Origin of the sequence: Pseudenterobacter timonensis (genome assembly GCF_900021175.1) — a bacterium.
GTDB classification, from domain to species: Bacteria; Pseudomonadota; Gammaproteobacteria; order Enterobacterales; family Enterobacteriaceae; genus Enterobacter; species Enterobacter timonensis.
Map to the genome: position 1 here is coordinate 57,672 of NZ_FCOP01000011.1, position 115,343 is coordinate 173,014.

Below are 115,343 nucleotides of genomic sequence, written 5' to 3' on the forward strand. Positions count from 1 at the left end.
GAAATGCGCCAGCGCGCCAAATCCCTGCCAGCTTCCCATATAGAACAGGGAGGAGATGACATAAGAGATAAACAGCGCCGGGATCATCACCGCAAAGATAATGCGTCGGGCCAGCGGCGCGCCGAAAATGCGGACGGTCAGATCGGTGGCGAGGAAAATAAACGGAAAGCTAAAGGCACCCCAGGTGGTATGAAAACCAAAAATGGCGATCGGGAGCTGTACCAGATAGTTGCTGGAGGTGATCACCAGCAGATGAAAAAGCGAAAGCCAGAACAACGCTTTTACGCGCTGCGATTGAGTAAACTGCGTCATATTGTGACCTTTTTAGTGGTTGGGGTGAGGGAACCCAATAAAAACCGCCGCATCATACTGCGTTGACTGAAGTTTGCAATGGCTAATTTTCACGCAATCGTTAACCTGGTTTGCTTTGTCGCCAGCGCGGCGTACACTACAGCCGTTTTTTTGTGAATGAGACGATGATGAACGATCTATTTTCCAGCCCCGACCACACGCTTGACGCCCTCGGCCTGCGCTGCCCGGAGCCGGTAATGATGGTGCGTAAAACCGTGCGTAATATGCAGTCCGGCGAAACGCTGCTGATTATTGCCGACGATCCGGCCACCACCCGCGATATCCCCGGTTTTTGCACCTTTATGGAACACGAACTGGTCGCCAAAGAGACCGACGCGCTGCCGTATCGCTATGTGATTCGTAAGGGTTAAGCGTTTTTTAACGCAGAATCAGAGGCCGGGTAAGGCGTCGACGCCGCCCGGCATGACCGCCGCCACATTTTTAAACCATTGTTTCAAAATTTAGCGCTTTTTTGTGAGGCGCTTCACCTTCACTTTCCCCCGCCCAGGCTAATTTTTAAGCGCAAAACTAAAACGACGTTTTAACGCTTTCCTCACTACCCTGGAGTTCACCCGATGAAAACGACCCTCAAGCCGTTGCTGGCCGCGCTGTGTCTGTCTGCTGTTGCCTGCTCCGTCTCGGCGCAAACCATCAAAGCTGCCGATGTCCATCCTGAAGGCTACCCGAACGTGGTGGCGGTGCAGCAGATGGGCGAAAAGCTCAAACAACAAACCAACGGCGAACTGGAGATAAAGGTTTTTCCTGGCGGGGTGCTGGGGGATGAGAAGCAGATGATCGAACAGGCGCAGATGGGGGCGATTGACATGATCCGCATCTCGATGGCGCCGGTCGCCGCTATTCTGCCGGATGTGGAGGCGTTTACCCTGCCTTACGTTTTCCGCGATGAAGATCATATGCACAAAGTCATCGACGGGGAAATCGGCAAGCAGATTGGCGAAAAACTTACCGCTAACCCCAAGTCCCGGCTGGTCTTTCTCGGCTGGATGGACTCCGGCACCCGCAACCTGATCACCAAGGAGCCGGTGGTCAAACCCGAGGATCTTAAGGGGATGAAAATCCGCGTTCAGGGCAGTCCGGTGGCGCTGGCAACCTTAAAAGCGATGGGTGCGAACGCGGTGGCGATGGGGGTGAGTGAGGTCTACAGCGGAATGCAGACCGGCGTCATTGACGGGGCGGAAAACAACCCGCCGACCTATGTCGCGCATAACTATATGCCGGTTGCCAAAAACTACACCCTGAGCGGCCACTTTATTACCCCGGAAATGTTGCTCTACTCCAAAGTGAAGTGGGACAAGCTCAACGCCGATCAGCAGCAAAAAATCCTTACTCTCGCCCGCGAAGCGCAGTTTGAGCAGCGCAAGCTATGGGACGCCTATAACCAGCAGGCGCTGGACAAGATGAAGGCGGGCGGCGTGCAGTTCCATGATATCGATAAGTCGGTATTTATTAAGGCCACGGAGCCGGTGCGCGCCCAGTATGGCGACAAGCACCAGGATCTGATGAAAGCCATCGCTGACGTGAAGTAACCGGAGAATGTATGTCCGAGCGCTACCTGAAGTGGATGGACCGACTCTACCTGCTCGCCATGGCCGTGGCGGGCCTCTCGCTGGTGGTGATGACCGTGGTGATCCCCATCGGCATTTTCTCGCGTTATGTGCTCAATCGCGGAGAGTCCTGGCCGGAACCGATCGCCATTATCTGCATGGTAACCTTTACCTTTATCGGCGCGGCGGTGGGGTATCGTGCCGGCTCGCATATCGCAGTGAATATGCTGACCGACCGCCTGCCCGACGCGCTTAAAATCCTCTGCGCCCGGTTGGTGGATCTGCTGATGCTGCTGATCTCCCTCATTCTGTTCTGGTATAGCTTCTGGCTCTGCGTGGAGCTATGGGAACAGCCGGTGGCGGAGTTTCCAGTCATGACCTCAGGGGAGAGCTACCTGCCGCTGCCCGTCGGGTCGGCCATTCTGATCCTGTTTGTGATGGAGCGACTGCTCTTTGGCTCACAGGAACATCGCCCGGTCGTGCTGATCGGCAACCACAGTTAAGGGGTGAACGATGGACGCTTTTATCTTGTTATTCACCCTCGCTATCCTGCTGGCGCTGGGCATGCCGGTGGCCTTCGCCGTGGGGCTGAGCGCCGTGGCCGGGGCGCTCTGGATCGACCTGCCGCTGGAGGCGCTGATGATCCAAATCACCAGCGGCGTGAATAAATTCACCCTTCTTGCCATTCCGTTCTTTATTCTGGCCGGGGCAATTATGGCGGAAGGGGGGATCGCGCGACGGCTGGTCAACTTCGCCTATCTCTTTGTGGGCTTTATTCGCGGCGGCCTGTCGCTGGTGAATATTGTCGCCTCCACCTTTTTCGGCGCCATTTCTGGCTCGTCGGTGGCGGATACCGCCTCCATCGGCAGCGTCATGATCCCGGAGATGGAGAAGAAGGGCTACCCGCGCGAATATGCGGCGGCGGTCACCGCCAGCGGTTCGGTGCAGGCGATTCTGATCCCGCCCAGCCACAACTCGGTGATCTACTCCCTGGCGGCGGGCGGTACCGTCTCCATCGCCACGCTCTTTATCGCCGGGATCCTGCCGGGGCTGCTGCTGGGCGTCAGCCTGATGTTGCTCTGCGTGGGGTTTGCCCGCAAGCGCGGCTACCCGAAGGGCGAAAGGATCCCCTTTAAGCAGGCGATGAAGATTATGCTGGATGCGCTCTGGGGGCTAATGACGGTGGTTATTATTCTCGGCGGGATCTTATCCGGTATTTTTACCGCCACGGAATCCGCTGCGGTCGCCTGCCTGTGGGCCTTTTTCGTCACCATGTTTATCTACCGCGACTACAAGTGGAACGAGCTGCCGAAGCTGCTCTGCCGTACGGTAAAAACGGTTACCATCGTGATGATTCTAATCGGCTTTGCGGCGGCGTTCGGCGCGGTGATGACCTACATGCAGCTCCCGATGCGCATCACCGAATTTTTCACCACATTGTCGGATAACAAATATGTCATCCTGATGTATCTCAACATCATGCTGCTGCTGATTGGCACGCTGATGGATATGGCGCCGATTATCCTGATCCTGACGCCGGTGCTGCTGCCGGTGACCAACGCGCTTGGCATCGATCCGGTGCACTTTGGCATGATCATGATGGTTAACCTGGGAATCGGGCTGATCACCCCGCCGGTAGGTTCGGTGCTGTTTGTTGCCAGCGCGGTGAGCAAGCAGAAGATCGAAACGGTGGTGAAAGCGATGCTGCCGTTCTACGGTATGCTGCTGATTATTCTGGGGCTGGTGACTTATGTTCCGGCAATTTCGCTCTGGCTGCCGGGAGTGTTGGGAATGCAGTAAAGGTTTTGCCGGGCGGCAGCAGCGCCTTGCCCGGCTTTTTTTACCGTTTACGCAACAGCCTCAGCGCGTTCGCCGTCACCAGCACCGTCGCGCCGGTATCCGCCAGCACCGCCAGCCACAGCCCGGTAATACCAAGCAGAGTAGTGACAAGAAAGATGGCCTTTAATCCCAGCGCGATGGCGATGTTCTGACGGATATTGGCACGGGTGGCGCGAGCCAGCGCGATCGTCTGCGCCAGCCCCGTCAGGCGGTTATGGGTGAGCGCGGCGTCGGCCGCTTCCAGCGCCACGTCGGTACCGCCGCCCATCGCAATACCCACCGTGGCGGCCTTCATCGCGGGCGCGTCGTTAATTCCGTCGCCCACCATCGCCAGCGGGGCGCGCTGGCTAAGCGCCGCGACCGACCTGACCTTATCCTCAGGCAGCAGGCCCGCCTGGAAGGTGAGACCTAACTCGCCGGCGATCGCTGCCGCCGCCCGCGGGTTATCCCCCGTTAAGATCACCCCTTCAATGCCGAGCCGATGCAGGGCGTCCACCGCCTCCCGGGCATCTTCCCGCAGGGTATCGCGCAGGGCCACTATCCCTTTGGCCTCACCATTCTGCGCCACGATAACCACCGTCTGCCCCGCCTCTTCCAGCGCCTGGATCTGCGAACGGTAACGGTCATCGGCGAATTTACCCGCCGCGCAAATCAGCACCTGTTGTCCCTCTACCTCCGCCTCGATACCCGAACCGGTCAGCGTACGCTGGGCGCTGGCGGGAGGAATGGCCAGCCCGCGGCGGCGGGCCTCGTTAACTATCGCAAGCGCCAGCGGGTGGGTTGAACTTTGTTCTACCGCGGCAGCCAGCGTCAGCAGCGCCTCTTCGGTGAGCTCCTGTGAGCAGATGTCTGTTACCTGCGGTTTACCTGCCGTCAGCGTGCCGGTTTTATCGAAGGCGACCTGCCGCACCCGGCCCAGCTGCTCCAGCGCCGCGCCGCCTTTGACCAGCGCGCCGATACGCGCCGCAGCGGCCAGGCCCGACGTAATCGCCGCCGGGGTGGAGATGACCAGCGCGCAGGGGCAGCCAATCAGCAGCAGCGCCAGCCCTTTGTAAATCCACTCTCCCCACGGGGCGGCGAACAGGAGCGGCGGAATCAGCGCTACCAGCAGGGCAACCAGCATAATCACCGGAGTGTAGAGACGGCTGAAGCGATCGATAAAACGCTCGACCGGCGCGCGACGCTCCTCCGCCTCTTCAATCAGCCTGAGAATGCGATCGATGGCGCTTTCGCCCGGCATGGAGAGTACGTTGAGCTGTACCAGACGATCCACGCTGGTGGCACCGGCAGGCACTTTCTCCCCCGCCTCGCGCTCCACGGGAAGCGATTCGCCGGTCAGGGCGCTCTCGTCAAAGCTGGCGCTGGCGGTGAGCAATGTACCGTCGGCGGGCAAACGTCCGCCCGCTGCCACCTCTATCACGTCACCCGGGCGCAACGCGCTGATGGCGACCGTTTCACGTTCCCCATCTTTCACGCGTGTGGCGGTTTCAGGTTTGAGGGCCATCAACGCACTTACCCCCTGACGCGCGCGGTTTGCCGCCCAGCCTTCGAGCTTCTCGCCAGTTAAAAAGAGCAGCAGCACCATCGAGGCCTCTTCAGTCGCCCCGATGCAAAGCGCGCCGACAGCCGCCACGCTCATCAGCGTTTCGATGGTGAAAATGCTGCCGTTTCTCATCAGGCGCAGCGCCTGCCGGGTAATGGGAAAGAGGCCGACCAGCGTGGTGGCGATAAAGGCGAAGTTACCGAAGGAGGGGGTAAACTGTGCGATGCCCCAGCTTATTGCCATCATTATTATCAGAATAAGCAGGGGGAGGCTCTCCCGCAGGCGGGAGGTTTTTGCCGCAGGGGCCGCGTCACGGAGCGCGTAGCCCGCCGCGCCGACCGCCTCCTCGATCTGGCGACGCATCGACTCAGGCGCGCTGACCCGCAGCTTCTGGGTGGCGAACAGCACCTGCACCTGTTCAACGCCCGCCAGCTGCCTGACCGCATTTTCCACTTTGCGGGCGCAGGCGGCGCAGTCCATTCCTTCAACAATCCAGCTCATGCTCTGGCCTGTAACGGGCTGTCCGGCGGCAGGTTCACTTTCGCAGCCACCTGCGCAGCAGCAGGCCTCTCTGGCGGGAAGGGGTTTAAGCTTAAGCGCCGTAAATGGCGGCGCGTGGCGCGGGCGCTCTGGTGTCGACATGGCATCCTCCGGTAATGATAATCTTCTCATTTACCGAGTATGCACTCTGGAGTCGACTCCAGAGTCAAGGGCTATTTAGATATAGAGCGAACGCACGATCAGGAAATGTCCGGCAAAGTAGCAGGCGGCGGCGATGGCGTTATCAGCGCGGAAGCGGCGGCGATAATGGCTGCCGAGCCAGACGATATTGCCGATTAGCAGCAGGGCCGCGCCGAAGAAGGCGGACATCGCCGGGGCGGTAGGGCGGAAGAACCACAGTTCGCCCGCCAGCCAGACCATCACCAGCGTCATGGCGATAAAAGTACAGATCGGCCAGCGCATCTCCTCCAGCCGCGTCCAGATCACCCCTACCAGCAGAACGCCAATCACCAGCAGCGCCAGCGGCAGCGGCCAGAAGAAGGAGAGGGTCATCTGGCTGGCAAAATAGAGGGTATAGAGCAGATGCGACAGGAAAAAGGCACCCACGGCGTAGAGCAGGCGCTGGCGCGGCAGCAGGGTTAAGGCATCCCCCACCAGCGAGGCGAACAGGCCCGCCACCACCAGATAGCTCACCGCGTTAAACATCGGCGCCTGCCAGGCGAGCAGGAGCAGGAGCAACAGCGTAACGGGCTTAAACAGCCAGCGCTGCCACGCGGGGCCACGATAGGAAGCATCGACATAGAGCCAGGCGGAAAAACAGACAGCGATAAATGACCAAAGCATATTAACTCCCTGTATCTGTAAAATATCGCTTCAGTGTAGTGAGGCAGGCGGACATTTGGCAATGCCGGGGCGGGAAGGTTATCCTGATTTCCGCTTAATCCGAGGGGACGATGTTATGAGCAAGATGCCGCTTTTTTTTGTGGTGGTGGTGGCGATAATCGTTATCGCCGCCTCTTTTCGTTTTGTACAGCAGCGCCGCGAAAAAGCGGACAACGACGCCGCGCCTCTGATGCAAAAACGGGTAGTGGTGACGAACAAGCGTGAGAAGCCGCTCAACGATCGCCGTTCTCGCCAGCAGCAGGTGACGCCTGCGGGCACAACGATGCGCTATGAGGCGAGCTTTAAGCCGGAAACCGGCGGGCTGGAGATGACCTTCCGACTGGAGGCGCAGCAGTACCACCAGCTGACGGTGGGGGAGAAGGGGACGCTGAGCTATAAGGGAACGCGGTTTGAAGGTTTCAGGGCTGAATAATGCTCGATCGGTTCCCTCTCCCTGTGGGAGAGGGTTAGGGTGAGGGCATCAGGCCGCACCTTACTTCTTCACCTGCGCCTTAAACTTCTTCATCCACACCAGCAGTTCGAATACGCCAAAAAGGAAAACGCGCAGCTGCTGCCAGCCGGTCATCGGCGGGCTCCCCTTCGGCAGGCTGTTTTTCAGCATCACCATCTGCAACGCGTGCATAAAGGCGGTGAAAATCAGCGCGACGTTGATAAAGATATTCAGCGGGCGCGGGAACGGGTGCACCAGATTCAGGATTAAAAAAGCCCAGACAAACAGCATCAACAGGCGACCAGCATTAATCAATATCGGCATCGGACTCTCCTTGTGCTTTACGATGATACAGACGATAGGCAACCTGTCCGGCAACTTTTTCCCGGTGCAGATCCCAGTGAACCGGTACCGGCGGCAGGCCATTTTCGACCTCGCTTTCCACGTAGATTAGCGCATCGTTCGCCAGCCAGCCGTTCTTTTCCAGCAGGGCGAGCGTCTCTTCCAGCAGCCCTTTACGAAACGGCGGATCGACAAAGACCACGTTATGCGGCGTTCCCGGCTGCGCAAGCCAGGAGAGCGTGTTGGCGTTCACCACGCGGCCATTTTTGGCCTTCAGCGTCGCCAGATTCTGGGTGAGCTGCTGCGCCACGCCGCGCTCCATCTCCAGCAGGGTGGCGCTGGCGGCATAGCGCGACAGCGCTTCCAGCCCCAGCGCGCCGCTACCGGCGAAGCAGTCCAGGCAGACGGCGTCTACCATTGAGGGAGCGAGCCAGTTAAACAGCGTCTCCCGGACGCGGTCGGTGGTGGGGCGAAGGCCAGGACTATCCGGGACCGGTAATTTTCGGCCCCGCCACTGGCCGCCAATAATGCGGATTTGCCCGGCGGAGACGCGGGTGGGTTTCTTCATTTCAGGAAAGCTCTGTTAACAATAGGCCTGCGATTGCGGGCGGTGATGTCAATTAAGTAAAGTGTTAGACTATTTCATCATTTTTTTAGCTTCCATGTATATAGCGCCGCGAGGAGTGTAGTCGCAGATGGCAAAAGAGAAAAAACGTGGCTTCTTTTCCTGGCTGGGATTCGGCAATAAAGAGCAGGAACAAGAACAGAAGAACGAAGAACAGCAGGCGATTGTAGAGCAGGCGGAGCCTGAAGCGCCCGCTGAAACACCTGCGCCTACGCGTAGCGAGCAAGAGAGCGAAGCCTTTGCTGAAGAGGTGGTTGAGGTCACTGAACAGATTCAGGAGATCGAAAAGCCGCAGCACGTTGAGCCTGAGCCAGAAAAAGAGCCAGAACCGGAGCCAGTGACGGAGCCGGAAAAAGAAGCTGAACCCGAGCCGGAACCGGAGAAAGAACCCGAACCGATCGTGGCGCCGCAGGTGGCCATTGAGCATGAAGAGCTGCCGTTACCCGAAGAGGTAAAAGCCGAAGCGGTGTCGCCGGAAGAGTGGCAGGCGGAAGCGGAAACCGTGGAGATCGTGGCGGCGGCGCAAGAGGCAGAGACGGCCGGGATCACCGACGAAGAACTGGAAGCGCAGGCGCTGGCCGCTGAGGCTGCCGAAGAGGCGGCGATGGTGGTGCCGGTGGCTGAAGCGGGTGAGCCGGTAGAAGAGCTGGCTCAGGAGCAGGAAAAACCGACCAAAGAGGGCTTTTTCGCCCGCCTGAAGCGCAGCCTGCTCAAGACCAAAGAGAACCTCGGTTCCGGATTCATCAGCCTGTTCCGCGGTAAGAAGATCGATGACGACCTCTTCGAGGAGCTGGAAGAACAGCTGCTTATCGCGGACGTGGGCGTGGAGACCACGCGTAAAATCATCGCCAACCTGACTGAAGGGGCGAGCCGCAAACAGCTGCGCGACGCGGAAGCGCTCTACGGCCTGCTGAAAGAAGAGATGGGTGAAATCCTCGCAAAAGTGGATGAACCGCTTAATATTGAAGGCAAAACGCCTTTTGTTATCCTGATGGTCGGCGTTAACGGCGTGGGTAAAACCACCACCATCGGCAAGCTGGCGCGTCAGTTTGAGCAGCAGGGCAAATCGGTCATGCTGGCCGCGGGGGATACCTTCCGCGCCGCAGCGGTGGAGCAGCTCCAGGTGTGGGGCCAGCGCAATAACATTCCGGTTATCGCCCAGCATACCGGCGCAGACTCCGCCTCCGTCATTTTTGATGCGATCCAGGCGGCTAAGGCGCGCAATATCGACGTGCTGATTGCCGATACCGCAGGGCGTTTGCAGAACAAATCGCACCTGATGGAAGAGCTGAAGAAAATCGTTCGCGTGATGAAGAAACTGGATGTAGAGGCGCCGCACGAGGTGATGCTGACCATCGACGCCAGCACCGGGCAGAACGCTGTCAGCCAGGCGAAGCTGTTCCACGAAGCGGTTGGGCTGACCGGGATTACGCTTACCAAGCTTGACGGTACTGCCAAAGGTGGGGTGATCTTCTCCGTGGCGGACCAGTTCGGCATCCCAATCCGCTATATCGGCGTGGGCGAACGTATCGAGGATTTGCGTCCGTTTAAATCGGACGACTTTATTGAGGCACTTTTTGCCCGAGAGGATTAACAATGATTCGCTTTGAACACGTCAGCAAGGCCTATCTCGGTGGGAGACAAGCGCTGCAGGGGGTGACATTCCATCTGCGGCCAGGCGAGATGGCTTTTCTGACCGGCCACTCCGGCGCGGGGAAAAGTACCCTGCTCAAGCTTATCTGTGGGATCGAGCGGCCCAGCGCCGGGAAAATCTTTTTCAGCGGCCACGACATTACCCGCCTGAAAAACCGCGAGGTGCCGTTTCTGCGTCGCCAGATCGGTATGATTTTTCAGGATCACCACCTGCTGATGGATCGGACCGTCTACGACAACGTCGCGATCCCGCTGATCATCGCGGGTGCCAGCGGAGACGATATCCGCCGCCGCGTCTCGGCGGCGCTGGACAAGGTCGGGCTGCTGGACAAAGCGAGAAACTTTCCGATTCAGCTCTCTGGCGGTGAACAGCAGCGCGTGGGTATCGCCCGCGCGGTGGTGAACAAGCCCGCGGTGCTGCTGGCGGATGAACCGACCGGTAACCTGGACGAAGCCCTCTCCGAGGGGATTTTACGTCTGTTTGAGGAGTTTAACCGCGTGGGGGTGACGGTACTGATGGCGACGCACGATATGGGGCTTATCTCCCGCCGTTCGTACCGCATGCTGACGCTGAGCGACGGTCATTTGCACGGAGGCCTCGGTGAATAAGCGTGACGCAGTAAACCAGATTCGGCAGTTTGGCAGCAAACTTGACCGTTTCCGCAAGCCGCAGGGCGGCGGAGACGGTAACCGCAACGCGCCCCGACGCGCAAAACCGGCGCCGAAGCCAAACTCCCGTAAAACCAACGTCTTTAACGAGCAGGTGCGCTATGCGTTCCACGGCGCGTTGCAGGATCTCAAAAGCAAACCGCTGGCGACCTTCCTGACGGTGATGGTCATCGCCATCTCCCTGACGCTGCCGAGCGTCTGCTATATGGTCTACAAAAACGTCAGCCAGGCGGCGACGCAGTACTATCCCTCTCCACAGATCACCGTCTATCTGGACAAGGCGCTGGATGATGACGCCGCGGCGCAGGTGGTGGGACAAATTCAGGCAGAGCAGGGGGTGGAGAAGGTTAACTATCTGTCGCGTGAAGAGGCGCTGGGCGAGTTTCGTAACTGGTCCGGCTTTGGCGGCGCGCTGGATATGCTGGAAGAGAACCCCCTGCCCGCCGTGGCGGTGGTGATCCCGAAGCTCGATTTCCAGAGCACCGACTCGCTGAACACCCTGCGCGATCGCATCACCCGCATTAACGGCATTGACGAAGTGCGAATGGATGACAGCTGGTTCGCCCGTCTGGCGGCGCTGACCGGGCTGGTGGGTCGCGTGGCGGCAATGATTGGCGTGCTGATGGTGGCCGCAGTCTTCCTCGTCATCGGTAACAGCGTGCGTCTGAGTATCTTTGCCCGCCGTGACAGCATTAACGTGCAGAAGCTGATCGGTGCCACCGACGGCTTTATCCTGCGTCCGTTCCTGTATGGCGGCGCGTTATTAGGTTTTTCTGGTGCATTTCTTTCATTGATTTTGTCAGAAATCCTGGTGATGCGGCTCTCCTCTGCCGTGACCGACGTGGCGCAGGTGTTCGGCACGAAGTTTGATATCAACGGCTTATCGTTTGATGAGTGCCTGTTGCTGCTGCTGGTCTGTTCCATGATCGGCTGGATCGCGGCATGGCTGGCCACGGTGCAACATTTACGTCACTTTACTCCCGAATAGTAAAAGCGTGGTATAATCTTTCCCTGCATCGGGTTCATCGCTCTGCAGGGAAAGCGTCTTTTTCCGCCCCTCCTGCAGTATCATCTCCATGTCACATTTTGTGCGTAATCTATTCACACTCGCGCATGGAACTTGTGGATAAAATCACTGTCTGATAAAAGAGTGGATGCTATTCTCGCTGCTCAAAATGCTTTGGCACGGTTATTGCCTGATGGGATAACCCCGGCCAAACGAGACCAAATTGAGAGGAATGAATGACCAAAGAAATGCAAACTTTAGCTTTAGCCCCTGTTGGTAACCTGGAATCTTATATCCGGGCCGCTAACACCTGGCCGATGTTAACGGCTGAGGAAGAAAAGGAGCTTGCTGAAAAGCTGCATTACCAGGGCGATCTGGAAGCAGCTAAGAAGCTGATCCTGTCTCACCTGCGCTTTGTTGTTCACATTGCTCGTAACTATGCGGGCTATGGCCTGCCGCAGGCGGACCTGATCCAGGAAGGCAACATCGGCCTGATGAAGGCGGTGCGTCGCTTTAACCCGGAAGTGGGCGTGCGACTGGTCTCCTTCGCCGTACACTGGATCAAGGCAGAAATTCACGAATATGTGCTGCGTAACTGGCGTATCGTGAAGGTCGCCACCACCAAAGCACAGCGCAAACTGTTCTTTAACCTGCGTAAAACCAAGCAGCGTCTGGGCTGGTTTAATCAGGATGAAGTGGAAATGGTCGCGCGCGAGCTGGGCGTCTCCAGCAAAGATGTGCGTGAGATGGAATCCCGTATGGCCGCGCAGGACATGACCTTTGATATGTCCTCCGACGACGATGCGCAGGATGGCCAGCCGATGGCACCGGTACTCTATCTGCAGGATAAGACCTCCAACTTTGCTGACGGCATTGAAGAGGACAACTGGGAAGATCAGGCGGCCAACAAGCTCTCCCATGCGATGGAAGGGCTGGACGAGCGTAGCCAGGCCATTATCCGCGCCCGCTGGCTGGACGAAGATAACAAGTCCACCCTGCAGGAACTGGCCGACCGCTATGGCGTCTCCGCTGAACGCGTGCGTCAGCTTGAAAAGAACGCCATGAAGAAACTCCGCGCCGCTATCGAAGCGTAATCTTCGCGATGCACCTGATAACCCCTGGATGAGAGTCCGGGGGTTTTGTTTTTTATACCCACCGACAAAACTACAGCCTGCCTTTGTAGGCCGGATAAGGCGCAGCCGCCATCCGGCAAAAATACCCACACAAAAGCCCGATGGCGCTTCGCTTATCGGACCTGCAAAACAGCTTTTTTCAACGCCCGCTCTGGCTAATTTTTATCCTCTGGCAAACACTTACCGATGGGTTGTGCGCATCTTTGGGGGATAAAGTGAATAATAACGAACTGAACGAACGGCGTTTACAGGCGACGCCGCGCGGCATCGGCGTGTTGTGCGGTTTCTACGCCGATAAAGCGGAAAATGCCACGCTGTGGGATGTAGAAGGCAACGAGGTGATCGACTTCGCGGCGGGCATCGCGGTGCTTAATACCGGCCACCGGCATCCGAAAGTCGTCGCCGCGATTGAAAAACAGCTCCACGCCTTTACCCATACGGCGTACCAGATTGTCCCTTACGAGGGCTACGTGGCGCTTGCCGAGCGGATTAACGCCCGCGTGCCGATTCAGGGGCCAGCGAAAACCGCCTTCTTCTCCACCGGGGCGGAAGCGGTAGAAAACGCGGTAAAAATCGCGCGGGCCTGTACCCGCCGTCCGGGGCTGATTACCTTCAGCGGCGCCTTTCATGGGCGTACCTTTATGACCATGGCGCTCACCGGCAAGGTGGCACCCTATAAGCTTGGCTTTGGCCCGTTTCCCGGCTCGGTCTATCACGCACTTTATCCCAGTCCGCTGCACGGGGTAACGACTGCCGAAGCGCTGAAAAGCCTGGAGCGTATCTTTAAGGCGGATATTGCGCCCGACCAGGTCGCCGCGATTATCATCGAGCCGGTACAGGGGGAAGGGGGTTTTAACGTCGCTCCTGCTGACTTTATGCAGGCGCTGCGCGCCATCTGTGACACCCATAATATTCTGCTGATTGCCGACGAAGTGCAGACCGGTTTTGCCCGTACCGGTAAACTCTTTTCGATGGAGCATCACAGCGTGCAGCCCGACATGATTACCATGGCGAAAAGTCTGGCGGGCGGTATGCCGCTCTCGGCCGTCGCGGGTCGCGCGGAGGTGATGGATGCGCCCGCTCCGGGTGGCCTGGGGGGCACCTATGCGGGTAACCCGCTGGCAATTGCGGCGGCCCACGCGGTGCTCGACGTGATCGATGAAGAAGAGCTTTGCGCCCGCGCCGTGCGGCTTGGCCAGCAGCTGGTGACGCTGCTCAACGCCGCCCGGGCCGATTGCCCCTTTATTGCCGACATCCGCGCCCAGGGCTCGATGGTGGCGGTGGAGTTTATCGATCCGCACACCGGCGAGCCGTCACCGGAATTTACCCGTCAGGTGCAGGAAAAGGCCTTGCAGGCGGGCCTGCTGCTGCTGAGCTGCGGGGTCTACGGCAACGTCATTCGCTTTCTCTATCCTCTCACCATTCCTGATGCGCAGTTCCGTAAAGCGCTGGATCTTCTCTCTGCGGCGCTGACACGTTAAAGCCAAAAGCCCGGCGCAACAGGCGTCCGGGCTTAGCATATATTCATTTCAAATTACCTATTCCAAAATCATAAAAATGGGGTATGTTTTAGCAGAGTGTGCTGAAAAAGCGCGGTCGGCACGCCTATAACTGAAATAAAGCGCTACACAACGACATCACAACAATCGTAATAACCATAATAATGGGGAATCTCAGGATGAATATGAAGGGTAAAGCGTTACTGGCAGGATGTATCGCGCTGGCATTTGGTACCGCTCAGGCTGATATCAAAGTGGCTGTGGTGGGCGCGATGTCCGGTCCGGTAGCCCAGTACGGCGATCAGGAGTTTACTGGTGCAGAGCAGGCGGTCGCTGACATTAATGCGAAGGGCGGTATCAAAGGCGAAAAACTGCAGATCGTAAAATATGATGACGCCTGCGACCCGAAACAAGCGGTAGCCGTAGCAAACAAAGTGGTTAACGACGGCATCAAATATGTGATTGGCCACCTCTGCTCCTCTTCCACGCAGCCAGCGTCTGATATCTACGAAGACGAAGGCATCCTGATGATTACTCCGGCAGCCACCGCGCCAGAGCTGACCGCGCGCGGCTATAAGCTGATCCTGCGCACCACCGGTCTGGACTCCGATCAGGGCCCAACCGCCGCGAAATACATTGTGGAAAAAGTGAAGCCGCAGCGCATCGCGATTGTTCACGACAAACAGCAGTACGGCGAAGGTCTGGCGCGTGCGGTACAGGATAACCTGAAGAAAGCGAATGCCAACGTGGTCTTCTTTGACGGGATTACCGCCGGTGAAAAAGACTTCTCCACGCTGGTGGCGCGTCTGAAGAAAGAGAATATCGATTTCGTTTACTACGGCGGCTATCACCCGGAGATGGGGCAGATCCTGCGCCAGGCGCGTGCGGCGGGCCTGAAGACTCAGTTCATGGGGCCAGAAGGCGTGGCGAACGTTTCTCTGTCTAACATCGCGGGTGAATCAGCTGAAGGGCTGCTGGTCACCAAGCCGAAAAACTACGATCAGGTTCCGGCGAACAAACCGGTGGTGGATGCCATTAAGGCGAAGAAACAGGATCCGAGCGGCGCATTCGTCTGGACCACCTACGCGGCGTTGCAGTCCCTGCAGGCGGGCCTGAACCAGTCAGCCGATCCGGCTGAGATTGCCACCTGGCTGAAAGCAAACTCCGTGGAAACCGTCATGGGGCCGCTCTCCTGGGATGAGAAGGGCGATCTGAAGGGCTTCGAATTTGGCGTGTTTGACTGGCATGCTAATGGCACGGCGACCGACGCTAAATAATTTTCCCGTCGCCTTTCGCGCCGCAGGTGCGTTGGCTGCGTTATTCAACCCCGGTCACTTACTTATGTAAGCTCCCGGGGATTTCATAACTTGCCGCCTTCCTGCAACGCGAAATGCTTGGGAAAATGCGGCAGATAATGTAGGCCGGGTAAGGCGTAGCCGCCACCCGGCTTTCTTTTAACGCTTCACCCACCCGTTCTCCTGGGCAGTAAATCCCAGCGCCTGCATAAACGCCGCCATCACGCCGCGGTCTTCCACGCCCACATCCGCCATCCACCAGCTGGTCACGCTCGGGTTTTCGCGGATCGTCTCTTCAATCAGATACTGCCCCACACCGCGGCGACGGGTAACTTCGCGCACGCGCAGGGAATCCAGCGCCCCTTCCGTACCGCTGAGCGTCACGCGTACGGCGGCCAGCAGACGCTCGTTGAAGCGCGCGGCATAAATACGGTGGTTGTCGTCAACGGTTAACGATGAGGGGGAATATTCCGGCCAGATCTTGTCCAGATCAATACGATCCTGATCGCTGAAGGTCGTCAGCCGGATGATGGTCAGTTTCATTCGCTGTTTGTCCAAAACATTAAGAGTAAAGGCAGTGTACTCAATTTACTCTGCTGGCGGCCTACTCTTTTTGTATCCATTTACCAGGTGATTAATTTTTTGTCGCCGCGCCAGGCAGTCTGAAACTGCATGGATTGAAAAATAAACAGTGTTTTAACCTAAAATGCGGCGTTTTATCTGGCGCTTTGTACCATTATTTTATGCTGTCAGCTGCGCTTTTTTTTGTTTATCTCTGTACTGTTTCAGAATATTATCTTTTCTTAATAGCCTGAAAAATAGATATTTTAGTCTGGTTTTTGCCAAAAAACTGCGCTAAATCATTAAAGGCACTGGTAAAAATAGCGTTGTTCAATAAAAGTACAGAATGCTTTTTAACCATAAAAAAACAACATTTCTACAGCACAACACGAACGGGGTTTAGCAATGAAAAGGAACGCGAAGAGGGTTATCGCGGGATTGGTTGCACTGACGTTATCGCAGGCAGCCATGGCGGAAGAGATCAAAGTGGCCGTTGTTGGGGCAATGTCCGGTCCGGTGGCGCAGTGGGGCGACATGGAGTTCAACGGCGCGCGCCAGGCGATCCACGACATTAATGCCAAAGGCGGCATCAAGGGCGATAAGCTGGTGGGCGTGGAGTATGACGACGCCTGCGATCCGAAGCAGGCCGTGGCGGTCGCCAACAAAATTGTTAACGACGGCATCCAGTATGTCATTGGTCATCTCTGCTCCTCCTCCACTCAGCCCGCTTCTGACATCTATGAAGATGAAGGCATCCTGATGATAAGCCCGGGGGCGACCAACCCGGAACTGACGCAGCGCGGCTATCAGCACATCATGCGTACCGCCGGGCTCGACTCCTCTCAGGGGCCGACTGCCGCAAAATACATTCTCGAAAAGGTAAAGCCGCAGCGCATCGCCATCATCCACGACAAGCAGCAATACGGTGAAGGGCTGGCCCGCTCGGTGCAGGATGGCTTGAAAAAAGGTAATGCCAACATCGTCTTCTTTGACGGTATCACCGCCGGCGAGAAAGACTTCTCCGCGCTGATTGCCCGTCTGCAAAAAGAGAATATCGACTTCGTCTACTACGGCGGCTATTACCCGGAGATGGGCCAGATGCTGCGCCAGGCGCGCTCGGTCGGCCTGAAAACCCAGTTTATGGGGCCAGAAGGGGTCGGTAACGCCTCGCTCTCCAACATCGCGGGCGATGCTGCGGAAGGCATGCTGGTAACTATGCCGAAACGCTATGACAAGGATCCGGCGAACAAGCCTGTCGTCGATGCGCTTAACGCGCAGAAGAAAGATCCGAGCGGTCCTTACGTCTGGATCACCTATGCCGCCGTGCAGTCCCTGGCGACCGCCATGGAGCGTACCGGCAGCAAAGAGCCGCTGGATCTGGTGAAAGATTTAAAAGCGCACGGGGCTAACACCGTGATTGGGCCGCTGAACTGGGATGAAAAAGGCGATCTGAAGGGATTTGAATTTGGTGTCTTTACGTGGCACGCCGATGGGTCGTCCACGGTAGCCAAATAATCATCCCGCCGCCGGGCGCGCCCGGCGGATGCCAGAAAGGTTATCTTATGTCCGAGCAGTTTCTCTATTTTTTGCAGCAGATGTTTAACGGCGTCACGCTGGGAAGCACCTACGCGCTCATCGCCATCGGCTACACGATGGTCTACGGCATTATCGGCATGATTAACTTCGCCCACGGCGAGGTTTACATGATCGGCAGCTACGTCTCCTTTATGATCATCGCCGCGCTGATGATGATGGGCATCGACAGCAGCTGGCTGCTGGTGGCCGCCGGGTTTGTCGGCGCGATTGTGATTGCCAGCGCCTACGGCTGGAGTATCGAGCGCGTCGCCTACCGACCGGTGCGCAACTCCAAGCGCCTGATTGCGCTTATCTCCGCCATCGGCATGTCCATCTTCCTGCAAAACTACGTCAGCCTGACGGAAGGCTCGCGTGACGTGGCGCTGCCGAGCCTGTTTAACGGGCAGTGGATTGTCGGGGCCAGCGAAAACTTCTCTGCCTCTATTACCACCATGCAGCTGGTTATCTGGATCGTCACGTTCATCGCCATGCTGGCGTTGACGCTGTTTATCCGTTACTCCCGCATGGGACGCGCCTGCCGCGCCTGCGCAGAAGATCTGAAGATGGCGAGCCTGCTCGGAATTAACACCGACCGCGTGATTGCCTTAACCTTCGTGATCGGCGCTGCGATGGCGGCCGTTGCAGGCGTTCTGCTCGGCCAGTTCTACGGCGTAATTAACCCGTATATTGGCTTTATGGCCGGGATGAAAGCCTTTACCGCAGCGGTGCTGGGCGGTATCGGCAGTATTCCTGGCGCGATGATCGGCGGCCTGATTCTGGGGGTGGCGGAGTCGCTCTCCTCGGCCTATCTGAGCACCGAATATAAAGATGTGGTGTCGTTTGCGCTGCTGATTCTGGTTCTGCTGGTGATGCCGACCGGTATTCTGGGCCGCCCGGAGGTAGAGAAAGTATGAAACCGATGCATGCTGCAATGGCGCTGCTCTCTGCCGTCATGTTCTTTATCCTCGCAAGCGTCTTTATGGGCGTTCAGTTAGGGCTGGACGGTACAAAGCTGGTGGTGGATACCGCCGCCGATATCCGCTGGCAGTGGGTCTTTATTGGCACCGCGGTGGTCTTTTTATTCCAGCTGCTGCGCCCGGTGTTCCAGAAGTCGCTGAAAAATGTCTCTGGCCCGAAGTTTGTGCTGCCGGCGATTGATGGCTCTACCGTGAAGCAAAAGCTGTTTCTGGTGGCGCTGCTGGTGATTGCCGTGGCGTGGCCCTTTATGGTCTCGCGCGGTACGGTGGATATCGCCACCCTGACCATGATCTACGTGATTCTGGGGCTCGGTCTGAACGTGGTGGTAGGGTTGTCGGGGCTGCTGGTGCTGGGCTACGGCGGTTTCTATGCCATCGGCGCTTACACTTTCGCGCTGCTCAACCACTATTACGGTCTCGGCTTCTGGACCTGCCTGCCGCTGGCGGGGCTGGTCTCCGCCGCCGCGGGTTTCCTGCTCGGCTTCCCGGTATTGCGCCTGCGGGGTGACTATCTGGCGATTGTCACCTTAGGCTTTGGCGAAATTGTTCGTATCCTGCTGCTCAACAACACCGAAGTGACCGGTGGCCCGAACGGTATCAGCCAGATCCCGAAACCGACCTTCTTCGGCCTGGAGTTCAGCCGTACCGCCCGCGAAGGGGGCTGGGATACCTTCAGCAACTTCTTTGGCATCAAATATGACCCGTCCGACCGCGTGATCTGGCTCTATCTGGTGGCGCTGCTGCTGGTGGTGATTACCCTGTTCGTGATCAACCGTCTGCTGCGCATGCCGCTGGGCCGCGCGTGGGAAGCGCTGCGTGAAGATGAGATCGCCTGTCGCTCCCTGGGGCTGAACCCAACCCGCATCAAGCTGACCGCTTTTACCATCAGCGCCGCGTTTGCCGGTTTTGCCGGTACGCTCTTTGCCGCGCGTCAGGGATTTGTTAGCCCGGAGTCTTTCACCTTTGCCGAATCGGCCTTTGTGCTGGCGATTGTGGTGCTTGGCGGGATGGGCTCGCAGTTCGCCGTTATCCTCGCGGCTGTCCTACTGGTGGTCTCCCGCGAACTGATGCGCGACTTTAACGAATACAGCATGTTAATGCTGGGCGGCCTGATGGTGCTGATGATGATCTGGCGTCCGCAGGGTCTGCTGCCGATGACCCGTCCTCAGCTGAAGCTGAAACGCACTCAGGTGAAAGGAGAGCAGGCATGAAGCCCTTATTATCCGTAAATGGCCTGATGATGCGCTTTGGCGGCCTGCTGGCGGTCAATAACGTTTCGCTGGATCTGCATGAAAAAGAGATTGTCTCCCTGATTGGCCCGAACGGCGCGGGGAAAACCACGGTCTTTAACTGCCTGACCGGTTTCTACAAGCCGACCGGCGGCACTATCATGCTGCGCGACCAGCATCTGGAAGGGCTGCCGGGCCAGCAGATTGCCCGTATGGGCGTCGTGCGTACTTTCCAGCACGTGCGTCTGTTTCGCGAAATGACGGTGATTGAAAACCTGCTGGTGGCGCAACATCAGCAGCTTAAAACCGGCCTCTTCTCCGGTCTGCTGAAAACGCCGGCGTTTCGCCGCGCCCAGAGCGAGGCGCTGGACCGCGCCGCCGTCTGGCTCGAACGCATCGGCCTGCTTCAGCATGCCAACCGTCAGGCGAGCAACCTGGCCTACGGCGACCAGCGTCGTCTGGAGATTGTGCGCTGCATGGTGACGCAGCCGGAGATCCTGATGCTTGATGAACCGGCGGCGGGGCTGAACCCGAAAGAGACCAAGGAGCTGGACGAGCTGATCGTCGAGCTGCGCAACCATCACAACACCACCATCCTGCTGATTGAACACGATATGAAGCTGGTGATGGGGATTTCCGATCGGATCTACGTGGTGAACCAGGGGACGCCGCTGGCAAACGGCACGCCGGAAGAGATCCGCAATAACCCGGACGTGATCCGCGCCTATCTGGGTGAGGCATAAGATGGAAAAAGCGATGTTAACGTTTGAGAAGGTCAATGCCCACTACGGCAAAATTCAGGCGCTGCACGAGGTCAGCCTGCACATCAACCAGGGGGAAATCGTCACCCTGATCGGGGCGAACGGCGCGGGTAAAACCACGCTGCTCGGCACCCTGTGCGGCGACCCGCGCGCCTCCAGCGGGCGGATTGTCTTTGATGGCAAAGAGATTACCGACTGGCAGACTGCGAAAATCATGCGCGAAGCGGTGGCGATTGTGCCGGAAGGGCGTCGCGTCTTTTCCCGCATGACGGTGGAAGAGAACCTGGCGATGGGCGGTTTTTTTGCCGATCGTGACCAGTATCAGAGCCGCATCAAATGGGTCTATGAGCTCTTTCCACGCCTGTGGGAGCGCCGCATCCAGCGCGCCGGCACCATGTCCGGCGGGGAGCAGCAGATGCTGGCGATTGGCCGCGCGCTGATGAGCCAGCCCAGATTGCTGCTGCTGGACGAGCCGTCGCTGGGGCTGGCGCCCATCATCATCCAGCAGATTTTCGACACCATCGAGCAGCTGCGCAAAGAGGGAATGACCATCTTCCTGGTGGAGCAGAACGCCAACCAGGCGCTGAAGCTCGCCGACCGCGGCTACGTGCTGGAAAATGGCCGCGTGGTGCTCGAGGATACCGGCGCGCGGCTTCTGGCGAACGAAGCGGTACGGAGCGCGTACCTGGGCGGCTAAGCCCTCTCTATCGCCCGGTGGCGTTACGCTTACCGGGCCTACGGGAACGACCAGGCCGGGTAAGGCAAATGCGCCACCCGGCTTTTTTAACGCCATATCCGGCGGTGACGCTTCTTATTCGGCATTCTCTCCTCGGATATACGTGTCGCAGCTCCCACTTTCCCTTCTCCGAACCGTCACCGCCTTGCCATCCCTTTGTCGCGTTACTATCTTTTTTTTGTAATAAAAAAGTTATTTTTCTGTAATTCGAGCATGTCATGTTACCCCCGCGAGCATAAAACGCGTGATATCGCGCATCCGGCACAAAAAGAGAGATAACCGATGATATCGTTACGACATACAGTTTCAGGACTGGCGCTGAGCCTGGCATTTGCCTCTCAGGCAATGGCTGTCACCACTATTCCATTCTGGCATTCCATGGAAGGCGAATTGGGTAAAGAAGTTGACTCCCTGGCGCAACGTTTTAACCAGGCGCATCCCGATTACAAAATTGTGCCGGTTTATAAGGGTAACTATGAACAGAGTCTGAGCGCGGGGATCGCCGCGTTCCGCACCGGCAACGCGCCGGCCATTCTTCAGGTCTATGAAGTGGGCACCGCCACCATGATGGCCTCCAAAGCGATCAAGCCGGTCTACGAGGTGTTCAAGGACGCAGGCATTAACTTTGATGAATCGCAATTTGTACCGACCGTCGCCGGATATTACACCGACGCAAAATCGGGCCACCTGCTCTCTCAGCCTTTTAACAGCTCCACGCCGGTACTTTATTACAACAAAGATGCTTTCAAAAAAGCGGGCTTAGACCCGGAGCAACCGCCGAAAACCTGGCAGGATCTGGCGGCTTATACCGCTAAGCTGAAAGCGGCAGGGATGAAGTGCGGCTACGCCAGCGGCTGGCAGGGCTGGATCCAGATTGAAAACTTCAGCGCCTGGCACGGTCTGCCTGTCGCGACTAAAAATAACGGTTTCGACGGCACCGACGCCGTGCTGGAGTTCAACAAGCCGGAACAGGTGAAACATATCGCGCTGCTGGCCGATCTGAACAAGAAGGGCGATTTCAGCTACTTCGGGCGTAAAGACGAGTCCACCGAGAAGTTCTACAACGGCGACTGCGCCATTACTACCGCGTCCTCCGGCTCGCTGGCGGATATCCGGCACTACGCCAAATTTAACTATGGCGTGGGGATGATGCCTTACGACGCTGACGTAAAAGGCGCGCCGCAAAATGCCATCATCGGCGGGGCGAGCCTGTGGGTGATGCAGGGTAAAGATAAAGAGACTTACAAAGGAGTGGCCGAGTTCCTCGACTTCCTGGCGAAGCCGGAAAACGCCGCGGAGTGGCATCAGAAAACCGGCTATCTGCCGATTACCAGCGCCGCTTACGACCTGACCCGCGAGCAGGGTTTCTATGAGAAGAACCCGGGAGCGGATACCGCGACGCGTCAGATGCTGAACAAGCCGCCGCTGCCGTTCACCAAAGGGCTGCGCCTGGGCAATATGCCGCAGATCCGCACTATCGTGGATGAGGAGCTGGAGAGCGTCTGGACCGGGAAGAAGACCCCGCAGCAGGCGCTGGACTCCGCGGTAGAACGCGGCAACCAGCTGTTGCGCCGCTTTGAGAAGTCGACAAAGTCTTAAGCAAATGACCCCTCACCCTAACCCTCTCCCCAAAGGGGAGAGGGGACTGTACGGAGCTGCCTTTCTCCCTCGCCCCTTTGGGGAGAGGGGAATGCACGGAGCCGTCTTTTCTCTCTCGCCCCAAAGGGGAGAGGGGACTGTACGGAGCTGTCTTTCTCTCTCGCCCCTTTGGGGAGAGGGGATTGCACGGAGCCGTCTTTTCTCTCTCGCCCCAAAGGGGAGAGGGGACTGTACGGAGCTGTCTTTCTCCCTCGCCCCTTTGGGGAGAGGGGATTGCACGGAGCCGTCTTTTCTCCCTCGCCCCTTTGGGGAGAGGGCCGGGGTGAGGGGTGAAAACCTACAGAGCTAACCTATGTCATCATCCCGTCCGGTGTTCCGTTCACGCTGGCTACCTTATTTACTGGTTGCCCCGCAGCTTGTGATCACCGTTATCTTTTTTATCTGGCCTGCCGGCCAGGCACTCTGGTACTCGGTACAAAGCGTCGATCCGTTTGGCTTCTCCAGCGAGTTTGTCGGGCTGGATAACTTTACGGCGCTGTTTCACGACAGCTATTACCTGGATTCCTTCTGGACGACGATCAGGTTCAGCGCCATGGTCACCGTAAGTGGCCTCATCGTCTCGCTTTTTTTCGCCGCGCTGGTGGACTACGTGGTGCGCGGCAGCCGTCTCTACCAGACGCTGATGCTGCTCCCCTACGCCGTGGCGCCTGCCGTCGCTGCCGTACTGTGGATTTTCCTCTTTAACCCCGGCCGCGGGCTGATCACCCATTTTCTGGCGGAGATGGGCTACGACTGGAACCACGCCCAGAACAGCGGTCAGGCGATGTTCCTGGTGGTGTTCGCCTCGGTGTGGAAGCAGATCAGCTATAACTTCCTCTTTTTCTTCGCCGCGCTCCAGTCCATTCCGCGCTCGCTGGTGGAAGCCGCGGCGATTGACGGTGCAGGCCCGATCCGCCGCTTCTTTAAGCTTTCGCTGCCGCTTATTGCCCCGGTGAGCTTTTTCCTGCTGGTGGTTAACCTGGTCTACGCCTTCTTCGACACTTTCCCGGTGATCGACGCCGCCACCGCAGGCGGCCCGGTGCAGGCCACCACCACGCTTATCTACAAAATTTACCGCGAAGGCTTTGCCGGGCTCGATCTCTCCGCCTCTGCCGCGCAGTCGGTGGTGCTGATGTTCCTCGTCATTATCCTGACCGTGGTGCAGTTCCGCTACGTTGAAAGCAAGGTGCGCTACCAATGATTGAAAACCGTCGCGGGCTGACGATTTTCAGCCATACCATGTTGATTCTGGGGATCGCCGTTATTCTTTTTCCCCTCTACGTGGCCTTCGTCGCCGCAACGCTCGATACCCGAGCGGTCTTTGAGACGCCGATGACGCTGATCCCGGGCGGCCATCTGCTTGAGAACCTGAAGACCATCTGGACCCAGGGAGTAGGGGTTAACAGCGCCCCGTTCTGGCTGATGATGCTCAACAGTTTCATCATGGCCCTGAGCATTACGGTGGGTAAAATCACCGTCTCGATGCTCTCCGCTTTTGCCATCGTCTGGTTCCGCTTTCCCCTGCGTAACCTTTTCTTCTGGATGATCTTTATCACCCTGATGCTGCCGGTGGAGGTGCGTATCTTCCCCACGGTAGAGGTGATCGCCAACCTGAAGATGCTCGACAGTTATGCGGGCCTGACCCTGCCGCTGATGGCCTCGGCTACCGCCACCTTCCTCTTCCGCCAGTTCTTTATGACCCTGCCGGATGAGCTGGTGGAGGCGGCGCGCATCGACGGCGCGTCACCGATGCGCTTTTTCCGCGATATCGTGCTGCCGCTGTCGAAAACCAACCTCGCGGCGCTGTTTGTTATCACCTTTATCTACGGCTGGAACCAGTATCTGTGGCCGCTGCTGATTATTCAGGATGTGGATCTCGGCACCGCCGTGGCAGGCATCAAAGGCATGATCGCCACCGGCGAAGGCACCACCCTCTGGAACCAGGTGATGGCGGCGATGCTGCTCACCCTTATCCCACCCGTAGTCATTGTTTTAGCCATGCAGCGTGCGTTTGTCCGCGGCCTGGTCGATAGCGAGAAATAAGATGGCAGGTTTAAAATTACAGGCAGTAACTAAAAGCTGGGATGGCAAAATCCCGGTCATTCAGCCGTTAACGCTGGACGTGGCGGACGGGGAATTTATCGTTATGGTCGGCCCGTCGGGCTGTGGTAAATCGACGCTGCTGCGGATGGTGGCGGGGCTGGAGCGCGTTACCTCCGGCGATATCTGGATCGATCGCCAGCGCGTTACCGAGATGGAGCCGAAAGATCGCGGTATCGCGATGGTATTCCAGAACTACGCCCTCTATCCGCACATGAGCGTAGAGGAGAACATGGCCTGGGGGCTGAAAATCCGCGGTATGAGCAAGGAGCACATTACCGAGCGGGTGAAAGAGGCGGCACGCATACTGGAGCTGGACGGCCTGCTGAAGCGCCGCCCGCGGGAGCTTTCCGGCGGCCAGCGCCAGCGCGTGGCGATGGGGCGCGCCATCGTGCGCGATCCGGCGGTGTTTCTGTTCGATGAGCCGCTCTCCAACCTCGACGCCAAGCTGCGCGTGCAGATGCGCCTGGAGTTACAGCAGCTGCATCGCCGCCTGAAAACCACCTCGCTCTATGTTACCCACGATCAGGTAGAGGCGATGACCCTCGCCCAGCGGGTGATGGTGATGAATAAAGGGGTTGCCGAGCAGATCGGCACCCCGGTAGAGGTCTATGAAAAGCCCGCCAGCCGCTTTGTGGCGAGTTTTATCGGCAGTCCGGCGATGAACCTGCTGGAAGGGCGCATCAGCAGCGCGGGCAGCCATTTTGAACTGAAGAACGGCATGGCGCTGCCGGTCGGTTCCGCTTACCGCGGCCACGCCGGGCGTAAAATGACGCTCGGTATCCGCCCGGAACATATTGCGTTAAGCTCACAGGCCGACGGCGGCGTACCGCTGGGGCTGGAGACGCTGGAGATGCTGGGCGCCGACAATCTGGCCCACGGACGCTGGGGCGAACAGAAGCTGGTGGTGCGTCTTGCCCATCAGGAACGCCCCCAGGCGGGCAGCACGCTGTGGCTGCATCTGCCGGAACATCAGCTGCATCTCTTTGATGGTGAAACAGGACAACGCGTATGACTAACTGGCCCTATCCTCGCATTGTCGCCCACCGTGGTGGCGGCAGGCTGGCACCCGAAAACACGCTGGCGGCGATTGACGTCGGCGCGCGCTACGGCCACTCGATGATCGAGTTTGACGTCAAACTCTCCCGGGATGGCGAGATCTTTTTGCTGCACGACGACAACCTGGAGCGCACCAGCAACGGCTGGGGCGTGGCGGGCGAGCTTCCCTGGAGCGACCTGCTGAAGGTGGATGCCGGAAGCTGGTACAGCGGCGAATTTAAAGGCGAGCAACTGCCGCTGCTGTCGCAGGTTGCCGGGCGCTGTCGCACGCTCAACATGATGGCGAATATCGAAATCAAACCGACCACCGGCACCGGGCGGCTGACCGGTAAAGCGGTCGCGCTGGCGGCCCGCGAATTATGGCAGGGAATGACCCCGCCGCTGCTCTCCTCGTTTGAGATCGACGCCCTGGAAGCGGCGCAAGCGGCCGCACCGGAGCTGCCGCGAGGCTTATTGCTGGATGAATGGCGTGACGACTGGCAGGCGTTAACCACCCGGCTGGAGTGCGTCTCTCTTCATCTCAACCATAAGCTGCTGGACGAGGCGCGGGTAAAGCGGATAAAAGAGGCGGGGCTGCATATCCTGGTTTATACCGTCAACAAACCCCAGCGGGCGGCAGAGCTGCTGCGCTGGGGCGTGGACGCTATCTGCACCGATGCGATCGATCTTATCGGCCCGGACTTTAGCGATTAAGCATATCGCCATTTGAGCGCGGCGCCAGCATATGCTGGTCGCCGCTCTGCGGGCTGGATGAGCCGCTCAGCATACCCGGACTGGTGTTTGGCAGCATCTGCTGGCCCGGCTGGGTCTGCTGAATACGCTGGGTATTGTTATTCATCTGCGTCTGCAGATTTTGATGCTGTATGCGCGTCTGAGTCTGCAGCTGCTGGTTTAACATCCCTTTCTGCTGCTCCTGCCGGTTCATCATCTCGGTCTGCATCCGCTGCTGGCTGGGGATGACATAACCCTGCTGGTTCGGGTTATTCATCGTGTTCAGGGGCTGCGCGAGCGCGGCAAAGGGGAGCAGCGCCGTAAGGATCAGTAGTCGTTTCATGCTTTTCTCCTCCTGTCAGGCCTTTTATAAGTTTACTCCGAATCGGCCGCCACGATGCTTTTTTAAGAGTTGTGAACCAGGCTTAAGCGGGAGCCTACGTCCCTTCACCTGGAGAACACAATAATGAAACCCATTTTTCGTTGGGTGGCGATCGCTGCCCTGATGGCAGGGAGTACGTTTAGCGTGGCGGCCAACCCTCCCGCCGCGCCGCCGGTCTCTTACGGCGTGGAAGAGGATGTTTTTCATCCCGTGCGGGCGACGCATGGCATGGTGGCCTCGGTGGATGCGCTGGCCACTCAGGTTGGCGTCGATATTCTCAAGCAGGGCGGTAACGCGGTGGATGCGGCGGTGGCGGTGGGATACGCGCTGGCGGTGACCCATCCGCAGGCGGGTAATCTGGGAGGCGGCGGCTTTATGCTGCTGCGCACCAAAGAGGGCAAAACCACCGCCATCGACTTTCGTGAAATGGCTCCCGCTCAGGCCTCGCGGGATATGTTTCTTGACGAACAGGGCAATCCTGACAGCAAAAAATCGCTGACCTCCCACCTGGCGAGCGGCACGCCGGGTACGGTGGCGGGCCTGTCGCTGGCGCTGGATAAATATGGCACCTTCTCCCTCAATAAGGTGGTGCAGCCGGCTATCAGGCTGGCGCGTGATGGCTTCGTGGTTAACGACGCGCTGGCGGACGATCTTAAAACCTACGGCAGTGAGGTCATTCCAAATCATGAAAACAGCAAGGCGATCTTCTGGAAGGATGGCGAGCCGCTGAAGAAGGGCGAAAGGCTGGTGCAGCCAGCGCTGGCGAAAAGCCTGGAGCTGATTGCTGAAAACGGCCCGGATGCCTTCTATAAGGGAGCGATCGCCGATCAGATCGCCGATGAGATGCAAAAGCACGGCGGGCTGATCACCAAAGCGGATCTGGCGGAGTACAAAGCGGTGGAGCGGGAGCCGATTAGCGGAGATTACCGCGGCTATCAGATCTTCTCTATGCCGCCGCCCTCCTCAGGCGGGATCCACATCGTGCAGATCCTCAACATCCTGGAAAATTTCGATATGCATAAGTTTGGCTTCGGTAGCGCCGACGGTATGCAGGTGATGGCGGAGGCGGAAAAGTATGCCTATGCCGATCGCTCCGAATATCTGGGTGATCCCGACTTTGTGAAGGTGCCGTGGCAGGCGCTGACCAACAAAGCGTACGCCAAATCTATCGCGCAGCAGATCGATATCAATAAAGCCCGGCCATCGAGTGAAATCCGCCCCGGCAAGCTGGCCCCCTATGAGAGCAACCAGACCACCCATTTCTCGGTGGTGGATAAAGAGGGTAACGCGGTGGCGGTGACCTATACGCTCAACACCACCTTCGGCACCGGGATTGTGGCGGGCAATAGCGGCATTCTGCTGAATAACGAGATGGATGACTTCTCCGCCAAACCGGGCGTACCGAACGTTTACGGGCTGGTAGGCGGCGACGCCAACGCCGTCGGGCCGAAGAAGCGCCCGCTGTCGTCCATGTCGCCCACCATCGTGGTGAAAGAGGGCAAAACCTGGCTGGTGACCGGCAGCCCTGGCGGGAGCCGCATCATCACCACTGTGCTGCAGATGGTGGTCAACAGCATCGATTACGGGATGAACGTGGCCGAAGCGACCAACGCCCCGCGCTTCCATCATCAGTGGCTGCCGGACGAGCTGCGCGTGGAGAAGGGGTTTAGTCCCGATACGCTGAAGCTGCTGGAGCAGCGCGGGCAGAAGATCGCGGTGAAAGAGGCGATGGGTAGCACCCAGAGCATTATGGTTGGGCCGGATGGCGCGCTATTTGGCGCGTCGGATCCGCGTTCGGTGGATGATTTAACGGCAGGGTATTGAACATACCCCTCACCCTAACCCTCTCCCCACAGGGGAGAGGGGACCGTTCGGTGCCAATTTCCGGGAGAGGGCTTCTTTTCCCCCTCTCCCCTTTGGGGAGAGGGCCGGGGTGAGGGGGCTGTGTCACTTCATACGCGCCATAAAATACGCATCCACATACTCGCCGTTGCGCAGGGCGAACCGTCTGCCGGTGCCTTCGATCTCAAAGCCGAAACGCTGATAAAGCGCCACCGCCGGGGCGTTATCAGTAAAGACCGTCAGTTCGATACGTTCAATCCGCAACCAGTTGTCGCACAGGTTGATCATCTCCCGCATCAGCGCGCCGCCGACGCCGCGCCCCTGCACGTGAGCGGCGACGCCGATGCCGAAGGTGGCGACATGGCTGCGGCGCGGATTTTCCATCACATCCAGCGCCATATGTCCCACAACCTCCTCCTCCAGACAGGCCACCAGATGCCGTCTGCCGGGCCTATCGGCGACCCGCTGTCGCCACATCTCCATTGACGGATGAGGAATTTGTAGCGTGTCGTGATACACCCCCGGATGCGACATCATGGCGCGTAACGCTTCGGCATCGTTCGGTTCGATATGGCGTATCACTATCTCACTCATTCCTTCGTCCTCATCGGTTAATGTCCTTCTAACATCAGAGAGAGCGGAAAAAGCGTCAACTGCTATTTTTTGCAAAAAGTATTGGACAAGTGCGAATGAGAATGATTATTATTGCTTTGCATTCAGGGGAACCGCTACGGGAACCTGAAAGCACGACATTGCTCACATTGCTTCCAGTATTATCTTAGCCAGCTTATCGCTGGCTTTTTTTTTGCCATTTTTCAGGACAGTGCGCCGATGCGCGAGCTGTGGGATTGCGCTATGGTAAGTCTCAGCTACTTTCCAAAAGGACTGAGACATGACACTACACTGCGCATTTATTGGATTTGGCAAAAGCACCACGCGCTACCATCTTCCTTATGTACTGAACCGCAAAGAGAGCTGGCATGTGGCACATATCTACCGCCGCAGCGCGAAGCCAGAGGAGCAATCTCCGCAGTACGCCCACATTCATTTCACCAGCGATCTGGATGAGGTCTTAAACGACCCGCAGGTTAAACTGGTGATCGTTTGTACCCATGCCGACAGCCACTTTGAGTATGCGAAGCGCGCCCTGGAAGCGGGCAAGAACGTGCTGGTGGAAAAACCGTTCACCCCGACGATGGCCGAGGCGAAAGAACTCTTTACGCTGGCAAAAAGCAAAGGGCTGACCGTAACGCCGTACCAGAATCGTCGCTTTGACGCCTGCTTCCTGACAACGAAAAAGGTGATAGAGAGCGGCAAGCTGGGCGAAATTGTCGAAATCGAAAGCCACTTTGATTACTACCGTCCGGTAGCCGAAACCAAACCCGGTCTGCCGCAGGACGGCATGTTTTACGGCCTTGGCGTGCATACCATGGACCAGATTATCTCCCTGTTTGGCCGCCCGGATCATGCTGCCTACGATATCCGCAGCCTGCGAAACAAAGCCAACCCGGACGACACCTTCGAGGCGCAGCTCTTTTATGGCGACCTGAAGGCCATCGTCAAAACCAGCCACTATGTGAAAATCGACTATCCGAAGTTTATTGTGCATGGCAAAAAAGGCTCCTTTATCCGCTACGGCATCGATCAGCAGGAGACCAGCCTGAAGGCCAATATCATGCCGGGTGAGCCCGGTTTTGCGGCGGATGAGTCGGTGGGGCATCTGGAGTATGTGAACGACGAAGGGGTTACCGTCAGAGAGACGATCGCCTCGGAAAAAGGGGACTATGGCCGCGTCTATGATGCCCTTTATGAGACAATTCAGAACGGGGCGCCGAATTACGTCAAGGAATCTGAGGTTATGACCAACCTGGAGCTGCTGGAGCGCGGCTTCGAGCAGGCCTCTCCATCAACGATAACCCTCTCTCGATAAGCCTTTCTGACTCTTCTGTACTTATTCAAAAATTTTGTACAGAGGAGTCAATTTTCACCCTCTATCATCCCAAACGGTTTGCGTCCACACTTACTCCATCAAAACGAACGGGGTGAAAAAAATGATCTATTTACGCAAAGCAAACGAACGTGGTCACGCGAATCATGGCTGGCTGGACTCATGGCATACCTTCTCGTTTGCCGACTACTATGACCCGAACTTTATGGGCTTCTCGGCGCTTCGCGTTATTAACGACGACGTGATCGATGCCGGCCAGGGCTTCGGCACCCACCCGCACAAGGACATGGAAATCCTGACCTATGTGCTGGAAGGGGCGGTCGAACACCAGGACAGCATGGGCAATAAAGAGCAGGTGCCAGCGGGTGAGTTCCAGATCATGAGTGCGGGAACGGGCGTGCGTCACTCCGAGTACAACCCGAGCAAAACGGAAAAACTGCACCTTTATCAAATCTGGATCATCCCGGAAAAGACCGGCATCATGCCGCGCTATGAGCAGCGCCGCTTCGACGCGGACCAGGGCAAGCAGCTGGTGCTCTCTCCGGATGCCCGTGACGGCTCGCTGAAGGTGAACCAGGATATGACCCTCTACCGCTGGGCGCTGGCGAAAGAGGAGCAGTCGGTGCATCAGATTGCCGCGAACCGCCGCGTCTGGATCCAGGTGGTGAAAGGTAACGTGACCATCAACGGCACCAAAGCTTCCACCAGCGACGGCCTGGCGATCTGGGATGAGCAGGCGATCTCCGTCCACGCCGACAGCGCGAGCGAAATTCTGCTCTTCGATCTGCCACCGGTCTGATGCAGAGAAATAAATCACAACCTTCCCCTTTCTGAGAGGAAGGTTGTTGTATCTCCGTGGTAAACTGAGAAAATCTCTCACTACAGATCTCTCAGGAAGATGAAAAAGAAACGCCCCGTACTTCAGGATGTAGCCGATCGCGTCGGCGTGACCAAAATGACGGTCAGCCGTTTTATACGTAACCCGGAGCAGGTCTCCGTCGCGTTGCGTGGCAAGATTGCCGCTGCCCTGGATGAACTGGGTTATATTCCCAACCGCGCCCCCGATATTCTCTCTAACGCCACCAGCCGTGCGGTAGGTGTCCTGCTTCCTTCCTTAACCAACCAAGTTTTTGCCGAAGTGCTGCGCGGAATCGAAAGCGTCACCGACGCTTATGGCTATCAGACCATGCTCGCCCACTACGGATACAAGCCGGAGCTGGAAGAGGAGCGCCTGGAATCGATGCTCTCCTGGAATATCGACGGCCTGATCTTAACGGAGCGAACCCACACGCCGCGCACGCTGAAGATGATTCAGGTGGCGGGCATTCCGGTGGTCGAGCTGATGGACAGCCAGTCCCCCTGTCTCGATATCGCCGTCGGCTTCGATAACTTTGAGGCGGCCCGGCAGATGACGGCGGCGATAGTCGCCCGCGGCCATCGCCACGTGGCTTATCTTGGCGCACGTCTGGATGAACGTACTATCATCAAACAGAAGGGATACGAGCAGGCGATGCTGGAGGCGGGCTTAACGCCCTACAGCGTCATGGTCGAGCAGTCCTCTTCCTACTCCTCGGGCATTGAGCTGATGCGCCAGGCGCGTCGCGAATATCCGCAGCTTGACGGGATCTTCTGCACCAATGATGACCTTGCGGTCGGCGCCGCCTTCGAGTGCCAGCGCCTGGGGCTTTCCATCCCGGAAGATATGGCGATTGCCGGTTTCCACGGCCACGATATCGGCCAGGTGATGGAGCCGCGGCTGGCGAGCGTACTGACGCCACGCGAACGCATGGGCCGTATCGGAGCGGAGCGGCTACTGGCGCGCATCCGTGGAGAGACGGTTACCCCTAAAATGTTAGATTTAGGTTTCACCTTGTCACCGGGCGGTTCAATTTAAGCTGACAAATTTGAAGTGGGTCACACTTATTCACTTCATGCACGTCCGCATATTGCTTCTCTATTGCCCCGGCAGGACAATGTTACCGATAACTGTTACCCGTAACAATTGACTGAGGGACTCCCTTTGAGCACGACTAATCATGATCACCACGTTTACGTCCTGATGGGCGTTTCCGGTAGCGGTAAATCAGCCGTGGCAAGCGAAGTGGCGCATCAGCTTCACGCCGCGTTTCTGGACGGCGATTTCCTTCATCCGCGCAGCAACATTATGAAAATGGCCGCCGGCCAGCCGCTGAACGACGACGATCGTAAACCGTGGTTACAGGCGCTGAACGATGCCGCATTTGCCATGCAGCGCACCAATAAAGTCTCGCTGATTGTCTGCTCAGCGCTGAAAAAGCATTACCGCGATCTGCTTCGCGAGGGCAATCCCAATCTCTCTTTCATCTACCTGAAAGGGGAGTTTGAGGTGATCGAGAGCCGCCTTAAGGCGCGCAAAGGCCATTTCTTCAAGACCCAGATGCTGGTCACGCAGTTCGAAACGCTGCAGGAGCCGGGCGTGGATGAAAATGATGTGCTGGTGGTCGATATCAATCAACCGCTGGAAGGTGTGGTGGCAAGTACCATCGAGGTCATAACCAAAAGGCAGTAAGTTTTGAGTACATTAACGTTAGTGTTAACAGCAGTGGGCTCCGTATTACTGCTGCTGTTTTTAGTGATGAAGGCGCGTATGCACGCCTTCGTTGCTTTGATGGTGGTTTCTATTGGCGCCGGTCTCTTTTCCGGCATGCCGCTCGACAAGATCGCGGCGACTATGGAAAAAGGGATGGGTGGTACGCTGGGCTTTCTGGCGATTGTGGTCGCCCTGGGGGCGATGTTCGGCAAGATCCTGCATGAGACCGGCGCGGTCGACCAGATTGCCGTCAAAATGCTGAAATCCTTCGGCCACAGCCGGGCGCACTATGCAATTGGTCTGGCTGGCCTGATCTGCGCGCTGCCGCTCTTCTTTGAAGTGGCGGTGGTGTTGCTGATTAGCGTAGCTTTTTCCATGGCGCGCCATACTGGTACGAACCTCGTGAAGCTGGTGATTCCGCTCTTTGCGGGCGTGGCGGCGGCTGCGGCGTTTCTGCTGCCGGGGCCGGCGCCGATGCTGCTGGCCTCCCAGATGCACGCCGACTTTGGCTGGATGATCCTGATTGGCCTGTGCGCCGCGATCCCGGGGATGATTATCGCCGGGCCGCTGTGGGGCAACTTCATCAGCCGTTACGTGGAGCTGCGCATTCCTGACGACATCACCGAGCCGCACCTGGGGGAGGGCAAGATGCCGTCGTTTGGCTTTAGCCTGTCGCTGATCCTGCTGCCGCTGGTGCTGGTGGGGCTGAAAACTATCGCCGCCCGCTTTGTGGCGGAAGGTTCCACTGTTTACGAGTGGTTTGAGTTTATCGGTCATCCCTTCACCGCAATTCTGGTGGCCTGTCTGGTTGCGATTTATGGCCTGGCGATGCGTCAGGGCATGGCGAAAGACAGAGTGATGGAGATTTGCGGCCACGCGCTGCAGCCAGCGGGCATTATTCTGCTGGTGATCGGCGCAGGCGGCGTGTTCAAGCAGGTGCTGGTGGATTCCGGCGTCGGTCCTGCGCTCGGCGAAGCGCTGACCGGCATGGGGCTGCCGATTGCCCTTACCTGCTTTGTGCTGGCGGGAGCGGTGCGTATTATCCAGGGCTCTGCAACCGTGGCCTGCCTGACGGCGGTCGGTCTGGTGATGCCGGTGATTGAACAGCTGCACTATTCCGGCGCACAGATGGCGGCGCTCTCGATCTGCATCGCGGGCGGCTCTATTGTGGTATCGCATGTGAACGACGCGGGCTTCTGGCTGTTTGGTAAATTTACCGGGGCCACCGAAGCGCAAACCCTGAAAACCTGGACGCTGATGGAGACCATCCTCGGCACGACGGGGGCGATTGTCGGGATGATCGCGTTTACGCTGCTGAGCTAAACGTTGTGCCCGGCGGCGCTTCGCTTGCCGGGCCTACAAAAAACGCCGAACCGTAGGCCGGGTAAGCGCATGCGCTACCCGGCTTTTTTACATCTTTATCCTTTCATCCACGCCCGGATCCCGTCCAGGAACATCTGGGTCGCCATCATCACCAGAATCAGCCCCATTAATCGCTCCAGCGCGTTCACCCCTTTCTCGCCCAGCAGGCGCAAAAAGAGCGAGGATTGCATCAGGATGGCGAATGTCCCGCCCCAGGCGAGCAGCAGGGCAATCACCAGATGGCCTATCTGGTTTGGATACTGGTGCGACAGCAGCATCAGCGTGGCAAGAATTGTTGGGCCGGCCACCAGCGGAATGGCGAGCGGCACGATAAACGGCTCCTCGCCCGCAGGCAGGCCGCTGCTCCCCCCTTCGGCGCTCGGGAAAATCATCTTAATGGCGATCAGAAACAGGATAATGCCCCCGGAAATCGAGACCGTCTCCGCGCGCAGATTAAGGAAAGCGAGGATTCGCTCGCCCGCAAAGAGGAAGATCAGCATCAGCAACAGGGCGATGAGCAGCTCGCGGATCATGATGGCCCGACGGCGTTTCGGCTCGGTATGCTTCAGCACCGACATGAAGATGGGTAAGTTGCCAAGCGGATCCATGATCAGGATCAGTAACACCGTTGCGGAAATGATTTCAGTCATAAATATTTATCCAGATTATCTTTGCGGTTTTTGTCATAATTAGCGGCATTACTGATAGCGGCGCCATCATTGATTAATTTCACTTGCGACTTTGGCAGCATTTTGTAATGTGAAGGCTATGCCAGTAGTTTTCTGGTCCGCATCTTTAAGCACAACACCTCGCAGGAACACACGCTATGAAAAACGTTGGTTTTATCGGCTGGCGCGGTATGGTCGGCTCTGTACTCATGCAACGCATGGTGGAAGAGCATGACTTTGACGCGATTCGTCCGGTTTTCTTCTCCACTTCTCAGTTCGGGCAAGCTGCGCCCGCGTTTGGCGGCGCCTCTACGGGCACGCTTCAGGACGCGTTCGATCTGGAAGCGCTGAAGGCACTCGATATTATCGTGACCTGCCAGGGCGGCGATTATACCAACGAAATGTATCCAAAGCTGCGTGAAAGCGGCTGGCAGGGCTACTGGATCGATGCGGCCTCGTCGCTGCGTATGAAAGATGACGCCATTATTATTCTCGACCCGGTGAACCAGGCGGTCATTAACGACGGCCTGAACAACGGGGTTAAAACCTTCGTTGGCGGTAACTGCACCGTCAGCCTGATGCTGATGTCTCTCGGCGGCCTGTTTGCCCAGGACCTGGTTGAATGGGTCTCCGTGGCGACCTACCAGGCGGCTTCCGGCGGCGGCGCGCGCCATATGCGCGAACTGCTGAGCCAGATGGGGCAGCTGCATCACCACGTGGCGGATGAGCTGGCGAACCCGGCCTCTGCTATTCTCGATATCGAACGTAAAGTAACCGCGCTCTCCCGCAGCGGCGAACTGCCGGTGGACAACTTCGGCGTACCGCTGGCGGGCAGCCTGATTCCGTGGATCGACAAACAGCTCGACAACGGACAGAGCCGCGAAGAGTGGAAAGGCCAGGCGGAGACCAACAAAATCCTCGCCACCTCGTCGGTCATTCCGGTGGATGGTCTCTGCGTGCGCATCGGCGCGCTGCGCTGCCACAGCCAGGCCTTCACCATCAAACTGAAAAAAGATGTGTCGATCCCGACCGTGGAAGAGCTGCTGGCTGCGCACAATCCGTGGGCAAAAGTGGTGCCAAACGATCGCGACATCACCATGCGCGAGCTGACCCCGGCGGCGGTCACCGGCACGCTGAGCACCCCGGTAGGCCGTCTGCGCAAGCTGAACATGGGGCCGGAATACCTTTCCGCCTTTACCGTGGGCGATCAGCTACTGTGGGGTGCCGCAGAACCGCTGCGCCGCATGCTGCGCCAGCTGGCGTAACAATTTGTAAAATCTCAGGGGTGCATTGTCACCCCTTTTTTTGCGTACTAAAGGAGTAAAACGCAGATGTCTTATATTTTATCAGGAGTCATTTAGAGCGTTGGCTATGCTTTATGGAAGATTTAGATCTTACCTGAGGTAGGACGGAGCAGAGTGGATTAACTGCACCGTTCAGGTCACATAAAAAGTTGCCCGGAGCGCTTACAGGGGCAACGTTAAAAAAACAGGATGAAAACCATGTCGAGTCGTGTTGATAGAGACGTGATGAATGCGCTTATTGCGGGTCATTTTGCTGACCCCTTCTCTGTGCTAGGGATGCACAGAACCGAGGCCGGGCTGGAAGTCCGCGCCCTGCTGCCCGATGCCACCGAAGTCTGGGTTATCGAGCCAAAAACTGGTCGTAAAGTGGGCAAACTGGAGTGCCTCGACTCACGCGGATTCTTTTCCGGCGTGATCCCTCGTCGAAAAAACTTCTTCCGTTATCAGCTTGCCGTCGTCTGGCACGGCCAGGCAAATCTGATAGACGATCCTTACAGCTTTGGCCCGCTCCTGAAGGAGATGGACGCCTGGCTGCTCAGTGAAGGTACTCACCTGCGTCCGTATGAGACGCTGGGCGCCCATGCCGATACGATGGAAGGCATTACCGGTACGCGTTTCTCCGTCTGGGCGCCGAATGCCCAGCGCGTATCCGTGGTGGGACAGTTCAACTACTGGGACGGCCGCCGTCACCCGATGCGCCTGCGTCGCGAAACCGGCATCTGGGAGCTTTTTATCCCCGGCGCCCACACCGGCCAGCTCTATAAGTTTGAGCTGATCGACGCGCGCGGCAACCTGCGCATTAAGGCTGACCCGTACGCCTTCGAGGCGCAGATGCGCCCGGAGACCGCGTCAATGATCTGCGGCCTGCCGGAGAAAGTGACCCAGACCGAGGAGCGCAAGCGGGCGAACCGCTTTGATGCCCCCATCTCCATCTACGAGGTGCATCTCGGCTCCTGGCGTCGCCATACCGACAACAATTTCTGGCTGAGCTACCGCGAGCTCGCCGACCAGCTGGTGCCTTACGCCAAATGGATGGGCTTTACCCACCTCGAGCTGTTGCCCATTAACGAGCACCCCTTCGACGGCAGCTGGGGCTATCAGCCGACCGGCCTCTACGCGCCGACGCGCCGCTTTGGTACCCGCGATGATTTCCGCTATTTCATCGACGCTGCCCACGCCGCAGGGTTGAACGTTATTCTCGACTGGGTGCCGGGTCACTTCCCGTCGGATGAGTTTGGGCTGGCCGATTTTGACGGCACCAGCCTCTACGAGCACAGCGATCCGCGCGAAGGTTACCACCAGGACTGGAATACCCTGATCTATAACTATGGCCGCCGCGAAGTGGCGAACTATCTGGTGGGGAACGCTCTCTACTGGATCGAGCGCTTCGGCATCGACGCCCTGCGCGTGGACGCCGTCGCCTCCATGATCTATCGCGACTACAGCCGCAAAGAGGGAGAATGGATCCCGAACGAGTATGGCGGGCGTGAAAACCTCGAGGCCATTGAGTTTCTGCGCAACACCAACCGCATTCTCGGCGAGCAGATCGACGGCGCGGTCACCATGGCGGAAGAGTCCACCGACTTCCCGGGCGTTTCGCGTCCACCGTCAGCGGGCGGGCTGGGCTTCTGGTTCAAGTGGAACCTGGGCTGGATGCACGACACCCTCGATTACATGAAGCTCGATCCGGTCTACCGCCAGTATCATCAGGACAAGCTCACCTTCGGTATGCTCTATAACTATACCGAGAACTTTGTGCTGCCGCTTTCGCACGACGAAGTGGTACATGGCAAAAAATCGATCCTCGACCGTATGCCGGGCGACGCGTGGCAGAAGTTCGCCAACCTGCGCGCCTACTACGGCTGGATGTTCGCCTTCCCGGGTAAAAAACTGCTGTTTATGGGCAATGAGTTCGCCCAGGGCCGCGAGTGGAACCACGACAGCAGCCTCGACTGGCATCTGCTGGAAGGGGGCGACAACTGGCACCACGGCGTACAGAGACTGGTGCGTGACCTCAACCATACCTACCGCGCGCACAAGGCGCTGCACGAGCTCGATTTCGACGGCTACGGCTTCGAGTGGCTGGTGGTGGATGACAACGAACGTTCGGTGCTGATCTTTGTCCGCCGCGACAGCCAGGGCAACGAGATCATCGTCGCCAGTAACTTTACCCCGGTGCCGCGCCACGACTATCGCTTTGGCGTAAACCAGGCGGGTAAATGGCGGGAGATCGTTAATACCGACTCCATCCACTACCACGGCAGCAACGCGGGTAACGGCGGTAGCGTACATACCGACGAAATTGAAAGCCATGGCCGTCCTAACTCCCTGAGTCTGACCCTGCCGCCGCTGGCCACTATCTGGCTGGTCCGGGAGGGGGCATGACGCGTCTGACAACAGGCCAGCCCTCACCGGCAGGCGCCTGTTACGACGGCAAAGGGGTTAACTTCACCCTTTTTTCCTCCCATGCGGAGTGGGTGGAGCTGTGCATCTTTGATGAAGCGGGGCAGGAGCACCGCTTCGATATGCCCGGACGCAGCGGCGATATCTGGCACGGCTATCTGGCGGGCGCTAAGCCCGGCCTGCGCTACGGCTATCGCGTGCATGGCCAGTGGGAGCCGTCGAAAGGGTTGCGTTTTAACCCGGCCAAGCTGCTGCTCGATCCCTGCGCCCATCGGGTGGATGGCGATGTGAAAGACGATCCGCTTTTTCATATCGGTCACGATGAGCCGGATCACCGGGACAGCGCTCCTGTCGCGCCGAAAAGCGTGGTGGTGAGCGACGCCTATGACTGGGAAGATGACGCGCCCCCCAATATCCCGTGGGGCATTACCGTTATCTATGAAGCGCACGTGAAGGGGCTAACCTGGCTGCATCCGGCTATCCCGGAGGAGATCCGCGGTACCTATCGCGCGCTCGGCCATCCGGTGATGATCGACTATTTCAAACAGCTGGGGATCACCACGCTCGAGCTGATGCCGGTGGCCCATTTCGCGCATGAGCCGCGCCTGCTGCGCCTCGGATTAAGCAACTACTGGGGCTACAACCCGCTGGCGATGTTTGCGCTGGAGCCGCGCTATGCCACCCACCCGGACAGGGCGCGGGATGAGTTTCGCGATGCGGTGAAAGCGCTGCATCAGGCGGGGATCGAGGTGATTCTGGATATCGTGCTTAACCATAGCGCCGAACTGGATCTCGATGGCCCCACGCTCTCCCTGCGCGGAATAGATAACCCTGGCTATTATTGGATCAGGGAAAACGGTGATTACTACAACTGGACCGGCTGTGGTAACACCCTCAACCTGAGCCATCCGGCGGTCGCCGACTATGCGCACGCGTGTCTGAAGTACTGGGTGGAAACCTATCATGTGGACGGTTTCCGCTTTGACCTGGCGACGGTCATGGGGCGCACGCCGGCCTTTAGCCAGCAGGCGCCGCTCTTTGAAGCGATTAAAAATTGTCCGGTTCTCTCACGCGTGAAGCTCATCGCCGAGCCGTGGGATGTGGGCGAAGGCGGCTATCAGGTGGGCAATTTCCCGCCGTTGTTTGCCGAATGGAACGACCACTTCCGCGATGCGGCGCGGCGTTTCTGGCTCACGCGGGATCTCTCTTTGGGCGACATGGCCGGCCGTATCGCCGGCTCAGACGATCTCTTTAAACATAGCGGCAGGCTGCCGTCGGCCTCCATTAACCTGGTGACCGCTCACGACGGTTTTACGCTGCGGGACTGCGTTTGTTTCAATCAGAAACACAATGAAGCGAACGGGGAAGAGAATCGCGATGGAACTAACAATAACCATAGTTTTAATCATGGTATAGAAGGATTAGAGAGCAATCAGCACATCATGGAGCGTCGACGGGCCAGCGTCCACGCTCTGTTGACCACGCTATTGCTGTCGCAAGGTACACCCATGCTGCTGGCAGGCGATGAACATGGCCACAGCCAGCACGGTAATAATAATGCCTACTGTCAGGATAACCCTCTGACCTGGCTGGACTGGAAGCAGGCAAACAGCGGCTTAACCCATTTTACCGCCGCGTTGATCCGCCTTCGCCACACCATCCCCGCATTGACGGCGGATCGCTGGTGGGAAGAGGGGGATGGCAACGTACGCTGGTTAAATAAAGAGGCGCAGCCGCTGGAGGCGCATGAGTGGCAACACGGCATACCTTGCCTGCAAATTTTGTTGTCGGATAAATGGCTGATGACTTTTAACGCGACGGATAACGTTGTGGATTTTGTTTTACCTGACGGGGAATGGCGCGCCATTCCTCCTTTCGCCGGAGCGGATAACCCGGTTGTGATGGCTGTCTGGCACGGGCCTGCGCACGGAGTCTGCGCATTTAAGAGATGATAAAAAAGGAGTTAGTCATGGTTAGGTTAGAGAAGAACGATCCCCTGATGTTGGCACGCCAGCTGCCTTTAAAAACGGTAGCCCTGATATTGGCTGGCGGCCGCGGTACCCGACTCAAAGATTTAACAATCAAGCGTGCCAAGCCTGCCGTCCATTTTGGCGGCAAGTTCCGCATTATCGATTTTGCCCTGTCCAACTGCCTGAACTCAGGCATTCGCCGTATCGGCGTCATCACCCAGTATCAGTCGCACACCCTGGTGCAGCATATCCAGCGCGGCTGGTCCTTCTTCAGCGAGGAGATGAACGAGTTTGTCGATCTGCTTCCCGCTCAGCAGCGCGTACACGGTGAAAACTGGTACCGCGGTACGGCGGATGCCGTCACCCAGAACCTCGATATTATCCGCCGCTACAACGCCGAATATGTCGTGATCCTCGCGGGCGACCATATCTACAAGCAAGACTACTCGCGCATGCTGATCGACCACGTGGAAAAAGGGGCGCGCTGCACCGTGGCCTGTCTGCCGGTGCCCAAAGCCGAAGCGACAGCGTTCGGCGTCATGCATGTGGACGAGAACGACAAGATTATCGACTTTGTGGAAAAACCGGCCAACCCGCCGACCATGCCGGGGGATGACACCAAATCTCTCGCCAGTATGGGTATCTATGTCTTTGACGCCGATTACCTGTATGAGCTGCTGGAAGAGGACGACAAAGACGAAAAATCGAGCCACGATTTCGGTAAAGATATCATTCCTAAAATCACCCAGGCGGGTATGGCGTTTGCCCATCCTTTCCCGCTCTCCTGCGTACAGTCCGATCCGCAGGCGGAACCTTACTGGCGTGATGTCGGTACGCTCGAAGCGTACTGGAAAGCGAACCTCGACCTCGCTTCCGTTACGCCGGAACTCGATATGTATGACCAGAACTGGCCGATCCGTACCCATATGGAGTCGCTGCCGCCTGCCAAATTTGTGCAGGATCGCTCCGGCAGCCACGGCATGACGCTGAACTCGCTGGTCTCTGGCGGCTGCATCATCTCCGGCTCGGTGGTCGTGCAGTCCGTTCTGTTCCCGCGCGTGCGCGTGAACTCATTCTGCAATATTGACTCGTCGGTACTCTTACCGGACGTCTGGGTAGGCCGCTCATGCCGCCTGCGCCGCTGTGTTATCGACCGTGCCTGCGTCATTCCTGAAGGCATGGTAATTGGGGAGAATGCGGAGGAGGACGCACGCCGTTTCTACCGCTCGCAAGAAGGCATCGTGCTGGTCACGCGAGAAATGCTGCGTAAACTGCACTTCAAACAGGAGCGATAATGCAGGTTTTACATGTATGTTCTGAGATGTTCCCGCTGCTCAAAACGGGCGGGTTAGCGGATGTTCTTGGCGCATTGCCTGCGGCGCAGATTGCCTGCGGCATTGATACTCGTGTGCTGTTGCCTGCGTTCCCGGATATTCGACGCGGCATCCCCGATGCGCAGGTGGTCACTCGCCGTGACACCTTTGCCGGGAGGATCTCCCTGCTGTTTGGTCACTACAACGGCGTCGGCATCTACCTGATCGACGCGCCGCATCTTTATGACCGCCCGGGGAGCCCATACCACGACACCAACCTCTTCGCCTATACCGATAACGTGCTGCGTTTTGCGCTGCTCGGTTGGGTGGGGGCCGAGATGGCCAGCGGGCTTGATCCATTCTGGCGGCCAAATATTGTGCATGCCCACGACTGGCACGCGGGCCTGACGCCCGCCTATCTGGCAGCGCGCGGCAACCCGGCAAAGTCGGTCTTTACGGTGCACAACCTGGCCTACCAGGGGATGTATTATGCGCATCATATGGATGACATCGATCTGCCACGGTCATTCTTTAATATGCATGGCGTGGAATTTAACGGCCAGATCTCCTTTTTAAAAGCGGGGCTGTATTACGCTGACCACATTACGGCAGTCAGCCCAACCTACGCCCGGGAGATTACCCAGCCGGAGTTTGGCTACGGCATGGAAGGGCTGCTGCGCCAGCGCCATCTTGAAGGGCGTCTTTCCGGTATTCTCAACGGCGTGGATGAGAAGATCTGGAATCCGGAAGATGACCTGCTGCTGGCGTCGCGCTATAACCGCGACTCGGTAGAAGATAAGGCGGAGAACAAGCGTCAGCTGCAGATTGCGATGGGGCTGAAGGTTAACGACAAAGTGCCTCTGTTTGCGGTGGTGAGCCGCCTGACCAGCCAGAAAGGGCTGGATCTGGTGCTGGAAGCGCTGCCGGGCCTGCTGGAGCAGGGCGGCCAGCTGGCGCTGCTGGGGGCGGGCGATCCGGTCCTGCAGGAGGGCTTCCTGGCGGCGGCGGCGGAGCACCCGGGGCAGGTCGGGGTGCAGATCGGCTATCACGAGGCGTTCTCTCACCGCATTATGGGTGGCGCGGACGTTATCCTGGTGCCGAGCCGTTTTGAGCCGTGCGGCTTAACCCAGCTGTATGGCCTGAAATATGGCACCCTGCCGCTGGTGCGCCGCACCGGCGGGCTGGCGGATACGGTCTCCGACACTTCGCTGGAGAACCTGGCAGATGGAATTGCCACCGGATTTTCGTTTGAAGATAGCAACGCCTGGTCGCTGCTACGGGCGATTCGGCGTGCATTTGTATTGTGGTCGCGTCCCTCTCTCTGGCGTTACGTACAACGTCAGGCGATGGCAATGGACTTTAGCTGGCACGTGGCGGCGCAGTCTTACCGCGACCTGTATCAACGCTTGATGTAACAAGGCGGAATCATTTGTATGAATGCACCTTTTAGCTATGCATCCCCCACGCTTAGCGTGGAGGCGTTGAAGCACTCCATCGCCTACAAGCTGATGTTCACCATTGGCAAAGATCCGGCGATCGCCAACAAGCATGAGTGGCTCAACGCCACGCTGTTTGCCGTGCGCGATCGCATGGTCGAACGCTGGCTGCGTTCAAACCGGGCCCAGCTATCGCAAGAGACGCGGCAGGTCTATTACCTGTCGATGGAGTTTCTGATTGGCCGTACCCTCTCTAACGCGCTGCTGTCGCTTGGCATCTATGAGGATGTAAAGAACGCGTTAGAAGAGATGGGGCTCGATCTGGAAGAGCTGATCGATGAAGAGAACGACCCGGGCCTCGGTAACGGCGGCCTGGGGCGACTGGCCGCCTGTTTCCTCGATTCGCTGGCGACGCTGGCTCTGCCGGGACGCGGCTATGGCATCCGCTACGATTACGGCATGTTCAAGCAGAACATCGTCGACGGGCGGCAGAAAGAGTCTCCTGACTACTGGCTGGACTACGGCAACCCGTGGGAATTTAAACGCCACAATACCCGCTATAAGGTCCGCTTTGGCGGACGTATTCAACAGGAAGGTAAAAAAACGCGCTGGATCGAAACCGAAGAGATCCTCGCGGTGGCCTACGATCAGATCATTCCCGGCTACGACACGGACGCCACCAACACGCTGCGTCTGTGGAACGCCCAGGCCAGTAGCGAGATCAACCTCGGTAAATTTAACCAGGGCGACTACTTTGCAGCGGTAGAGGATAAGAACCACTCCGAGAACGTATCGCGCGTGCTCTATCCGGACGACTCAACCTACTCCGGGCGCGAGCTGCGCCTGCGTCAGGAGTATTTCCTGGTCTCTGCGACGGTCCAGGACATTCTCAGCCGCCACTATCAGCTGCATAAGACCTACAAAAATCTCGCGGATAAGATCGCCATTCACCTGAATGACACCCATCCGGTCCTCTCCATCCCGGAACTGATGCGGCTGCTGATCGATGAGCATAAATTCAGCTGGGACGACGCCTTTGAAGTGGCCTGTCAGGTCTTCTCTTACACCAACCACACGCTGATGAGCGAGGCGCTGGAGACCTGGCCGGTGGATATGCTGGGTAAAATCCTGCCGCGTCATCTGCAGATTATCTTTGAGATTAACGACTACTTCCTGAAGATGGTTCAGGAGCAATATCCCAACGACACCGGCCTGCTGAGCCGCACCTCGATCATTGACGAATCCAATGGTCGCCGCGTGCGTATGGCGTGGCTGGCGGTGGTGATTAGCCACAAGGTAAACGGTGTATCCGAACTGCACTCCAACCTGATGGTGCAGTCGCTATTTGCCGATTTTGCCCGCATTTTCCCGACGCGCTTTTGCAACGTCACGAACGGCGTTACGCCGCGCCGCTGGCTGGCGCTGGCGAACCCGTCGCTCTCCGACGTGCTGGACGAACATATCGGACGCACGTGGCGTACCGATCTGAGCCAGCTGAGCGAGCTGGAACAGCATGTGGATTACCCGCTGGTGAACAAGGCGGTACGTGACGCCAAGCTGCAGAATAAAAAGCGGCTGGCGCTGCAGATCGCCCAGCACCAGAACGTGGTGGTCAATCCGAAGGCGCTGTTTGATGTGCAGATCAAACGCATCCATGAGTACAAGCGTCAGCTGATGAATGTGCTGCATGTGATCACCCGCTACAACCGCATCAAGGCGGACCCCGAAGCCGACTGGGTGCCGCGGGTAAATATCTTCGCCGGGAAAGCGGCCTCGGCCTACTACATGGCGAAGCATATCATCCATCTGATTAACGATGTGGCGAAGGTGATTAACAACGATGCGGAGATTGGGGACAGGCTGAAGGTAGTCTTTATTCCGAACTACGGCGTCAGCCTGGCGCAGCTTATCATCCCGGCGGCGGATCTCTCCGAGCAGATCTCAACGGCGGGAACGGAAGCGTCCGGTACCAGCAACATGAAATTTGCCCTTAACGGCGCGCTGACCATCGGCACGCTGGATGGCGCAAACGTGGAGATGCTGGAACATGTCGGCGCGGATAACATCTTTATCTTCGGCAACACGGCAGAAGAGGTGGAGGCGTTACGCCGCAAGGGTTACAACCCGCGCGACTACTACGAGCAGGACGAGGAGCTGCGCCAGGTCTTAACGCAGATCGCCACCGGCGTCTTTAGCCCCGACGAGCCGGGCCGTTACCGGGATCTGGTCGATTCGCTGATTAACTTCGGGGATCACTATCAGGTTCTGGCGGACTACCGCAGCTACGTGGACTGCCAGGATAAGGTGGATGAGCTCTACCGCAACGAGGAGGAGTGGACCACGAAAACGATGCATAACATCGCCAATATGGGCTATTTCTCTTCTGACAGAACCATTCAGGAGTATGCGGAGAATATCTGGCATATCGATCCGGTGAGGCTGTAAACGGGGTGGGGGCGGCAGGCCCCTCACCCCGGCCCTCTCCCCACAGGGGAGAGGGAGAAAAGCGGGTACCGGACGGTCTCCTCAGCCCTGCGGGGAGAGGGAGAAAAGGGGGTACCGGACGGTCTTCTCAGCCCTGCGGGGAGAGGGAGAAAAGGGGGTACCGGACGGTCTCCTCAGCCCTGTGGGGAGAGAGGGAAAATAGTGCACAGGACTGTCCCCTCTCCCCTGTGGGGAGAGGGTTAGGGTGAGGGGTGAAGAGTCATCATGACGCCAGCGACAGCTCACCCTTTCCCATATTCTGTCCCAGCCACTGCGCGATGCGAGACTGCTGCCCGGCATTGAGCCACATCCCTTCCTTGGTACGGCGCCAGAGCACATCTTCGGCGCGGCGCACCCACTCGTGATCCACCAGATAGCGAAGCTCCGCTTCATACAGCTCATGCCCGAAATATTCCCCTAAATCCGCCAGCGACGTCGCGTCGCCCAGGATCAACCCGGTCTGGCTGCCATAGGTTCGCGCGTAATGGCGCGCCATCGATTCGCTAATAAAGGGATAATGACGGCGCAGCTTCGCCGCATAATCGTCCCGGTTGCCGCCGATATCGCCGCCCGGCAGCAACGCCTCTTTGGTCCACGCCGCGCCAATGCCTTTATAGTAGGGCGTCAGTTTTTCCAGAGCGTGCTCGGCCAGCTTGCGGTAGGTGGTGAGCTTGCCGCCAAAGACCGACAGCAGCGGCGCTTTGCCATCTTGATCGTGAATATCGAGGGTATAGTCGCGAGTGATCGCCTGCGGGGAATCCGATTCATCATCACACAGCGGGCGCACGCCAGAGTAGGTCCAGACCACATCGTCGCGGGAAAGCTGCTTTTTAAAATGGGCGTTATAGACTTTCAGCAGGTAGCTGATTTCACTCTCGTCGATCGCCACCTGTTTCGGATCGCCTTTGTACTCCACGTCGGTGGTGCCGATGATAGAAAACTCATCCATCCACGGAATGACAAATACGATACGCTTATCTTCATTTTGCAGAATATAGGCCTGCTTCTGGGTATGGACGCGCGGCACCACGATGTGGCTGCCCTTTATCAGACGGATACCGTAAGGGGAGGGGAGCTGCATACCTTCATCAAAGAACTGTTTCACCCACGGGCCGGTGGCATTCACCAGACCTCGTGCCTGCCAGCTAAATTTTTCGCCGGTATCGATATCTTCCGCGTCAACGATCCACAGGCCGTTTTCACGGCGCGCGGCGGTGGCGCGGGTACGGGTTTTCACTTCGCCGCCTTTCTGCACCACCATTTGCGCATTCGCCAGAACCAGACGGGCGTCATCCACCCAGCAGTCGGAATATTCGAATCCGCGCACGATCTCCGGCTTAAGGACCGAATCTGCGCCAAAACGCAAACCGTGTGAACCCGGCAAGCTGGTACGTTTACCGAGGTGATCGTACATAAAGAGGCCGATACGGATCATCCACGCCGGGCGCAGATGCGGGCGATGAGGGAGACGAAAGCGCATCGGGATCGCCAGGTGCGGCGCCATTTTCAGCAACACTTCACGCTCGGCGAGCGCTTCACTTACCAGACGAAACTCGTAATGTTCCAGGTAGCGCAGGCCACCATGAATCAGCTTGGAGCTGGCGGATGAGGTCGCGCAGGCCAGGTCGTTCGCTTCCAGCATCAGCACAGATAATCCGCGTCCGGCGGCATCTGCCGCGATGCCGGCACCGTTAATGCCTCCGCCTATCACAATCAGATCTTTGGTTTCCATGTCACCCTCATACACTTTCGTTAAAGCTCTAAAATGCTCGATATCGCTCATAATAGCAAAGGGACGCGCTTTTGGTAACATCAAAAAAACAATTTTGAGTGATAGAGCTAACATAATGGCGCTTAAAGGGCATCAGGACGTACACTAGGCGATAAAATAGTGCGGTGGGTCTTTTTCCTCACCCTTTTAACCGAAGAGAACACCATGGATCAGTTTGAATGTATTAATGTCGAAGAGGCCCATCAGAAGCTGCATCAGAAAAGGGCGGTACTGGTGGATATCCGCGATCCGCAGAGCTTTGCCATGGGCCACACGCCGGGGGCGTTTCACCTTACCAACGATACGCTGGGCGCGTTTATGCGTGATAACGATTTCGACACCCCGGTAATGGTGATGTGCTATCACGGCAACAGCAGCAAAGGGGCGGCACAGTACCTGTTGCAGCAGGGTTATGACGCGGTTTATAGCGTGGACGGCGGTTTTGACGCCTGGCACCGCCATTTTCCGGCGGAAGTTGAACACGCCACTGGAAACTGATCCCGCTATACTGTTCCCTTTTATGTGGAAATGAGCGACCGCAGCCGATGTTAATGATCACCTCTTTTACCAACCCGCGCGTCGCCCAGGCGTTTGTCGACTATATGGCAACCCAGGGCGTTATCCTTACTCTTCAGCACCATACGCAAACTGACGTCTGGCTGGCGGACGAGAGCCGCGCCGGGTTTGTGCAGAACGAGCTGGCGCGCTTTCTGGAAAATCCCGCCGATCCCCGCTACCTTGCCGCCAGCTGGCAGTCAGGCCAGACGGGAAGCGGGCTGCACTACCATCGCTTTCCCTTTATCGCCACGATCCGTGAGCGGGCCGGAGCCGTTACCCTGCTGCTGATGGCGGCCTGTATCATCGTTTTTATTCTAATGAGCGTGGTGGGCGACCAGCCGGTGATGATTGCGCTGGCGTGGCCTTACGATGCGTCGGTGCAGTTTGAATTCTGGCGCTATTTTACCCATGCGCTTATGCATTTCTCGGTGCTGCATATCCTCTTTAACCTCCTCTGGTGGTGGTATCTGGGCGGGCTGGTGGAAAAACGCCTCGGCAGCGGCAAGCTGATTGTCATTACGGTCATCAGCGCGCTGTTAAGCGGCTACGTGCAGCATATGTTCAGCGGGCCGTGGTTTGGCGGTTTATCCGGCGTGGTATATGCGCTGATGGGCTACGTCTGGCTACGCGGCGAACGCGATCCACAGAGCGGCATCTATTTACAGCGTGGATTAATAACCTTTGCAGTAATATGGTTAATTGCCGGTTGGTTTGATCTGTTTGGTATGGCGATCGCCAACGGCGCGCACGTCACCGGCCTGATCGTTGGGCTGGCGATGGCGCTGGTTGATACGCTCAATGCGCGAAAACGAACATAATTCCAGGGATATTTCATGAAACAAACGCAACGTCATGACGCCATTATTGAACTGGTAAAAAAGCAGGGCTATGTCAGTACCGAGGAGCTGGTGGAGCAGTTTGCCGTCAGCCCGCAGACCATTCGCCGTGACTTGAACGATCTGGCGGACCAGAACCGTATTTTGCGTCATCACGGCGGCGCCGCGCTGCCTTCCAGTTCAGTAAACACGTCCTGGCACGATCGTAAGGCGACGCAGACGGCGGAGAAAGAGCGCATCGCGCGCCGGGTCGCCAGCCAGATCCCCAATGGGGCCACGCTCTTTATCGATATCGGTACCACCCCGGAGGCGGTGGCCCACGCGCTGCTGAACCATGAAAATCTGCGTGTCGTTACCAATAACCTCAACGTGGCGAATACGCTGATGCAGAAAGAGGATTTCCGCATCATTCTGGCGGGGGGCGAGCTGCGCAGCCGCGACGGGGGAATTATCGGGGAGGCGACGCTCGACTTTATCTCCCAGTTCCGCCTCGACTTCGGCATTCTGGGGATTAGCGGCATCGACACCGACGGTTCGCTGCTGGAGTTTGACTATCACGAAGTGCGCACCAAGCGGGCGATCATTGATAACTCCCGCCACGTTATGCTGGTGGTGGATCACTCCAAATTTGGGCGTAACGCGATGGTGAATATGGGCAGCATCAGTATGGTGAATGCGGTCTATACCGACGCGATGCCACCAGCGGGGGTAATGCAGGTTATTGCCGATCATCACGTGCAGCTGGAGCTGTGCTGAGCTGACGTCGGGTGGCGCTGCGCTTATCCGACCTACAAATCCGTAGGCCCGCGCAAGCGTAGCGCCGCCGGGCGGTGAATTACACGCCATACCCCATCATTTTCAGAAGCTGCTGCGCATGTTGCACCGCATCCTGACGGTGCGCCACGCCGAGCTTCTGATACAAATTACGGATATGGGTTTTGATGGTGGTCGCCGCGACCGCCAGCTCGCCCGCAATCTGCTCGTTACTGTAGCCGGAGTAAATCAGCCCCAGAACCTGCCACTCACGCTGGGTGAGCGGGCTGGTGCGGATCAGCTCCGGTACTTCCGGGTGATTAAGCAGCCTTTCAACGAAGTTCTCGTCAAAATGGGCGAACTTATGTCGGTGGTGCTGGTTAATCTCCCGCAGAATACGCTGGGCGCGGTGCTGATCCAGCTCCGGCAGGGTGTTAAGCTGGATCAGCTGGCGCAGCTGCTGCGCCATCGTTTCGCCTTCAATCACGAAATGGCTGATAAAGCCGGTGCGGTTTGCCAGCTGGAGCGCCTCCAGCAGCACACGCTGGGCGTCGTTTTTACGTCCCGCCTGCCAGTAAAGCTGGTTCTGCAGCAGCAGGTTGCGGTTCAGATCGCTCATCAGGCGTAGGCTGCGGGCGTTTTCGTTAAGCTCCTCCAGCACAATCTCCGCCGGTTCGAACTCGCCCAGCAGGATTTGCGCGCGGGCGATGTTACGCCACTGGCTTTGCAGGAAGTGGTTATTGGCGAACGCTGGTTTCGGCGTCTGGCTGAGCCAGTTGGCGGCCGATTTCTTATCGCCGGTCATCTGCCAGTAGATCACCCGCACCTTATCAGCGTTAGAGACCCAGTCGCTGTGATATTGCCCATTGCCCAGCAGGTTCTCCAGCCGGTTCAGGTGATTGCGGGCGTTATCCAGATCGCCGCGCGCCAGGGAGCACTGCACCAGCAGCGCCAGGCACTGTAGCTGCTGCTGCGGTTGATAGGTCGCCAGTACCTCCAGACCGTGGCGCGCCGAGCCTTCCGCTTCGTCAAGACGCGCCCACGCCCACAGCAGCTGGGCGCGGATGCGCAGCAGAAACTCGTGCATCGGCAACTGCTCCAGATGCTGATCGCGAACTAACTGGAACGCTTTTTCCTGAGTCTCCCAGGCGGCCTGCAAAAAGCCCTGGGCAAACAAAATTTCGCTCTGCTGGATCAGACTCCAGAGCGCATAGTGCCAGACGTCGTGACGGCGGGCCATCTGCTCGGTCTGCTGCATCAGCGAGAGGGAGCGGGTGAGATCGCCCTTACAGTGCAGCACCTCGCCATGCACCGAGGTCGCCACGATGCGGCTGTAAAAATTGGCCAGCGGCAGCTCATCAAGCGCCACCATCGCCAGACGCTCGGCCTCCTCTTGATCGCCGTCGTTAATGGCGACCTGGGCGCGCAGGGCGTTAAATTCGCCGTGCAGGGCGTTGTCCATCTCCCCTTTCATCTCCTGCTCGGCGCGCGCCAGCAGGGTATTCACTTCGCTGTAGCGGTGCTGGCTCTGCATCAGCCAGGCCTGGAGCAAGACCAGGCGGGGATTCTCCAGCAGGCTTTCCCATGGCAGCGCGCGCAGCGACTCCTCCAGCAGCGTCAGTTCGCTGTGGTTAAAGAGGCCCCAGGCGTGGTTAAGCAGAATATCGCGCAGCATACTGGCATCGCCTGCCGCCAGCGCGTGATGGATCGCTTCGCTGGGGAAGCCTTGCGCCATCCAGCTTTCCGCCGCCGCGCGATGGACTTCCGGCAGCTCGGTGGCCAGCTCCCACTGGCAGCGCTGGCGCAGGAAGCTGCCGAACAGCGGGTGAAAACTAAACCATTCGCCGGAGTCATCCATGCGTTGCAGGAATAACCCCTGCCGCTCGACCTCTTCCAGCCGCATCTGGCCGTTCTCCTCTCCGGTGACACGCGCAATCAGCGCATCGTTCATGGAGCGGAGCAGGGAGCTTTTCAGCAGAAAGTGGCGGGTCGCGTCGTCAACGCTGTCGAGCACCTCGTCCACCAGATAGTCGGAGAGGTGGCTGGCGTTGATCCCCGACAGACGGCGGGCAGACTGGTGCGTCGGGCTGTTATTCTGCCGCGCGGAGAGGGCGATAAGCTGGAGCGCCGTGGCCCAGCCCGCGACGTCATCGCACAGGCGGCTGCTCTCGGCGGCCTCGATGGGGACATTCAGGCGGCAGTCAAAGAACTGTTTCGCCTCCTGATGGTTAAACGCCAGCTGCTGGCTGCCGATCTCGAGAAGCTGATCGCGCACGCGCAGGTTAGCAATGCCCAGCTGCGGCAGGTTGCGGGAAAGCACCACCAGGGTGAGGTTTTCCGGCTGATGGCGCAAGAAGAAGCGCATCGATTCATGAATGACCGGATTGGTGATCAGATGGTAATCATCAATCACCAGATAGAGCGGGCGATGCCACTCGGCAAGTTCAATAAAGAGCTGGGCAAAGAGCGACGACAGGCTGGCGTACTGGCGCTTTTGCACCATCACCTCGCTGGTGACGCAGTGGCCGTTGGTCGCCTGTTGCACAGCGGCAATCAGATAGCTGGCAAAACGTTCCTGTTGGTTATCCCCCTCATCCAGAGAAAACCAGCCGAGATCGCTTTTCCCCGCTGCCCATTGTGAAACGAGCGTTGTTTTTCCATAACCTGCGGGACTCGTTACCAGCGCCAGTCGGAAATTGTTCGCGCCGGAAAGCTTCGCCAACAGTCGTTCGCGCACCACCGTGTGGTCAAGACGAACCGGGCGACTTAATTTGGACGGAATCAACATAGTTTTCACTTCACTGTGGGGAACGAGAAAATCGATTTTTTTTGCGCTTCGTAATTAATGGCTATAAGTTCCGCCAGAAAAGGATCTATTGCAAGTTATGTCGGTCTTTCGTATGCCTTAATTTGCACTCTGTCACAAATTTATTTTAGAGGGATGAGGAACTTTTTCGATGGGCTTTGAAAGCGCGCGGCTACTGGCTTGTATAGTTTTAGGGCAGTTTTCTGAAACGCGTTTCAGGGTGGGTTAAAAATCGCAAAGATAATAAATTAGCGGAATAGTTAATCGGAAAAAATAACCTGCTAAAACAAGGGGGGATCGGGCGAAATATTATTACAGGTAAGTAATCATTTCCTCATGTGTTAATAGCAACCGGAACGACATCGCGTTTTTTTGTCACGAGTACCGGCTATCCTGCCGGCGGCGCTCCACACGCTTTTCAGGCGTACAGAGTGGCCCGGATCACACTTTTATGCTCATCCCCGGGACTCCTCCCTGGCTAATCCCCCACGGGAGGAGGAAGTGGCGATTTGAGCCAGGCACACTAGCGTCAACGTGTTTATATTAACAGGATGCCGGATTCCCTATGTCACAGCCTACCTTCAACAAAGCTCAGTTTCAGGCTGCCCTCACGCGTCAGTGGCAGCGTTTTGGTTTACACGCGGCTGAAGAGATGACGCCTCACCAGTGGTGGCAGGCGGTGAGCGGCGCGCTCGCCGAACAGCTTAGCGCCCAGCCCGCGGCGAAACCAGTGAAAGGGCAACGCCACGTCAACTACATCTCGATGGAATTTCTGATCGGTCGCCTGACCGGCAATAACCTGCTCAACCTGGGCTGGTATCAGGAGGTGGCCGAGGTGCTGAACAAGCACCAGGTCAACCTGACCGATCTGCTGGAAAAAGAGATTGACCCGGCGCTGGGCAACGGCGGGCTGGGGCGTCTGGCCGCCTGCTTCCTGGACTCCATGGCAACGGTAGGGCAATCGGCGACCGGTTATGGTCTGAATTACCAGTATGGCCTCTTCCGCCAGTCCTTTGTGGATGGTCACCAGATGGAAGCGCCGGACGACTGGCATCGCAATACCTACCCGTGGTTCCGCCATAATGCGCAGCTCGACGTACAGGTGGGCATCGGCGGCAAAGTGACGAAGCAGGGGGAGTGGATCCCGGCCTTTACTCTTCTCGGCGAGGCCTGGGATCTGCCGGTGCTGGGCTACCGTAACGGCGTGGCTCAGCCGTTGCGCCTGTGGCAGGCGAAGCACGCGCATCCCTTTAACCTGACCAAATTCAACGACGGCGACTTCCTGCGCGCCGAGCAGCAGGGGATCGACGCCGAGAAGCTGACCAAGGTGCTCTATCCGAACGACAACCATCTGGCAGGCAAAAAGCTGCGTCTGATGCAGCAGTATTTCCAGTGCGCCTGTTCCGTGGCGGATATTCTGCGCCGTCACCACCTGGCGGGCCGCAAGCTGCACGAGCTGGCCGATTTTGAAGTGATCCAGCTGAACGACACCCACCCGACCATCGCCATTCCTGAGCTGCTGCGCGTGCTGCTTGACGAGCATCAGCTGAGCTGGGATGAGGCCTGGGCCATCACCAGCCGGACCTTCGCTTACACCAACCACACCCTGATGCCGGAAGCGCTGGAGTGCTGGGATGAGAAGCTGGTGAAAACCCTGCTGCCGCGCCATATGCAGATCATCAACAAAATTAACGACCAGTTTAAGGTGCTGGTTGAGACGCGCTGGCCGGGCGACGAGGCGGTCTGGGCGAAGCTGGCGGTGGTGCATAATAAACAGGTGCGCATGGCCAACATGTGCGTGGTGAGCGGCTTTGCCGTCAACGGCGTGGCGGCGCTGCACTCCGACCTGGTGGTGAAAGATCTCTTCCCGGAATATCACCAGCTCTGGCCGAACAAGTTCCATAACGTCACCAACGGCATTACGCCGCGCCGCTGGATCAAGCAGTGCAACCCGGCGCTGGCCGCTCTGCTGGATAAGACGCTGAAAAAAGAGTGGGCCAACGATCTGGACCAGCTGATCAATCTCGAAAAGTACGCTGACGATGCGAGCTTCCGCGCGGAGTACCGCGAGATCAAACAGCAGAATAAAGTGCGTCTGGCTGCCTTTGTGAAGGCGCGTACCGGCATTGCAGTCAACCCGAACGCCATTTTTGATATTCAGATCAAACGCCTGCACGAATATAAGCGTCAGCACCTGAACCTGCTGCACATTCTGGCGCTCTATAAAGAGATCCGCGAAAACCCGAAAGCAGACCGCGTACCGCGCGTCTTCCTGTTTGGCGCGAAGGCGGCGCCGGGTTACTACCTGGCGAAAAATATCATTCTCGCTATCAACAAAGTGGCCGCCGCGATCAACAACGATCCGAAAGTGGGCGATAAGCTGAAGGTGGTGTTCCTGCCGGACTACTGCGTCTCGGCGGCGGAGATGCTGATCCCGGCGGCGGATATCTCCGAGCAGATCTCCACTGCGGGTAAAGAGGCCTCCGGTACCGGCAACATGAAGCTGGCGCTGAACGGCGCGCTGACCGTCGGCACCCTGGATGGCGCCAACGTGGAGATCGCTGAGAAGGTGGGCGAGGAGAATATCTTTATCTTCGGCCATACTGTGGAAGAAGTGAAGGCGATCAAGGCCAAAGGCTACGATCCGGTGAAATGGCGCAAGAAAGATAAGTTGCTGAATGCGGTACTGAAAGAGCTGGAGAGCGGGAAATACAGCGAGGGCGATAAGCACGCGTTTGACCAGATGCTGCACAGCCTGGACAAGAAGGGCGGCGATCCTTACCTGGTGATGGCCGACTTTGCCGCCTACGTAGAAGCGCAAAAACGCGTGGATGTGCTCTACCGCGATGAAGAGGCCTGGACCCGCGCGTGCATTCTGAACACCGCCCGTTGCGGCATGTTCAGCTCCGACCGCTCGATCCGCGACTATCAGACCCGTATCTGGCAGGCAAAACGCTAAGGAAGCGCGATGGACAGTAAACGTCTGGATAATGCCGCGCTGGCGGCGGGGATCAGCCCCAGTTACATCAATGCTCACGGCAAACCACAGTCAATTGGCGCTGAAACCAAAAGACGTTTGCTGGATGCCATGCACAAGGTGAAACCCGTCGCGAAAGCGGCGGTTTCACCAGTACCGAACGTGAAGGTCTTTACCGCCGGCAAAAAAATGGCGCTGGAGGTGGAGGGCAGCGGCGAGTTTAACTGGCTGCTGACCACCGAAGAGGGCAGCCTGCATAAAGGCCATGCCACGGGCGGTAAAAAATTGAACCTGCCGGCAAAACTGCCGGAGGGTTATCACACCCTGACGCTCACGCGCGATAATCGCCGCTGGCACTGTCGGCTTATCGTCGCGCCGAAGCGCTGCTACGAGCCGCAGGCACTGCTGGACGGTAAAAAGCTATGGGGTGCCTGTGTGCAGCTCTATACGCTGCGCTCAGAGGTTAACTGGGGCATCGGCGACTTTGGCGATCTGAAAAAGATGCTCAGCGAGGTAGGGGAACGCGGCGGGGCCTTTATCGGCCTTAACCCGATCCACGCCCTCTATCCGGCTAACCCGGAGAGCGCCAGTCCCTACAGCCCCTCTTCCCGCCGCTGGCTGAACGTTATCTATATCGACGTGAACGCGCTGGATGATTTCAGAAACAGCCCGGAGGCGCAGGCGTGGTGGAAACTCGATACCACGCAACATGCGCTGAAAAAGGCGCGGGAGGCTGAGTGGGTCGATTATTCCGCCGTTACCGCGCTGAAGATGGCGGCGCTGCGCCTGGCGTGGAAAGGCTTCTCTGCGCGCGATGACGAGCAGATGACGGCGTTTCGCCAGTTTGTGATGCAGGAGGGGGAGAGCCTTTACTGGCAGGCCGCCTTCGACGCGATCCATGCGTATCAGGTCACTGAAGATGAAATGCGCTGGGGCTGGCCGGTCTGGCCGGAGGCGTACCGCTCCGTTGATACGCCCGAGGTCAAAGCGTTCTGCGATGAACACGCCGACGAGGTGAACTTTTATCTGTGGTTGCAGTGGCTGGCGTACAGCCAGTTCGCCGCCTGCTGGGAAGTGAGCCAGGGCTATCAGATGCCGATTGGCCTCTATCGCGATCTGGCGGTGGGCGTGGCGGAAGGGGGGGCAGAGACCTGGTGCGATCGTGAGCTGTACTGCCTGAAGGCTTCCGTCGGCGCGCCGCCGGATATCCTCGGCCCGCTCGGACAGAACTGGGGGCTGCCGCCGATGGATCCCCACGTGATGGTCGCCCGCGCATATGAACCTTTTATCGATCTGCTGCGCGCCAATATGCAAAACTGCGGCGCGCTGCGTATCGACCATGTGATGTCGGTGCTGCGTCTGTGGTGGATCCCTTACGGTGAGACTGCCGATCAGGGTGCCTACGTGCAATACCCCGTGGACGATCTGCTGGCGATCCTGGCGCTGGAGAGTAAGCGTCACCGCTGCATGGTGATCGGGGAAGATCTGGGTACCGTACCGGTGGAGATTGTCAGCAAGCTGCGCAACAGCGGCGTCTACTCCTATAAGGTGCTCTACTTCGAAAATGACCATGAGAAAACTTTCCGGGCGCCGAAAGCGTACCCGGAGCAATCCATGGCGGTCGCCACCACCCACGACCTGCCGACGCTGCGCGGCTACTGGGAGAGCGGCGACTTAACGCTCGGGAAAACGCTGGGACTCTACCCTGACGAGGTGGTGTTGCGCGGGCTCTATCAGGATCGGGAGCTGGCGAAGCAGGGTCTGCTGGACGCGCTGCACAAGCACGGCTGCCTGCCGAAACGCGTCGGGCATAAGGCGGCGCGAATGGCGATGACCCCCACCCTCAACCGGGGGCTGCAACGCTATATCGCAGACAGTAACAGCGCGCTGCTGGGGCTCCAGCCGGAGGACTGGCTGGATATGGCGGATCCGGTGAATATTCCAGGAACCAGCTACCAGTACAAAAACTGGCGGCGCAAGCTGTCTACCTCTCTTGAGGAGATGTTTGCCGATGACGGGGTGAACAGGTTGATTAAGGATCTGGATAAGCGCAGAAAGGCGGTGGGTAAGAAGCGGTAATTTCCCCCTCACCCCAACCCCTCTCCCCAAAGGGGCGAGGGGCTCGACTGGTTCTCTCACTTTAACTCCTCTCCCCACAGAGGCTCGATCAGTTCCCTCTCCCCTGTGGGGAGAGGGTTAGGGTGAGGGGTCAGATTATCATATTCAGCAGCAGACAGCCGATCAGGCCACAGACTGCGATGATGGTCTCCAGCGCCGACCAGGATTTGATGGTCTCGCCGATAGTCAGGTTGAAATACTCTTTAAACAGCCAGAAGCCCGGGTCGTTGACGTGAGAGAAGATCACGCTGCCGGAACCGACCGCAATAACCATCAGTTCAGGACTCACGCCGGTGGTGGCAATCAGCGGCGCAACGATACCGCCCGCGGTAATGGCCGCCACGGTCGCGGAGCCGAGCGCAATGCGCAGCACCGCCGCGATGGACCAGGCCATCAGGATCGGCGAAATATTCGATTCATGCATCATGGAAGCGATGTATTTATCCACGCCGCTGTCCACCAGTACCTGCTTGAACGCGCCGCCGCCGCCGATGATTAACAGCATCATGGCGATGATTTTGATGGAGGAGGTCAGCGTATCGTTGATCTCATCCATGGAGCGGCCACGGTTAATACCGAAGGTGAAGATAGCAATCAGCACGGCGATCAGCGTCGCCATCACCGGGTCACCCAGGAACTCCGCCACGGAGAGGAAAGCGTGCCCCTTCGGCAGGACCATTTCCGCCACGGCGCGCATTGCCATCAGCACTACCGGCACCAGGGAGGTCCAGACGCTGACGCCAAAGCCCGGCATCTCCGCTTCGGTGAAGGTTTTCGCGTTGTAGAGACCTTCCGGGATCGGCTTGTCGATTTTCTTCAGAAAACGCGCGTAAACCGGGCCGGCCAGAATGACGGTCGGGATCGCCAGAATGGTGCCGAACAGCAGGGTTCTGCCCATATCAGCGTGAAAAATGGTGGCGATAGCGGTCGGGCCCGGGTGCGGCGGCAGGAAGCCGTGAGTCACGGAGAGGGCCGCGGCCATCGGAACGCCCACGTAGAGCAGCGGGATATTCGCCGCTGCGGCGATGGTAAAGACCAGCGGCAGCATCAGCACAAAGCCGACCTCATAGAAGAGGGCGAAGCCGACGGTAAAGCCGGTTAACACGACCGCCCACTGGATATGCTGTTTGCCAAACTTAGCGATAAGGGTGGTGGCGATGCGCTGCGCGCCGCCGCAGTCCGCCAGCATTTTACCGAGCATGGCGCCGAAGCCCATGATTAGCGCCAGGCTGCCGAGCGTTCCGCCCACGCCTGCTTTGATTGAACCAATCACTTTTACCAGCGGCATTCCTTGCATTAAACCGACGGCAAGCGCCACCAGAACCAGAGCGATGAAGCCGTTCACCTTGAAACGGATCATCAGGAGGAGGAGTAAAGCTACACCGATAGCGACGATGACTAATGGCATGATTAACCTGGCCTTTTAATTGTTATGGGTAACGTCATTGTTTCAATGACAAATTCCATTTGTCCCAACAGGGAACAGAATAATGACGGCACTACAGCTAAATGCGCACTAAACATGTGAGTTTAGTTGACTGTGATAAAGGTGCTAAGCGCCCATGCAAATGATACGGGTAACATGTAGTGAATGAGAATCACCCAGGTAATCAAAATGTGAATTATGCGAGGCAGGTCACTTTGGGCGGGGAGAGAGGCAGCAAAAAAGCCGGGTGGCGTTGCCGCCTTCCCGGCCTTCGGGGGAACAGATGGAGCAGGCCCGGTACGCGTAGCGCCACCGGGCAAAAGCCTTAGTAGTAAGAGTGCTCGCCGCGCTGGTGCTCGGTCAGATCGCGCACCCCTTTCAGCTCAGGGAACTCGTTCAGCAGCTGCTTCTCGATCCCCTCTTTCAGCGTCACGTCTACCATGGAACAGCCGTTACAGCCGCCGCCAAACTGCAGAATGGCGTAGCCTTCTTCAGTGATCTCCATCAGCGACACGCGGCCGCCGTGGCCCGCCAGCTGCGGGTTGATCTGCGATTGCAGCATATACTCCACGCGCTCCATCAGCGGCGCATCGTCAGCGACTTTACGCATTTTGGCGTTAGGCGCTTTCAGCGTCAGCTGAGAGCCGAGCTGGTCGGTAACAAAATCGATCTCCGCATCTTCCAGATACGGGGCGCTCAGCTCGTCCACATAGGCGGTGAGCTGGTCAAATTTGAGGGCAGTATCGGTTGCTTCCACCGCGTCTGGCGGGCAATAAGAGACGCCGCATTCTGCGTTCGGGGTGCCTGGGTTGATCACAAACACGCGGATCTGCGTCCCTTCTTCCTGATTTGCCAGCAGTTTGGCAAAGTGCGCTTGTGCAGCATCGGAAATACGGATCATAGCTTTGGCCTAATAGTTGACTAAAATACCTGGGTATATAATACGCCCATTGGAGAAGGGCTACAAGGTACGACACAGACACCATACCTGAACCGACGCCGCGCCGCTTTGCAAAAGCAGCCGGGAAAGTTCGGCCACGGTACTGCCCGTCGTGACGACATCATCCACTATCGCAATATGCAGACCCGTTACCGGTAATTCAAGGCGGAAGGCGTTCCTGAGGTTCTTTTTGCGCCGCCGCGCGCTGAGCTGATGCTGAATTGCCGTGGCGCGCACGCGCTGCAGCGCCTGCGACGGGCAACGGCAGCCGAGCCAGCGGGCGAGAGGGCGGCAGAGCAGGTCGCTATGGTTGTAGCCCCGGCGCCAGTGGCGTCGTTGATGCAGCGGAACGTTGACGATCATATCGGCCCGCGTAAGCCGCCGGGTGCGCCTGGCGTGCAGAACGGCAAGCAGCAGCAGGCGAGCCAGCGGCGGGGCGAGCTGGCAGCCGCGCGAGAATTTCAGATGATGGATCAACCCGCTCAGCGGTGGCGCGTAGGGCGACACCGCCACCAGCGCCTCCCAGGGCGGCGGTTTTTGCAGGCAGCGTCCGCAGGGCAGATGCGGATGGGCGGCCGGTAAGCCGCAGCGGGGGCAACAGACGGCGCGGGGTGCCAGCGCACGGGTACAGACGGAGCAGACTCCCCAGGAGCCGATCTTCAGCGGCATTCGACATAGCCAGCATAAGCCGGGCGCTGTTAGCATGTGCAACCTCCTTGTTAAAAAAGAGAACGATAACCGATGAAGAATCTTTGGTGGCAGACCACAGGCACGGGAAATTGTCATCTTGTGCTGCTGCACGGATGGGGGCTGAACGCCGGGGTATGGCATTGCATTGAAAAGGAACTGGCCTCGCACTTTACGCTGCATCTGGTGGATCTGCCCGGCTTCGGACGCAGCCGCGACTATGGCGCAATGTCGCTGGAGGAGATGGCGCAGCAGGTGCTGGCGCAGGCGCCACAAAAGGCAGTCTGGCTTGGCTGGAGTCTCGGCGGGCTGGTGGCGAGCCGGGTGGCGCTGGATCATCCCGAACGGGTTCAGGCGCTGGTAACGGTGGCCTCCTCTCCCTGCTTTAGCGCGCAGGAAGAGTGGCCGGGCATCAGGCCGGAAGTACTGGCGGGCTTCCAGCAGCAGCTCAGCGAAGATTTTCAGCGCACGGTGGAGCGTTTTCTGGCGTTGCAAACGATGGGGACGGACACCGCCCGTCAGGATGCGCGGACCCTGAAAAGCACGGTGCTTTCGCTGCCGATGCCCGATGTCGGGGTGCTCAACGGCGGGCTGGAGATTCTGAAAACCACCGATCTGCGTGCGCCGCTGGCGGAACTGGATCTGCCGCATCTGCGTCTTTACGGTTATCTCGACGGGCTGGTGCCGCGCAAAATTGTGCCGCTGCTGGATGCGCGCTGGCCGAGGAGCGAATCGCAGGTGATAGCGAAAGCGGCCCACGCGCCGTTTATCTCACACCCTCAGGAATTTTGCCAGGCGCTGGTGGCGCTACGTCAGCGTATCGGCTGATTGTTTTTCGTTTAGCGTGGAAAAAATCACCTTATGCAACAATACTCAGGGTGTCGTTGCGCTGTGGCAAAAACGATAATTTCCCCTTTCTATGGAGAGTCATGTCTATGAAAATGGTCACAGGTATTGTTGCATCTCTGGTTATTGGTTCGTTGTCATTTGGCGCCTTTGCGGCAGAGGAACTGACAAAGGACAAGTTGAAGGAGATGAATCTGACGAAAATCGGTGAAATTTCGACTTCAGATACTTCCGCGCCGATGGATGCGAAAAAAGATCTGTCGAAAAAGGCTGATGAGCTGGGCGGCACCTATTATGTAGTGACCAGCGCTGAGAAATATACCAAAGACGTGCGCGCGACGGCGGATGTCTACAAATAAAAAAAGGCCGGGATTTCCCGGCCTGTTAATCTTTACTTAAGCGTCCACCACTCCCGCAGGCACGCTTTTCCTTCCGGACAACTTTTGCAGCTTCCGCTAAGGCAGCCGTCCGCCTCTTCCCGGATGCGCATCGCCCGGCCCATCGCCTCCAGGCGGGCCAGCATGGCATCAATAAGCGGCCGTGGCGCGTGCAGGGCATGACTCAGCTGGCTGGCTTCCATACGCCCCTGCAACGCCAGCAGATCGCGAACCTCAATTAACGATGCCATTCTCGCTCCTTAGTGACAGTCGCCCGCCGGGCTGTTGCAGCAGGTGACCGGCGTTTTGCGCGTTGCCAGCAGATCCACGTCGACGCGGCTGCGCGCCCGGCGCAGAAGGCTCAGTACCACCACGTTAAACAGCACGACCGCCAGTATGCAGATAAGGCTGTAGCGCGGATGCTGGTTAAAGTTGACGGTCTGGTAGAAGAGCGTCGCCAGTGAGTAAGCGATATCCAGCCCCCAGAGAATGGAGAAGCCCATCCAGCCGCGGCTGGATTCGCGGGCGATAGCTCCCATTACCGAGATGCAGGGAATGTAAAGCAGAACGAAGATCAGGTAGCTGTAGGCCGCCGATGCGCTGCCGAATTTTTCGCTCATCACGCCCATCGCGCCCGTCGCCATTTCACCGTCGCCTTTGCTGGCTTCGATAGGATTCGCCAGCACGCTCAGGCTGAAGGTATCTTTCAGGCTCTGCCAGGTCTCATCCACTGCGGCGAGCAGCTCGTCACCCAGATGGAAATCCGCCGGGTTAAAGGCCTCTTCCTGAATATTCTCCGCGGTGTAGAGGGTGTTCAGCGTACCGACCACCACCTCTTTTGCCATCGCCCCGGTAAAGAGGCCAACGGTGGCCTGCCAGTTATCTTCATGAACACCGATAGGCTTGAAGAGCGGGGTGATGGTACGGCTGACGGAGGCCAGCGCGGAGTCGTTAATGTTGTCCGCCGCCTGGCCGCTCAGGGTAAAGCTGTTCAGGGCGCTCAGGAAAATACTTACCACCACGATCACCTTACCGGCGCGCAGGACAAATCCTTTCAGGCGCTGCCAGGTCTGGATTATCAGGCTTTTGATGTGCGGCACATGATAGACCGGCAGCTCCATGACGAAAGGCGACGCTTCGCCGCGCATGATGGTGTGTTTGAGCATCAGGCCGGTAAGGATCGCCATCACGATACCGAGCACGTAGAGGGAGAAGACCGCCAGCGCCCCCTCCTGCCCGAAGAAGGCCGCGGCAAAGACCGCGAAGATAGCCAGACGCGCGCCGCAGGACATAAAGGGTGCCATCATGATGGTCATCAGACGTTCGCGCGGCGCATCCAGGGTGCGTGCGCCCATCACCGACGGCACGTTACAGCCGAAGCCGACAATCAGCGGCACAAAGGATTTACCCGGCAGCCCCAGCGCCTGCATCAGGCGGTCCATAACGAAGGCCGCGCGGGCCATATAGCCGGAGTCTTCCAGGAAGGAGAGGAAGAGATACATCATACCGATCTGCGGCACCAGCGGCAGCACGGTATTGATCCCGCCGCCGAGCCCCTGCGCCAGGAAGATAGTCAGCCACTCCGGGAAGTGCAGCGTACTGCCAAGCCACTGCAGCCCATGAATGAAAATAGCCACCGAGCCGCCATCAAAGATGGGCTGAAGCGCGCCGCCGATGTTGATGGCGAGCAGGAACATCAGGTACATGACAAACAGGAAGATCGGCAGGCCGAGGAAGCGGTTAAGGATCACCTTATCTACCGCCGCGGTGAAGCGGCTGGGTTCAGCCGTCAGGGTGTTGCTTACCGCATCGCAGATAGCGGCGATACCCTGATAGCGCGCATCGGCGATATGCAGGGCCGGATCGTCTATCTCTTCGCTCAGGCGCGCCATCGAGACATTCAGCTTTTGCGCCGCGTCGCCCGCGTAAGCGCGGCTGTAAATATCCCCTTCGAGCATCTGCAGGCCAAGCCAGTGGCGCTGTTTTGGCGGCATAGAACCGTCCATCTCCTGTGCCAGACAGGCGGCTTCGCGCAGCAGCGGCTGCGGATAGTGCACCAGCTCCAGGTCGCGGTTGCCGGTGTGACGATCGATAGCCAGCTTAAGCGAGTCGATGCCGCGCGCGCGGGTGGAGACCAGCGGTACGACCGGGCAGCCGAGGCGGGCGGAAAGGGCATCCACGTCGATTCGAATCTGCTGTTTTTCCGCAATATCGAGCATATTGAGGGCCACTACGCAGGGAACGCCCAGCTCCAGCAATTGCAGCGTCAGGTAGAGGTTGCGCTCAAGGTTGGAGGCGTCGACCACGTTAATCAGCATATCGGCGTCGCCGCTCAGGATATAGTGGCAGGCGATCTGCTCATCCAGCGACGTCTGGGAGGAGATAGTGGTTAACGAATAGGTGCCCGGCAGATCGACCAGGGTGACCATGTTGTCGGTCGTGGTGAACTGCCCCTCCTTGCGCTCTACCGTAACCCCAGCCCAGTTTCCCACGCGCTGGCGCGCGCCGGTAAGCTGGTTAAACAGGGTTGTCTTGCCGGAATTTGGATTACCAATTAAGCCAACGGTTAATTTTTTCATTTTATTCAACTCGATATTACGTCTGCAATTTATGCTTGCAGCGTTTCGACTTCGATAAAGGCGAGGTCTTTTTTACGCAGCACCAGATTCACGCGTCGGGTTTCGATATGGATGGGGTCGCCCAGCGGCGCCACGCGTACAACCTGAAAAGAGGAGCCAGGCAGCATACCCAGCGAAAGCAGCTTCTGTCGGTAGGCCGGGCTGATTTCCCGCGTAAAACCGATAATTTTCCACGCACTGTCAGGAGTGAATTGCATAGTGCTTTTCCCGAAGAGAGATTAAATAATCAACAACGCGATGATAATGAGAATGGTTTTTATCAGCAATATTTTAAATGTGACCGAATGTTGTAAGCAGTATTAATTTGCGAGTGGTTTGACTTTGCTCAATATTTTTCAAACAGGAAAAAAGTGCTGAAAGGCTTATTTGTTAATGGAGTGAAAATTATTGGTTTAATAATAGATATACAACCGGTCTCATTGATTTGGTGAATGATTTAGCGTGGGTGGAAAATAAGGCCCCTCACCCCGGCCCTCTCCCCGGCGGGGAGAGGGGGGAAACATAGCGCCGGGTAATTTCCTCACCTTGAAGGGAGAGGGGGAAACATAGCGTCGGGTAATTTCCTCACCTTGAAGGGAGAGGGGGAAACATAGCGCCGGGTAATTTCCTCACCTTGAAGGGAGAGGGGGAAACATAGCGCCGGGTAATTTCCTCACCTGGAGGGGAGAGGGGGGAAACATAGCGCCGGGTAATTTCCTCACCTGGAGGGGCGGAATCACGCTCGATCGGTCCCCTCTCCCCTTTGGGGAGAGGGTTAGGGTGAGGGGAGAGGTACTTACCGCTTTTTACCCATCGCCGCCGCCAGCGCGTCCATCATGGCGCTATTGCCCGCAGGCTGAGCGTCACGACCGCGTGGTTTGGCCGCTTTCGCCGCCGGGCGGGAAGACTCGCGTGCGCCACCGCCACGACGGGAGTTGCTGTCGCCAGGCTGTTCATCCAGACGCATGGTCAGCGCGATGCGCTTACGCGGCAGATCAACGTCCAGCACCTTCACCTTCACGATATCGCCCGCTTTCACCACCGTATGCGGATCTTCCACGAACTTGTCCGCCAGGGAGGAGATATGAACCAGCCCATCCTGGTGTACGCCGATATCAACAAACGCGCCAAAGTTGGTCACGTTGGTTACCGCGCCTTCCAGCACCATGCCCGGCAGCAGATCGTTCATCGTCTCCACGCCGTCGGCGAACTGTGCGGTTTTAAACTCAGGGCGCGGATCGCGGCCCGGTTTTTCCAGCTCTTTAATGATGTCGGTTACGGTCGGTACGCCGAACTTCTCATCCGTAAAATCGACCGCTTTCAGCGATTTCAGCTCGCTGCCGTTACCCATCAGATCCTTCAGCGCCTGTTGGGTGGCGGCCAGGATGCGTTCGACGACAGGGTAAGCTTCCGGGTGAACGGTGGAGGCGTCCAGGGGGTTATCACCATGGTTGATGCGCAGGAAGCCCGCGCACTGCTCAAACGCCTTCGGCCCCAGACGGCTTACCTTCAGCAGCTGCTGGCGGTTCTGGAACTGGCCATTCTCATCGCGCCAGGCGACGATATTCTGCGCCATCATGCGGGTTAAGCCTGCCACGCGGGTCAGCAGCGGCACGGAGGCGGTGTTGAGATCCACCCCGACGGCGTTCACGCAATCCTCGACAACCGCATCCAGCTTGCGCGCCAGCTGTGTCTGGCTGACATCGTGCTGATACTGGCCGACACCGATCGATTTCGGGTCGATCTTCACCAGCTCCGCCAGCGGATCCTGCAGGCGGCGGGCAATGGAGACCGCCCCGCGCAAGGAGACGTCGAGATCCGGGAACTCCTGCGCCGCCAGCTCGGAGGCGGAGTAGACGGAGGCGCCCGCTTCGCTGACGATCACCTTCTGCGCCGTTACCTTTGGGAACTGCTTCTGCACGTCGAGGAAGAAACGCTCGGTTTCGCGCGACGCGGTACCGTTGCCGATAGCCACCAGCTCCACGTTGTGCTTTTCACACAGCGCGGCAACCACCACGGCGGCTTTCGCCGCCTGGCCGGTATGCGGATAGATGGTGTCGGTCGCTACCAGCTTGCCGGTGGCATCCACCACCGCCACCTTCACGCCGGTACGCAGGCCCGGATCGAGACCCATCGTGGCGCGAAGGCCCGCCGGAGCGGCCATCAGCAGATCGTGCAGGTTACGGGCAAAGACGTTGATCGCCTCCTCTTCCGCGCGTTCGCGCACGGTACCCATCAGCTCGGTCTCCAGGTGCATCAGCACCTTGATGCGCCAGGTCCAGCTCACCACCCCTTTACGCCAGCTGTCGGCTGGGGCGTTGTTCAGGCGCAGACCGAGATGATCGATAATGATCTGCTCGCAATAACTCTCTTTTGGCGGCTCGTCGAACTGCGGATCGGCGTTAAGCGAAAGCTGAAGTACGCCCTCGTTACGGCCGCGGAACATTGCCAGCGCGCGGTGCGACGGGACGCCGGAAATCGGTTCGTGATGATCGAAATAGTCGCGGAACTTCGCCCCTTCCTCTTCTTTACCGCTGACCACGGCAGAGACTAGGTGTGCGTTTTTCCACAGATAATCGCGCACCTTCGCCAGCAGCGCGGCATCTTCGGCAAAGCGTTCCATCAGGATGTAGCGCGCGCCGTCGAGCGCCGCTTTGCTGTCCGCCACCCCTTTATCAGCGTCGATAAATGTCGCCGCTGCCGTTTCCGGATCGTGAGACGGATCGTTCCACAGGAGATCTGCCAGCGGCTCCAGACCGGCTTCAATGGCGATCTGCCCGCGGGTACGGCGCTTCGGTTTATAAGGAAGATAGAGATCTTCCAGCTCGGTTTTGCTTAGCGTGCCGTTGATGGCCTTCGCCAGATCGTCGGTCAGTTTGCCCTGATCGCCAATCGATTTGAGGATCGCCTGGCGGCGCTCTTCCAGCTCGCGCAGATAGCCCAGACGCGTCTCCAGGTTGCGCAGCTGCGTGTCATCCAGCCCGCCGGTGACTTCCTTACGATAACGTGCAATAAACGGCACGGTGTTCCCTTCATCAAGCAGGCGAACGGCAGCTTCTACCTGTTCGGCTCTGGCCTGAAGTTCACCCGCAATAATGCGGCAGAGCGAATTATTCATCATGGCTGTTTCATCTTGTGGCTCGAAAATCAGGGCATAGTTATACGGACTGACCGGCAAAAATGCCAGCCAGGGAGTATGCTCTCAGACTATTTTACGTAGGTGATCTCATTAACGTACCAGCTCGCTTCGCCAGCGGGCGTCTGAACGATGGCCAGATCGCCTTCCTCTTTTTTGAGCAGCGCCCGGGCCATGGGGGAGTCGATAGAGATGTAATCCTTACGACCAAAAATTTCATCATAGCCAACGATGCGAAAGCGTTTGGTCTCGCCCTCGTCGTTTTCTATCTCCACCCAGGCGCCGAAAAAGACTTTGCCCTCCTGCTGGGGGGAGTAATCGACAATTTTTAGATGCTCAAGGCATTTGGTGAGATAACGCACTCGTCTGTCGATTTCGCGAAGCCGCTTTTTATTATACTGGTAGTCAGCGTTCTCGCTGCGGTCGCCCAGGCTGGCGGCCCAGGTCACTTTTTTGGTCACCTCCGGGCGCTCCTGACGCCAGAGGTAATCCATTTCCTGCTTCAGTTTTTCGTAGCCTTCGCGGGTGATGAGGGGCGTTTTCATACTTTTGCCTTTAGTACCGGGTTGCTTTATATGCGCACTTTACGTATCACAGAGCTTATCAGATCGGTTTCATAATGATTTCTGTGACGAAATGTGCACTTAAGCTGCTGTAAAATATGCTTTGTAACAATTTCGTCTAGAATTTATACCAGAATTAGCTGGTCGTTGACGTGCACTTTTTTAGAATACGCTCTTTAAGAGTGTCCGAACCTTTGGGAGTACAAACAATGCAAGAGAACTATAAGATTCTGGTCGTAGATGACGACATGCGCCTGCGTGCGCTGCTCGAACGTTATCTGACCGAACAGGGCTTCCAGGTTCGTAGCGTGGCGAACGCCGAACAGATGGATCGCCTGCTGACCCGTGAATCATTCCATCTGATGGTCCTTGACCTGATGCTGCCAGGCGAAGATGGTCTCTCTATTTGCCGTCGTTTGCGCAGCCAGAGCAACCCGATGCCGATCATTATGGTGACGGCGAAAGGGGAAGAGGTGGATCGCATCGTGGGCCTTGAAATTGGCGCCGACGATTATATTCCTAAACCGTTTAACCCGCGTGAGTTGCTGGCCCGTATCCGCGCCGTACTGCGCCGTCAGGCGAACGAGCTGCCGGGCGCCCCTTCCCAGGAAGAGGCGGTGATCGCGTTCGGTAAGTTCAAGCTGAACCTCGGTACCCGCGAAATGTTCCGTGAAGATGAGCCGATGCCGCTCACCAGCGGTGAATTTGCGGTGCTGAAGGCGCTGGTCAGCCATCCGCGCGAGCCGCTCTCCCGCGACAAGCTGATGAACCTGGCGCGTGGCCGTGAATATTCCGCGATGGAGCGTTCCATCGATGTGCAGATCTCCCGCCTGCGCCGCATGGTGGAAGAGGATCCGGCGCACCCGCGCTACATCCAGACGGTCTGGGGTCTTGGTTACGTCTTTGTACCGGACGGCTCTAAAGCATGAGGCGAATGCGCTTCTCGCCGCGAAGCTCGTTTGCCCGCACCCTGCTGTTGATCGTCACCCTGCTGTTTGTCAGCCTGGTGACGACCTACCTGGTAGTGCTGAACTTTGCGATCCTGCCGAGCCTTCAGCAGTTTAATAAGGTACTGGCGTACGAAGTTCGTATGCTGATGACCGATAAACTTCAGCTGGAGGACGGCACGCAACTGGTTGTCCCCCCGGCGTTTCGCCGCGAAATTTACCGTGAACTTGGCATCTCCCTCTATTCGAATGAAGCGGCTGAGGATGCGGGCCTGCGCTGGGCGCAGCACTATGAATTTTTAAGCCAGCAGATGGCGCAGCAGCTGGGCGGCCCGACGGAAGTTCGCGTTGAGGTCAACAAAAGCTCGCCGGTCGTGTGGCTGAAAACCTGGATGTCCCCCAATATCTGGGTGCGCGTACCGCTCACCGAAATCCACCAGGGCGATTTCTCGCCGCTCTTCCGCTATACCCTGGCGATTATGCTGATGGCCATCGGCGGTGCGTGGCTCTTTATCCGTATCCAGAACCGTCCGCTGGTCGATCTTGAACATGCGGCGCTGCAGGTGGGGAAAGGCATTATTCCGCCGCCGCTGCGCGAGTATGGCGCCTCAGAGGTGCGCTCGGTTACCCGCGCCTTTAACCATATGGCCGCAGGGGTGAAGCAACTTGCCGACGATCGCACGCTGCTGATGGCGGGCGTCAGCCACGATCTGCGCACGCCGCTGACGCGTATTCGTCTGGCAACGGAGATGATGGCCGAGCAGGATGGCTATCTTGCGGAATCCATCAACAAAGATATCGAAGAGTGCAACGCCATTATTGAACAGTTCATCGACTACCTGCGTACCGGGCAGGAGATGCCGATGGAGATGGCGGATCTCAACGCGGTGCTGGGCGAAGTGGTGGCTGCCGAAAGCGGGTATGAGCGCGAAATCGAAACCGATCTGCAGGCGGGCGAAATAGAGGTGCGGATGCATCCGCTCTCCATCAAGCGCGCATTAGCCAATATGGTGGTCAACGCCGCCCGTTACGGTAAAGGCTGGATTAAGGTCAGCAGCGGCACCGAGCTGCACCGTGCCTGGTTCCAGGTGGAGGATGACGGCCCGGGGATCAAGCCGGAACAGCGTAAACACCTCTTCCAGCCGTTTGTGCGCGGCGACAGCGCCCGCAGCACCAGCGGCACCGGTCTGGGGCTGGCGATTGTGCAGCGTATTGTTGATAACCATAACGGTATGCTGGAGATTGGCACCAGCGAGCGGGGCGGGTTGTCTATCCGCGCCTGGCTGCCGATTCCGGTTACGCGCGGGCAGACGAAAGAGAGTTAGAAAGGTGGGGCGTTTGCCCCTCACCCCGTCCCTCTCCCCTGAGGGGAGAGGGGGAAAAGCAGGCTTGTGGCCTCTCTGCAGGGGAAGTAGTGCTCGATCCATCCCTCTCCCCTGAGGGAAGAGAGGGAAAAGCAGGCTTGTGGCCTCTCTGCAGGGGAAATAGTGCTCGATCCATCCCCTCTCCCCTGTGGGGAGAGGGTTAGGGTGAGGGGTAAATTACAGCTTCGGCCCCGCGCTTACCAGCGCCGCACCTGCCGGCGTATCGGTATACTTCTCAAAGTTAGCAATGAACAGCTTCGCCAGCGTTTCGGCCTTTTCCTGCCACTGTTCCGGTGAGCCGTAGGTGTTGCGCGGATCGAGAATGTGCGGGTTCACGCCCGGCAGTTCGGTCGGGATCGCCAGGTTAAACATCGGCAGGGTAAACGTTTCGGCATCGTCCAGAGAACCATCGAGGATCGCGTCGATAATGGCGCGGGTATCCTTAATGGAGATACGTTTGCCGGTGCCGTTCCAGCCAGTATTAACCAGATAAGCCTGCGCGCCGCACGCCTGCATGCGTTTCACCAGCACTTCCGCGTACTGGGTCGGGTGCAGCGACAGGAACGCCGCGCCGAAGCAGGCGGAGAAGGTTGGCGTCGGTTCGGTGACGCCGCGCTCGGTGCCCGCCAGCTTGGCGGTAAAGCCCGACAGGAAATGGTACTGCGTCTGGCTGGCGGTCAGGCGTGAGACCGGCGGCAGGACGCCGAACGCGTCGGCGGTCAGGAAGATGACCTTCGAGGCGTGACCCGCCTTCGACACCGGCTTCACGATGTTATCGATGTGATAGATCGGATAAGAGACGCGGGTATTTTCCGTTTTCGAGGCGTCGTCAAAATCGACCGAGCCATCTGCGCGCACGGTGACGTTCTCCAGCAGCGCGTCGCGACGAATGGCGTTAAAAATATCCGGCTCCGCTTCCGCTGACAGGCGGATGGTTTTGGCATAGCAGCCGCCTTCAAAGTTAAAGACGCCGTCATCATCCCAGCCATGTTCGTCATCGCCTATCAGGCGACGCTTTGGATCGGTGGAGAGGGTGGTTTTGCCGGTGCCGGAGAGGCCAAAAAAGACCGCCACGTCGCCTTTCTCGCCGACGTTAGCCGAGCAGTGCATAGAGGCGATGCCCCGCAGCGGCAGCAGGTAGTTCATCACCGAGAACATCCCTTTCTTCATCTCGCCGCCGTACCAGGTGCCGCCAATCAGCTGCATACGCTCGGTGAGGTTAAAGGCGATAAAGTTTTCGGAATTTAAACCCTGCTCTTTCCACTGTGGGTTGGTGCATTTCGCGCCGTTCATCACGATGAAGTCAGGCTCAAAATCCTGTAACTCTTCCTCGGTGGGGCGGATAAACATGTTTTTCACAAAGTGCGCCTGCCAGGCCACCTCGGTAATAAAGCGTACCGCGAGGCGGGAGTCCGCATTCGCGCCGCAGAAGGCGTCGATAATGAACAGGCGTTTGCCGGAGAGCTGCTGAGTCACCAGCCCTTTCAGATGTTGCCAGGTATCCTGTGTGAGCGGCTTGTTATCGTTTTTGCCTTTGCCGTTATCTGCCCACCACAGCGTGTCGCGGGTAGTGTCATCCCGGACAATATATTTATCTTTTGGCGAACGCCCGGTAAAAATGCCGGTATCAACGGCGATCGCACCCGTTGTCGTCAACACGCCGCGCTCATATCCTTCGAGGTCGGGATTCAGCTCTTCCTGATAGAGCAAGTCGTAATCAGGGTTATAGACAATGTCCTGAATGTTTTGAATGCCGTAAGCCATCAGATCCTGCGGGGTTATACCTTTGACGCGCATGTCACTGCTCCTTAGCCAATTTGTACTGCCTTAAAGTGTAGGGGTATTCTGAGGTCGTTGACCGCGACCGGGCTCATAGATTTACGCATCTGGACAAAACCCTTGCTGACGGAAAACGCTGTGACTCCTGTCACGAACCTGGCTGGATTATCGCAGGATTCAGAATTTGGTTGGGGGAAATGTTCTTAAAAGGTTAATAAATGGCTTATTTATCTGCATGTTTGTGAATGTAATCGCATACATGTAGGAAAATTACGTAAGAGTTTCAGGGTGAAAAGCGATTCAGCAGGCGGAGGTATTCCCCTCCCCATGGGGGAGAGGAACGGGAGGGGCGGGGGTTAGTGGTGCATCTCTACCGCTGTACGTTCTACCGTCGCTTCCGGCACGTTGCCGTAACGTTTGGCGTAGAGGGCGGTAATAATCGGCACCAGTATTGCGGTGACGATAACGCTGGCGGCCACCAGCGCCGTCGCGGACGCGGCGACAGGTTCAAAGGCCGGGTTAATCTGGGCGATAATCACCGGGTTCGCTACCGCCGCGCCTGCGGCTGACGACGCGGCTACGCCTGCGGTTCCGTTTCCGCCGCCAATCAGACGGTCGGCGATAATCAGCGGAATACCGGTAATAATGATAACCGCCACGCCCAGCACGATGCCCAGCAGACCGGTATCCATAATTACCGCGAGGTTGATGGTATTGCCCAGCGCGAAGCCAAAGAACGGGATCAGTACCGGCGTCGCTTTGCTGAAGAAGTCACGCAGATCGTTATCCAGATTACCCAGCGCAAAGCCGATCAGGAACGGCAGGATCGCGCCGACGAAATGGTGCGGTTCGAAAGAGGCCAGGCCAGCGGAGCCGAGGATCAGCATGGTCATCAGCGGGCCCGATTCCAGCGACATCAGCACGAACGCGCCAGATTCTTCTTTAGTACCGTACTGGTTCATCAGGCTGGCGTAGAGGCCGCCGTTGGTCATATCCATCGCGGAGACAATCGCCAGCACCGACAGGCCGGCAAAGAAGCCGGTCTGAATGCCGTTTTCCGGGATAAACATGGCGCAGACCATCGCCACGACCCAGGCGACGGCGATTTTGGTGATAACCAGCGTACCCGATTTACGTAATACGGTGCCGGTCGCCCGCAGGTTGATGGATGCACCTATACAGAAGAACCATACCGCCAGAATCGGTACCGTGCCGGTAATCATGCCTTTGGTAAAACCGCCAAAATAGGCCCCTGTCTCTGGCGCTAATGTATTTAAGATAGCGCCAAGCACCAGCGGCACCAGCATCATCCCCCCAGGGATACGTTCAATCGTCGCTTTAATTCTCATCATAAATCCTCAGAGCTAAATCTGCGTTACTGGCGAACCAGGAATAAAACTTCATAAATTCAAAGCATTGATAATTTTTCGCATCGGCGTGACCGCGTGGTGTGGCGCTTTGGCTCTCACGCCGTGTCGTTTATCCGTAACCGCAAGCCTCAACATCGTGGTGTTGGTTATCATCATGCGATCAGTGGAATATTGATTCAATGAAAATAAAACAGTGTTTTAGTTATGTTGATCACATATTTGCTTTAAAAATTCTTACGGCGGGAAATAATTAAAAACGGTGTAAAGCGAATGTGAAGAAGTGTCGGTGAATATTCATTACGGGCCAAATAATAACGCGAGAAAGCGTGCTTTTTTTGGGGACAAATAGATGGCGCGTAGCGGTGAAATGACAACGATTGTAAAGATGGTTGTGCAAATAAAAATATATGTGAAGTTGATCACAAATTTAATCGCTGGTAGGGTAAAGCAGTCATTCACTGCCCGACAGGCGTCAACAGGTTCGGTTGTACCGACAAGAAATGTCAGTGTAAGTAAACCTGCTACGCTTGAATAAGACGATTCACATCTGTGAATCGAGGTTGCCAAAACCACAATAAAAACAGTGGTATGGACAGGGCCGATTCTGTGAGGAAAGCTATGCTAAAACGGAAAAAAGTAAAACCTATGACGCTGCGTGACGTCACTATTATTGATGACGGCAAGCTGCGTAAAGCGATTACCGCAGCTTCGCTCGGTAACGCGATGGAATGGTTCGATTTTGGTGTTTACGGCTTTGTCGCTTACGCATTAGGTAAAGTCTTTTTCCCCGACGCCAACCCCAGCGTGCAAATGATTGCCGCACTCGGTACTTTCTCTGTTCCCTTTCTGATTCGTCCGCTGGGCGGCCTGTTTTTCGGGATGCTCGGCGATAAATATGGCCGTCAGAAGATACTCGCCATAACCATTGTCATTATGTCGGTCAGTACTTTCTGCATCGGCTTAATTCCTTCGTATGCCACTATCGGCATATGGGCGCCGATTCTGCTGCTGATCTGTAAGATGGCGCAGGGGTTCTCGGTAGGCGGAGAGTATACCGGCGCGTCGATTTTCGTCGCGGAATATTCTCCTGACCGAAAACGCGGCTTTATGGGCAGCTGGCTGGACTTTGGTTCTATCGCGGGCTTTGTGCTGGGCGCGGGCGTGGTGGTACTCATCTCGACGGTGGTTGGCGAAGCGAACTTCCTTGACTGGGGCTGGCGTCTGCCGTTCTTCCTGGCGCTGCCGCTGGGGCTGATCGGCCTTTACCTGCGCCATGCCCTGGAAGAGACCCCTGCGTTCCAGCAGCATGTAGAAAAGCTGGAGCAGGGCGATCGCGAAGGGTTGCAGGATGGCCCGAAAGTCTCGTTTAAAGAGATCGCCTCAAAGCACTGGCGTAGCCTGCTGATCTGTGTGGGGATGGTTATCTCCACCAACGTCACCTATTACATGTTGCTCACCTACATGCCGAGTTACCTGTCGCATAACCTGCACTACTCGGAAGATCACGGCGTATTGATCATTATCGCCATCATGGTGGGGATGCTCTTTGTCCAGCCGATTATGGGCCTGCTGAGCGACCGCTTCGGCCGCCGCCCGTTTATTATCATGGGCAGCGTGGCGCTGTTCCTGCTGGCGATCCCGGCCTTTATCCTGATTAACAGTAACGTGCTGGGGCTGATTTTTGCAGGCCTGCTGATGCTGGCGGTGATCCTCAACTGCTTTATCGGCGTAATGGCCTCCACGCTGCCTGCTATGTTCCCGACGCATATCCGCTACAGCGCGCTGGCGGCGGCGTTTAACATTTCGGTGCTGGTTGCTGGCCTGACGCCTACGCTCGCGGCCTCGCTGGTGGAGAGTACGCAGAACCTGATGATGCCTGCCTACTACCTGATGGTGATCGCGGTGATTGGTCTGATTACCGGTATCACCATGAAAGAGACCGCTAATCGCCCGCTGAAAGGGGCAACGCCGGCGGCATCCGATATTCAGGAAGCCAAAGAGATCCTGCGCGAGCACTACGATAACGTGGAACAAAAAATCGAAGATATCGATGCCGAGATCGCAGAGCTGCAGAAAAAACGTTCTCGCCTGGTGGATCAACATCCCCGCATCAATGAATAACCGTAACGTCTGACGTGAACCCGGCTCCGGCCGGGTTTTTTTGACTTAAAAAGCGCTTCGCCGCAAACGCGAGGGGGGAAATCAGCGCCCGGCTTGTGGTTTGCTCTGGGTAGCGTAATATATGTGTTTATATAGCGTGATTGCGCTTTCCCTGAACTGACAACATTCTGACTTTACCCCATGACCGAACTAACCCTTCCCCTTCAGGCCGCCTATGGCCAGGTACTGCGCCGCCGCCTGGCGCTCTCCGGCCTGCTTATTCTGGCGATCGTGGCGTCGCTGACGCTGGACTTTACCCTCGGCCCGTCCGGATTATCGCCGGGAGAACTTTGGCAGGCGCTGGTTCATCCGGCCAGCGTCAGTGACGGGATGCGTACCATCGTCTGGGATATCCGTCTGCCCTATGCCCTGATGGCGCTGCTGGTGGGGATGACGCTCGGGCTCGCAGGGGCTGAGATGCAGACCATCCTCAATAATCCCCTCGCCAGCCCCTTTACGCTGGGCGTATCCTCGGCGGCGGCGTTTGGTGCGGCGCTGGCGATTGTACTCGGCATCGGTATCCCCGGCGTAGCGGAAGGGTGGGTGGTCTCTGCCAACGCCTTTATCTTTGCACTACTCTCCGCCCTGCTGCTGGACGCGGTGGCCCGCTGGACGCGCGTGGCCACCACGGGCGTGGTGCTGTTTGGCATCGCGCTGGTTTTTACCTTTAACGCGCTGGTGTCGATGATGCAGTTTATCGCCGATGAAGACACGCTCCAGGGGCTGGTGTTCTGGACAATGGGGAGTCTGGCGCGCGCCTCGTGGCAGTCGCTTGGCGTGCTGGCGCTGGCGTTTGCCGCAGTGCTGCCGCTGTCGATGATGAGCGCCTGGAAGTTAACCGCGTTGCGCCTTGGCGAGGAGCGGGCGATGAGCTTTGGGATCGATGTCAGACGGTTAAGGCTTACGTCACTGCTGCGCATCAGCCTGCTCTCTGCGCTCTCGGTGGCGTTTGTCGGGCCGATCGGTTTTGTTGGCCTGGTGGCGCCGCATATCTCCCGCATGCTGTTTGGGGAAGATCATCGCTATTATCTGCCGGGCAGTATGCTGACCGGCGGGCTGGTGCTGTCGCTGGCCTCCATCGCCTCGAAGAATATCGTCCCCGGCGTGATGATCCCCGTGGGGATTGTCACCTCGCTGGTGGGCGTGCCGTTTTTTTTGAGCATTGTTTTACGCCATCGCGGGAGAATGTCATGAATATTCGTCAGCTCAGCACAGGCTATGGCAAAACGCCTGTCATTAGCGGGCTGGATCTCCCCGATCTGCCGCGCGGTAAAATCACCGTGCTGCTGGGGCCGAACGGCTGCGGGAAGTCGACCCTGCTGCGGGCGCTGGCGGGCCTGAATCCGGCCCGGGGCGAGGTGAGTCTGGAAGGGGAGAACCTGATGACCCTGCCCTTCGCGCAGCGCGCTAAGCGGGTGGTTTTTTTGCCCCAGTCGCTGCCCCAGGGGGTTCATCTGCACGTGCTGGAGTCGGTGATCGTGGCGCAGCGCGCCTCGGGTGGGGAGGCGAGTATCGACGACGCGATGCGCGTTCTGGCGCGGCTGGGCATTGAGCATCTGGCGATGCACTATCTCGATCGTCTCTCTGGCGGGCAAAAGCAGCTGGTGGGGCTGGCACAGTCGCTGGTGCGCAAGCCCCGACTGTTGCTGCTGGACGAGCCGCTCAGCGCGCTGGATTTAAACCATCAGTTTCAGGTGATGGAGCAGGTGGCGCGCGAAACGCGCGAGCGCAACATTATCACCCTGATTGTGGTGCATGATATCAATATCGCCCTGCGCCACGGTGACCATATCGTAATGCTGAAAGCGGGAAAGCTTGTCGCCAGCGGCGCGCCGGAGCGCGCCATCACCGAACAGACGCTGGCGGAGGTCTACGGCGTGCGGGGCCGCGTGGAGCGCTGCTCGCAGGGCAGGCCGCACGTGCTGCTTGACGGGGTGCTGGCTTAGCATCCCGCCGCGATATAATCGCCGCTGGCGCTGACGGGGATCACCGTCAGGAACAGCACCGTGGCGAAGAGGATCAGCAGTACGCCGCCAACAATTTTAACGCACGGAACCAGCCAGCTCAGATGGCTATCGCCACCGAAAAAGGCCACCGTGCGTTCACGGGCGTAGCGCACCGCCAGCGACAGGCCCATGATCGACAGCGCCGTACCGAGCGACATGGTCATCACCGCCGCAATGCCCCAGCTGACGATGCCCAGCGCGTTGGAGAAGAGCAAAATCATAATGGCGCCGCTGCAGGGGCGTGCGCCAATCGCCAGCACCACGCCGAGACGCGTTTTCCAGTCCCCTTTTGTCATCTCCGCGCTGACACCGTGATGGCCACAGCCGCAGTCGGCACCATGCTGATGCAGCGGCCTGAGCGATGAGATCGTCATTTTGCGTGGACGCAAACTTTTCAGCGCCTGGTAAATCACAAACGCGCCAAAACCGCCCACCAGCACCGCGCTGATTTTCTCCACGTACCAGCGGCTTTCGCTCAAATCACCTGACGCCAGGTTAAAGCCAACCGCGAGGATAAAGACGAACAGAATGGCGCTGACGCCCTGCATCAGGCTGCCAAGAAACGGCACCACGCGCGCGGCGAGCTGGCTCTCTTTGTTGGTGCTCAGGTACGTGGTGACAATAAATTTGCCGTGTCCCGGCCCGATAGCGTGCAGCACGCCATAGAGAAACGCGCCGATAAGGAGCCATAATCCGCCGCTGTACTGATGGTTATTCAGCTGAAGCAGATACATCACCAGATAGCGGTGCAGAGTAATTTGCGTGGCAAGACACCACTGAATAAAAGCGTTCCAGTGTGAATGCAGGATAAAGCCTGTGATAAGCAGCATTAGCGCCAACAGCCCTGCGGCGGGAATGCGCCAGTCGCGAATAAGACGTTGTGCGATCATGGTGTGACCTGTCGGGGTGAGGTTGTGGCCAGTATAGCTGACCGGCAAAGAAAAACTTAAGACAAACGAGCCAGCTGCCGCTGATGAAAACGGCCCAGCACTAGCACCGTCGTCAACGCGCCGAGCAGGGCGCAGAACATATCGGACTGTGTATCCCACGAGTCGCCCTGGGTACCCAGAAAATCATCCGCGCCTTGCCCCATCGCCAGCGCCGCCCACCACTCAATCAGCTCATAGGTGGCGCTGATTGCCAGCGCGACGCAGCAGACTAAAAAGCCGGTCATTTTGGTTCCTCTGACGTAGCCGCCGCGTATCAGGATTTCGCGTGCGGCAAGGGCCGGCACCAGCCCCTGAAAAAAGTGGCCGAGCTTGTCGTAAGGGTTACGGCTCAGGTTAAACATCTCCTGCACCTCAAAGCCGATCGGTACTTTGGCATAGGTGTACATCCCGCCAACGATCAGAATCACCGCGTGGAAGAAGATCAAGGTATACAGCAGCGGCGTTAGCGGATAGCGACGGTGCGTGGCGAGCAGCAGCGGCACAATAATAATGACGGGCGTCACTTCCATCAGCCAGGTGGTTCGGTCACCGGTAAACAGGCCGGTGTAGATAAGCATCAGCAGCAGAAGAAGAGAACCGGTGTTCAGCACAGTTTTGGTCATAGGATTGACTTAAGGAAAAGGTTAACTATAGCTTGTCATCATTATTATTAAGCGAACAGACAATTAACTCCCGCAACCATTTATGCGCAGGTTCGCGGTGTAGATGCTCATGCCAAAGCATATTCATCTCGAAGCCGGGTATCTCTATGGGAGGCGTAAAGTAGCGAAGCTGAGGATTATCCCTTACGAGACGGAGCGGCAGCATACCGACCAGATCGGTGGTAGCGATGGTAAAAACAGCAAACATAAAGTGTGGAACTGACAAGACAACCTTCCGGTTTAGCCCCATCCCGGCAAGCACGCGATCGGTATTTCCCCAAAAACCTCCGCCATCTGGCGAAATCATCACAAAATCCAGCTCAAGAAATTGTTCGAGTGCGGGAGGTGACTGTAATGTGGGATGATCGACACGACTTACCAGTACGTAGTGTTCGTCAAACAGCTTACGACAGCGCAGCCCGGGAGGCGATTCCTCCCGGATATGGAAAAAAAGGTCAACTTTGTCCTGTCCCGCTCTCTGTCCAATCTGCGAATTGGCGTTTTCAAGTACCGCGAGCCGGGCACCAGGCGCTTCATGTCGCAAGCTTTTGAGTACGGGCAAAAGCACCGTGGTTTCGCAGTAGTCCGCTGCCACGACCTGCCAGATGTGAGTGGATTGCCGGGGAATAAAGGGGGCTGGTGAGGCGATGGTCTTATCTAATAACTCCAGAGCTTGGCTTAGTGGCGTACGGAGCATCTCCGCTCTTATGGTTGGTCGCATACCACGCGGCCCGGGTAAAAACAGCGGATCGTTGAGACTTTTTCGCAACTTCGCCAGCTGTACACTAACGGTAGGTTGCGACAGATTGAGCTGCCGGGCGGCCCGGGTCACGTTTGGCTCCTTCAGCAAGGTATCAAGCGTCAAAAGGAGATTCAAATCCAGCTTTTTGAGATTATCCATCTAAATACCTACTATAAGCGAAATTCATTTCTACTATATCTGACATCTTCATAATATTCATTACTAATGAAACACTGAACAGGAGAGCCAGGCGCTCCGTGATACGTGAATATTATATGTATCTACTCGAGGCCATCGCACTTATCAAGCTGCCTTCGGAATAATTAACTGTGAATAAATAATATTAATTGCATTCAGTAAATAAATAACAGGAGATGAAAATGCCTACGGGTCTTTTAGCCTTAGCGCTTGGTGCGTTTGGGATTGGTTTGACAGAATTTGGTATCGTAGGGCTACTTCCGCAAATTGCGACCGAATTTAAAGTCAGTGAACAGGTGGCGGGATATTTATTTTCCGGTTATGCGGTTAGCGTGGCTGTGGGAGCTATTATCTTAACCGCTCTAATGATTCGCATGGAGCGACGACTGACATTGATGTTATTGAGCACTCTGTTCATTATCGGCAATCTGATTTCAGCTATGTCAGTGAGCTATGAAATGCTGCTTTTTGGCCGTATTGTCGCAGCACTCTGTCATGGCGCCTTTTTCAGCGTTGGCGCGGTTGTTGCTGCGGATATGGTGACAGATGATAAAAAAGGAGGTGCTATTTCGCTGATGTTTGCCGGATTAACTGTATCCAATATTATTGGTGTTCCATTGGGTACTTTTGTCGGCCTGGAGTTGGGGTGGCGCACTACCTTCTGGGCGCTGGCTATTATTGGTGTGATTACCATGATAGGGATTAGAGTATTGATTCCGGCTATGCCTGCCCATCGCGATACTCGACTGGGGCGTGAGTTTGCTGTTTTTAAGCGTCCCCAGGTATGGATTTCCGCTTTGCTGAGTGTCCTTTCATTTGGGGGAGTTATCGGTGGCTTTACCTATATTGCTTTTACGCTGACTCAGGTTTCTGGTTTTACTCTACAAACTGTGCCGTGGCTGCTCGTACTGTTCGGTGTTGGCACTTTTATAGGCAATATCTATGGTGGGAAGGCAGCCGATAAATCTCTCAATAAATCTCTGGGTACGATTCTGTTGTTTTTAACGATAGTGATGGCTGCTTTTGCCCTCTTCGCGCAGAATCAAATCATGACGGTGATTCTGTTGTTGTTAATGGGAACCGTGGGGCTGGCAACTGCACCAGGTCTGCAACTGCGTATGATGAAATATGCCAGTGATGCTCCAACCGTGGCCTCGGGAACTAATATTGCCGCCTTTAATATCGGTAATGCTCTGGGGGCATGGCTTGGTGGTTTGGCGCTGGACTGGGGTTACGGTTTTGTCTCTCCCTTGTGGGTAGGCGCTGCATTGAGCTTGGCTTCCCTGGTAGTGGTAATTTTGGGGAGCTTTAAAAGCGGATTAAAAACCAGCCAAGTACAAAGCTAATTTAGTGGCATATCACATAACATAACGAAATTAATTATCATCAGAATATTAAGTGGGCGAAAGGCATTGATTTTTTCCCACTTTGTTATAACAACTTGAAATTTATTTACGCAATAAAATTAAAAAACATCTTAGTTACTATATGGGCGCCTTCTTATGACTGGCGGAGACTGATTTTTTATAGTAAATTCCATTGCAAATGAGATTAATAGATGAAATATTCACAAAAAAATGATTCACATATAGAAAAAAGAAATAAAGTTTTGGGTTTCTTTCCGGGGTTGGGTAGTCGTAGCTTATATCAAAATATTGGTGACTGCCTTTTACGAGCAAGAAATGATAAAATTGTAAAAATATATCGTGATGCAGCTAATGCATTGGGATACGGCGATCGGCCGGATAAAATGTTAATAACCCCGCAAACGCTACCCGAAACTAAAATTGAACGGCAAGGATTTATCGATGCAAGCTTCCTGGTTCATAGTCTTGCATTAGATGCGCTTTTAAAGGAGTATGCGCAGCGGCAGGGACAAGAACTTAATGTGGTTGCTTATAGTGGTGAGAGTTTTGGCATAATTACTTCTGCTGTCGCCAGCGGTGCTTTGAGTGTTAGCGATGGGGTAAAAATTGCAAATTTTTTTACTCCTTATATTTTAATGGCCTCTGAGATGCATGATGATCCTTTTAGCCAATCAGTGCTCGAATATCTTCCGAAAGATATTAAAATACGACCATTAATCACCGAAGCTTGTTACGTTATCGCGCTTCGTGGGAGAGAGGAACTCTTATCTGAAGTTTACACAGCCTTACAGGACGAATTTTTTAATTCTGAAATAGAGCAGCATAAAATATATAGTCATAAGCAGATTAATGTGTATGTGAAAGCAAGTATCAAATCCTGTTTCGACATTTTTATGAAGGATTACCCAACTATTGAAGTCATAAAGCTTAAGGAGCCCACCACATTTCTTACCCATTCATCACAGCTTAGGCCTTTGAAACAGGGATTAGAAAATTTTTTAAACCGGCAGAAGATAGCATTCCGCGATCCGCATACGCCGGTCATCGCTAATCATTGTGAGGCGTTGCTCACCCGTAAAGAGGATATTCGCTCGGCCATTCTCGCCTTGGTGGATCAAATGATGCTTTCTGCTACCACCGCCACTATAGCGGAAAATTCAGGCGCAGACGTGATCATTGAACTGGGCTTAGGTAACAAATCGGTACAAATGTTGCGCGATAATGAAATATGTACACCCGTAATACCATTTACTGGCGAGGAAGATGAGGCGGTTGTTCTCTTACAGGTTCTTGAAGCATTAAATATGATTCGAGAAGGTCGGGACGCTATGAACGTTTGTATGGGAATCGAACGCTGGTTAAGGGTGGTTCGTGAAAACGTTGAGCTCGCCACAATGTTTACTTCACAAGTAGCGAATGCCATTCAGCCAGTTGCTATGTTGAAGCTAGAGGTGAATGGCCATATACCGGTCAGTATCGAGAGTATTTTTAAAAACAGCTTTCGCTATAATAGTTTTTTACAGACTGGTGAATGGGTGTTGATGGCCCGCCTAAAACGTAATATTCAAGGAACTGAAAAGAATAAAGACCAGATATATGCTGACTTGAAAATACTAACCAAGGAAGGAACAATTCGCTTTCTAAAAACTCCCTTCCTTATTCATGCAGAAAAAAGACTTTTCTATTTTTCTAGCCTTGACGGGCTTAGCAATACCGAGGTGTTCAATGGTTTGCATGATCTTGAGATTGCACCGAGCTATAAAGAAATATGTCACCATATTGAAGCCGAGTGCAATCAGGAAGAACCGCTACGTAGATTATTACAATTACGTACCGAGTCGGCTCAGCCTGAAATCCAGGTACTTCGACGAATAATTTTTCAAACGCTTTCATTTGAACTAATGAAAATTCATCGACCGGGGTTGTTTCAGATAGAAAGCATGTGTCTGGCGACTCATGACTTTGTCGGTTGGCTGACATGCCTGATTATTTCCGGGGCTGCATCACTGGAAAATACGGTACAGCTATGCCGTGATTATTACTCCACCTTGGGCCGTAAAGTATCGCCGTGGGCAGTAGTAAAGAAGTTTGCCAATGATCTGGCTGACGCGAAACTACCACTATTATCCGTTAACGGCATTCCGATAGCAGCGCGTAAGGATTTGGAGATTAACACCTACAAACTGTTGCTGGGGGATTTTCCGGGGCATCATGTACAAATCAACCTTAAATGCCATTTAACGGTTATTACTTTGGATACTCTGCTCGACGTTTCCTCACTAGAAACAATGCCCTATCAGGCAAATATCCTTTCTATTACCTCTGTACGCGATATTTGGATGTCCTATCCGGAGTGCACGCTTGAACAACATCATCTTGATGCATTGATGCAGCTTACTGAAGAGCATCGTCAAATATCCAGATACGCAGCGCAGAGAAACCTGCTTAGTAGCACCATAAATGCTTATATTGAGGCGGATGAGATACCGGTTCATTTTTGCAATGGTGGCAGTGAGTCGATGACGATGCTTATTCAGCGCTCGACGCAATCTCCCATCGTTGTACGAAAAATACTTAGCGAGGCGCTTACAACTGCCAAATGGTATACCGATGGCAAGGGGGTGATGCTACCACCGTTTGCTAAAGCGGCTAGGCAGGTTGACTATCTGCGTGCTTTACCCGATAGCGTTAAACCTTGGTTTCCACAAGTTTACGATGTTATTGAGCGCGATATCCTGACGCCAGTTAGTCAGCAGCGGATAGGAAAGCCTACTTGCAAAGAGGTGATTTACGAGATGAGTCTCGTTGAGGGCGCAGAAGTAAGTCATTTTATCTATAGCCACAGGCTTGATCCTCGTATCATCGCCCGGTTATATGAGATTATCTTTGTTTTTTTGCGCGATAATATTCATTGCGAAAAACGTATTGCGGCGCCAGGGAATACTCTGGAAATATCTTATTTCAAGAAAATAGAAGAACGGCTAAATTTATGCAGGCAAACTGCACCCCAAACTTTTGGTTACGATCTAATTGAGACTGAGAAAATCATTATTAATAACACTGAATATCTTAATGTTAGAACGCTACTAAACGTTTTTCGTTCACATCCAGAATATCAACGCATTCTTGAACCACGTTATCACTCTTTAGTCATGGGTGATACCAATACCGAGAATATTAAAATCGGTAATACGAACCCGTTGTTGGCTATACAAACATTAATTAATCAGCATCACAGCGAAGCAGAGATTTCAAAGGCGCTAGCGGAAATAAATGCCTTTAATATTCAGTTACGATTCCTTGACCCACGCGCAATTGGATATCAAAGCGAAGGCGCTGAATGCCGTGATGATGCCATGTATGATAATAAACCTTGGCATAACTCTATCGGTCATTACGATGAGATTCATAATGAACTATTTACCCTGGATATGGCTGTAAATAATGATAAAAAACCAGTAATTAACATTTCTTTTACAAAGAATAATAATTATTATCAATCATATATGGTTACAGACTGCGCTCAAAAAAACATTAACCCGCTTAATGATGAGTCGATTGTGGGGATGGAAAAATATTTTTCTCAAGTTATGAATAATGTTTATGACAGTTTAAATCCTTCATCTATTTATCTCCAAAACGATCCTTATTGGTTGGTGCGATTTGTTTTCATGATGGGGACTCATTTCACAGCTATGCCACCTTTCCACTTCTCTTCTGAGCTAGATGGAACGATCAAAGATAGCATATGTACACAACGTAGACCAGTCGCGATTTATTGTGAAGGCATTAAATGGCTTAATTGGGCTCTGGAGATTTTGCAGGGCAAACGCGAACAGTTTCTTGGTGTAAACGTACCGGTTACTGAAAATATTTCCAAAGAGGTAATATAGAATGCATCTATTAAATGAACCGCAGATAGATAACAAATTAAGTTATTCCTTGGCTCTTCTCAATAATGAAAATAGGCTAATTACGACTCCTTGGAGTAGAATCGTTAGGGGGTTAGGGTTAGGGCAGTATCCTATTGTTTATGATGAGAAAATATCTGGTTGGATTCAAGATGCGTTTGAAGAACTCAAAATTAAAACAAATTTAAAAAACAATTATACCAACTTTTCCTCTCTGTTGAGTGATTTCATATGTTTACTTATTAAGCCAAACCAGAATTTGAGTAAGGAAGATTATGTTAATTATATTGAAAATATAATTTATCTGATCAATCATGAATTTGATCCCTACTGCAGAATCATGCAATATTGTATTGCAATTGATGCCCTGGCAAAATTAAACATCAATCTTTTCAACTTTCTCGATAATAAAATAGATCTTGGCAGCATTCTGTTTGATACCATTCATAAGATACGAGCGGGTGTGAGAAAAGATGAAAATAGAGAGAAATACGGAGAATATGAAAAGCTCTCCGCCTATACTTCGGTCTTTTTTTCGTTGGCCGTTTGTAACAAAGCGGAGCTAGCAATTAATGATGAAAGTAATCATATCGCTGATGCATTAAAAACTCTTCATAATATTCCTTCACCTTTCTTTCGTGGACGAGGAGGAAGTATGCTTTTCAGTGCGATTGCGTTAATGGGGCATGCAGAGATGTTAGGTAATCCTGATCAGGACTATATTCTTCAGATACTCGATTATCTTGATCGTGCGAAAGATATTGGTATCTCTCCTTCTTTTCCACAACGTATGACTCCTGCATTTATTAATTTATATCCTTTATTAACAATGCTAAACGCAATTGCTGCGACAGGACATAATCGCGCACTTAATTATCGGCAGGATCGTATTCTTCAGGCCAAAAATCTAATGGATGAACTTACTCCCATCGAAAGAACTCATATGGGGCTCTATTATATCATGGCGATTAATAATCTAGGTTTGTTGGACAGGGAAAAAAATTATATCAATATGTTAATCGAAGAACTGATTGCAACCATAAAGAGTATTGATTTATCTGAAAATTATTTCCTTAATGGCATAGCGGGTTCGTATGTTATTGAAACGGCCAAAATTGTTGGCAAAGGAGATTGTATTTCTGAAAAATTAATTCAAAAAATTTCTGATTGTTTTTCAAAAATGGATGGAAAACTTGAAGATAAAGTAAATCGTCCTTATCCATTTGCGTATGCGCTTACTATGTTGGGAGAACTTGGCTATGTACATAAGCTATTTGAACCGTCGGTATGTTATGAAAACCGTTCTGCAACAAGCTGGATGATCGATAATTTGGTTTATGCAGGCGAGGGCGTGGATAGCAGGTTGTACATGTTTAACCATGCTCTTATCAATCTGATGCTGCGTATGCGAGGAAATACCTTTCCACAATTAACAGCTTATAAAAATTTTCTCTTTCATGCAGATGAAAGACAATTGCGAACCCTTTAGCGAGGCTCTGGTGGAATGAGACGATCCCGTTTTCAATATGGCGTTGTGCGGGCGGCTTTAGACTATTTAAAAGGGAGCCTGACGGAGAGTGAATTACTGCTGCGTCAGCCTGCTTTCGAACCGAAAACGGATCGGCTGCGGCGCTATTGTCAGAAGCTGGCACAGCTGACGAGTGGATTGCTAACGGCAGCCAACGAAAGCGCAACCGGGAATGTGCTGTATGAAATGGGGGATAGTACGCGAACACGCTTAAAGCGCCGCGATGGCTGAGAGCGGGGAGGAAACGCTGAATTAACCCATAAAAGCAAAAACCCGCCTTGTAGGCGGGTTCTTTAGAATAGTGGTGCCCGGACTCGGAATCGAACCAAGGACACGGGGATTTTCAATCCCCTGCTCTACCGACTGAGCTATCCGGGCAACGGGGCGCATTAAACCGTAATCCCGCGCGGGCGTCAACACTATTTCCAGAAAAGCTGTTCAACTGCTTAACTTTGCGGCAATCACTTCGTTTTCGGCTCTCCTGGCACTCGGTTATGGCTGTTTATGACGAAAAAACACCCGGTACAGGCCAGCACAGAAGGCCGCAGGGAGGCCAGCGCAAATACTATTAATTCACGTGATTGATACGTTCCGCTCTCTTACTGCATGATCGGTGGCTGAACCGCTTTTTATGACTTCTCTTGCTGAACTCTCTGGCTTGTAACCATGCGCGTCGGCGCAAAGGATAACCATGGCTGAAATTTTTCACTGGGAGCACGTGGCTGCTGCGCTGGCAAACCAGACGTTCTCAATGTCTCCTGCGTTGCGCGATATTCCCGAAGGCACGCTTGCCATTGGTATTGGCGATAGCGCCTCTGCCGGGGTGGCGCTGAATTGCAAAAACAGCCGTGCCTACCGATCCGTCTCCGCCTGGCTCTGGAATTGCAGTGCGGATGAGCGTTCCTGGCTTAAGCAGCAGGGGGCAAACCACGCAATTGCTCAGGTAGTGATTGAAGACTTTTCACTGGATAGCTGTTTTTCCTGGCTGCTCTATACGGCGCTCATGCTGAGTGAAGAGGCTACGTTTCCAGCCGGACTGGAGACATGGGTCAGCTATATCGACCAGTGGGAGCAGGGTAATTATCTGGACGGGGATCGTTTTTCTCACTCGGCCGCCTGCCTGCATACGGTTTACGCCCATGCACAGCTTCATGCGGCTAAAAGAGAATCGCAGAATTACGACCCGGCGTTATTGAAGCAAGGCTTTACGCGCTGTATCAAACTGCTGACTGAATTTATCAATCGTACCGCGGTACCTCAGCAGGGCATTCAGCCCTTTTTTTCTGCTGAATATCAGGCGGCTGAGGCGGCGCTGGCTTATGAGCATCAGCTCTACGAACTGGTGATCCAGCGAGCCGCAACCTGTCAGCTTCTGGTGGAGCAGGCCAACAGCACGCGTAAGGTATTAATTGACGCGCTGTTTTTGAATGAACAACATCCCAGCGGCCTGTTTAAAATTTTTGCCCGCAACGATCGCTCCCGCTCCTGGAGTAAAAATGGCTTCACACTGCTGGGGATCCATCGCCCGCAGGAGAGAGGCACTGGCAATGATGTGGTGATCTCCGTCGATCCCCGGAGCGGCATCTCCCTGCAATCTCTCTGGTGCGCGCTGGAAGAGGCTGAAAACGAGCGCTGGGGCGGGGAGCGTCCAAAGGACAATCCCCGGCCAATCTGCAGCTATCATGAGGGAGACGGCCCCAATGAGCCCTGGTGGGATGATGCTGGACAATACACCCTCCTTGGCGCACCGAAGCAGCTGCCGGACGGCGAGCCGGGATCCCGGCTCGACTGGTGGCAGGATATTTTGCCGCTCATCTGGCAGGAGGGCTTTGTTAAGCCGCTCGTTCCCAGTCTGCAACGCATCACGCCGCCCCTTGTCGAGCCTGAGGGACATAAGCGCGTGTGCGCGTGGTGCTGGTCGGACGCGGATTCGCGTCTCCAGCAGACGGATACCACCAGCTACCTGATGGATACCCCTTCATTCCAGGCGTGGCTGGCGGGAAGCAGCCAGGACAAGCCTGTCGTCACCCCTTATGAATTACTACAGGCCGATCGGTTTGAGGCGTACTGGCAATCGGATGTGCTGGTGGTTTGCCATCAGCAGGGCGTAACGCTGTTTAGCCGCGTGGCAGAAGATCCGATGCTTGAACGGTTACTGGCGGTAGCGCAGCGTATCGCCACGCTAAGCGATAACTATGCCGCCTTCCTGCAGCAGATCCGGGAGATTTTCAAAAAATGGCCCTCCCGGCTGAACCAGCAGGCGGCGGTCATAGAAGATAAACAGTGGGAAGAGGAGATATTCGCGCTACGGGTTAACGCCCTGAATGTACTCAACAGCACCGAAACGCTCTTCTCCAGCGCCGGTGAAAACCGGCTGAGCGAGACGTTGCAACAGCACTGGGGATTGCACGATCAGCGCGGGACGCTCTTTGCTCAGCTGGATCGCCTCGACCAGCTGATGAAAGAGGCGATTGAAAGGCAAAAGTCGCGGCGGCACCGTATCTACGGTTCACTCTTCTCTGCCCTGGGGATGGGGATTGCGGCCAGCCACGTCTGGGAGCCGGTGCGGGATATCCTGACGACCAACGAATATGAATGGCAGCTGCTGCTCTTCAAAACGCCAGGCGTGGAGACGCAACACCTGGCGGAGATCGCTGAGCAGAGCGCCCATTTTGAGCTTATTACGCTGATTGTCTTTGTCGCTTTCGCCCTGCTGGGCTTTATTCTCTTCTGGTTCTTTGATATTCGCAGCCAGGAGGAGTAAGGCCCGCCTGGCAAAGGAGTGCCAGGCGAGACGGGTTATTTGACCACGTTATAAATGGCCCGCTGTGCGCGGCTCCAGTTATCGCTACCCCCGATATTCGGTCTGGACGTGGCCTGTTTCACGCAATATTCATGGACCAGCTTGCGGATATCGTTAACGGCGGGCACGCCCGCCAGCAGCTGGCCGTTCAGCCTGGCCAACAGCGTCTCATATAACGAGAGTGTCGATACGTTAAAGATATTGAATCTGGCCGCTTCATTCAGCAGGGGCTGCGCGTCTCTGGCCATCAGGCGGCTCTCACAGCGGTCGGCAGGCTCGATTTTCGCCATCTCTTCGTCGTAGGCTTTCTTCTGGCGCTCCTCAAAACTGACGGCTTTATCCAGCTCCGCTTTGATATAGGCGACATCCTGCGAAGAGGAACAGAAGGTTTTCAGGAAACGCGTCTGCATAGTTGTTAAAGCGTTGCCCCGACTCACGTTGTCGCGCAAAAGGCTGTTCATCCGCGGACAGCCCTGCCTTTCATCCATCAGCGAGGCGTGCTGCAGCAAGAGCGCCAGCGTCTCCTGCCTGTCATCCAGTAGCGCCTTTTCGGCATAATAGAGCTTCCAGCCCATGCCGCCATCCATAAACAGGCCCACCACGCGCGTGTCACCCCGGTCGATAGCGTCGCGAATATTCTTTTCATCCCAGGCGATACCGATATTCGCCAGCTCTTTACGCGGATCGCTGCTGGTCTCTTTTTTGACGCCAGAAACGATTTTTCCCACATCACTGACATCGCTGCGAATCACTTCGGTGTTCACTAAGGTCCGCGTTGAAGTGTTAAAGGTGAGAAGAGAGCCTACAATCAGTACGGCAATGCCCGCGATTACCCAGACCATATTTTTACGCAGGGAGCCGGTATCGGTCTTAATCTTGTCCAGCTTTTCTCCCTGTCCAGCGAGGGCGTCTTTCACTTCGCCGATATCATCGCCCAGCCGATCGAGTTTCTCAGCGGTCTGAGCGAAATAGCGGCGCAGCTCCGCGTCGCTGGCATCGAAATAACGATCCGGATTGACCGCGACGCGCCCCTCGTCAAAGGCTTCCTGCACCGGCGCGGCGATCTCTTCGTAGTAATAATTGACCAACGCCGTCTGTACCGACGTGACCCGCTTATGGTGTGCAAGCCGGTTGCGGATGGCGCGAATATCGTTGAGGAAGGTAATCAGCGTTTTGCGTTTATCGCTCATAAAACTGAGCAAGGGGGTGTACTGGTAAAGCGGAGAGTAATGGGCGGCATACTCGTTTTTATCGACAAAAAGCGACGAAAGCTCGCTAAAAAGCGTGCCGCTTAAAATGTCGTCGCGATCGGCCACGCGTAGCCAGGCCTGGACCCGCTCCTGGCCAAAGAGCTTTTGCAAATGATTCAGCAGCGCCTGTTGATCGCGATACGCCTCATTAATCAGGCTGCGTATCATCAGCTCTACGGCGCGGACCTGCTGTAAGCTCTGCAACTGCTTCTTATCGCCTTCGCCGTGCAGCGCGGTGGAATAGGTCAGCAGCGGCTGCTTTTCTTTCAGCATTTCGAGCTGCGATAAAAAGCGCAGCGCGGCAATCGTTAAATCCCTGCTGGCAGGTTTATCTTCCTGCTGTCGTTTTTGCAGTTTAATCAGGGTACGAAGCGCCTGGGTAAAGGCCAGCATTTCGTTCTGGTTAAGGTTGAGCTGGTCGGCCACTTTATTCCAGTCGCCAAGCTGCTGGCGAATCTGCTGTAAGGCATCGAGAAATGCCTCGGGCGTAAGCTGAGCGGGAGCCTCGTAAGAAAAGAGATTCAGTATCCCGGAAAAGGCGTCGCGGTAAAGCGTCAGGGAACGGCTAAAGTCGTTTTGGATATTAGCAGCAGAAAAGTCGGGCATAATATTCTCATCGCAGGAACAGGATATATTCCCGGCCCGATTAATCGTGAATAGTCAGGTAGTTACCTGCGAGGCCAGAAAATTCTTAATTCAGCCATTATTTAAGATTTCTTTTTACTTCGTCAACGATTTACCGGCTGGCTGAACTTACCCGAATTGGTAGCTATATAAATATAAAAAAGGCAATTTGAGAGTTTGCGCTGGTGGCGATCTGTTTTACTGATTGCATTGGCTGAGCTGGCGGACGTGGCCGGGAAGGGTGCACAGGCTGTTTCGCACCACCGTGGGGATGGTGCGCTTTCAGCGCCTGATGGCGCTGTGCCTGCTGGCCTCTGTGTGGATGGGGGGTCAGGTCAACGCGCCACCCTGACGGCACTGGGCAAAGCGCAAAATATCTTCCGCCAGGCGGTGGGCGGTGTCGACATCCTTCTGGCTGCGATTCACCAGCATCCGGCTCAGGCAGCCTTCCAGCACCAGCTCCATCTGCCTTGCGACCATTGCGGGATCGTCCACCTCAAGCTTTGTTAACAGCTCGTGGGTGAAATCATGCGCCGCGCGCTTTTGCTGATCCGCCAGCTGATGGATAGGGTGCTGCGGGTCGGGGTACCAGCTACAGGCGGCGATAAACAGGCAGCCGGGGTAGCGGTTGTTGCTCACGCAGTCGGTCAGCGCCGCGTAGCGTGCGAGCAGCTTTTGCTCGGTGGAAAGCGACTCATCCAGCAGCAGTTTTCTGCGCCAGATATCGACCTGCTGACTTAAATAGCGCAACGCGTCATACAGCAGAGCCTCTTTGTCGGGCCAGAAGCGCAGCAGTTCCTCCAGAGGGTAATCGATGCGCTTAGCCACCATCTCAAGCGTCGTGCCAGTAATCCCATTAATTTCAAGCAACTGCAGGGCTTTACTTAATACATCTTCACGTTGCACGGTTTTTTCCTCCGTATGCTAACGGTTTCTCCCGTTTCAAGTGTCGTTTACGGTTGGCGATCGCGCAAATGCGCATTAAACGCCGCGGCATCCATAAACCCCGTGACTCGCGCGGCGGGCAGCTCCTCGCCCTGCGCGTTAAAAAACAAAATTGTCGGCAGGCCCAGCACCTGAAGATGCTTAAGCAGTGCCTTATCTTCTGCGTTATTGGCCGTGACGTTAGCCTGCAGTAAAACGCTATTTTTCAGGGCGTTTTGCACCTGCGGATCGCTAAAGGTGTATTTTTCGAACTCTTTACAGGCGACGCACCAGTCGGCGTAGAGATCGAGCATTACCGGTTTACCCCGGGCCTGCGCCAGCGCACGGTTAAGCTCGCTCACGTTGCGGATCGGGGTGAAGTCGAGATGCGCCTGCGTCTGCGCCGTCGGCGCGCCAAAGGCCCAGTCCTGCAGAGGGCGCACGCTGATAAGCGCGGCGGCCAGCAGAAGGATCTGCACCAGACGCCACGTTTTTTTCGCCGTAAGGCTGACGATAAACGCCCAGCCAAAGAAAGCCACGCCGAGCATGGCCCACAGACGCATTCCCCAGAGATCGCCGATAACGCGCGTCAGCAGAAAGACGGGCAGCGCCAGAATCACAAAGCCGAACGCGGTTTTAACCGTCTCCATCCATGGCCCGCTTTTCGGCAACAGGCGATTGCCAAACACGGTGACCAGAATCAGCGGCAAGCCCATGCCCAGCGCATAGAGATAGAGCGTGCCGCCGCCGAGCCACAGGTTGCCGCTCTGGGCGATGTAAAGCAGGATGGCGCTAAGCGGCGCGGTGGTGCAGGGGGAGCAGATGAGCCCGGCGATAGCCCCCATCACAAATACGCCGCCCGCCGAGCCGCCCTGCTGGCGGTTGCTCATCAGCGTCAGGCGCGTTTGCAGTGAGGCGGGGAGTTGCAGGGTAAACAGGCCGAACATCGACAGCGCCAGCAGGATAAAGACCACGGAGAGGCCGATCAGCACGTAAGGGTGCTGGAGGGCCGCCTGGAATTGCAGGCCTGCCGCGGCCACGACCAGGCCGAGCGCGGTGTAGGTCAGCGCCATCCCCTGTACGTAGATGAAGGCCAGCAGCAGGGCGCGGGCGGTGGAGAGACGCTGTTGGCCACCGAGCACGATGCCGGAGATAAGGGGATACATCGGCAGGACACATGGGGTAAAGGCGATACCGATACCGATGAGCAACGCCCAGAGCGCGGAGAAGGGGAGTTCAGCGCCCGCTTCGCCCTTCACGTTGTCCTTCTCTCCCGAAGAGAGAGGGGAAACGGCAGGTCCCGCCGATGCGGTGACTTCGCTCAGCGGCACCACTTTGGTTTCTGGCGGATAGCAAAAGCCCGCGTCGGCGCAGCCCTGATAGGTTACGGTCAGCGTGGCGCCGTGGTCGGCCTGCTCTACGGTCAGCGGCACCGTCAGGCGGTGGCGGTAGATTTCGCTTTTGCCGTAGAACTCATCCTCATGCCACTCGCCTTTGGGCAGCTGAAGCGCGCCCACTTTCGCCTGCGCGGGGGTAACGCTGACCTGTTTGCGGTAGAGGTAATACCCCTCTTTCACCTGCCAGGTAAGGTTAAGATCGTGCTGGTTTTGCTGGAAATCGAAAACAAACGCCTGGTCAGCGGGAATAAAATTTGACTGGCCGGGTGCGTTAAACAGCCCGGCAAAGACTGAACTGCTGCAGAGCAGCAGGATCAGCGTAAGGACGCGTTGAGCCATGAGAGATAATCGTTATCGCCATGGACTACCGGCAAAGCCAGCAGTTCCGGTGTCTGGTAAGGATGATGAGTTTTGAGGCAATCGAAAAGCGCCTGCTGATGCGCAACGTCTGTTTTCAGCAGCATCTGCACTTCATACTCCTGCTCCAGACGGCCCTCCCAGTAGTAGAGCGAGGTGGCGCCCGGCAAAAGGGTCACGCAGGCGGCAAGCTGTTCCGCCAGCACTTTGGCGGCAAGATCCTGGGCAGTGGCTTCATCGGGGGCGGTGCAAAGTACAACAACAGCATCAGGCGTGTTCACAGGTCGACCTCCTCATCGCGAAAGGTTTCACTATACCACGCCGCAACGGGGGCCATTAATGAAACGGGCCGCTAAGCGGCCCGATTTTAACTAATTTTACAACGCGTGATCGTTTACAGCAGCACGCCGCCGATGATAAAGCCCAGCACCACGCAGAGGGTAATGGCAATCACCCCGGGGATCAGAAACGCGTGGTTAAAGACATATTTGCCGATACGGGTCGATCCGGTGTCGTCCATCTCCACTGCCGCCAGTAGCGTCGGGTAGGTCGGCAGAACAAACAGGGCGGAGACGGCGGCGAAGGAGGCTACCGCCGTCAGCGGGCTGACGCCGAGCATCAGCGCGGCCGGCATTAGCGCTTTGGTGGTCGCCGCCTGGGAGTAAAGCAGGGTCGAGGCGAAGAACAGGACCACCGCCAGCAGCCACGGATAGTTATGCAGCAGCTCGCCCGCGACGGTCTGAATATCGCCGATGTGCGCTTTGACGAAGGTATCACCCAGCCACGCCACGCCCAGCACGCAGACGCAGGCGCTCATGCCTGACTTAAAGGTGCTGGCATTCAGCACTTCGCTGGTATCGATCTTACAGGTGATGCTGATTAAGGTGGCGATGGTCAGCATAAAGACAACAATCGCTTCGTTACGCGGCAGCACCGGGTTCTGAATCAGGCCTACCGTATCGCTGATGGCGGTGGCGTAAAACATCACCGCCACGATACCGATCAGGAACAGCACGACGGAACGTTTAGCGTGCGGTTTCAGTTCAAATACCTGATTGCCGCGCAGCTTCACTTCGCCTTTTGCCAGACGCTCCTGGTAGACCGGATCGTCTTTCAGCTCGGCGCCAAGGAAGTTACAGATCACGGCGGTGATCATCACGCCAATCAGCGTGACCGGAATACAGACAGAGAGCAGCGTCAGGTAGCTCACGCCCATCGGCTCCAGAATACCGGCGAAAAAGACCACCGCGGCGGAAATCGGCGAGGCGGTAATGGCAATCTGCGAGGCGATAACGGCAATGGAGAGCGGGCGTGACGGACGAATGCCCTGCTCTTTTGCCACCTCGGTAATGACCGGCAGAGTGGAAAACGCGGTATGGCCCGTGCCCGCCAGGATGGTCATAAACCAGGTCACCAGCGGTGCAAGGAAGGTAATGTATTTAGGATGACGGCGCAGCATACGTTCCGCCAGGCTTACCAGGTAATCCATCCCGCCCGCTACCTGCATGGCGGCAATCGCGGCGATAACCGCCATGATGATCTCAATAACGTCAAACGGGATCGCGCCGGGTTTGATCTGAAAAAGAAGGGTCAGAACAAGCACCCCGAGACCGCCAGCAAAGCCGATGCCGATCCCCCCGAGCCTTGCACCCAAATAGATCGCCAACAGGACGATGACGAGTTCTGCTCCAAACATAATAGCCTGCCTTGCTCATTAATAAATTGATATTGAATTGTTGTGTTTTCGTTATGCCCATAAAGAAAAAAGGCACGTCACAAGTGACGTGCCTTTCAAAAATTTAACCTGTACGGTTACTGTTCGCTTTCATCCGTATATCGTTTCGCTTTATAGGCCGGGTGCATAAGATTTTGCGCCGAAAAGATATCGTCCAGTTCGGCTTCGGTCAACAGTCCTCGCTCCAGAACGACTTCGCGCACGCTTTTACCGGTTTCTGCGCAGATTTTACCCACGATGTCACCATTATGGTGGCCAATGAATGGGTTAAGGTAAGTCACAATACCGATCGAGTTGTAAACGTACCCTTCGCAGACCGCTTTATTGGCGGTAATACCGTTAATGCATTTTTCCAGTAAATTGTAGCAGGCGTTGGTCAGGATATGGATCGATTCAAACATCGCCTGGCCGATCACCGGCTCCATGACGTTCAGCTGCAGCTGACCCGCTTCGGAAGCCATGGTTACGGTAGAGTCGTTACCAATCACCTTAAAGCAGACCTGGTTAACCACTTCTGGCACTACCGGGTTCACTTTCGCTGGCATGATGGATGACCCCGCCTGCAGCTCTGGCAGGTTGATCTCGTTCAGGCCAGCGCGCGGGCCGGAGGAGAGCAGGCGCAGGTCGTTACAGATTTTGGACAATTTGACCGCCAGACGCTTCAGCGCGCTGTGTACCATAACGTAGGCGCCGCAGTCGGAGGTCGCTTCGATCAGATCTTCCGCCGGGACCACCGGCAGGTTGGAGACCTCCGCCAGCTTCTGCACCGCCAGCTGCTGATAGCCATCCGGGGTGTTCAGACGGGTACCGATCGCGGTTGCGCCGAGGTTTACCTCCAGCAGCAGCTCAGAGGTGCGCAGAAGGTTTTTCGTCTCTTCATTAAGCAGCACGTTAAACGCGTGGAACTCCTGGCCCAGCGTCATCGGCACCGCATCCTGCAGCTGGGTGCGCCCCATCTTCAGAATATCCTGGAACTCCACCGCTTTACGCTGGAAGCCGTCGCCCAGCTGGTTGATGGCATCCACCAGTTTCACGATAGAGGCGTAAACCGCGATGCGAAAACCGGTCGGGTAGGCGTCGTTGGTGGACTGGCACTTGTTTACGTGATCGTTCGGATTGAGGTACTGGTATTCCCCTTTCTGGTGGCCCATCAGCTCCAGGCCGATGTTTGCCAGTACTTCATTGGTATTCATATTGACGGAGGTACCCGCGCCACCCTGGTAGACGTCGACCGGGAACTGATCCATGCACTTGCCGTTGTTCAGCACTTCATCGCAGGCGGCGATAATCGCGTTAGCGGCGCTTTTGGGAATGGTTTGCAGCTCTTTATTAGCCAGCGCCGCCGCTTTCTTCACCATCACCATGCCACGGACAAACTCAGGGATGTCGCTGATTTTGCTGTTGCTGATGTAGAAGTTTTCAATCGCTCTCAGAGTGTGAATACCGTAGTAGGCATCCGCTGGAACTTCCCTGGTACCCAACAAATCTTCTTCGATACGAATGTTGTTTAGCATGTGAACCTTCTTTTCAAGCTGCAGATGGATTGTACTTAACACACAGTGGATATGTGGTTTTGAATATGAGTGACCGAAGATTATTCCCTCATTCGGTCAGATGAACGCGATCATATGCTGATGATAGCGAATTGCCGTAATCTGGATCACTTATTATTGTCCTTGTTACATGATAATTACTAATCTGTGAAATGAATCACCGCTTTAAAATTTCCAGAAAAAATATCCGTGCAAACCGATTGAATTTTAGCTAACCGCGCCCCATCTCTTACGGACGCAACCTGCAAAATCATTCAGACAGGCGCGCCAACGCGTCTGCCACACAGGAGAAGCCAGTGCGCTGGATACCGTTTATTGCCATTTTTCTCTATGTCTACATTGAGATTTCGATTTTTATCCAGGTCGCCCACGTGCTGGGCGTCCTGCTGACCCTGATCCTCGTTATCTTTACCTCGGTTATCGGCATGTCGCTGGTGCGCAATCAGGGTTTCAAAAATTTCCTGTTAATGCAGCAGAAGATGGCCGCAGGCGAAAGCCCGGCGGCGGAGATGATCAAAAGCGTGTCGTTGATTATCGCCGGCCTGCTGCTGATCCTGCCGGGGTTCTTTACCGATTTCCTCGGTCTGCTGCTGCTTCTGCCGCCGGTGCAGAAGCATCTGACCCTGAAGCTGCTGCCGCACCTGCGTTTTAGTCGTATGCCGGGCGGCGGTTTCAGCACCGGACCGGGAGATACGTTTGAAGGGGAGTATCAGCGTAAGGATGAACATCGCGATCGTCTGGATCATAAAGACGACCGTTGATTTTTTGCCGGATGGCGCTGCGCTTATCCGGCCTACAGGAGCCGTAAGCCCGGTCAGCGACAGCGCTACCGGGCTTTTTTACGCCAGCCTGCGTTTAGGTAAAAACAGCCACAGCCCCGCCAGCATCACAATGGCATAGAGACTCTTCCATCCCATCATCGCCAGCAGTAGCAGGCATAGCGCACAGCCGACAATCGCCAGCGTTTTATACCGCCCTTTCAACAGTCGACAGCCCGCCAGCATGCAGAGCAGGTAAATCATGATGAAAATACCGTTGGCGTAGACAATCAGCGCATCAAGGTTGATATCCAGCCAGTAGATAGCCAGCGAACTCACCACGCAGCAGCCCAGCACCGTATTAAGGGCGTTGAGCGGCAGCTGGCGCGCGGAAAGGCGCGCCAGGCGGCTCTCAGGTTTACCAAGCGCCTGGCTCCAGACCAGCCGGGCGAAGCTCTGAATGTAGATATTCAGGCTGGCGAAGCAGGCAAGGTAGCCAATCACGCAGGCGATCCACAGCGCTTTAACGCCAAACAGTTGCACCACAACCCCCGGCAGCGAGGCCGCCGCCGCGCGGTCTTCCCCGTAGGCGTTGAAATGGAGGATCAGCACGGTACAGGCCCAGTAAACGCCACCTGCCAGCAGCAAGCCGATCATCAGCGCGCGAGGGAAGTCCCGCTCCGGGTGTTTAAACTCGGAGGCGAGATGGGCAAAGGCTTCCAGCCCGACGAAGCACCAGAACATCACCGACAGGGCGGCGAAAAGTTGAGAATGGTTAACGTTCGGGAGAGCCGGGAAGGGGATCTCTGCCAGGGTGATATCGCCCGCCCACCAGATGGCGACGATAAGCCCGACAATCAGCAGCGCCACCAGGGTTTGCAGGTTAGCGCTGGAGCTGGCCCCGCGCGAGCCTACCCACCAGATGATGGCGAGGGTGCCCAACTCTGCAAACAGCAACTGCGTGTCGTGCCAGCCAAACAGCGCCTGGCCAAAGCCCGTGGCGATATGCAGCGCCGCCGGTAGCCCCACCGGGATCACCGATAAAAAAAGCCAGCCGGTAACGCGCGCCAGGCGCGGACCAAACGCCATCCCGACAAAATGCGCCACGCCGCCCGCGCTGGGGAAGTGTCGTCCGAGCACCGCAAAGACAATCGCCACCGGAAACACCAGCACAATCAGCGCCGGCCATGCCCACAAACTATTATTGCCCGCCACCAGCGCTGCCAGCGCCGGGACCGCAAACACACCTGTCCCTAACAATGAGGTTGAAAGCAGACCAACACCCTGCGCCAGCCCCAGTTCCTGCCTGAGTCCACTCATTTACTTCGTCCTGCCGCCATCAAAAGAAGGCGATGGTAACACTTTCGCAAATTTTTTTTCGATCGCCCCTTGAAGGGGTAAAAACCCATCCCCATCTCTCAGGGCACTAGCCGGAAAACCGTCTTCGGCCCGGCGTCACCCATAACTGATAAAGACTTTCTCAAAGGAGAGCTATCAATGAGTATTCGTCCGTTACATGATCGTGTGATCGTCAAACGTAAAGAAGTTGAAACCAAGTCTGCGGGCGGCATCGTTCTGACCGGTTCTGCGGCAGCAAAATCAACGCGTGGCGAAATCATCGCTGTCGGTAAGGGCCGCATTCTGGAAAACGGAACCGTGCAGCCGCTGGACGTAAAAGTTGGTGACATCGTGATTTTCAACGATGGCTACGGCGTAAAAACCGAGAAAATCGACAACGAAGAAGTGCTGATCATGTCCGAAAGCGACATTCTGGCAATTGTTGAAGCGTAATCCGCGAACGACACTGAACATACGAATTTAAGGGAAAGAAAAAATGGCAGCTAAAGACGTAAAATTCGGTAACGACGCTCGTGTGAAAATGCTGCGCGGCGTAAACGTACTGGCAGACGCAGTTAAAGTGACCCTCGGCCCGAAAGGTCGTAACGTGGTCCTCGACAAATCCTTCGGCGCGCCGACCATCACCAAAGATGGCGTTTCCGTTGCACGTGAAATCGAGCTGGAAGACAAGTTCGAAAACATGGGCGCCCAGATGGTGAAAGAAGTGGCTTCCAAAGCGAACGACGCTGCGGGTGACGGTACCACTACTGCAACCGTACTGGCGCAGGCGATCATCACTGAAGGTCTGAAAGCCGTTGCTGCGGGCATGAACCCGATGGACCTGAAACGTGGTATCGACAAAGCTGTCGCTTCCGCTGTTGAAGAGCTGAAAGCGCTCTCCGTACCGTGCTCTGACTCTAAAGCCATTGCTCAGGTAGGTACTATCTCCGCTAACTCCGACGAAACCGTAGGTAAACTGATCGCTGAAGCGATGGACAAAGTCGGTAAAGAAGGCGTGATCACCGTTGAAGACGGTACCGGTCTGGAAGACGAACTGGACGTGGTAGAAGGTATGCAGTTCGACCGCGGCTACCTCTCCCCGTACTTCATCAACAAGCCGGAAACTGGCGCTGTTGAGCTGGAAAGCCCGTTCATCCTGCTGGCTGATAAGAAAATCTCCAACATCCGCGAAATGCTGCCGGTTCTGGAAGCCGTTGCGAAAGCAGGCAAGCCGCTGGTTATCATCGCTGAAGATGTTGAAGGCGAAGCGCTGGCGACTCTGGTGGTTAACACCATGCGCGGCATCGTGAAAGTGGCTGCGGTGAAAGCACCGGGCTTCGGCGATCGTCGTAAAGCGATGCTGCAGGATATCGCTACTCTGACTGGCGGTACCGTGATCTCTGAAGAGATCGGTATGGAGCTGGAAAAAGCGACCCTGGAAGATCTGGGTCAGGCGAAACGCGTTGTGATCAACAAAGACACCACCACCATCATCGATGGCGTGGGCGAAGAAGCGGCAATCCAGGGCCGTGTTGGTCAGATCCGCAAGCAGATCGAAGAAGCGACTTCCGACTACGATCGTGAAAAACTGCAGGAGCGCGTAGCGAAACTGGCAGGCGGTGTTGCAGTCATCAAAGTTGGCGCAGCGACCGAAGTTGAAATGAAAGAGAAGAAAGCACGCGTTGACGACGCCCTGCACGCGACCCGTGCTGCGGTAGAAGAAGGCGTGGTTGCTGGTGGTGGCGTGGCGCTGGTACGCGTTGCCGCTAAACTGGCTGGCCTGACCGGTCAGAACGAAGATCAGAACGTCGGTATCAAAGTTGCGCTGCGCGCAATGGAAGCTCCGCTGCGTCAGATCGTCTCCAACGCCGGTGAAGAGCCGTCTGTTGTGACCAACAACGTGAAAGCGGGCGAAGGTAACTACGGTTACAACGCGGCGACCGAAGAGTACGGCAACATGATCGACTTCGGTATCCTGGACCCAACTAAAGTAACCCGTTCTGCTCTGCAGTACGCGGCGTCCGTTGCGGGCCTGATGATCACTACCGAGTGCATGGTTACCGACATGCCGAAAGGCGATGCGCCTGACTTAGGTGCTGCTGGCGGTATGGGCGGCATGGGTGGTATGGGCGGCATGATGTAATCATGACGTTCTGCACCGCGCAGAAATAGAGAACCCCGGGCAGCGATGCCCGGGGTTTTTTTATATCAGGATCTGCATCACCCACATGGCGAGCAGGGCGTTAATCACGCAAACGGTGATAATGTGCGGATAGTATTTAGGGTTCACCCCCGCCGTGCCCAGACAGCGTCCGGTATTCTGCACCGGATTACCCATCAGATAGATAGCCGGCAGCAGAACGGTGGCATCGTGACCGTTTAACACTCCCGTCGCGACCAGGCTGGCGCAGACCCCTACGCCGCCGCCCATGCTCATCACCGAAGCCAGGAGCACCGTTGCCGCCTCGCCGGGCAAGCCCCACAGCGCCATAACCGGTTCGCAGAGCCTGCCGACAATATCAAGTAGCCCGGTCACCTTCAGCGCCTGGATGATGACAAAGGCCATTACTACGTTCGGCAGCAGGCTGGTGGTGGCGATGGTGAAGCCGCGTCGGGCGCCGTCAATAAAGAGATCCATCAGGTTCTTACGCGCTGTGGTTGTCATGAGGCACCTCCCGGAGCGAACGGTTTTCCATCTGCGCGATCCATAACCGTAAAAAATTGGCGCCGACAAATTTAAAGACCAGGATCACCGCCAGCGGCGTGATGACCGGCACCGTGATACTGGTGAAGAGCGCCGCGCCGGAGGAGAAATAGTTGGTGATAATGGCGCTGCCGCTGGTCTGGAAGGTGGCGAAAATCGCCCGTTCCCGATCGGTGATCGTCCCTTCATCTGCAAGCTCTTTGGTCATGCCTGCGGCGGCGTCGGTATTTTGCAGGTTAGCGATCAGCGCCAGCGAACAGATACCCGGCACGCCGAGCAGCGGCCTGAGGATCGGTGTCATCAGATTTTGCGCCGCCCGCAGCCCGCCCAGCCCTTCGGTGACTGAAATAATACCGAGTGACAAAATGACCGATGGCGCCAGCTCAAGGGCGAATAAGAAACCATCCTTCGCGCCGGTGCCGTTGATGCCGCGAAAGGTGACTGCCGGGGCGCCGTCGCTGCCCGTCTGGCCAAAGGTGCCGTTCAGCACGGTGAAGTCAAATACCCGCCACCATCCGTCGGCGCTGGCAAAAAAACCGGAAAAGAAAATGATGGTTAAAAAGAACGCGAGATATCCGACCCACGTGACTTTCCCCTCGTCCGGGGATGTTTTGCTCATGCTTCCTCCTGTTTAAAGTGTCCCTGTTTCCGTCAGCGCAAAAAACAGGCTGACGGAAAGCCACTAAAAACGAAAAAGCACAAAAAGACGATATCAGCGGTATGATTATCAGAATCCATTTAGGGGAGAGAAGAGATCTTTCGTGCTTGATACTTCGCAGAAACGCGCCGGGATTTTTCTTTTGCTCCTCTTTTTAGTATAAGGTTTACACACGGGCAACGGGTGTCCAGCTTATTGAAAACGAGGAATAACATGCGCGTAAAAGTCAGTGCAGGGATCGTAGCGGCAGCGTTGCTGCTGGCGGGGTGCAGCTCCAGTAATGAGCTGACCGCAGGTGGTCAGAGCGTTCGCTTTGTGGAAGATAAGCCGGGTAGCGAATGTCAGCTGTTAGGCACAGCCACCGGCAAGCAAAGCAACTGGCTCTCCGGCCAGCATGGCGAAGAGGGCGGCTCGATGCGCGGCGCAGCCAATGCTCTGCGCAACCAGGCGGCGGCGATGGGCGGCAACGTCATTTACGGCGTCAGCAGCCCAACGCAGGGAATGCTGTCGAGCTTTGTCCCGACCGCCAGCGAAATGAACGGTCAGGTCTACAAGTGTCCGAACTGACCGGGGCGGCTTGCTCCCTCGCCCGATAAGCGAGGGAAGCGGAGGGCAGGAGCGCACAGGCCTCCTGCCTTTTAGCGCTGGCGCAGCTGCAAATCGAGCGGTGTTTTGCTCGGCTCGCCGCCAATCTCGCGTGCCAGCTTTGGCACCATATAGCCTGACACCAGCGTCAGCAGTTCACGCATAATTTGCCTGGCCTCATCATCTTCGACCATAAAATGCGCCGCCCCCTGTACCCTGTCGAGCACATGCAGGTAATAAGGCATCACGCCTGCGTCAAACAGGGCATTACTCAGATCGGCAAGCGTGCGGGCATTATCATTCACGCCGCGCAGCAGCACGCTCTGGTTGAGCAAGGTTACGCCCGCCTGACGCAGACGCGCCATACCCGAGCGGAACGCCTCGTCAATCTCATTAGCGTGGTTAATGTGGTTTACCAGCAATATTTGCAGACGCGAGCGCGCAAAGTGCGACACCAGCGCGTCGGTAATCCGCGCCGGGATCACGATCGGCAGACGGCTGTGAATGCGCAGACGCTTAATATGGGGGAGGGCTTCGAGCTGTCCGATCAGCCACTCCAGCTCGTGATCTTTCGCCATCAGCGGATCGCCGCCGGAAAAGATGATCTCATCCAGCTCAGGGTGGGCGGCGATATAGTCCAGCGCGACCTGCCAGTTCCGCTTGTTGCCCTGGTTTTCGGCATAGGGAAAGTGTCGGCGGAAGCAATAACGGCAGTTTACCGCGCAGCCGCCTTTGACCAGCAGCAGCGCGCGGTTGAGGTATTTATGCAACAGACCCGGCACCACGCTGTTCTGTTCCTCCAGCGGATCGGTGCTAAACCCCGGCGCGGCAATAAACTCCTCTCTGGAGGTAAGGGTTTGTTTCAACAGCGGATCGTCGGGATTACCTTTCTCCATTCGCGCGACAAAGGCGCGGGGAACGCGCAGGGCGAAGAGGCGCTTCGCCTCGCCGCCTGCGAGCAGCGTTTCGTTTTGATCCAGCTCTAAAAGCTGCAGTAATTCATCGGGACTGGTGATTACATCGGCAAGTTGCGCTAACCAATCTTCTCTGGATGGGGTATTTAGGGTTACAATATGCGCCATTTTGTGGCTTAGCTACCAGTTAACAATTTCAGAGGGCCTTATGGCAACGTACTATAGCAACGATTTTCGCTCTGGTCTTAAAATCATGTTGGACGGCGAACCGTACTCCGTTGAATCCAGCGAATTCGTTAAACCAGGTAAAGGCCAGGCATTTGCGCGCGTTAAACTGCGTCGTCTGCTGACCGGCACCCGTATCGAAAAAACCTTCAAATCTACCGACTCCGCGGAAGGCGCAGACGTTGTCGATATGAACCTGACTTACCTCTACAACGACGGTGAGTTCTGGCACTTCATGAACAACGAAACCTTCGAACAGCTGTCAGCTGACGCTAAAGCGATTGGCGACAACGCGAAATGGCTGCTGGACCAGGCTGAGTGCATCGTGACCCTGTGGAACGGTCAGCCGATCTCCGTTACCCCGCCGAACTTCGTTGAGCTGGAAATCGTTGATACCGATCCGGGTCTGAAAGGCGACACCGCAGGTACTGGCGGCAAGCCGGCTACCCTCTCCACTGGCGCAGTGGTTAAAGTGCCGCTGTTCGTTCAGATTGGCGAAGTGATCAAAGTGGATACCCGCTCCGGCGAATATGTATCCCGCGTGAAGTAATTCGCGTAACGCGTCAGGCGCAGCCTCTGCTGCGCCTGATCCCGCTGAGAAGAGTCATGAAACGCAGCGTTAAGCTGCTTTTGTTAATGTTCGTCTGCGGCGCACTGCTGTCGGGTTGTAATACCGCGCGTGGCGCCGGCGAAGATATTCAGGATCTTGGCCATATTATTTCCCACGCTGCCAGCTGATCCCTCTAATTTTCTTAAAATTGTTTCCTTTTCCTTCAAACGGCAAGATCTTGTCTATCCTTAAGTAGCTATACACAAATAACTTTGGCTATAAAAGGAAGATATTATGGTTAAGAAAACAATTACTGCGATCCTTTCTGTACTGGTGCTTTCCTCCGTGCTGACCGCATGTAACACCACCCGTGGCGTGGGCGAAGATATCTCTGACGGCGGTAACGCTATCTCCGGTGCGGCAACTAAAGCTCAGAACTAAGCCCGGTAGTAAAGTCAGGCGGTACGGGGCAAATCGTTGCGCCGTACCGTCAGTTCATCTCTTCCTGCGGCATTAAAAAGGGCGAAAAACGGGTGTCCATGTTTAGCTTCATGCGGATATTGCGTTTGTAGGTGTAGACCGTTTTCCCGGTAATGCTGAGCTGAACGGCAATTTTCTGATTGCTTGCTCCCTCCATCCATAGCGCTAACACTCTCTCCTCCTGACGAGTCAGCAATGTATTCCCCGACTCCACCGTCTCAGCACACGATGCCAGCGCGGCATTAACTACCGCTGCAAGCGTTGTCAGCGGCACGCTTTTCTTTAAGGCGGCCCACAGGGGATAGTGGCGGGCGAACGCCGGGATTGTCTCTCCCTCACCTGACTGCAGCAAAATAACGGGGCGCGTTTCACTGGCGATAAGCAGCGAAGAGAGAGGCGGGAGATGCTGGCTCTCCTGCATAAAGCCATGCAGATCGACGATAACCAGCGCGGGCCGCCACTGCTGAATATGCTCCCGGGCAAGAAAAAGATTGTTCACCGCGATCGTTTTAAAGGTCGCCGTAAACAGGCCGGAATGATTGAGCCACGCTTCAAAACCTGAACGGGTGAAGGAACAACGGTCAATCAATAAAATTTTGAACATAGAATATTCGCAGTTGGCAAAAGGATGGGCTTTCTGCATACAGAAAGCGCTTTATCATAAAGAAGTCGGAGGAGTGGTAAAGGGCGGAACTTCCACCCATACTACGGCTATTTCCTGGTTTAACTCTCTGCAAATAAGGTATTGAACGTTGCGCCTTTCTTTACCAGAATAGACACTCTCATCTGTGCCTTGCGGGACGACCCGTAAGCGCCTCTCACATCGGGGACGGCCCCAGACTGTTACGTTAAGGAGCCTGATATGTCCTGGATTATTCTTTTTATTGCGGGTTTGCTGGAAGTGGTATGGGCGATTGGCCTGAAGTATACCCATGGCTTTACGCGACTAACTCCCAGCGTGATCACCGTGACCGCCATGATCGTCAGTATTGTTCTGCTGTCGTGGGCGATGCGTAGCCTGCCGGTGGGGACCGCCTATGCGGTCTGGACGGGGATTGGCGCGGTGGGCGCGGCGATTACCGGTATTCTGCTGTTAGGGGAGTCCGCGAGCCTGGCGCGTATCGCCAGCCTCGCGCTGATTGTGGCAGGCATTATCGGCCTGAAGCTCAGTACCCACTAATGGGGCTGCTCTACCCAAATCAGTTTTGATACATCAAACCCCTGCCGGGTGGCGACGGCCAGCATCTGCTGTTTCATCTCTTCCGTAAGCGTTGGCGTGCGGGAGAGTATCCACAGATAGTCGCGATCCGGCCCGCAAATCAGCGCGTGGCGGTACTCCCGGTCGAGCGCAATCACGTTATAGCCACCATAAAACGGGCCGAAAAAGGAGATCTTTAACGCGGCCCGCTGCGGATCGCCGGTGAACCAGGCTTCGCCGGTGGTTTGTTGCCACATCCCCCGATCGGGATTGTAGCCCCGGTTAACCACCCGGATCCCGCCATCCTCCATCGCGCTGTAGGTTGCCGTCACACGCTGTAATCCTCGTTCGAAACGGTGATCCAGCCGGGCGATTTCATACCAGGTGCCGAGAAAGCGTTGAGCATCAAAAGGGGTAACAACGGTAACGCCGGGAGGGGGAGTAGGTGTGCTACAGGCAACCACTAAAAACGCGGCTGTCACCGCGGCGATAACAGGCAGAATGCGCATAGTCGTTTCCTTACTGGTTTTTTTGTTAAGTGTAGATGACAGCAGGAAAATAAGTTTATTCTTAAAATTATTTTGCCGGAGGAGTCTGCTCCCCCGGCAAGGATTTACTCTAACGCCTCCAGGATGCGGAATGCCGCATCAACCCGCAGCGGGTTGGGATAACTTTTATTAGCCAGCATGACGATGCCCATCTCTTTTTCGGGAATAAACGCCACGTAGCTGCCAAACCCGCTGGTTGAACCGGTTTTATGCACCCACGACGCTTTCACCGCTGGCGTTGGAGGCGTAATGGCAACGGCAGGCAGTGCGGCCAGCGCGACTTTGCTGTCGCTCCCCTCCACCACGGTTTTAGATTTCACCGGCCAGTCCAGCATCTCCCAGCCTAAGCCCTGATACATCTCGCCGATCCGCCAGTAGCGCGACTGGGCGAGGAGAATGCCACGACGCAGCGTGTCGTCCTGAATTTTTTCAGGCTGCATATTAGCTAACACCCAGCTGGCCATATTCTCAACCGACGATTTTACGCCGTAGGCTTCGGCATCCAGCATACCCGGCGAAACGCGTACCGGTTTGCCGTCGCGATACCCCCATGCATAGTGTTGTTCCTCGTCTGTTGGCATCTGAACCCAGGTATGTTCAAGATGAAGCGGTTTCAGTACGCGCGTGGTTAACGCTTCGTCAAAGCGCAGGCCGGAGGGCTTAACCGCCAGCGCGCCGAAAAGGCCGATGCTGCTGTTGGCATAGAGGCGCTTTTCGCCGGGCGCCCATTCAGGCTGCCACTGTTGATAAAAATGGAGCAGACTCGCTTCATCGGTCACATTTTCAGGTACCTGCAACGGCAGCCCGCCTGCGGTATAGGTCGCCAGATGGAGCAGGGTGATGTTGCGCCACTGTTTGCCGGTCAGCCGGGGCCAGTACTGCGTGGCAGGGTCGCTCAGGGCAATCTCTTTACGTGCGACGGCATCGCCGCCCAGGACGCCGGTGAAGGTTTTACTTACAGAGCCGAGTTCGAAGAGGGTTTGCGGAGTAACGGCGCGCTGATGCGCGATATCCGCTTTACCAAAAGTAAAAAAATAAGGTTTCCCCTGATAAATGACCGCCACCGCCATACCCGGAATGGCCTGCTCTTTCATAAGCGGTTGAATGGTATGATTAACCGCATCAGCAATCTGCTGTTCCGTCAGAGGGGTGGCCAGTAGTGAACCAGAGGCGGTCAGCAGTAACGCCCCGACTAATATTTTCTTCATCAAAAATTTTCCATAACAGAGAATAGAGTGGATATCTGCGGGCCCGTCAGAGTTGCCCAGTGTGGAGAAAATGGTGAAAGATGACAAACGGGCAAATTTAGCATCTGATGTAAGTTTTTCTAACGGAGACGCACGATGACCCGCAGCTATATTCCTCTTAACGCGCTTCGGGCCTTTGAGGCCGCTGCCCGGCATCTCAGTTTTACCCGCGCGGCGATTGAGCTTAACGTGACCCACTCCGCCATTAGCCAGCAGGTGAGGGTGCTGGAGGAGCAGCTTAAATGCCAGCTGTTTGTGCGCGTCTCGCGCGGGCTGATGCTGACGACGGAAGGGGAAAATCTTCTGCCGGTGCTGAACGAGTCATTCGATCGTATTGCGGGCGTGCTGGACCGCTTTACCGGCACGCATGCCCGGGAAAAACTTAAAGTGGGCGTGGTAGGCACCTTTGCTGTCGGTTTTTTACTCGCCAAACTGGACCATTTCTATCGCAGCTTTCCCCATATCGATCTGCATCTCTCCACCCATAACAACCGGGTAGATCCCGCTGCGGAAGGGCTGGATTTTACTATTCGCTATGGCGGCGGCGCCTGGCATGACACCGAGGCGGAATTTCTCTGTCGCGCGCCGCTCTCAGCATTATGTTCCCCCGCCCTGGCGGGCGAGATCCGCTCTCCGGCTGATATTATGAAATTTACCCTGCTGCGCTCTTACCGTCGCGATGAGTGGACGTCGTGGCTACGTGCGGCGGGAGAATCGCCTCCCTCGCCGACCCATCGCGTTATGGTCTTTGATTCGTCGGTCACCATGCTGGAGGCGGCGCAGGCGGGAGCTGGCGTGGCAATTGCGCCGGTAAATATGTTTACCCATTTGCTGAACAGCGAACGCATTGTGCAGCCGTTTGAGATAGCGATTGAGCACGGGAGCTACTGGCTGACTCGCCTGCAATCCCGCCCGGTCACCCCCGCCATGGAGGATTTTTCGGCGTGGCTTGCCGGGGCGTTAAATAAAAAAGGCCCGCCACAGGAGGGCGGGCCGGGAGATGGCGTGACCGCTTAAAGCGTCACGATGGCGATGAACGTAATGATGGTCAGGATCGCCGCCAGACCGTAGAACACCCACTTGCCCTGCGGGACATGGATCTTCAGGTCGTGCATGGCGTGGTGAATACGGTGCAGGCCGCACCACAGCGGCAGGACAATCATCAGGAAGATGAAAATACGGCCAATAATGCTGCTGGAAAAGGCCAGCACGCGCTCGTAGCTTAGCGCATCGCCCGGATAGATCCCCAGCGGCAGCATAATGCCCACCAGCAGGATAATCACCGGCGCGACAATCGCGCACCACATGCCGCCTGCGCCAAACAGCCCCCAGAATACCGGCTCGTCCGAGCGTTTTGGATTGTTTTTAACCACGGTGGCCTCCTTACCAGAAGAGTGCGACAAACAGAACCACGACGGTCACCACCGCCGTTACCGCCCAGAGCGCCTTAATGACCGGCTCTGGCCCCAGCTTCTCATCCTTGATGACGATGTTCGCCGCTTTCGGCGCCAGCTCAAACCAGGTTTTGGTATGCAGCAGCGCGGCGGCAAGCACAATCAGGTTGAGGATCACCACAACGGGATTTTGCAAAAAACTGACAAACTCAGCCCAGTTTTCCGGGCCATGTTTGAGCGCAAACAGGCCGTAGATCAGCTCCAGGCTGAACCAGACTGCCGGGACCGCCGTTCCCTCACGCAGCATATAGAAGCGATAAAACGGCAGCTTCTGCCACCAGTTGGACGGCATGGGCCGTACGTAGGCTTTGCGTTTCGTCGTCATTATGCACTCCTTAGCGTGGTTTCAGGGTGGCGATAAGAAAGTCTTTCGAGCTCTCTACCTTGCCCTGTTGAATGGCTGCGGCCGGATCGACATGTTTTGGACAGACCTCTGAGCAATAGCCCACAAAGGTACAGGTCCAGACGCCGTTCTGACCGTTAAGCTGCGCCATGCGCTCTTTTTTACCGTGGTCGCGACTATCTTCGTTGTAGCGATGCGCCAGGGTAATTGCCGCCGGGCCGATAAACTCCGGATTCAGGCCGAACTGCGGGCAGGCCGCGTAGCACAGGCCACAGTTGATGCAGCCGGAGAACTGATGGTATTTCGCCATCTGCGCCGGGGTCTGAAGGTTAGGCCCCTGATCCGGCGTGCGCGGATTGCCGATAATGTAAGGCTTAATCGCCTCCAGGCTTTCGATAAAGTGGGTCATATCCACTACTAAATCGCGCTCGATGGGGAAGTTAGCCAGCGCCTCGACTTTGAGCCCTTTCGTGTAGTCGCGCAGAAAGGTTTTGCAGGCGAGCTTCGGCACTTTGTTCACCATCATGCCGCAGGAACCGCAGATGGCCATGCGGCAGGACCAGCGGTAGCTCAGATCCGGCGCCAGGTTGTCTTTAATGTAGCCGAGCGCGTCCAGCAGGGAGGTTTGTTCGTCATAAGGCACTTCATAGAAAGCGCTGTGCGGGGCGGCATCCACTTCCGGGTTGTAGCGCACCACTTCGACTTTCAGGGTTTGCATCTCAGCCATTCGCCGTCTCCTTCTTCTCGGCCGCTTCCGCTTCTGCACCATAAACACGTTTTGCCGGCGGCAGCGTGGTGATCTTCACATCGCTGTAGCCCAGACGGGTGGTCCCGTCCGCGTCGCGCCAGGCGAGGGTATGCTTGAGGAAATTGACGTCGTCGCGCTCGGTGCAGCCTTCGTCCAGACGCTGGTGCGCGCCGCGCGACTCCTTACGCGCCATTGCGGAGTGGGCCATACATTCGGCGACGTTAAGGCCATGACCCAGTTCGATGGTATAAAGCAAATCGGTGTTAAATACGCTGCTGGTATCGGTGATGCGCACGCGCTTATAGCGCTCCTGCAGCTCCGCCAGCTTGTCGATAGTTTTCTGCATCAGTTCCGGCGTGCGATAGATGCCGCAGCCCTCTTCCATCGACAGCCCCATCTCATCGCGGATCTTCGCCCAGTTCTCGCTCCCTTCCTGGTTAATCAGCGCTTTTAACCGTTTTTCGATATCGGTCACCTGCGCATCCAGTGCCGCGGTATTGGCTTCGCCCGCCGTTGCGGCACGTTCCATCGCTTTCTCACCCGCCAGACGGCCAAAGACCACCAGCTCCGCCAGCGAGTTTGAACCCAGACGGTTGGCGCCGTGCAGGCCGACGGATGAACACTCGCCCACCGCAAACAGCCCTTTGATGCGGGTTTCGCACTGCTGATTGGTCTCGATTCCGCCCATCGTGTAGTGCGCGGTCGGACGTACCGGAATCGGCTCTTTCACCGGATCGACGCCCACGTAGGCTTTCGCCAGCTCGCAGATAAACGGCAGACGCTCCAGCAGCTTTTTCTCTCCCAAATGGCGCAGGTCGAGATAGACCACATCACCGCGCGGCGTGGCGATGGTGTTGCCTTTGCGCCACTCGTGCCAGAAAGCCTGAGAGACTTTGTCGCGCGGGCCGAGTTCCATATATTTGTTTTTCGGCTCGCCAAGCGGGGTTTCTGGCCCCATGCCGTAATCCTGCAGATAGCGATAGCCGTTTTTGTTGACCAGAATCCCGCCTTCGCCACGGCAGCCTTCGGTCATCAGGATGCCGGAGCCGGGCAGGCCGGTGGGGTGATACTGTACGAACTCCATATCGCGCAGCGGTACGCCGTGGCCGAGCGCCATGCCCATGCCGTCGCCGGTGACGATGCCGCCATTGGTATTGTAGCGATAGACGCGCCCGGCGCCGCCGGTTGCCATCACCACCGCGTTGGCGCGGATCTGGACCAGCTGGCCCTCCATCATATTCATCGCTACCAGGCCGCGCGCCTGGCCGTCGTCCACCAGAATATCGAGGACGAAATGTTCATCGAAGCGCTGGATCTGGGGGAACTGGAGGGAGGTCTGGAAGAGGGTGTGCAGCATATGGAAGCCGGTCTTATCGGCGGCGAACCAGGTGCGTTCGATCTTCATGCCACCGAAACGGCGCACGTTAACGCTGCCGTCGGGACGGCGGCTCCACGGGCAGCCCCACTGTTCAAGCTGGGTCATTTCGGTGGGGCAATGGTGCACAAAATAGTCAACGACATCCTGTTCGCAAAGCCAGTCGCCACCTGCGACCGTATCGTGGAAATGATACTCAAAGCTATCGTGATCCTGCGCGACGGCGGCGGACCCGCCTTCAGCGGCAACCGTATGGCTGCGCATGGGGTAGACTTTAGAAATCAACGCGATTTTCGCGTGTGGATTGGCCTGCGCGGCGGCGATGGCGGCGCGTAATCCTGCGCCACCAGCGCCGATAACAGCAAGATCGGCTTGAAAAGTATGCACGACATTCCTCCAGATTGATAAGATTCCGCAGCGCGGCTACCGGCTGGAAGCGGGTCTGCCTGCAGGCCGCGGCGAAAGCGATTCCACTGCTCCTTTATGGGTAAAAGAGTATAACCGTATGGATGTGAGGGAAATTTGACGTGTTCGATTTTTTTGCTGAAATTTCCCTCGACTTATCACTGAAACTGATGAATTGAGTCGCTTATATAGATCCTGTGCCGGCGCCGGGAAATTTCCTGCACAAAATTTGTCTCTCCCTGCGGTAACGAGTAGACTTCGTGCCCTTGTCTGAATTTGGAGAATTTCCCATGAGCGAAACGGCAACCTGGCAGCCGAGCGCATCCATTCCAAACCTGTTGAAACGTGCGGCGGTAATGACGGAAATCCGTCGCTTCTTTGCCGATCGCGGCGTGCTGGAGGTGGAGACGCCCTGCATGAGCCAGGCGACGGTAACCGATATCCATCTGGTCCCGTTTGAAACCCGTTTTGTGGGACCCGGCCACTCGCAGGGAATGAACCTCTATCTGATGACCAGCCCGGAATATCATATGAAGCGGCTGCTGGCGGCGGGATGCGGGCCAATTTTCCAGCTGTGTCGCAGCTTTCGTAATGAAGAGATGGGGCGTCATCACAATCCGGAATTTACGATGCTGGAGTGGTATCGTCCGCACTATGACATGTATCGTCTGATGAACGAGGTGGACGATCTGCTGCAACAGGTGCTGGACTGCCCGGAAGCGGAGACGCTCTCCTATCAGCAGGTGTTCCAGCGTCATCTGGAGATCGACCCGCTTTCGGCGGATAAGGCGCAGCTACGTGAAGTGGCGGCGAAGCTCGATCTCAGCAACGTGGCCGATGAGGAAGAAGATCGCGACACGCTGCTGCAGCTGCTCTTTGCCTTTGGCGTAGAGCCGCAGATTGGCAAAGATCGCCCCACTTTCGTCTATCACTTCCCGGCAAGCCAGGCGTCGCTGGCGCAGATCAGCACCGAAGATCACCGCGTCGCCGAGCGTTTTGAGGTCTATTACAAAGGGATGGAGCTGGCAAACGGCTTCCACGAGCTGACCGACGCGCGCGAACAGCAGCAGCGTTTTGAGCAGGATAACCGCAAGCGTGCCGCACGTGGCCTGGTGCAACAGCCGATCGATCATAATCTGCTGGAGGCGCTGAAAGCGGGCCTGCCAGACTGCTCCGGCGTGGCGCTGGGGGTGGATCGTCTGGTCATGCTGGCGCTGGGCGCAGAGCAGCTGGGCGAAGTGATCGCCTTTACGGTCGATCGAGCCTGACAACATTGCCCCTTCTGCCTGAGAGGGGGCGCTTTCCTGGCAACAAAGCTTTCCACCTCGCCAAAATTATTACGTTTTCCCCGCTTGTCCTTTTCTGAATTTGACCCGCAAAGCCACACCTTTTGTCGGGCCATCTGGTAACATC

At 56.3% G+C, this 115,343-nt stretch carries 101 protein-coding genes and 1 tRNA gene (1 of these 102 only partly in view); 60 read left to right on the plus strand and 42 right to left on the minus strand.

The annotated features are described in order from the left end of the window. Window positions 1-312 carry the start of a 7-cyano-7-deazaguanine/7-aminomethyl-7-deazaguanine transporter gene (locus tag BN3796_RS06680; RefSeq protein WP_061707606.1) on the minus strand. Its footprint begins 354 nt before the window's first position, so only the first 312 of its 666 coding nucleotides appear in the window; it begins with the start codon at window positions 310-312; its stop codon lies off the left edge, out of view. Window positions 313-479: 167 nt separating this feature from the next. Here BN3796_RS06680 and tusA point away from each other — a divergent pair, with 167 nt between their 5' ends. From tusA to BN3796_RS06700, 4 genes are all read left to right on the plus strand, one after another. Continuing rightward, entirely contained in the window at window positions 480-722 is a 243-nt protein-coding gene (gene tusA / locus BN3796_RS06685; protein ID WP_061707607.1) for a sulfurtransferase TusA, read from the plus strand. A gap of 204 nt (window positions 723-926) precedes the next feature. Beyond that, window positions 927-1,898 carry a TRAP transporter substrate-binding protein gene (locus BN3796_RS06690; RefSeq protein ID WP_061707608.1) on the plus strand — a complete coding sequence of 324 codons (972 nt, stop codon included), beginning with the start codon at window positions 927-929 and terminating at the stop codon, window positions 1,896-1,898. Between the two features lie 11 nt (window positions 1,899-1,909). Continuing rightward, the gene (locus tag BN3796_RS06695) at window positions 1,910-2,419 is read left to right on the plus strand and encodes a TRAP transporter small permease (RefSeq protein ID WP_061707609.1); all 510 of its coding nucleotides are present in this window, start codon (window positions 1,910-1,912) and stop codon (window positions 2,417-2,419) included. Between the two features lie 10 nt (window positions 2,420-2,429). Then, window positions 2,430-3,716 (plus strand): TRAP transporter large permease, encoded by a 1,287-nt coding sequence (locus tag BN3796_RS06700; protein ID WP_061707610.1) that lies wholly within the window; start codon window positions 2,430-2,432, stop codon window positions 3,714-3,716. Between the two features lie 40 nt (window positions 3,717-3,756). Here BN3796_RS06700 and zntA read toward each other — a convergent pair whose 3' ends face one another. Together zntA and BN3796_RS06710 are read right to left on the minus strand one after the other, a co-directional pair. Continuing rightward, a complete protein-coding gene (gene zntA / locus BN3796_RS06705) occupies window positions 3,757-5,940 on the minus strand; it encodes a Zn(II)/Cd(II)/Pb(II) translocating P-type ATPase ZntA (protein WP_061707611.1) in 2,184 nt (727 codons plus the stop codon). A 75-nt stretch (window positions 5,941-6,015) separates the two neighbouring features. Next, a complete protein-coding gene (locus BN3796_RS06710) occupies window positions 6,016-6,642 on the minus strand; it encodes a lysoplasmalogenase (protein WP_061707612.1) in 627 nt (208 codons plus the stop codon). A 115-nt stretch (window positions 6,643-6,757) separates the two neighbouring features. Here BN3796_RS06710 and BN3796_RS06715 point away from each other — a divergent pair, with 115 nt between their 5' ends. Beyond that, window positions 6,758-7,114 carry a DUF2500 domain-containing protein gene (locus BN3796_RS06715; RefSeq protein WP_061707613.1) on the plus strand — a complete coding sequence of 119 codons (357 nt, stop codon included), beginning with the start codon at window positions 6,758-6,760 and terminating at the stop codon, window positions 7,112-7,114. A 60-nt stretch (window positions 7,115-7,174) separates the two neighbouring features. On the opposite strand, the gene BN3796_RS06720 is transcribed toward BN3796_RS06715, so the two are convergent. Together BN3796_RS06720 and rsmD are read right to left on the minus strand one after the other, a co-directional pair. Then, window positions 7,175-7,456, minus strand: a complete 282-nt coding sequence (locus tag BN3796_RS06720) for a DUF1145 family protein (RefSeq protein WP_061707614.1) — start codon at window positions 7,454-7,456, stop codon at window positions 7,175-7,177. Continuing rightward, entirely contained in the window at window positions 7,440-8,042 is a 603-nt protein-coding gene (gene rsmD, locus BN3796_RS06725; RefSeq protein WP_061707615.1) for a 16S rRNA (guanine(966)-N(2))-methyltransferase, read from the minus strand. The genes BN3796_RS06720 and rsmD overlap by 17 nt, the downstream gene beginning before the upstream one ends. A gap of 127 nt (window positions 8,043-8,169) precedes the next feature. Here rsmD and ftsY point away from each other — a divergent pair, with 127 nt between their 5' ends. From ftsY to livJ, 6 genes are all read left to right on the plus strand, one after another. Next, on the plus strand, window positions 8,170-9,693 hold the full coding sequence (gene ftsY / locus BN3796_RS06730) for a signal recognition particle-docking protein FtsY (protein ID WP_061707616.1): 1,524 nt from the start codon (window positions 8,170-8,172) through the stop codon (window positions 9,691-9,693). A gap of 2 nt (window positions 9,694-9,695) precedes the next feature. Further along, on the plus strand, window positions 9,696-10,361 hold the full coding sequence (gene ftsE, locus BN3796_RS06735; protein WP_061707617.1) for a cell division ATP-binding protein FtsE: 666 nt from the start codon (window positions 9,696-9,698) through the stop codon (window positions 10,359-10,361). Next, window positions 10,354-11,409, plus strand: a complete 1,056-nt coding sequence (gene ftsX, locus BN3796_RS06740; protein WP_061707618.1) for a permease-like cell division protein FtsX — start codon at window positions 10,354-10,356, stop codon at window positions 11,407-11,409. The genes ftsE and ftsX overlap by 8 nt, the downstream gene beginning before the upstream one ends. Window positions 11,410-11,663: 254 nt before the next feature. Beyond that, a complete protein-coding gene (gene rpoH / locus BN3796_RS06750) occupies window positions 11,664-12,521 on the plus strand; it encodes an RNA polymerase sigma factor RpoH (protein WP_061707620.1) in 858 nt (285 codons plus the stop codon). 254 nt (window positions 12,522-12,775) lie between these two features. Next, a complete protein-coding gene (locus tag BN3796_RS06755; protein WP_061708814.1) occupies window positions 12,776-14,041 on the plus strand; it encodes a 4-aminobutyrate--2-oxoglutarate transaminase in 1,266 nt (421 codons plus the stop codon). 197 nt (window positions 14,042-14,238) lie between these two features. Next, window positions 14,239-15,336 (plus strand): branched chain amino acid ABC transporter substrate-binding protein LivJ, encoded by a 1,098-nt coding sequence (gene livJ / locus BN3796_RS06760; RefSeq protein WP_073885143.1) that lies wholly within the window; start codon window positions 14,239-14,241, stop codon window positions 15,334-15,336. Window positions 15,337-15,513: 177 nt separating this feature from the next. Here livJ and panM read toward each other — a convergent pair whose 3' ends face one another. Next, complete coding sequence (gene panM / locus BN3796_RS06765) at window positions 15,514-15,897, minus strand: aspartate 1-decarboxylase autocleavage activator PanM (protein ID WP_061707621.1); 384 nt, start codon at window positions 15,895-15,897, stop codon at window positions 15,514-15,516. 423 nt (window positions 15,898-16,320) lie between these two features. Between panM and livK the strand changes: the two genes are divergently transcribed. From livK to ugpQ, 10 genes are all read left to right on the plus strand, one after another. Beyond that, window positions 16,321-17,430 (plus strand): high-affinity branched-chain amino acid ABC transporter substrate-binding protein LivK, encoded by a 1,110-nt coding sequence (livK, locus tag BN3796_RS06780; RefSeq protein ID WP_061707624.1) that lies wholly within the window; start codon window positions 16,321-16,323, stop codon window positions 17,428-17,430. Window positions 17,431-17,477: 47 nt separating this feature from the next. Beyond that, window positions 17,478-18,404: a high-affinity branched-chain amino acid ABC transporter permease LivH gene (gene livH, locus BN3796_RS06785; protein WP_061707625.1), complete on the plus strand. Its 927-nt coding sequence runs from the start codon at window positions 17,478-17,480 to the stop codon at window positions 18,402-18,404. Then, window positions 18,401-19,678, plus strand: a complete 1,278-nt coding sequence (locus tag BN3796_RS06790; RefSeq protein WP_061707626.1) for a high-affinity branched-chain amino acid ABC transporter permease LivM — start codon at window positions 18,401-18,403, stop codon at window positions 19,676-19,678. Before livH ends, BN3796_RS06790 begins: the two co-directional genes overlap by 4 nt. Further along, window positions 19,675-20,439 (plus strand): high-affinity branched-chain amino acid ABC transporter ATP-binding protein LivG, encoded by a 765-nt coding sequence (gene livG, locus BN3796_RS06795; protein WP_061707627.1) that lies wholly within the window; start codon window positions 19,675-19,677, stop codon window positions 20,437-20,439. The genes BN3796_RS06790 and livG overlap by 4 nt, the downstream gene beginning before the upstream one ends. Window position 20,440: 1 nt before the next feature. After that, window positions 20,441-21,154, plus strand: a complete 714-nt coding sequence (gene livF, locus BN3796_RS06800; protein ID WP_061707628.1) for a high-affinity branched-chain amino acid ABC transporter ATP-binding protein LivF — start codon at window positions 20,441-20,443, stop codon at window positions 21,152-21,154. Between the two features lie 321 nt (window positions 21,155-21,475). Beyond that, the gene (gene ugpB, locus BN3796_RS06805; RefSeq protein WP_061707629.1) at window positions 21,476-22,792 is read left to right on the plus strand and encodes a sn-glycerol-3-phosphate ABC transporter substrate-binding protein UgpB; all 1,317 of its coding nucleotides are present in this window, start codon (window positions 21,476-21,478) and stop codon (window positions 22,790-22,792) included. Window positions 22,793-23,144: 352 nt separating this feature from the next. Beyond that, entirely contained in the window at window positions 23,145-24,032 is an 888-nt protein-coding gene (gene ugpA / locus BN3796_RS06810) for a sn-glycerol-3-phosphate ABC transporter permease UgpA (protein ID WP_061707630.1), read from the plus strand. Next, window positions 24,029-24,874 carry a sn-glycerol-3-phosphate ABC transporter permease UgpE gene (ugpE, locus tag BN3796_RS06815; protein WP_061707631.1) on the plus strand — a complete coding sequence of 282 codons (846 nt, stop codon included), beginning with the start codon at window positions 24,029-24,031 and terminating at the stop codon, window positions 24,872-24,874. The genes ugpA and ugpE overlap by 4 nt, the downstream gene beginning before the upstream one ends. A gap of 1 nt (window position 24,875) precedes the next feature. Then, the gene (locus tag BN3796_RS06820; protein ID WP_061707632.1) at window positions 24,876-25,946 is read left to right on the plus strand and encodes a sn-glycerol-3-phosphate import ATP-binding protein UgpC; all 1,071 of its coding nucleotides are present in this window, start codon (window positions 24,876-24,878) and stop codon (window positions 25,944-25,946) included. Further along, entirely contained in the window at window positions 25,943-26,683 is a 741-nt protein-coding gene (ugpQ, locus tag BN3796_RS06825; protein WP_061707633.1) for a glycerophosphodiester phosphodiesterase, read from the plus strand. Before BN3796_RS06820 ends, ugpQ begins: the two co-directional genes overlap by 4 nt. On the opposite strand, the gene BN3796_RS06830 is transcribed toward ugpQ, so the two are convergent. Next, a complete protein-coding gene (locus BN3796_RS06830; RefSeq protein ID WP_061707634.1) occupies window positions 26,673-27,044 on the minus strand; it encodes a DUF2756 family protein in 372 nt (123 codons plus the stop codon). The two genes, ugpQ and BN3796_RS06830, sit on opposite strands and share 11 nt — an antisense overlap. A 120-nt stretch (window positions 27,045-27,164) precedes the next feature. Here BN3796_RS06830 and ggt point away from each other — a divergent pair, with 120 nt between their 5' ends. Continuing rightward, window positions 27,165-28,907, plus strand: a complete 1,743-nt coding sequence (gene ggt, locus BN3796_RS06835; RefSeq protein WP_073885144.1) for a gamma-glutamyltransferase — start codon at window positions 27,165-27,167, stop codon at window positions 28,905-28,907. A gap of 123 nt (window positions 28,908-29,030) precedes the next feature. Here ggt and yhhY read toward each other — a convergent pair whose 3' ends face one another. Further along, window positions 29,031-29,519 carry an N-acetyltransferase gene (gene yhhY, locus BN3796_RS06840; protein WP_061707636.1) on the minus strand — a complete coding sequence of 163 codons (489 nt, stop codon included), beginning with the start codon at window positions 29,517-29,519 and terminating at the stop codon, window positions 29,031-29,033. A gap of 298 nt (window positions 29,520-29,817) precedes the next feature. On the opposite strand from yhhY, the gene BN3796_RS06845 reads away from it, so the two are divergent. The 5 genes from BN3796_RS06845 (at window position 29,818) to gntU (ending at window position 34,765) form a co-directional block, all read left to right on the plus strand. Further along, window positions 29,818-30,855 (plus strand): oxidoreductase, encoded by a 1,038-nt coding sequence (locus tag BN3796_RS06845; RefSeq protein ID WP_061707637.1) that lies wholly within the window; start codon window positions 29,818-29,820, stop codon window positions 30,853-30,855. Window positions 30,856-30,976: 121 nt separating this feature from the next. Next, window positions 30,977-31,672, plus strand: a complete 696-nt coding sequence (locus tag BN3796_RS06850; RefSeq protein ID WP_061707638.1) for a pirin family protein — start codon at window positions 30,977-30,979, stop codon at window positions 31,670-31,672. 99 nt (window positions 31,673-31,771) lie between these two features. After that, on the plus strand, window positions 31,772-32,767 hold the full coding sequence (gene gntR, locus BN3796_RS06855; RefSeq protein ID WP_061707639.1) for a gluconate operon transcriptional repressor GntR: 996 nt from the start codon (window positions 31,772-31,774) through the stop codon (window positions 32,765-32,767). Between the two features lie 126 nt (window positions 32,768-32,893). Continuing rightward, window positions 32,894-33,421: a gluconokinase gene (gntK, locus tag BN3796_RS06860; protein ID WP_061707640.1), complete on the plus strand. Its 528-nt coding sequence runs from the start codon at window positions 32,894-32,896 to the stop codon at window positions 33,419-33,421. 3 nt (window positions 33,422-33,424) lie between these two features. Continuing rightward, complete coding sequence (gene gntU, locus BN3796_RS06865; RefSeq protein ID WP_061707641.1) at window positions 33,425-34,765, plus strand: gluconate transporter; 1,341 nt, start codon at window positions 33,425-33,427, stop codon at window positions 34,763-34,765. 95 nt (window positions 34,766-34,860) lie between these two features. On the opposite strand, the gene BN3796_RS06870 is transcribed toward gntU, so the two are convergent. Continuing rightward, complete coding sequence (locus tag BN3796_RS06870; protein ID WP_061707642.1) at window positions 34,861-35,454, minus strand: YhgN family NAAT transporter; 594 nt, start codon at window positions 35,452-35,454, stop codon at window positions 34,861-34,863. Window positions 35,455-35,630: 176 nt separating this feature from the next. On the opposite strand from BN3796_RS06870, the gene asd reads away from it, so the two are divergent. The 6 genes from asd to glgP all read left to right on the plus strand — a co-directional run bounded on the left by asd (window position 35,631) and on the right by glgP (window position 46,343). Beyond that, window positions 35,631-36,737, plus strand: coding sequence for an aspartate-semialdehyde dehydrogenase (gene asd / locus BN3796_RS06875; protein WP_061707643.1), 1,107 nt, complete (start codon window positions 35,631-35,633; stop codon window positions 36,735-36,737). A gap of 237 nt (window positions 36,738-36,974) precedes the next feature. Then, complete coding sequence (glgB, locus tag BN3796_RS06880) at window positions 36,975-39,161, plus strand: 1,4-alpha-glucan branching enzyme (protein ID WP_061707644.1); 2,187 nt, start codon at window positions 36,975-36,977, stop codon at window positions 39,159-39,161. After that, a complete protein-coding gene (gene glgX / locus BN3796_RS06885) occupies window positions 39,158-41,131 on the plus strand; it encodes a glycogen debranching protein GlgX (RefSeq protein ID WP_061707645.1) in 1,974 nt (657 codons plus the stop codon). Before glgB ends, glgX begins: the two co-directional genes overlap by 4 nt. Before the next feature lie 17 nt (window positions 41,132-41,148). Continuing rightward, on the plus strand, window positions 41,149-42,444 hold the full coding sequence (glgC, locus tag BN3796_RS06890; protein WP_061707646.1) for a glucose-1-phosphate adenylyltransferase: 1,296 nt from the start codon (window positions 41,149-41,151) through the stop codon (window positions 42,442-42,444). After that, complete coding sequence (gene glgA, locus BN3796_RS06895) at window positions 42,444-43,877, plus strand: glycogen synthase GlgA (protein WP_061707647.1); 1,434 nt, start codon at window positions 42,444-42,446, stop codon at window positions 43,875-43,877. Before glgC ends, glgA begins: the two co-directional genes overlap by 1 nt. Window positions 43,878-43,895: 18 nt before the next feature. Continuing rightward, window positions 43,896-46,343, plus strand: a complete 2,448-nt coding sequence (gene glgP / locus BN3796_RS06900; RefSeq protein WP_061707648.1) for a glycogen phosphorylase — start codon at window positions 43,896-43,898, stop codon at window positions 46,341-46,343. Window positions 46,344-46,605: 262 nt separating this feature from the next. Here glgP and glpD read toward each other — a convergent pair whose 3' ends face one another. Continuing rightward, window positions 46,606-48,114, minus strand: coding sequence for a glycerol-3-phosphate dehydrogenase (gene glpD / locus BN3796_RS06905; RefSeq protein ID WP_061707649.1), 1,509 nt, complete (start codon window positions 48,112-48,114; stop codon window positions 46,606-46,608). A 204-nt stretch (window positions 48,115-48,318) separates the two neighbouring features. Between glpD and glpE the strand changes: the two genes are divergently transcribed. From glpE to BN3796_RS06925, 3 genes are read left to right on the plus strand one after another with little or no spacing between them, the layout of a single operon-like run. Further along, window positions 48,319-48,651: a thiosulfate sulfurtransferase GlpE gene (gene glpE / locus BN3796_RS06915; RefSeq protein WP_061708815.1), complete on the plus strand. Its 333-nt coding sequence runs from the start codon at window positions 48,319-48,321 to the stop codon at window positions 48,649-48,651. 47 nt (window positions 48,652-48,698) lie between these two features. Then, window positions 48,699-49,529, plus strand: a complete 831-nt coding sequence (glpG, locus tag BN3796_RS06920; protein ID WP_061707651.1) for a rhomboid family intramembrane serine protease GlpG — start codon at window positions 48,699-48,701, stop codon at window positions 49,527-49,529. 15 nt (window positions 49,530-49,544) lie between these two features. Beyond that, a complete protein-coding gene (locus BN3796_RS06925) occupies window positions 49,545-50,303 on the plus strand; it encodes a DeoR/GlpR family transcriptional regulator (RefSeq protein WP_061707652.1) in 759 nt (252 codons plus the stop codon). A 79-nt stretch (window positions 50,304-50,382) separates the two neighbouring features. Here the strand turns inward: BN3796_RS06925 and malT are convergent, their stop codons facing one another. Next, window positions 50,383-53,088, minus strand: coding sequence for an HTH-type transcriptional regulator MalT (gene malT / locus BN3796_RS06930; RefSeq protein ID WP_061707653.1), 2,706 nt, complete (start codon window positions 53,086-53,088; stop codon window positions 50,383-50,385). A gap of 583 nt (window positions 53,089-53,671) precedes the next feature. Between malT and malP the strand changes: the two genes are divergently transcribed. Both malP and malQ read left to right on the plus strand, forming a co-directional pair. Further along, window positions 53,672-56,065 (plus strand): maltodextrin phosphorylase, encoded by a 2,394-nt coding sequence (gene malP / locus BN3796_RS06935; RefSeq protein WP_061707654.1) that lies wholly within the window; start codon window positions 53,672-53,674, stop codon window positions 56,063-56,065. Window positions 56,066-56,074: 9 nt separating this feature from the next. Beyond that, window positions 56,075-58,162: a 4-alpha-glucanotransferase gene (gene malQ / locus BN3796_RS06940; RefSeq protein ID WP_061707655.1), complete on the plus strand. Its 2,088-nt coding sequence runs from the start codon at window positions 56,075-56,077 to the stop codon at window positions 58,160-58,162. A gap of 130 nt (window positions 58,163-58,292) precedes the next feature. On the opposite strand, the gene gntT is transcribed toward malQ, so the two are convergent. From gntT to gntX, 3 genes are all read right to left on the minus strand, one after another. Then, on the minus strand, window positions 58,293-59,609 hold the full coding sequence (gntT, locus tag BN3796_RS06945) for a gluconate transporter (protein WP_061707656.1): 1,317 nt from the start codon (window positions 59,607-59,609) through the stop codon (window positions 58,293-58,295). 343 nt (window positions 59,610-59,952) lie between these two features. After that, on the minus strand, window positions 59,953-60,528 hold the full coding sequence (nfuA, locus tag BN3796_RS06950; RefSeq protein ID WP_061707657.1) for a Fe-S biogenesis protein NfuA: 576 nt from the start codon (window positions 60,526-60,528) through the stop codon (window positions 59,953-59,955). 60 nt (window positions 60,529-60,588) lie between these two features. Then, complete coding sequence (gene gntX / locus BN3796_RS06955; RefSeq protein WP_061707658.1) at window positions 60,589-61,272, minus strand: DNA utilization protein GntX; 684 nt, start codon at window positions 61,270-61,272, stop codon at window positions 60,589-60,591. A gap of 36 nt (window positions 61,273-61,308) precedes the next feature. Here gntX and bioH point away from each other — a divergent pair, with 36 nt between their 5' ends. Together bioH and BN3796_RS06965 are read left to right on the plus strand one after the other, a co-directional pair. Continuing rightward, window positions 61,309-62,082: a pimeloyl-ACP methyl ester esterase BioH gene (bioH, locus tag BN3796_RS06960; protein ID WP_061707659.1), complete on the plus strand. Its 774-nt coding sequence runs from the start codon at window positions 61,309-61,311 to the stop codon at window positions 62,080-62,082. 107 nt (window positions 62,083-62,189) lie between these two features. Beyond that, window positions 62,190-62,459 carry a YdgH/BhsA/McbA-like domain containing protein gene (locus BN3796_RS06965; protein WP_061708816.1) on the plus strand — a complete coding sequence of 90 codons (270 nt, stop codon included), beginning with the start codon at window positions 62,190-62,192 and terminating at the stop codon, window positions 62,457-62,459. A gap of 32 nt (window positions 62,460-62,491) precedes the next feature. On the opposite strand, the gene feoC is transcribed toward BN3796_RS06965, so the two are convergent. From feoC to greB, 5 genes are all read right to left on the minus strand, one after another. Further along, window positions 62,492-62,728: a [Fe-S]-dependent transcriptional repressor FeoC gene (feoC, locus tag BN3796_RS06970; RefSeq protein ID WP_061707660.1), complete on the minus strand. Its 237-nt coding sequence runs from the start codon at window positions 62,726-62,728 to the stop codon at window positions 62,492-62,494. A gap of 9 nt (window positions 62,729-62,737) precedes the next feature. Further along, on the minus strand, window positions 62,738-65,056 hold the full coding sequence (gene feoB / locus BN3796_RS06975; protein ID WP_061707661.1) for a Fe(2+) transporter permease subunit FeoB: 2,319 nt from the start codon (window positions 65,054-65,056) through the stop codon (window positions 62,738-62,740). 29 nt (window positions 65,057-65,085) lie between these two features. After that, a complete protein-coding gene (gene feoA, locus BN3796_RS06980) occupies window positions 65,086-65,313 on the minus strand; it encodes a ferrous iron transporter A (RefSeq protein ID WP_061707662.1) in 228 nt (75 codons plus the stop codon). Between the two features lie 578 nt (window positions 65,314-65,891). Then, window positions 65,892-68,216 (minus strand): Tex family protein, encoded by a 2,325-nt coding sequence (locus BN3796_RS06985; RefSeq protein ID WP_061707663.1) that lies wholly within the window; start codon window positions 68,214-68,216, stop codon window positions 65,892-65,894. A gap of 86 nt (window positions 68,217-68,302) precedes the next feature. Then, window positions 68,303-68,776: a transcription elongation factor GreB gene (gene greB / locus BN3796_RS06990; protein ID WP_061707664.1), complete on the minus strand. Its 474-nt coding sequence runs from the start codon at window positions 68,774-68,776 to the stop codon at window positions 68,303-68,305. A 227-nt stretch (window positions 68,777-69,003) separates the two neighbouring features. On the opposite strand from greB, the gene ompR reads away from it, so the two are divergent. Next, window positions 69,004-69,723 (plus strand): osmolarity response regulator transcription factor OmpR, encoded by a 720-nt coding sequence (gene ompR / locus BN3796_RS06995; protein WP_001157751.1) that lies wholly within the window; start codon window positions 69,004-69,006, stop codon window positions 69,721-69,723. Then, window positions 69,720-71,066: a two-component system sensor histidine kinase EnvZ gene (gene envZ / locus BN3796_RS07000; RefSeq protein WP_061707665.1), complete on the plus strand. Its 1,347-nt coding sequence runs from the start codon at window positions 69,720-69,722 to the stop codon at window positions 71,064-71,066. The genes ompR and envZ overlap by 4 nt, the downstream gene beginning before the upstream one ends. Window positions 71,067-71,282: 216 nt before the next feature. Here the strand turns inward: envZ and pckA are convergent, their stop codons facing one another. Continuing rightward, window positions 71,283-72,902, minus strand: a complete 1,620-nt coding sequence (gene pckA / locus BN3796_RS07005) for a phosphoenolpyruvate carboxykinase (ATP) (protein WP_061707666.1) — start codon at window positions 72,900-72,902, stop codon at window positions 71,283-71,285. Between the two features lie 338 nt (window positions 72,903-73,240). After that, window positions 73,241-74,233 (minus strand): 2-keto-3-deoxygluconate transporter, encoded by a 993-nt coding sequence (gene kdgT / locus BN3796_RS07010; protein WP_061707667.1) that lies wholly within the window; start codon window positions 74,231-74,233, stop codon window positions 73,241-73,243. 639 nt (window positions 74,234-74,872) lie between these two features. Here kdgT and proP point away from each other — a divergent pair. From proP to BN3796_RS07025, 3 genes are all read left to right on the plus strand, one after another. Then, the gene (gene proP / locus BN3796_RS07015; protein WP_061707668.1) at window positions 74,873-76,375 is read left to right on the plus strand and encodes a glycine betaine/L-proline transporter ProP; all 1,503 of its coding nucleotides are present in this window, start codon (window positions 74,873-74,875) and stop codon (window positions 76,373-76,375) included. Between the two features lie 180 nt (window positions 76,376-76,555). After that, window positions 76,556-77,608, plus strand: coding sequence for a FecCD family ABC transporter permease (locus tag BN3796_RS07020; RefSeq protein WP_061707669.1), 1,053 nt, complete (start codon window positions 76,556-76,558; stop codon window positions 77,606-77,608). After that, window positions 77,605-78,360 carry an ABC transporter ATP-binding protein gene (locus BN3796_RS07025; RefSeq protein ID WP_061707670.1) on the plus strand — a complete coding sequence of 252 codons (756 nt, stop codon included), beginning with the start codon at window positions 77,605-77,607 and terminating at the stop codon, window positions 78,358-78,360. Before BN3796_RS07020 ends, BN3796_RS07025 begins: the two co-directional genes overlap by 4 nt. Here the strand turns inward: BN3796_RS07025 and BN3796_RS07030 are convergent. Genes BN3796_RS07030 through BN3796_RS07040 form a run of 3 tightly spaced genes read right to left on the minus strand, consistent with a single transcriptional unit; the run spans window position 78,357 to window position 80,912 of the window. Continuing rightward, a complete protein-coding gene (locus BN3796_RS07030; protein ID WP_061707671.1) occupies window positions 78,357-79,310 on the minus strand; it encodes a nickel/cobalt transporter in 954 nt (317 codons plus the stop codon). The genes BN3796_RS07025 and BN3796_RS07030 overlap by 4 nt on opposite strands. 56 nt (window positions 79,311-79,366) lie before the next feature. Further along, window positions 79,367-79,972, minus strand: a complete 606-nt coding sequence (locus BN3796_RS07035) for a DUF2238 domain-containing protein (RefSeq protein ID WP_061707672.1) — start codon at window positions 79,970-79,972, stop codon at window positions 79,367-79,369. Window positions 79,973-79,997: 25 nt separating this feature from the next. Beyond that, the gene (locus tag BN3796_RS07040) at window positions 79,998-80,912 is read right to left on the minus strand and encodes a LysR family transcriptional regulator (protein ID WP_061707673.1); all 915 of its coding nucleotides are present in this window, start codon (window positions 80,910-80,912) and stop codon (window positions 79,998-80,000) included. A gap of 221 nt (window positions 80,913-81,133) precedes the next feature. Here BN3796_RS07040 and BN3796_RS07045 point away from each other — a divergent pair, with 221 nt between their 5' ends. The 4 genes from BN3796_RS07045 (at window position 81,134) to BN3796_RS20680 (ending at window position 87,988) form a co-directional block, all read left to right on the plus strand. Continuing rightward, window positions 81,134-82,297, plus strand: coding sequence for an MFS transporter (locus BN3796_RS07045; RefSeq protein ID WP_061707674.1), 1,164 nt, complete (start codon window positions 81,134-81,136; stop codon window positions 82,295-82,297). A 212-nt stretch (window positions 82,298-82,509) separates the two neighbouring features. After that, complete coding sequence (locus BN3796_RS07050) at window positions 82,510-86,211, plus strand: ACP S-malonyltransferase (RefSeq protein ID WP_073885147.1); 3,702 nt, start codon at window positions 82,510-82,512, stop codon at window positions 86,209-86,211. Between the two features lies 1 nt (window position 86,212). Next, entirely contained in the window at window positions 86,213-87,718 is a 1,506-nt protein-coding gene (locus BN3796_RS07055; RefSeq protein WP_061707676.1) for a hypothetical protein, read from the plus strand. Window positions 87,719-87,733: 15 nt separating this feature from the next. Next, window positions 87,734-87,988: a hypothetical protein gene (locus tag BN3796_RS20680; protein WP_148381769.1), complete on the plus strand. Its 255-nt coding sequence runs from the start codon at window positions 87,734-87,736 to the stop codon at window positions 87,986-87,988. A 71-nt stretch (window positions 87,989-88,059) separates the two neighbouring features. Here the strand turns inward: BN3796_RS20680 and BN3796_RS07060 are convergent. Then, window positions 88,060-88,135 (minus strand) — tRNA-Phe (locus BN3796_RS07060). A 313-nt stretch (window positions 88,136-88,448) separates the two neighbouring features. Between BN3796_RS07060 and BN3796_RS07065 the strand changes: the two genes are divergently transcribed. Continuing rightward, window positions 88,449-90,521 carry a hypothetical protein gene (locus tag BN3796_RS07065; protein WP_061707677.1) on the plus strand — a complete coding sequence of 691 codons (2,073 nt, stop codon included), beginning with the start codon at window positions 88,449-88,451 and terminating at the stop codon, window positions 90,519-90,521. 35 nt (window positions 90,522-90,556) lie between these two features. Here BN3796_RS07065 and BN3796_RS07070 read toward each other — a convergent pair whose 3' ends face one another. The 6 genes from BN3796_RS07070 to aspA all read right to left on the minus strand — a co-directional run bounded on the left by BN3796_RS07070 (window position 90,557) and on the right by aspA (window position 98,361). Beyond that, window positions 90,557-92,416, minus strand: a complete 1,860-nt coding sequence (locus BN3796_RS07070; protein ID WP_061707678.1) for an STY4199 family HEPN domain-containing protein — start codon at window positions 92,414-92,416, stop codon at window positions 90,557-90,559. 348 nt (window positions 92,417-92,764) lie between these two features. Further along, entirely contained in the window at window positions 92,765-93,340 is a 576-nt protein-coding gene (locus tag BN3796_RS07075; RefSeq protein WP_061707679.1) for a transcriptional regulator, read from the minus strand. A 47-nt stretch (window positions 93,341-93,387) separates the two neighbouring features. Continuing rightward, on the minus strand, window positions 93,388-95,094 hold the full coding sequence (locus tag BN3796_RS07080; RefSeq protein WP_061707680.1) for a protein-disulfide reductase DsbD: 1,707 nt from the start codon (window positions 95,092-95,094) through the stop codon (window positions 93,388-93,390). After that, entirely contained in the window at window positions 95,070-95,393 is a 324-nt protein-coding gene (gene cutA, locus BN3796_RS07085) for a divalent cation tolerance protein CutA (RefSeq protein ID WP_061707681.1), read from the minus strand. Before cutA ends, BN3796_RS07080 begins: the two co-directional genes overlap by 25 nt. Before the next feature lie 113 nt (window positions 95,394-95,506). Next, window positions 95,507-96,808 carry an anaerobic C4-dicarboxylate transporter gene (locus BN3796_RS07090; protein WP_061707682.1) on the minus strand — a complete coding sequence of 434 codons (1,302 nt, stop codon included), beginning with the start codon at window positions 96,806-96,808 and terminating at the stop codon, window positions 95,507-95,509. A gap of 116 nt (window positions 96,809-96,924) precedes the next feature. Further along, window positions 96,925-98,361, minus strand: coding sequence for an aspartate ammonia-lyase (gene aspA / locus BN3796_RS07095; protein ID WP_061707683.1), 1,437 nt, complete (start codon window positions 98,359-98,361; stop codon window positions 96,925-96,927). Window positions 98,362-98,696: 335 nt separating this feature from the next. On the opposite strand from aspA, the gene BN3796_RS07100 reads away from it, so the two are divergent. Then, window positions 98,697-99,161, plus strand: a complete 465-nt coding sequence (locus tag BN3796_RS07100) for an FxsA family protein (protein WP_061707684.1) — start codon at window positions 98,697-98,699, stop codon at window positions 99,159-99,161. A gap of 78 nt (window positions 99,162-99,239) precedes the next feature. Here BN3796_RS07100 and yjeH read toward each other — a convergent pair whose 3' ends face one another. Beyond that, complete coding sequence (gene yjeH / locus BN3796_RS07105; RefSeq protein WP_061707685.1) at window positions 99,240-100,478, minus strand: L-methionine/branched-chain amino acid transporter; 1,239 nt, start codon at window positions 100,476-100,478, stop codon at window positions 99,240-99,242. Window positions 100,479-100,655: 177 nt separating this feature from the next. Between yjeH and BN3796_RS07110 the strand changes: the two genes are divergently transcribed. Together BN3796_RS07110 and groL are read left to right on the plus strand one after the other, a co-directional pair. Then, window positions 100,656-100,949 (plus strand): co-chaperone GroES, encoded by a 294-nt coding sequence (locus BN3796_RS07110; RefSeq protein ID WP_004152420.1) that lies wholly within the window; start codon window positions 100,656-100,658, stop codon window positions 100,947-100,949. A 43-nt stretch (window positions 100,950-100,992) separates the two neighbouring features. Beyond that, window positions 100,993-102,639 carry a chaperonin GroEL gene (gene groL / locus BN3796_RS07115; protein WP_061707686.1) on the plus strand — a complete coding sequence of 549 codons (1,647 nt, stop codon included), beginning with the start codon at window positions 100,993-100,995 and terminating at the stop codon, window positions 102,637-102,639. 60 nt (window positions 102,640-102,699) lie between these two features. On the opposite strand, the gene BN3796_RS07120 is transcribed toward groL, so the two are convergent. After that, window positions 102,700-103,161: a YjiG family protein gene (locus BN3796_RS07120; RefSeq protein ID WP_061707687.1), complete on the minus strand. Its 462-nt coding sequence runs from the start codon at window positions 103,159-103,161 to the stop codon at window positions 102,700-102,702. Next, window positions 103,142-103,819, minus strand: a complete 678-nt coding sequence (locus BN3796_RS07125; protein WP_061707688.1) for a nucleoside recognition domain-containing protein — start codon at window positions 103,817-103,819, stop codon at window positions 103,142-103,144. The genes BN3796_RS07120 and BN3796_RS07125 overlap by 20 nt, the downstream gene beginning before the upstream one ends. A gap of 252 nt (window positions 103,820-104,071) precedes the next feature. Here BN3796_RS07125 and BN3796_RS07130 point away from each other — a divergent pair, with 252 nt between their 5' ends. Continuing rightward, on the plus strand, window positions 104,072-104,425 hold the full coding sequence (locus BN3796_RS07130; protein ID WP_061707689.1) for a DUF4156 domain-containing protein: 354 nt from the start codon (window positions 104,072-104,074) through the stop codon (window positions 104,423-104,425). A 71-nt stretch (window positions 104,426-104,496) separates the two neighbouring features. On the opposite strand, the gene epmB is transcribed toward BN3796_RS07130, so the two are convergent. Continuing rightward, a complete protein-coding gene (gene epmB, locus BN3796_RS07135) occupies window positions 104,497-105,525 on the minus strand; it encodes an EF-P beta-lysylation protein EpmB (protein WP_061707690.1) in 1,029 nt (342 codons plus the stop codon). 40 nt (window positions 105,526-105,565) lie between these two features. On the opposite strand from epmB, the gene efp reads away from it, so the two are divergent. From efp to ecnB, 3 genes are all read left to right on the plus strand, one after another. Then, a complete protein-coding gene (gene efp / locus BN3796_RS07140) occupies window positions 105,566-106,132 on the plus strand; it encodes an elongation factor P (RefSeq protein ID WP_061707691.1) in 567 nt (188 codons plus the stop codon). A 56-nt stretch (window positions 106,133-106,188) separates the two neighbouring features. Then, complete coding sequence (locus tag BN3796_RS07145; RefSeq protein WP_061707692.1) at window positions 106,189-106,320, plus strand: entericidin A/B family lipoprotein; 132 nt, start codon at window positions 106,189-106,191, stop codon at window positions 106,318-106,320. Between the two features lie 106 nt (window positions 106,321-106,426). Continuing rightward, on the plus strand, window positions 106,427-106,573 hold the full coding sequence (ecnB, locus tag BN3796_RS07150) for a lipoprotein toxin entericidin B (protein ID WP_061707693.1): 147 nt from the start codon (window positions 106,427-106,429) through the stop codon (window positions 106,571-106,573). Between the two features lie 49 nt (window positions 106,574-106,622). On the opposite strand, the gene BN3796_RS07155 is transcribed toward ecnB, so the two are convergent. Continuing rightward, entirely contained in the window at window positions 106,623-107,216 is a 594-nt protein-coding gene (locus BN3796_RS07155) for a response regulator transcription factor (RefSeq protein ID WP_061707694.1), read from the minus strand. 258 nt (window positions 107,217-107,474) lie between these two features. Here BN3796_RS07155 and sugE point away from each other — a divergent pair, with 258 nt between their 5' ends. After that, complete coding sequence (gene sugE / locus BN3796_RS07160) at window positions 107,475-107,792, plus strand: quaternary ammonium compound efflux SMR transporter SugE (RefSeq protein ID WP_006178944.1); 318 nt, start codon at window positions 107,475-107,477, stop codon at window positions 107,790-107,792. Here the strand turns inward: sugE and BN3796_RS07165 are convergent. Continuing rightward, window positions 107,789-108,319 (minus strand): lipocalin family protein, encoded by a 531-nt coding sequence (locus BN3796_RS07165; RefSeq protein WP_061707695.1) that lies wholly within the window; start codon window positions 108,317-108,319, stop codon window positions 107,789-107,791. The genes sugE and BN3796_RS07165 overlap by 4 nt on opposite strands. A gap of 104 nt (window positions 108,320-108,423) precedes the next feature. Then, window positions 108,424-109,566: a CMY2/MIR/ACT/EC family class C beta-lactamase gene (gene ampC, locus BN3796_RS07170; RefSeq protein ID WP_073885148.1), complete on the minus strand. Its 1,143-nt coding sequence runs from the start codon at window positions 109,564-109,566 to the stop codon at window positions 108,424-108,426. Between the two features lie 135 nt (window positions 109,567-109,701). Here ampC and ampR point away from each other — a divergent pair, with 135 nt between their 5' ends. Then, window positions 109,702-110,622: a LysR family transcriptional regulator AmpR gene (gene ampR, locus BN3796_RS07175; protein WP_061707697.1), complete on the plus strand. Its 921-nt coding sequence runs from the start codon at window positions 109,702-109,704 to the stop codon at window positions 110,620-110,622. Here the strand turns inward: ampR and frdD are convergent. The 4 genes from frdD to frdA are packed head-to-tail and all read right to left on the minus strand — an operon-like array spanning window position 110,619 to window position 113,912. Beyond that, window positions 110,619-110,978, minus strand: coding sequence for a fumarate reductase subunit FrdD (frdD, locus tag BN3796_RS07180; protein ID WP_061707698.1), 360 nt, complete (start codon window positions 110,976-110,978; stop codon window positions 110,619-110,621). The genes ampR and frdD overlap by 4 nt on opposite strands. Window positions 110,979-110,988: 10 nt before the next feature. Then, a complete protein-coding gene (gene frdC, locus BN3796_RS07185; RefSeq protein WP_061707699.1) occupies window positions 110,989-111,384 on the minus strand; it encodes a fumarate reductase subunit FrdC in 396 nt (131 codons plus the stop codon). Window positions 111,385-111,394: 10 nt separating this feature from the next. Further along, window positions 111,395-112,129 (minus strand): succinate dehydrogenase/fumarate reductase iron-sulfur subunit, encoded by a 735-nt coding sequence (locus BN3796_RS07190; protein WP_061707700.1) that lies wholly within the window; start codon window positions 112,127-112,129, stop codon window positions 111,395-111,397. Next, a complete protein-coding gene (frdA, locus tag BN3796_RS07195) occupies window positions 112,122-113,912 on the minus strand; it encodes a fumarate reductase (quinol) flavoprotein subunit (protein ID WP_061707701.1) in 1,791 nt (596 codons plus the stop codon). Before frdA ends, BN3796_RS07190 begins: the two co-directional genes overlap by 8 nt. A 308-nt stretch (window positions 113,913-114,220) precedes the next feature. On the opposite strand from frdA, the gene epmA reads away from it, so the two are divergent. Further along, on the plus strand, window positions 114,221-115,198 hold the full coding sequence (gene epmA, locus BN3796_RS07200) for an elongation factor P--(R)-beta-lysine ligase (RefSeq protein WP_061707702.1): 978 nt from the start codon (window positions 114,221-114,223) through the stop codon (window positions 115,196-115,198). Window positions 115,199-115,343: the final 145 nt, after the last annotated feature.

Excerpts from the sequence above, each read along its gene's own strand:
- epmB (WP_061707690.1), bottom strand. The coding sequence starts at position 105,525 with ATGGCGCATATTGTAACCCTAAATACCCCATCCAGAGAAGATTGGTTA.
- BN3796_RS20680 (WP_148381769.1), top strand. The coding sequence starts at position 87,734 with ATGAGACGATCCCGTTTTCAATATGGCGTTGTGCGGGCGGCTTTAGAC.
- ompR (WP_001157751.1), top strand. The coding sequence starts at position 69,004 with ATGCAAGAGAACTATAAGATTCTGGTCGTAGATGACGACATGCGCCTG.
- BN3796_RS07145 (WP_061707692.1), top strand. The coding sequence starts at position 106,189 with ATGAAACGCAGCGTTAAGCTGCTTTTGTTAATGTTCGTCTGCGGCGCA.
- BN3796_RS06690 (WP_061707608.1), top strand. The coding sequence starts at position 927 with ATGAAAACGACCCTCAAGCCGTTGCTGGCCGCGCTGTGTCTGTCTGCT.
- BN3796_RS07165 (WP_061707695.1), bottom strand. The coding sequence starts at position 108,319 with ATGCGCATTCTGCCTGTTATCGCCGCGGTGACAGCCGCGTTTTTAGTG.
- glgP (WP_061707648.1), top strand. The coding sequence starts at position 43,896 with ATGAATGCACCTTTTAGCTATGCATCCCCCACGCTTAGCGTGGAGGCG.
- BN3796_RS06715 (WP_061707613.1), top strand. The coding sequence starts at position 6,758 with ATGAGCAAGATGCCGCTTTTTTTTGTGGTGGTGGTGGCGATAATCGTT.
- rpoH (WP_061707620.1), top strand. The coding sequence starts at position 11,664 with ATGACCAAAGAAATGCAAACTTTAGCTTTAGCCCCTGTTGGTAACCTG.
- BN3796_RS06925 (WP_061707652.1), top strand. The coding sequence starts at position 49,545 with ATGAAACAAACGCAACGTCATGACGCCATTATTGAACTGGTAAAAAAG.
- asd (WP_061707643.1), top strand. The coding sequence starts at position 35,631 with ATGAAAAACGTTGGTTTTATCGGCTGGCGCGGTATGGTCGGCTCTGTA.
- glpE (WP_061708815.1), top strand. The coding sequence starts at position 48,319 with ATGGATCAGTTTGAATGTATTAATGTCGAAGAGGCCCATCAGAAGCTG.
- gntT (WP_061707656.1), bottom strand. The coding sequence starts at position 59,609 with ATGCCATTAGTCATCGTCGCTATCGGTGTAGCTTTACTCCTCCTCCTG.
- BN3796_RS07130 (WP_061707689.1), top strand. The coding sequence starts at position 104,072 with ATGCGCGTAAAAGTCAGTGCAGGGATCGTAGCGGCAGCGTTGCTGCTG.
- BN3796_RS06845 (WP_061707637.1), top strand. The coding sequence starts at position 29,818 with ATGACACTACACTGCGCATTTATTGGATTTGGCAAAAGCACCACGCGC.
- BN3796_RS07125 (WP_061707688.1), bottom strand. The coding sequence starts at position 103,819 with ATGAGCAAAACATCCCCGGACGAGGGGAAAGTCACGTGGGTCGGATAT.
- BN3796_RS07155 (WP_061707694.1), bottom strand. The coding sequence starts at position 107,216 with ATGTTCAAAATTTTATTGATTGACCGTTGTTCCTTCACCCGTTCAGGT.
- zntA (WP_061707611.1), bottom strand. The coding sequence starts at position 5,940 with ATGTCGACACCAGAGCGCCCGCGCCACGCGCCGCCATTTACGGCGCTT.
- glgA (WP_061707647.1), top strand. The coding sequence starts at position 42,444 with ATGCAGGTTTTACATGTATGTTCTGAGATGTTCCCGCTGCTCAAAACG.
- nfuA (WP_061707657.1), bottom strand. The coding sequence starts at position 60,528 with ATGATCCGTATTTCCGATGCTGCACAAGCGCACTTTGCCAAACTGCTG.
- BN3796_RS07030 (WP_061707671.1), bottom strand. The coding sequence starts at position 79,310 with ATGATCGCACAACGTCTTATTCGCGACTGGCGCATTCCCGCCGCAGGG.
- pckA (WP_061707666.1), bottom strand. The coding sequence starts at position 72,902 with ATGCGCGTCAAAGGTATAACCCCGCAGGATCTGATGGCTTACGGCATT.
- BN3796_RS07190 (WP_061707700.1), bottom strand. The coding sequence starts at position 112,129 with ATGGCTGAGATGCAAACCCTGAAAGTCGAAGTGGTGCGCTACAACCCG.
- ugpQ (WP_061707633.1), top strand. The coding sequence starts at position 25,943 with ATGACTAACTGGCCCTATCCTCGCATTGTCGCCCACCGTGGTGGCGGC.
- ftsY (WP_061707616.1), top strand. The coding sequence starts at position 8,170 with ATGGCAAAAGAGAAAAAACGTGGCTTCTTTTCCTGGCTGGGATTCGGC.
- epmA (WP_061707702.1), top strand. The coding sequence starts at position 114,221 with ATGAGCGAAACGGCAACCTGGCAGCCGAGCGCATCCATTCCAAACCTG.
- BN3796_RS07080 (WP_061707680.1), bottom strand. The coding sequence starts at position 95,094 with ATGGCTCAACGCGTCCTTACGCTGATCCTGCTGCTCTGCAGCAGTTCA.
- livH (WP_061707625.1), top strand. The coding sequence starts at position 17,478 with ATGTCCGAGCAGTTTCTCTATTTTTTGCAGCAGATGTTTAACGGCGTC.
- glpD (WP_061707649.1), bottom strand. The coding sequence starts at position 48,114 with ATGGAAACCAAAGATCTGATTGTGATAGGCGGAGGCATTAACGGTGCC.
- BN3796_RS07055 (WP_061707676.1), top strand. The coding sequence starts at position 86,213 with ATGCATCTATTAAATGAACCGCAGATAGATAACAAATTAAGTTATTCC.
- BN3796_RS07070 (WP_061707678.1), bottom strand. The coding sequence starts at position 92,416 with ATGCCCGACTTTTCTGCTGCTAATATCCAAAACGACTTTAGCCGTTCC.
- livJ (WP_073885143.1), top strand. The coding sequence starts at position 14,239 with ATGAATATGAAGGGTAAAGCGTTACTGGCAGGATGTATCGCGCTGGCA.
- BN3796_RS06720 (WP_061707614.1), bottom strand. The coding sequence starts at position 7,456 with ATGCCGATATTGATTAATGCTGGTCGCCTGTTGATGCTGTTTGTCTGG.
- BN3796_RS06850 (WP_061707638.1), top strand. The coding sequence starts at position 30,977 with ATGATCTATTTACGCAAAGCAAACGAACGTGGTCACGCGAATCATGGC.
- ftsE (WP_061707617.1), top strand. The coding sequence starts at position 9,696 with ATGATTCGCTTTGAACACGTCAGCAAGGCCTATCTCGGTGGGAGACAA.
- panM (WP_061707621.1), bottom strand. The coding sequence starts at position 15,897 with ATGAAACTGACCATCATCCGGCTGACGACCTTCAGCGATCAGGATCGT.
- ugpA (WP_061707630.1), top strand. The coding sequence starts at position 23,145 with ATGTCATCATCCCGTCCGGTGTTCCGTTCACGCTGGCTACCTTATTTA.
- proP (WP_061707668.1), top strand. The coding sequence starts at position 74,873 with ATGCTAAAACGGAAAAAAGTAAAACCTATGACGCTGCGTGACGTCACT.
- BN3796_RS06830 (WP_061707634.1), bottom strand. The coding sequence starts at position 27,044 with ATGAAACGACTACTGATCCTTACGGCGCTGCTCCCCTTTGCCGCGCTC.
- malP (WP_061707654.1), top strand. The coding sequence starts at position 53,672 with ATGTCACAGCCTACCTTCAACAAAGCTCAGTTTCAGGCTGCCCTCACG.
- BN3796_RS07035 (WP_061707672.1), bottom strand. The coding sequence starts at position 79,972 with ATGACCAAAACTGTGCTGAACACCGGTTCTCTTCTTCTGCTGCTGATG.
- BN3796_RS07040 (WP_061707673.1), bottom strand. The coding sequence starts at position 80,912 with ATGGATAATCTCAAAAAGCTGGATTTGAATCTCCTTTTGACGCTTGAT.
- BN3796_RS06985 (WP_061707663.1), bottom strand. The coding sequence starts at position 68,216 with ATGATGAATAATTCGCTCTGCCGCATTATTGCGGGTGAACTTCAGGCC.
- rsmD (WP_061707615.1), bottom strand. The coding sequence starts at position 8,042 with ATGAAGAAACCCACCCGCGTCTCCGCCGGGCAAATCCGCATTATTGGC.
- glgB (WP_061707644.1), top strand. The coding sequence starts at position 36,975 with ATGTCGAGTCGTGTTGATAGAGACGTGATGAATGCGCTTATTGCGGGT.
- glpG (WP_061707651.1), top strand. The coding sequence starts at position 48,699 with ATGTTAATGATCACCTCTTTTACCAACCCGCGCGTCGCCCAGGCGTTT.
- BN3796_RS06710 (WP_061707612.1), bottom strand. The coding sequence starts at position 6,642 with ATGCTTTGGTCATTTATCGCTGTCTGTTTTTCCGCCTGGCTCTATGTC.
- feoC (WP_061707660.1), bottom strand. The coding sequence starts at position 62,728 with ATGGCATCGTTAATTGAGGTTCGCGATCTGCTGGCGTTGCAGGGGCGT.
- glgX (WP_061707645.1), top strand. The coding sequence starts at position 39,158 with ATGACGCGTCTGACAACAGGCCAGCCCTCACCGGCAGGCGCCTGTTAC.
- BN3796_RS06700 (WP_061707610.1), top strand. The coding sequence starts at position 2,430 with ATGGACGCTTTTATCTTGTTATTCACCCTCGCTATCCTGCTGGCGCTG.
- yhhY (WP_061707636.1), bottom strand. The coding sequence starts at position 29,519 with ATGAGTGAGATAGTGATACGCCATATCGAACCGAACGATGCCGAAGCG.
- bioH (WP_061707659.1), top strand. The coding sequence starts at position 61,309 with ATGAAGAATCTTTGGTGGCAGACCACAGGCACGGGAAATTGTCATCTT.
- envZ (WP_061707665.1), top strand. The coding sequence starts at position 69,720 with ATGAGGCGAATGCGCTTCTCGCCGCGAAGCTCGTTTGCCCGCACCCTG.
- ampC (WP_073885148.1), bottom strand. The coding sequence starts at position 109,566 with ATGAAGAAAATATTAGTCGGGGCGTTACTGCTGACCGCCTCTGGTTCA.
- livK (WP_061707624.1), top strand. The coding sequence starts at position 16,321 with ATGAAAAGGAACGCGAAGAGGGTTATCGCGGGATTGGTTGCACTGACG.
- malT (WP_061707653.1), bottom strand. The coding sequence starts at position 53,088 with ATGTTGATTCCGTCCAAATTAAGTCGCCCGGTTCGTCTTGACCACACG.
- ecnB (WP_061707693.1), top strand. The coding sequence starts at position 106,427 with ATGGTTAAGAAAACAATTACTGCGATCCTTTCTGTACTGGTGCTTTCC.
- gntX (WP_061707658.1), bottom strand. The coding sequence starts at position 61,272 with ATGCTAACAGCGCCCGGCTTATGCTGGCTATGTCGAATGCCGCTGAAG.
- livF (WP_061707628.1), top strand. The coding sequence starts at position 20,441 with ATGGAAAAAGCGATGTTAACGTTTGAGAAGGTCAATGCCCACTACGGC.
- BN3796_RS07065 (WP_061707677.1), top strand. The coding sequence starts at position 88,449 with ATGGCTGAAATTTTTCACTGGGAGCACGTGGCTGCTGCGCTGGCAAAC.
- BN3796_RS06965 (WP_061708816.1), top strand. The coding sequence starts at position 62,190 with ATGAAAATGGTCACAGGTATTGTTGCATCTCTGGTTATTGGTTCGTTG.
- groL (WP_061707686.1), top strand. The coding sequence starts at position 100,993 with ATGGCAGCTAAAGACGTAAAATTCGGTAACGACGCTCGTGTGAAAATG.
- malQ (WP_061707655.1), top strand. The coding sequence starts at position 56,075 with ATGGACAGTAAACGTCTGGATAATGCCGCGCTGGCGGCGGGGATCAGC.
- BN3796_RS07110 (WP_004152420.1), top strand. The coding sequence starts at position 100,656 with ATGAGTATTCGTCCGTTACATGATCGTGTGATCGTCAAACGTAAAGAA.
- BN3796_RS06820 (WP_061707632.1), top strand. The coding sequence starts at position 24,876 with ATGGCAGGTTTAAAATTACAGGCAGTAACTAAAAGCTGGGATGGCAAA.
- efp (WP_061707691.1), top strand. The coding sequence starts at position 105,566 with ATGGCAACGTACTATAGCAACGATTTTCGCTCTGGTCTTAAAATCATG.
- BN3796_RS06790 (WP_061707626.1), top strand. The coding sequence starts at position 18,401 with ATGAAACCGATGCATGCTGCAATGGCGCTGCTCTCTGCCGTCATGTTC.
- tusA (WP_061707607.1), top strand. The coding sequence starts at position 480 with ATGAACGATCTATTTTCCAGCCCCGACCACACGCTTGACGCCCTCGGC.
- BN3796_RS07090 (WP_061707682.1), bottom strand. The coding sequence starts at position 96,808 with ATGTTTGGAGCAGAACTCGTCATCGTCCTGTTGGCGATCTATTTGGGT.
- glgC (WP_061707646.1), top strand. The coding sequence starts at position 41,149 with ATGGTTAGGTTAGAGAAGAACGATCCCCTGATGTTGGCACGCCAGCTG.
- BN3796_RS06695 (WP_061707609.1), top strand. The coding sequence starts at position 1,910 with ATGTCCGAGCGCTACCTGAAGTGGATGGACCGACTCTACCTGCTCGCC.
- aspA (WP_061707683.1), bottom strand. The coding sequence starts at position 98,361 with ATGCTAAACAACATTCGTATCGAAGAAGATTTGTTGGGTACCAGGGAA.
- BN3796_RS07120 (WP_061707687.1), bottom strand. The coding sequence starts at position 103,161 with ATGACAACCACAGCGCGTAAGAACCTGATGGATCTCTTTATTGACGGC.
- gntR (WP_061707639.1), top strand. The coding sequence starts at position 31,772 with ATGAAAAAGAAACGCCCCGTACTTCAGGATGTAGCCGATCGCGTCGGC.
- feoB (WP_061707661.1), bottom strand. The coding sequence starts at position 65,056 with ATGAAAAAATTAACCGTTGGCTTAATTGGTAATCCAAATTCCGGCAAG.
- BN3796_RS07020 (WP_061707669.1), top strand. The coding sequence starts at position 76,556 with ATGACCGAACTAACCCTTCCCCTTCAGGCCGCCTATGGCCAGGTACTG.
- BN3796_RS06870 (WP_061707642.1), bottom strand. The coding sequence starts at position 35,454 with ATGACTGAAATCATTTCCGCAACGGTGTTACTGATCCTGATCATGGAT.
- BN3796_RS07045 (WP_061707674.1), top strand. The coding sequence starts at position 81,134 with ATGCCTACGGGTCTTTTAGCCTTAGCGCTTGGTGCGTTTGGGATTGGT.
- yjeH (WP_061707685.1), bottom strand. The coding sequence starts at position 100,478 with ATGAGTGGACTCAGGCAGGAACTGGGGCTGGCGCAGGGTGTTGGTCTG.
- BN3796_RS07025 (WP_061707670.1), top strand. The coding sequence starts at position 77,605 with ATGAATATTCGTCAGCTCAGCACAGGCTATGGCAAAACGCCTGTCATT.
- ampR (WP_061707697.1), top strand. The coding sequence starts at position 109,702 with ATGACCCGCAGCTATATTCCTCTTAACGCGCTTCGGGCCTTTGAGGCC.
- kdgT (WP_061707667.1), bottom strand. The coding sequence starts at position 74,233 with ATGAGAATTAAAGCGACGATTGAACGTATCCCTGGGGGGATGATGCTG.
- livG (WP_061707627.1), top strand. The coding sequence starts at position 19,675 with ATGAAGCCCTTATTATCCGTAAATGGCCTGATGATGCGCTTTGGCGGC.
- BN3796_RS07050 (WP_073885147.1), top strand. The coding sequence starts at position 82,510 with ATGAAATATTCACAAAAAAATGATTCACATATAGAAAAAAGAAATAAA.
- ugpE (WP_061707631.1), top strand. The coding sequence starts at position 24,029 with ATGATTGAAAACCGTCGCGGGCTGACGATTTTCAGCCATACCATGTTG.
- feoA (WP_061707662.1), bottom strand. The coding sequence starts at position 65,313 with ATGCAATTCACTCCTGACAGTGCGTGGAAAATTATCGGTTTTACGCGG.
- greB (WP_061707664.1), bottom strand. The coding sequence starts at position 68,776 with ATGAAAACGCCCCTCATCACCCGCGAAGGCTACGAAAAACTGAAGCAG.
- frdC (WP_061707699.1), bottom strand. The coding sequence starts at position 111,384 with ATGACGACGAAACGCAAAGCCTACGTACGGCCCATGCCGTCCAACTGG.
- ugpB (WP_061707629.1), top strand. The coding sequence starts at position 21,476 with ATGATATCGTTACGACATACAGTTTCAGGACTGGCGCTGAGCCTGGCA.
- sugE (WP_006178944.1), top strand. The coding sequence starts at position 107,475 with ATGTCCTGGATTATTCTTTTTATTGCGGGTTTGCTGGAAGTGGTATGG.